At 60.1% G+C, this 112,144-nt stretch carries 115 protein-coding genes and 1 tRNA gene (1 of these 116 running past the window's edge); 63 read left to right on the top strand and 53 right to left on the bottom strand.

Annotated features, from left to right (window positions below; genetic code table 11):
* From B3R00_RS10125 to soxZ, 9 genes are all read left to right on the top strand, one after another.
* Positions 1-923, top strand: the 3' portion of a protein-coding gene (locus B3R00_RS10125) for a diguanylate cyclase domain-containing protein (RefSeq protein WP_286998904.1). It extends 832 nt beyond the left edge of the window; the window shows 923 of its 1,755 coding nt (coding positions 833-1,755); its start codon lies off the left edge, out of view; its stop codon occupies positions 921-923.
* A 117-nt stretch (positions 924-1,040) separates the two neighbouring features.
* Positions 1,041-3,194 (top strand): methionine--tRNA ligase, encoded by a 2,154-nt coding sequence (metG, locus tag B3R00_RS10120; protein ID WP_286998903.1) that lies wholly within the window; start codon positions 1,041-1,043, stop codon positions 3,192-3,194.
* Positions 3,195-3,202: 8 nt separating this feature from the next.
* Positions 3,203-3,436, top strand: a complete 234-nt coding sequence (locus tag B3R00_RS10115; protein WP_286998902.1) for a hypothetical protein — start codon at positions 3,203-3,205, stop codon at positions 3,434-3,436.
* A 364-nt stretch (positions 3,437-3,800) separates the two neighbouring features.
* The gene (locus tag B3R00_RS10110) at positions 3,801-4,163 is read left to right on the top strand and encodes a c-type cytochrome (RefSeq protein ID WP_286998901.1); all 363 of its coding nucleotides are present in this window, start codon (positions 3,801-3,803) and stop codon (positions 4,161-4,163) included.
* A complete protein-coding gene (locus B3R00_RS10105; protein WP_286998900.1) occupies positions 4,163-5,440 on the top strand; it encodes an NAD(P)/FAD-dependent oxidoreductase in 1,278 nt (425 codons plus the stop codon). Before B3R00_RS10110 ends, B3R00_RS10105 begins: the two co-directional genes overlap by 1 nt.
* Before the next feature lie 249 nt (positions 5,441-5,689).
* Positions 5,690-6,733, top strand: coding sequence for a YeeE/YedE family protein (locus B3R00_RS10100; protein ID WP_286998899.1), 1,044 nt, complete (start codon positions 5,690-5,692; stop codon positions 6,731-6,733).
* A gap of 449 nt (positions 6,734-7,182) precedes the next feature.
* Positions 7,183-8,529 carry an FAD-dependent oxidoreductase gene (locus tag B3R00_RS10095; RefSeq protein ID WP_286998979.1) on the top strand — a complete coding sequence of 449 codons (1,347 nt, stop codon included), beginning with the start codon at positions 7,183-7,185 and terminating at the stop codon, positions 8,527-8,529.
* A gap of 114 nt (positions 8,530-8,643) precedes the next feature.
* Complete coding sequence (locus B3R00_RS10090; RefSeq protein WP_286998898.1) at positions 8,644-9,150, top strand: thiosulfate oxidation carrier protein SoxY; 507 nt, start codon at positions 8,644-8,646, stop codon at positions 9,148-9,150.
* A 21-nt stretch (positions 9,151-9,171) separates the two neighbouring features.
* Complete coding sequence (gene soxZ, locus B3R00_RS10085) at positions 9,172-9,501, top strand: thiosulfate oxidation carrier complex protein SoxZ (RefSeq protein ID WP_284214198.1); 330 nt, start codon at positions 9,172-9,174, stop codon at positions 9,499-9,501.
* An 85-nt stretch (positions 9,502-9,586) separates the two neighbouring features.
* On the opposite strand, the gene B3R00_RS10080 is transcribed toward soxZ, so the two are convergent.
* The 3 genes from B3R00_RS10080 to bamE form a co-directional block, all read right to left on the bottom strand.
* Positions 9,587-10,732: a sensor domain-containing diguanylate cyclase gene (locus B3R00_RS10080; RefSeq protein WP_286998897.1), complete on the bottom strand. Its 1,146-nt coding sequence runs from the start codon at positions 10,730-10,732 to the stop codon at positions 9,587-9,589.
* 731 nt (positions 10,733-11,463) lie between these two features.
* Positions 11,464-12,144: a YitT family protein gene (locus B3R00_RS10075; protein ID WP_286998896.1), complete on the bottom strand. Its 681-nt coding sequence runs from the start codon at positions 12,142-12,144 to the stop codon at positions 11,464-11,466.
* Between the two features lie 219 nt (positions 12,145-12,363).
* Positions 12,364-12,867, bottom strand: coding sequence for an outer membrane protein assembly factor BamE domain-containing protein (gene bamE / locus B3R00_RS10070; protein ID WP_286998895.1), 504 nt, complete (start codon positions 12,865-12,867; stop codon positions 12,364-12,366).
* A 46-nt stretch (positions 12,868-12,913) separates the two neighbouring features.
* Here bamE and B3R00_RS10065 point away from each other — a divergent pair, with 46 nt between their 5' ends.
* From B3R00_RS10065 to B3R00_RS10035, 7 genes are all read left to right on the top strand, one after another.
* Positions 12,914-13,117: a DUF3460 family protein gene (locus tag B3R00_RS10065; protein ID WP_174862919.1), complete on the top strand. Its 204-nt coding sequence runs from the start codon at positions 12,914-12,916 to the stop codon at positions 13,115-13,117.
* Positions 13,118-13,262: 145 nt separating this feature from the next.
* Positions 13,263-14,114 (top strand): segregation and condensation protein A, encoded by an 852-nt coding sequence (locus tag B3R00_RS10060; protein ID WP_376747615.1) that lies wholly within the window; start codon positions 13,263-13,265, stop codon positions 14,112-14,114.
* A 772-nt stretch (positions 14,115-14,886) separates the two neighbouring features.
* Entirely contained in the window at positions 14,887-15,885 is a 999-nt protein-coding gene (gene bioB, locus B3R00_RS10055; protein ID WP_286998978.1) for a biotin synthase BioB, read from the top strand.
* 670 nt (positions 15,886-16,555) lie between these two features.
* Complete coding sequence (bioA, locus tag B3R00_RS10050; protein ID WP_286998893.1) at positions 16,556-17,887, top strand: adenosylmethionine--8-amino-7-oxononanoate transaminase; 1,332 nt, start codon at positions 16,556-16,558, stop codon at positions 17,885-17,887.
* A gap of 554 nt (positions 17,888-18,441) precedes the next feature.
* On the top strand, positions 18,442-19,116 hold the full coding sequence (bioD, locus tag B3R00_RS10045; RefSeq protein ID WP_286998892.1) for a dethiobiotin synthase: 675 nt from the start codon (positions 18,442-18,444) through the stop codon (positions 19,114-19,116).
* 16 nt (positions 19,117-19,132) lie between these two features.
* On the top strand, positions 19,133-20,356 hold the full coding sequence (gene bioF / locus B3R00_RS10040; RefSeq protein WP_286998891.1) for an 8-amino-7-oxononanoate synthase: 1,224 nt from the start codon (positions 19,133-19,135) through the stop codon (positions 20,354-20,356).
* 34 nt (positions 20,357-20,390) lie between these two features.
* Complete coding sequence (locus B3R00_RS10035) at positions 20,391-20,750, top strand: 5-carboxymethyl-2-hydroxymuconate Delta-isomerase (protein ID WP_286998890.1); 360 nt, start codon at positions 20,391-20,393, stop codon at positions 20,748-20,750.
* A 166-nt stretch (positions 20,751-20,916) separates the two neighbouring features.
* On the opposite strand, the gene B3R00_RS10030 is transcribed toward B3R00_RS10035, so the two are convergent.
* Both B3R00_RS10030 and B3R00_RS10025 read right to left on the bottom strand, forming a co-directional pair.
* A complete protein-coding gene (locus B3R00_RS10030) occupies positions 20,917-21,360 on the bottom strand; it encodes a CBS domain-containing protein (protein WP_286998889.1) in 444 nt (147 codons plus the stop codon).
* Positions 21,361-21,449: 89 nt separating this feature from the next.
* Positions 21,450-23,276 carry a chorismate-binding protein gene (locus B3R00_RS10025; RefSeq protein WP_286998888.1) on the bottom strand — a complete coding sequence of 609 codons (1,827 nt, stop codon included), beginning with the start codon at positions 23,274-23,276 and terminating at the stop codon, positions 21,450-21,452.
* Between the two features lie 174 nt (positions 23,277-23,450).
* On the opposite strand from B3R00_RS10025, the gene B3R00_RS10020 reads away from it, so the two are divergent.
* Together B3R00_RS10020 and B3R00_RS10015 are read left to right on the top strand one after the other, a co-directional pair.
* Positions 23,451-24,950 (top strand): sensor domain-containing diguanylate cyclase, encoded by a 1,500-nt coding sequence (locus B3R00_RS10020; protein ID WP_286998887.1) that lies wholly within the window; start codon positions 23,451-23,453, stop codon positions 24,948-24,950.
* Between the two features lie 165 nt (positions 24,951-25,115).
* Positions 25,116-25,787: a tRNA-uridine aminocarboxypropyltransferase gene (locus B3R00_RS10015; RefSeq protein WP_286998886.1), complete on the top strand. Its 672-nt coding sequence runs from the start codon at positions 25,116-25,118 to the stop codon at positions 25,785-25,787.
* Between the two features lie 43 nt (positions 25,788-25,830).
* Here the strand turns inward: B3R00_RS10015 and B3R00_RS10010 are convergent, their stop codons facing one another.
* Genes B3R00_RS10010 through B3R00_RS10000 form a run of 3 tightly spaced genes read right to left on the bottom strand, consistent with a single transcriptional unit; the run spans position 25,831 to position 27,345 of the window.
* Positions 25,831-26,211, bottom strand: coding sequence for a hypothetical protein (locus B3R00_RS10010; protein WP_286998885.1), 381 nt, complete (start codon positions 26,209-26,211; stop codon positions 25,831-25,833).
* Positions 26,201-26,392, bottom strand: coding sequence for a hypothetical protein (locus tag B3R00_RS10005; RefSeq protein WP_286998884.1), 192 nt, complete (start codon positions 26,390-26,392; stop codon positions 26,201-26,203). Before B3R00_RS10005 ends, B3R00_RS10010 begins: the two co-directional genes overlap by 11 nt.
* Before the next feature lie 17 nt (positions 26,393-26,409).
* Positions 26,410-27,345, bottom strand: a complete 936-nt coding sequence (locus B3R00_RS10000; RefSeq protein ID WP_286998883.1) for a LysR family transcriptional regulator — start codon at positions 27,343-27,345, stop codon at positions 26,410-26,412.
* A gap of 147 nt (positions 27,346-27,492) precedes the next feature.
* On the opposite strand from B3R00_RS10000, the gene lysA reads away from it, so the two are divergent.
* Positions 27,493-28,740 carry a diaminopimelate decarboxylase gene (lysA, locus tag B3R00_RS09995; protein WP_286998882.1) on the top strand — a complete coding sequence of 416 codons (1,248 nt, stop codon included), beginning with the start codon at positions 27,493-27,495 and terminating at the stop codon, positions 28,738-28,740.
* A gap of 114 nt (positions 28,741-28,854) precedes the next feature.
* Here the strand turns inward: lysA and B3R00_RS09990 are convergent, their stop codons facing one another.
* The 4 genes from B3R00_RS09990 to B3R00_RS09975 all read right to left on the bottom strand — a co-directional run bounded on the left by B3R00_RS09990 (position 28,855) and on the right by B3R00_RS09975 (position 31,322).
* Positions 28,855-29,871: an NAD(P)H-dependent glycerol-3-phosphate dehydrogenase gene (locus B3R00_RS09990; RefSeq protein ID WP_286998881.1), complete on the bottom strand. Its 1,017-nt coding sequence runs from the start codon at positions 29,869-29,871 to the stop codon at positions 28,855-28,857.
* A 112-nt stretch (positions 29,872-29,983) separates the two neighbouring features.
* Positions 29,984-30,439 (bottom strand): protein-export chaperone SecB, encoded by a 456-nt coding sequence (gene secB, locus B3R00_RS09985; RefSeq protein ID WP_219162645.1) that lies wholly within the window; start codon positions 30,437-30,439, stop codon positions 29,984-29,986.
* 120 nt (positions 30,440-30,559) lie between these two features.
* Complete coding sequence (gene grxC / locus B3R00_RS09980; protein ID WP_174862914.1) at positions 30,560-30,817, bottom strand: glutaredoxin 3; 258 nt, start codon at positions 30,815-30,817, stop codon at positions 30,560-30,562.
* Between the two features lie 97 nt (positions 30,818-30,914).
* Positions 30,915-31,322 (bottom strand): rhodanese-like domain-containing protein, encoded by a 408-nt coding sequence (locus B3R00_RS09975; RefSeq protein WP_174862913.1) that lies wholly within the window; start codon positions 31,320-31,322, stop codon positions 30,915-30,917.
* Positions 31,323-31,464: 142 nt separating this feature from the next.
* Between B3R00_RS09975 and gpmA the strand changes: the two genes are divergently transcribed.
* The 4 genes from gpmA (at position 31,465) to B3R00_RS09955 (ending at position 35,108) form a co-directional block, all read left to right on the top strand.
* Positions 31,465-32,208, top strand: a complete 744-nt coding sequence (gpmA, locus tag B3R00_RS09970) for a 2,3-diphosphoglycerate-dependent phosphoglycerate mutase (protein ID WP_174862912.1) — start codon at positions 31,465-31,467, stop codon at positions 32,206-32,208.
* Between the two features lie 104 nt (positions 32,209-32,312).
* Positions 32,313-33,761: a S41 family peptidase gene (locus B3R00_RS09965; protein WP_219162646.1), complete on the top strand. Its 1,449-nt coding sequence runs from the start codon at positions 32,313-32,315 to the stop codon at positions 33,759-33,761.
* 138 nt (positions 33,762-33,899) lie between these two features.
* Positions 33,900-34,652, top strand: a complete 753-nt coding sequence (locus tag B3R00_RS09960) for a HesA/MoeB/ThiF family protein (protein ID WP_286998880.1) — start codon at positions 33,900-33,902, stop codon at positions 34,650-34,652.
* Positions 34,653-34,739: 87 nt separating this feature from the next.
* Positions 34,740-35,108 carry a response regulator gene (locus B3R00_RS09955; RefSeq protein ID WP_286998879.1) on the top strand — a complete coding sequence of 123 codons (369 nt, stop codon included), beginning with the start codon at positions 34,740-34,742 and terminating at the stop codon, positions 35,106-35,108.
* 94 nt (positions 35,109-35,202) lie between these two features.
* On the opposite strand, the gene B3R00_RS09950 is transcribed toward B3R00_RS09955, so the two are convergent.
* Positions 35,203-35,835, bottom strand: a complete 633-nt coding sequence (locus B3R00_RS09950; RefSeq protein WP_219162649.1) for a response regulator — start codon at positions 35,833-35,835, stop codon at positions 35,203-35,205.
* Between the two features lie 152 nt (positions 35,836-35,987).
* Here B3R00_RS09950 and B3R00_RS09945 point away from each other — a divergent pair, with 152 nt between their 5' ends.
* From B3R00_RS09945 to B3R00_RS09925, 5 genes are all read left to right on the top strand, one after another.
* On the top strand, positions 35,988-37,355 hold the full coding sequence (locus B3R00_RS09945; RefSeq protein ID WP_286998878.1) for a CHASE3 domain-containing protein: 1,368 nt from the start codon (positions 35,988-35,990) through the stop codon (positions 37,353-37,355).
* 244 nt (positions 37,356-37,599) lie between these two features.
* On the top strand, positions 37,600-37,767 hold the full coding sequence (locus tag B3R00_RS09940) for a DUF1328 domain-containing protein (protein WP_174864200.1): 168 nt from the start codon (positions 37,600-37,602) through the stop codon (positions 37,765-37,767).
* A 69-nt stretch (positions 37,768-37,836) separates the two neighbouring features.
* Entirely contained in the window at positions 37,837-38,274 is a 438-nt protein-coding gene (locus B3R00_RS09935; protein WP_286998877.1) for a hypothetical protein, read from the top strand.
* Between the two features lie 80 nt (positions 38,275-38,354).
* Positions 38,355-38,675 carry a BON domain-containing protein gene (locus tag B3R00_RS09930; RefSeq protein ID WP_219162652.1) on the top strand — a complete coding sequence of 107 codons (321 nt, stop codon included), beginning with the start codon at positions 38,355-38,357 and terminating at the stop codon, positions 38,673-38,675.
* A gap of 118 nt (positions 38,676-38,793) precedes the next feature.
* Positions 38,794-39,909: a zinc-binding metallopeptidase family protein gene (locus B3R00_RS09925; protein WP_286998876.1), complete on the top strand. Its 1,116-nt coding sequence runs from the start codon at positions 38,794-38,796 to the stop codon at positions 39,907-39,909.
* A 22-nt stretch (positions 39,910-39,931) separates the two neighbouring features.
* Here the strand turns inward: B3R00_RS09925 and coaD are convergent, their stop codons facing one another.
* The 4 genes from coaD to B3R00_RS09905 form a co-directional block, all read right to left on the bottom strand.
* The gene (coaD, locus tag B3R00_RS09920) at positions 39,932-40,423 is read right to left on the bottom strand and encodes a pantetheine-phosphate adenylyltransferase (RefSeq protein WP_286998977.1); all 492 of its coding nucleotides are present in this window, start codon (positions 40,421-40,423) and stop codon (positions 39,932-39,934) included.
* 123 nt (positions 40,424-40,546) lie between these two features.
* Positions 40,547-41,269, bottom strand: coding sequence for a 16S rRNA (guanine(966)-N(2))-methyltransferase RsmD (rsmD, locus tag B3R00_RS09915; protein ID WP_286998875.1), 723 nt, complete (start codon positions 41,267-41,269; stop codon positions 40,547-40,549).
* The gene (locus B3R00_RS09910) at positions 41,269-42,621 is read right to left on the bottom strand and encodes a M16 family metallopeptidase (RefSeq protein ID WP_286998874.1); all 1,353 of its coding nucleotides are present in this window, start codon (positions 42,619-42,621) and stop codon (positions 41,269-41,271) included. The genes rsmD and B3R00_RS09910 overlap by 1 nt, the downstream gene beginning before the upstream one ends.
* Positions 42,622-42,638: 17 nt before the next feature.
* Complete coding sequence (locus B3R00_RS09905) at positions 42,639-44,099, bottom strand: M16 family metallopeptidase (RefSeq protein WP_286998873.1); 1,461 nt, start codon at positions 44,097-44,099, stop codon at positions 42,639-42,641.
* A gap of 27 nt (positions 44,100-44,126) precedes the next feature.
* Between B3R00_RS09905 and ftsY the strand changes: the two genes are divergently transcribed.
* Entirely contained in the window at positions 44,127-45,296 is a 1,170-nt protein-coding gene (gene ftsY / locus B3R00_RS09900; RefSeq protein WP_286998872.1) for a signal recognition particle-docking protein FtsY, read from the top strand.
* Positions 45,297-45,445: 149 nt separating this feature from the next.
* Here the strand turns inward: ftsY and cutA are convergent, their stop codons facing one another.
* On the bottom strand, positions 45,446-45,799 hold the full coding sequence (gene cutA / locus B3R00_RS09895) for a divalent-cation tolerance protein CutA (RefSeq protein ID WP_286998871.1): 354 nt from the start codon (positions 45,797-45,799) through the stop codon (positions 45,446-45,448).
* A gap of 37 nt (positions 45,800-45,836) precedes the next feature.
* Positions 45,837-46,739: a DMT family transporter gene (locus tag B3R00_RS09890; RefSeq protein WP_286998976.1), complete on the bottom strand. Its 903-nt coding sequence runs from the start codon at positions 46,737-46,739 to the stop codon at positions 45,837-45,839.
* 185 nt (positions 46,740-46,924) lie between these two features.
* On the opposite strand from B3R00_RS09890, the gene rpoH reads away from it, so the two are divergent.
* Entirely contained in the window at positions 46,925-47,869 is a 945-nt protein-coding gene (gene rpoH / locus B3R00_RS09885; RefSeq protein ID WP_286998870.1) for an RNA polymerase sigma factor RpoH, read from the top strand.
* A 127-nt stretch (positions 47,870-47,996) separates the two neighbouring features.
* Complete coding sequence (locus B3R00_RS09880; protein ID WP_286998869.1) at positions 47,997-49,007, top strand: Bug family tripartite tricarboxylate transporter substrate binding protein; 1,011 nt, start codon at positions 47,997-47,999, stop codon at positions 49,005-49,007.
* 63 nt (positions 49,008-49,070) lie between these two features.
* On the opposite strand, the gene B3R00_RS09875 is transcribed toward B3R00_RS09880, so the two are convergent.
* From B3R00_RS09875 to B3R00_RS09860, 4 genes are all read right to left on the bottom strand, one after another.
* On the bottom strand, positions 49,071-50,831 hold the full coding sequence (locus B3R00_RS09875; protein WP_286998868.1) for a putative bifunctional diguanylate cyclase/phosphodiesterase: 1,761 nt from the start codon (positions 50,829-50,831) through the stop codon (positions 49,071-49,073).
* 140 nt (positions 50,832-50,971) lie between these two features.
* Positions 50,972-51,586, bottom strand: coding sequence for an SCO family protein (locus tag B3R00_RS09870; protein ID WP_286998867.1), 615 nt, complete (start codon positions 51,584-51,586; stop codon positions 50,972-50,974).
* 86 nt (positions 51,587-51,672) lie between these two features.
* A complete protein-coding gene (locus B3R00_RS09865) occupies positions 51,673-52,368 on the bottom strand; it encodes a hypothetical protein (protein WP_286998866.1) in 696 nt (231 codons plus the stop codon).
* Entirely contained in the window at positions 52,349-53,128 is a 780-nt protein-coding gene (locus B3R00_RS09860) for an SURF1 family protein (RefSeq protein ID WP_286998865.1), read from the bottom strand. Before B3R00_RS09860 ends, B3R00_RS09865 begins: the two co-directional genes overlap by 20 nt.
* A 24-nt stretch (positions 53,129-53,152) precedes the next feature.
* On the opposite strand from B3R00_RS09860, the gene B3R00_RS09855 reads away from it, so the two are divergent.
* Entirely contained in the window at positions 53,153-53,380 is a 228-nt protein-coding gene (locus tag B3R00_RS09855) for a twin transmembrane helix small protein (RefSeq protein WP_286998864.1), read from the top strand.
* Between the two features lie 161 nt (positions 53,381-53,541).
* Here B3R00_RS09855 and B3R00_RS09850 read toward each other — a convergent pair whose 3' ends face one another.
* The 7 genes from B3R00_RS09850 to B3R00_RS09820 all read right to left on the bottom strand — a co-directional run bounded on the left by B3R00_RS09850 (position 53,542) and on the right by B3R00_RS09820 (position 60,125).
* Entirely contained in the window at positions 53,542-54,423 is an 882-nt protein-coding gene (locus B3R00_RS09850) for a cytochrome c oxidase subunit 3 (protein WP_219162666.1), read from the bottom strand.
* 71 nt (positions 54,424-54,494) lie between these two features.
* Positions 54,495-54,698, bottom strand: coding sequence for a DUF2970 domain-containing protein (locus tag B3R00_RS09845; RefSeq protein WP_286998863.1), 204 nt, complete (start codon positions 54,696-54,698; stop codon positions 54,495-54,497).
* The gene (locus B3R00_RS09840) at positions 54,695-55,315 is read right to left on the bottom strand and encodes a cytochrome c oxidase assembly protein (RefSeq protein WP_286998862.1); all 621 of its coding nucleotides are present in this window, start codon (positions 55,313-55,315) and stop codon (positions 54,695-54,697) included. Before B3R00_RS09840 ends, B3R00_RS09845 begins: the two co-directional genes overlap by 4 nt.
* A 15-nt stretch (positions 55,316-55,330) precedes the next feature.
* Positions 55,331-55,486, bottom strand: coding sequence for a cytochrome oxidase small assembly protein (locus tag B3R00_RS09835; protein ID WP_174862902.1), 156 nt, complete (start codon positions 55,484-55,486; stop codon positions 55,331-55,333).
* A gap of 4 nt (positions 55,487-55,490) precedes the next feature.
* Positions 55,491-57,125, bottom strand: coding sequence for a cytochrome c oxidase subunit I (gene ctaD / locus B3R00_RS09830; RefSeq protein WP_286998861.1), 1,635 nt, complete (start codon positions 57,123-57,125; stop codon positions 55,491-55,493).
* A gap of 35 nt (positions 57,126-57,160) precedes the next feature.
* On the bottom strand, positions 57,161-58,738 hold the full coding sequence (coxB, locus tag B3R00_RS09825; RefSeq protein ID WP_286998860.1) for a cytochrome c oxidase subunit II: 1,578 nt from the start codon (positions 58,736-58,738) through the stop codon (positions 57,161-57,163).
* A gap of 481 nt (positions 58,739-59,219) precedes the next feature.
* On the bottom strand, positions 59,220-60,125 hold the full coding sequence (locus B3R00_RS09820) for a biotin synthase (protein WP_286998859.1): 906 nt from the start codon (positions 60,123-60,125) through the stop codon (positions 59,220-59,222).
* Between the two features lie 282 nt (positions 60,126-60,407).
* On the opposite strand from B3R00_RS09820, the gene B3R00_RS09815 reads away from it, so the two are divergent.
* The 3 genes from B3R00_RS09815 (at position 60,408) to B3R00_RS09805 (ending at position 61,885) form a co-directional block, all read left to right on the top strand.
* The gene (locus B3R00_RS09815; RefSeq protein WP_286998858.1) at positions 60,408-60,923 is read left to right on the top strand and encodes a ComF family protein; all 516 of its coding nucleotides are present in this window, start codon (positions 60,408-60,410) and stop codon (positions 60,921-60,923) included.
* 41 nt (positions 60,924-60,964) lie between these two features.
* On the top strand, positions 60,965-61,450 hold the full coding sequence (gene trmL / locus B3R00_RS09810; protein WP_174862898.1) for a tRNA (uridine(34)/cytosine(34)/5-carboxymethylaminomethyluridine(34)-2'-O)-methyltransferase TrmL: 486 nt from the start codon (positions 60,965-60,967) through the stop codon (positions 61,448-61,450).
* Positions 61,451-61,591: 141 nt separating this feature from the next.
* Positions 61,592-61,885, top strand: coding sequence for a DUF4148 domain-containing protein (locus B3R00_RS09805; protein ID WP_286998857.1), 294 nt, complete (start codon positions 61,592-61,594; stop codon positions 61,883-61,885).
* A 59-nt stretch (positions 61,886-61,944) separates the two neighbouring features.
* Here the strand turns inward: B3R00_RS09805 and B3R00_RS09800 are convergent, their stop codons facing one another.
* Complete coding sequence (locus tag B3R00_RS09800) at positions 61,945-62,418, bottom strand: MaoC family dehydratase (protein ID WP_174862896.1); 474 nt, start codon at positions 62,416-62,418, stop codon at positions 61,945-61,947.
* Between the two features lie 149 nt (positions 62,419-62,567).
* Positions 62,568-63,206, bottom strand: coding sequence for a LysE family translocator (locus B3R00_RS09795; protein ID WP_286998856.1), 639 nt, complete (start codon positions 63,204-63,206; stop codon positions 62,568-62,570).
* A 116-nt stretch (positions 63,207-63,322) separates the two neighbouring features.
* Here B3R00_RS09795 and B3R00_RS09790 point away from each other — a divergent pair, with 116 nt between their 5' ends.
* The gene (locus tag B3R00_RS09790; RefSeq protein WP_219162674.1) at positions 63,323-63,760 is read left to right on the top strand and encodes a DUF1841 family protein; all 438 of its coding nucleotides are present in this window, start codon (positions 63,323-63,325) and stop codon (positions 63,758-63,760) included.
* A gap of 100 nt (positions 63,761-63,860) precedes the next feature.
* On the opposite strand, the gene B3R00_RS09785 is transcribed toward B3R00_RS09790, so the two are convergent.
* Positions 63,861-64,514 (bottom strand): c-type cytochrome, encoded by a 654-nt coding sequence (locus tag B3R00_RS09785; RefSeq protein WP_286998855.1) that lies wholly within the window; start codon positions 64,512-64,514, stop codon positions 63,861-63,863.
* 108 nt (positions 64,515-64,622) lie between these two features.
* On the opposite strand from B3R00_RS09785, the gene B3R00_RS09780 reads away from it, so the two are divergent.
* The 8 genes from B3R00_RS09780 to B3R00_RS09745 all read left to right on the top strand — a co-directional run bounded on the left by B3R00_RS09780 (position 64,623) and on the right by B3R00_RS09745 (position 75,169).
* Complete coding sequence (locus tag B3R00_RS09780) at positions 64,623-65,465, top strand: AAA family ATPase (RefSeq protein ID WP_286998854.1); 843 nt, start codon at positions 64,623-64,625, stop codon at positions 65,463-65,465.
* 122 nt (positions 65,466-65,587) lie between these two features.
* On the top strand, positions 65,588-65,836 hold the full coding sequence (locus B3R00_RS09775; RefSeq protein ID WP_286998853.1) for a hypothetical protein: 249 nt from the start codon (positions 65,588-65,590) through the stop codon (positions 65,834-65,836).
* Between the two features lie 23 nt (positions 65,837-65,859).
* Positions 65,860-66,480: a GNAT family N-acetyltransferase gene (locus B3R00_RS09770; RefSeq protein WP_286998852.1), complete on the top strand. Its 621-nt coding sequence runs from the start codon at positions 65,860-65,862 to the stop codon at positions 66,478-66,480.
* A 70-nt stretch (positions 66,481-66,550) separates the two neighbouring features.
* Entirely contained in the window at positions 66,551-67,738 is a 1,188-nt protein-coding gene (locus B3R00_RS09765; RefSeq protein ID WP_286998851.1) for a vWA domain-containing protein, read from the top strand.
* 4 nt (positions 67,739-67,742) lie between these two features.
* Positions 67,743-69,602, top strand: a complete 1,860-nt coding sequence (locus B3R00_RS09760; RefSeq protein WP_286998850.1) for an autotransporter assembly complex protein TamA — start codon at positions 67,743-67,745, stop codon at positions 69,600-69,602.
* A 4-nt stretch (positions 69,603-69,606) separates the two neighbouring features.
* Positions 69,607-73,728, top strand: coding sequence for a translocation/assembly module TamB domain-containing protein (locus tag B3R00_RS09755; protein ID WP_286998849.1), 4,122 nt, complete (start codon positions 69,607-69,609; stop codon positions 73,726-73,728).
* 93 nt (positions 73,729-73,821) lie between these two features.
* Positions 73,822-73,896, top strand: a tRNA-Arg gene (locus tag B3R00_RS09750).
* Between the two features lie 250 nt (positions 73,897-74,146).
* Entirely contained in the window at positions 74,147-75,169 is a 1,023-nt protein-coding gene (locus B3R00_RS09745; RefSeq protein WP_286998848.1) for a patatin-like phospholipase family protein, read from the top strand.
* Positions 75,170-75,289: 120 nt separating this feature from the next.
* Here B3R00_RS09745 and B3R00_RS09740 read toward each other — a convergent pair whose 3' ends face one another.
* Positions 75,290-75,739, bottom strand: coding sequence for an acyl-CoA thioesterase (locus B3R00_RS09740; protein ID WP_286998847.1), 450 nt, complete (start codon positions 75,737-75,739; stop codon positions 75,290-75,292).
* A gap of 277 nt (positions 75,740-76,016) precedes the next feature.
* On the opposite strand from B3R00_RS09740, the gene B3R00_RS09735 reads away from it, so the two are divergent.
* From B3R00_RS09735 to B3R00_RS09690, 10 genes are all read left to right on the top strand, one after another.
* Positions 76,017-77,045, top strand: a complete 1,029-nt coding sequence (locus B3R00_RS09735; RefSeq protein ID WP_286998846.1) for an ABC transporter substrate-binding protein — start codon at positions 76,017-76,019, stop codon at positions 77,043-77,045.
* Between the two features lie 63 nt (positions 77,046-77,108).
* On the top strand, positions 77,109-77,936 hold the full coding sequence (locus tag B3R00_RS09730) for an ABC transporter ATP-binding protein (protein ID WP_286998845.1): 828 nt from the start codon (positions 77,109-77,111) through the stop codon (positions 77,934-77,936).
* A gap of 17 nt (positions 77,937-77,953) precedes the next feature.
* On the top strand, positions 77,954-78,730 hold the full coding sequence (locus B3R00_RS09725; protein ID WP_286998844.1) for an ABC transporter permease: 777 nt from the start codon (positions 77,954-77,956) through the stop codon (positions 78,728-78,730).
* Between the two features lie 448 nt (positions 78,731-79,178).
* On the top strand, positions 79,179-79,736 hold the full coding sequence (locus B3R00_RS09720; RefSeq protein ID WP_286998843.1) for a nucleoside deaminase: 558 nt from the start codon (positions 79,179-79,181) through the stop codon (positions 79,734-79,736).
* Between the two features lie 77 nt (positions 79,737-79,813).
* Positions 79,814-80,644 carry an urease accessory protein UreD gene (locus B3R00_RS09715; protein WP_286998842.1) on the top strand — a complete coding sequence of 277 codons (831 nt, stop codon included), beginning with the start codon at positions 79,814-79,816 and terminating at the stop codon, positions 80,642-80,644.
* A gap of 168 nt (positions 80,645-80,812) precedes the next feature.
* Complete coding sequence (locus B3R00_RS09710; RefSeq protein ID WP_286998841.1) at positions 80,813-81,877, top strand: Bug family tripartite tricarboxylate transporter substrate binding protein; 1,065 nt, start codon at positions 80,813-80,815, stop codon at positions 81,875-81,877.
* Between the two features lie 39 nt (positions 81,878-81,916).
* The gene (locus tag B3R00_RS09705) at positions 81,917-82,906 is read left to right on the top strand and encodes a TauD/TfdA dioxygenase family protein (RefSeq protein WP_286998840.1); all 990 of its coding nucleotides are present in this window, start codon (positions 81,917-81,919) and stop codon (positions 82,904-82,906) included.
* Positions 82,907-83,167: 261 nt separating this feature from the next.
* A complete protein-coding gene (locus B3R00_RS09700) occupies positions 83,168-83,539 on the top strand; it encodes an Hsp20/alpha crystallin family protein (protein ID WP_286998839.1) in 372 nt (123 codons plus the stop codon).
* Between the two features lie 143 nt (positions 83,540-83,682).
* Positions 83,683-84,528: a M48 family metallopeptidase gene (locus B3R00_RS09695; RefSeq protein WP_286998838.1), complete on the top strand. Its 846-nt coding sequence runs from the start codon at positions 83,683-83,685 to the stop codon at positions 84,526-84,528.
* Positions 84,529-84,725: 197 nt separating this feature from the next.
* On the top strand, positions 84,726-84,884 hold the full coding sequence (locus tag B3R00_RS09690; RefSeq protein WP_414647017.1) for a DUF333 domain-containing protein: 159 nt from the start codon (positions 84,726-84,728) through the stop codon (positions 84,882-84,884).
* An 80-nt stretch (positions 84,885-84,964) separates the two neighbouring features.
* Here the strand turns inward: B3R00_RS09690 and B3R00_RS09685 are convergent, their stop codons facing one another.
* The 6 genes from B3R00_RS09685 to urtA all read right to left on the bottom strand — a co-directional run bounded on the left by B3R00_RS09685 (position 84,965) and on the right by urtA (position 91,340).
* Positions 84,965-85,513, bottom strand: a complete 549-nt coding sequence (locus B3R00_RS09685) for a GNAT family N-acetyltransferase (protein WP_286998836.1) — start codon at positions 85,511-85,513, stop codon at positions 84,965-84,967.
* Positions 85,514-85,601: 88 nt separating this feature from the next.
* Complete coding sequence (gene urtE, locus B3R00_RS09680) at positions 85,602-86,294, bottom strand: urea ABC transporter ATP-binding subunit UrtE (RefSeq protein WP_286998835.1); 693 nt, start codon at positions 86,292-86,294, stop codon at positions 85,602-85,604.
* Between the two features lie 55 nt (positions 86,295-86,349).
* A complete protein-coding gene (gene urtD, locus B3R00_RS09675; RefSeq protein WP_286998834.1) occupies positions 86,350-87,222 on the bottom strand; it encodes an urea ABC transporter ATP-binding protein UrtD in 873 nt (290 codons plus the stop codon).
* On the bottom strand, positions 87,219-88,364 hold the full coding sequence (gene urtC, locus B3R00_RS09670) for an urea ABC transporter permease subunit UrtC (protein WP_286998833.1): 1,146 nt from the start codon (positions 88,362-88,364) through the stop codon (positions 87,219-87,221). The genes urtD and urtC overlap by 4 nt, the downstream gene beginning before the upstream one ends.
* 1 nt (position 88,365) lies before the next feature.
* Positions 88,366-89,859, bottom strand: a complete 1,494-nt coding sequence (gene urtB / locus B3R00_RS09665) for an urea ABC transporter permease subunit UrtB (protein WP_286998975.1) — start codon at positions 89,857-89,859, stop codon at positions 88,366-88,368.
* Positions 89,860-90,068: 209 nt separating this feature from the next.
* Positions 90,069-91,340 carry an urea ABC transporter substrate-binding protein gene (gene urtA / locus B3R00_RS09660; protein WP_286998832.1) on the bottom strand — a complete coding sequence of 424 codons (1,272 nt, stop codon included), beginning with the start codon at positions 91,338-91,340 and terminating at the stop codon, positions 90,069-90,071.
* 415 nt (positions 91,341-91,755) lie between these two features.
* Between urtA and B3R00_RS09655 the strand changes: the two genes are divergently transcribed.
* From B3R00_RS09655 to ureC, 4 genes are all read left to right on the top strand, one after another.
* Positions 91,756-92,058, top strand: a complete 303-nt coding sequence (locus B3R00_RS09655; RefSeq protein ID WP_284214321.1) for an urease subunit gamma — start codon at positions 91,756-91,758, stop codon at positions 92,056-92,058.
* A 58-nt stretch (positions 92,059-92,116) separates the two neighbouring features.
* On the top strand, positions 92,117-92,734 hold the full coding sequence (locus tag B3R00_RS09650) for a HupE/UreJ family protein (RefSeq protein WP_286998831.1): 618 nt from the start codon (positions 92,117-92,119) through the stop codon (positions 92,732-92,734).
* A 14-nt stretch (positions 92,735-92,748) separates the two neighbouring features.
* The gene (locus B3R00_RS09645; protein ID WP_219162697.1) at positions 92,749-93,054 is read left to right on the top strand and encodes an urease subunit beta; all 306 of its coding nucleotides are present in this window, start codon (positions 92,749-92,751) and stop codon (positions 93,052-93,054) included.
* Positions 93,055-93,142: 88 nt separating this feature from the next.
* Complete coding sequence (gene ureC / locus B3R00_RS09640) at positions 93,143-94,861, top strand: urease subunit alpha (protein ID WP_286998830.1); 1,719 nt, start codon at positions 93,143-93,145, stop codon at positions 94,859-94,861.
* A 4-nt stretch (positions 94,862-94,865) separates the two neighbouring features.
* On the opposite strand, the gene B3R00_RS09635 is transcribed toward ureC, so the two are convergent.
* Positions 94,866-95,339, bottom strand: coding sequence for a gamma-glutamylcyclotransferase family protein (locus tag B3R00_RS09635; RefSeq protein WP_286998829.1), 474 nt, complete (start codon positions 95,337-95,339; stop codon positions 94,866-94,868).
* Positions 95,340-95,420: 81 nt separating this feature from the next.
* Here B3R00_RS09635 and ureE point away from each other — a divergent pair, with 81 nt between their 5' ends.
* The 5 genes from ureE (at position 95,421) to B3R00_RS09610 (ending at position 99,025) form a co-directional block, all read left to right on the top strand.
* The gene (gene ureE, locus B3R00_RS09630) at positions 95,421-96,032 is read left to right on the top strand and encodes an urease accessory protein UreE (RefSeq protein WP_286998828.1); all 612 of its coding nucleotides are present in this window, start codon (positions 95,421-95,423) and stop codon (positions 96,030-96,032) included.
* Positions 96,029-96,733 carry an urease accessory protein UreF gene (locus B3R00_RS09625; protein WP_286998827.1) on the top strand — a complete coding sequence of 235 codons (705 nt, stop codon included), beginning with the start codon at positions 96,029-96,031 and terminating at the stop codon, positions 96,731-96,733. Before ureE ends, B3R00_RS09625 begins: the two co-directional genes overlap by 4 nt.
* Complete coding sequence (gene ureG, locus B3R00_RS09620) at positions 96,730-97,398, top strand: urease accessory protein UreG (RefSeq protein WP_286998826.1); 669 nt, start codon at positions 96,730-96,732, stop codon at positions 97,396-97,398. Before B3R00_RS09625 ends, ureG begins: the two co-directional genes overlap by 4 nt.
* Before the next feature lie 83 nt (positions 97,399-97,481).
* Positions 97,482-98,558, top strand: coding sequence for a DUF697 domain-containing protein (locus B3R00_RS09615; RefSeq protein WP_286998825.1), 1,077 nt, complete (start codon positions 97,482-97,484; stop codon positions 98,556-98,558).
* Between the two features lie 107 nt (positions 98,559-98,665).
* Positions 98,666-99,025 (top strand): hypothetical protein, encoded by a 360-nt coding sequence (locus B3R00_RS09610; RefSeq protein WP_286998824.1) that lies wholly within the window; start codon positions 98,666-98,668, stop codon positions 99,023-99,025.
* 485 nt (positions 99,026-99,510) lie between these two features.
* On the opposite strand, the gene uraH is transcribed toward B3R00_RS09610, so the two are convergent.
* The 12 genes from uraH to B3R00_RS09550 all read right to left on the bottom strand — a co-directional run.
* Entirely contained in the window at positions 99,511-99,924 is a 414-nt protein-coding gene (gene uraH, locus B3R00_RS09605) for a hydroxyisourate hydrolase (RefSeq protein ID WP_286998823.1), read from the bottom strand.
* Between the two features lie 53 nt (positions 99,925-99,977).
* Positions 99,978-100,382 (bottom strand): GlcG/HbpS family heme-binding protein, encoded by a 405-nt coding sequence (locus B3R00_RS09600; protein WP_286998822.1) that lies wholly within the window; start codon positions 100,380-100,382, stop codon positions 99,978-99,980.
* Positions 100,383-101,406: 1,024 nt separating this feature from the next.
* Positions 101,407-101,757: an arsenate reductase (glutaredoxin) gene (gene arsC, locus B3R00_RS09595; protein ID WP_286998821.1), complete on the bottom strand. Its 351-nt coding sequence runs from the start codon at positions 101,755-101,757 to the stop codon at positions 101,407-101,409.
* A gap of 26 nt (positions 101,758-101,783) precedes the next feature.
* On the bottom strand, positions 101,784-102,185 hold the full coding sequence (locus B3R00_RS09590; protein ID WP_286998820.1) for a DUF423 domain-containing protein: 402 nt from the start codon (positions 102,183-102,185) through the stop codon (positions 101,784-101,786).
* A 51-nt stretch (positions 102,186-102,236) separates the two neighbouring features.
* Positions 102,237-103,730 carry a dihydrolipoyl dehydrogenase gene (locus B3R00_RS09585; protein ID WP_286998819.1) on the bottom strand — a complete coding sequence of 498 codons (1,494 nt, stop codon included), beginning with the start codon at positions 103,728-103,730 and terminating at the stop codon, positions 102,237-102,239.
* A 21-nt stretch (positions 103,731-103,751) separates the two neighbouring features.
* Positions 103,752-104,552, bottom strand: coding sequence for a lysophospholipid acyltransferase family protein (locus B3R00_RS09580; RefSeq protein WP_286998818.1), 801 nt, complete (start codon positions 104,550-104,552; stop codon positions 103,752-103,754).
* Between the two features lie 63 nt (positions 104,553-104,615).
* A complete protein-coding gene (locus B3R00_RS09575) occupies positions 104,616-105,911 on the bottom strand; it encodes a dihydroorotase (protein ID WP_286998817.1) in 1,296 nt (431 codons plus the stop codon).
* A gap of 61 nt (positions 105,912-105,972) precedes the next feature.
* Positions 105,973-106,935 (bottom strand): aspartate carbamoyltransferase catalytic subunit, encoded by a 963-nt coding sequence (locus B3R00_RS09570; RefSeq protein ID WP_219162711.1) that lies wholly within the window; start codon positions 106,933-106,935, stop codon positions 105,973-105,975.
* 1 nt (position 106,936) lies between these two features.
* Positions 106,937-107,446, bottom strand: coding sequence for a bifunctional pyr operon transcriptional regulator/uracil phosphoribosyltransferase PyrR (gene pyrR, locus B3R00_RS09565; protein WP_286998816.1), 510 nt, complete (start codon positions 107,444-107,446; stop codon positions 106,937-106,939).
* Positions 107,443-107,895, bottom strand: a complete 453-nt coding sequence (gene ruvX / locus B3R00_RS09560) for a Holliday junction resolvase RuvX (RefSeq protein WP_219162713.1) — start codon at positions 107,893-107,895, stop codon at positions 107,443-107,445. Before ruvX ends, pyrR begins: the two co-directional genes overlap by 4 nt.
* On the bottom strand, positions 107,892-108,491 hold the full coding sequence (locus tag B3R00_RS09555) for a YqgE/AlgH family protein (RefSeq protein WP_286998974.1): 600 nt from the start codon (positions 108,489-108,491) through the stop codon (positions 107,892-107,894). The genes ruvX and B3R00_RS09555 overlap by 4 nt, the downstream gene beginning before the upstream one ends.
* Before the next feature lie 194 nt (positions 108,492-108,685).
* Positions 108,686-112,144 (bottom strand): response regulator (locus B3R00_RS09550; RefSeq protein WP_286998815.1); only part of this gene is annotated, 3,459 nt, incomplete at its 5' end.

Genomic DNA, 112,144 nt, shown 5'->3' with positions numbered 1-112,144 from the left:
TGCAAGTGCGCAGCCATTTCAACGCAGCAATTGCCCGCAGCGGCCCCGACACAGAGTCGGTGTCCGAAGTCCACAACCTGCAGCTCCAAGACCAAGATGGTGAGCCACTGCACGTGGCCTTTGTGCGCGTGACCGACCACGCAGGCCTGGACTGGATTGCAGCGGTCGCCGTGCCCCGCACCACCATCTTGGCCGATGTCTCGCGCCTTGTAGAGCTGGTGATGGTGGCCGGTGCGCTGAGCCTGTTGCTGGCCTTGCTGGTCGGCATGCGCCTGTTTGGCCGTGTGGCCGATGACGTGCGCAGCCTCTCGAACGCCGTCCAACGTGTAGGCCGGGGCGAAATCAGCAGCTCCTTTGAAACCACGCGCCAAGACGAAGTGGGTGAGCTGGCGCGCAACTTCAGCCATATGCGCCATGAGCTGTTTACCGACCGCGTCACGGGCATCTCCAACCGCAGCGCCTTGCAGCATGTGCTCAACAACATGGTCAGCAAGCCTGCACACGGTGCGCCCCAACCGTTTGCCGTGCTGTTCATTGATCTGAACCTGTTCAAGCAGCTCAATGACCGCTGGGGCCACGACAACGGTGATCTGGCGCTGGCAGAAGTGGCACAGCGCCTGCGCCACCAAATCCGCACCGATGACCACGTGGCCCGCCTGGGCGGCGATGAATTCGTGATGGTGCTACGTGGCATTGGTCACCGTGAAACGGCGCAAGCCATCAGCGCCAAGATGGAGGACGTCATCAGCGCCCCGCTCACCACGCTGCAAGGCATTCCTGCGGGCGAAACCGTGCAACTGGGCGCCAGCATTGGCATTGCCCTGTTCCCGCACGACGCACATGACGTACACAGCCTGCTCCAGCACGCCGACCAGCGCATGTATGCCAAAAAAGCCAACAACCCCTTATCAGACAAGCGCTGACAGCTCATAAAAAGCAAGCAAAAAAGCAGCCAGCACGGGTACACGCCCGCATTTGCTGCGCTGCGCGGCCAGCGCCTTAAAATTGTGGGTTGCTTTTGCCAGCCTACGAGAAGACCTATGTCCCAACGCAAACTATTCGTTACCACCGCCCTGCCGTATGCCAACGGCAACTTCCACATCGGCCACATCATGGAATACATCCAGGCCGACACCTGGGTGCGTGCGCAGCGAATGCAGGGCAACGCGGTCAACTTCGTGGGCGCGGACGACGCCCACGGCGCGCCCATCATGATTGCCGCCGAGAAGGCTGGCAAGACGCCCCAGCAGTTCGTGGCCGACATCGCCGCCGGACGCAAGCCCTATCTCGACGGCTTTCACATTGCTTTTGACAACTGGAGCAACACCGACAGCCCCGAGAACCACGCGCTGTCCCAGCAAATCTATCTGGACTTGAAGGCCGCTGGTTTCATCGAAACCCGCACCATCGAGCAGTTCTTCGACCCCGAGAAGAACATGTTCCTGCCCGACCGCTTCATCAAGGGCGAGTGCCCACGCTGCCACGCCAAGGACCAGTACGGCGACAACTGCGAGGTCTGCAGCTCGGTCTACGCCCCCACCGACCTGATCAATCCATTTTCCGCGTTGTCCGGTGCCACCCCGGTGCTGAAAAGCTCGGAGCACTTTTTCTTCAAGCTGTCGGACCCACGTGCTGTGGAGTTTTTGACCGAGTGGACGCAAAACGGCAAACACGTTCAACCCGAAGTGGCCGCCAAGATCAAGGAATGGTTTGGCGTGCGCACCAACCCCGATGGCTCGACCAGCGAAGGCCTGGACGACTGGGACATCAGCCGCGACGCGCCCTACTTCGGCATCGAGATTCCCGATGCACCGGGCAAGTACTTCTACGTCTGGCTGGATGCTCCCGTGGGCTATCTGGCTTCGCTCAAGGAACTGCTCAACCGCCGCGGCGAAGATTACGACGCCTACATGGCCGACCCAGACTTGGAGCAGTACCACTTCATCGGCAAAGACATCATCACCTTCCACACGCTGTTCTGGCCTGCGATGCTGAAGTTCAGTGGCCGCAAGACGCCCACCAAGATCTGTGTGCACGGTTTCATGACCGTGAACAACGGCGAGAAGATGAGCAAGAGCCGCGGCACGGGTCTGGACCCGCTGAAGTACCTGGCTCTCAAGATGAACCCCGAGTGGCTGCGCTACTACCTGGGCGCCAAGCTCAACGGCAAGAACGAAGACATAGACTTCAACCCCGAAGACTTCATGCTGCGCGTGAACTCCGACCTGATCGGCAAGTACGTGAACATTGCCTCGCGCGCTGCGGGCTTTCTACATAAATTCTTTGACGGCAAGCTCACAGACACACCAGCATTCACAACCACACTGAAAGCTCATCTAGCTAATAATCTGAATAGTGAGTGGGAAATTGACGTACACACCACGGACGACCAGCGTCTACAACGCAATTTAGCTGCAGATATTGCCTTCGCTGTCACCCAATCTATCAAGGCATACGAAGAACGCAATACCGCCGCTGTTGCTCGTTTTGCCATGATGGCTGCGGACAAAATTAACGCTTATGTTGATTTCCAAAAACCTTGGGTACTGGCTAAAGATGAAGCACAACGTGAACTATTGCATACAGTTTCTAGCGTAGTGATCCAAGCTTTCCGTTTGGTAACGCTGGTCTTGAAACCTATCCTGCCCAAAGTTGCAAGCGAAGTTGAAAGCTTCCTCAATATTGAGCCACTTATGTTTGTGGATGCCTCTGCCACCTTGCCTACAGGCCACAGTATTAATCAATACCAACACCTGATGCAGCGTGTGGTGGTGGAGCAGTTGGACGCCCTGTTCGAGCCGCCCGCCGCGCCCGTAGTAGAGGCCGTGAAGCCCGGTGGCGAAGAGATTGCGCCCACCATCACCATCGACGACTTTGCCAAGATCGACCTGCGCATTGCCAAAATCGTCGAATGCAAGGCCGTTGAAGGCTCCACCAAGCTGCTGCAGCTGACGCTGGACGCTGGTGAAGGCAAGATGCGCAATGTGTTCAGCGGCATCGCCAGCATGTACCAGCCCGAACAGTTGCAGGGCAAGCTCACGGTGCTGGTGGCCAACCTGGCACCGCGCAAGATGAAGTTCGGCATCAGCGAAGGCATGGTGCTGGCCGCCAGCCATGCCGATGAGAAGGCCCACCCCGGCATCTATGTGCTGGAGCCCTTCCCCGGCGCCACACCCGGCATGCGCATCGGCTGATCCTTCACATGTTCGCTTGGCACCACCCCTTGCGCCTGCTGGTTGCAGGGGCTGTTGCATGCTGGCTGCTCACCGGCTGCATCACCTACACGGTGGTCAGTACGACCGTATCTGTGGCCGGTTTGGCGGTCGATGCGGCCGTCGGCACGGTCAAAATCGTCGGTAAAGGGGTGGGCAAAGCCGCCGACGCTTTGCTGGAGGATGAACAAGAGGCAGAAGGCGCCAACCCTTCATCGGAATGACCTCGAAGTCAACGATGCCTCACCTCGCCTGACGCGACCTCGATCAGCTTGCCAGCGCACCGCCGCTTGCAAGCTTTTTTATGGCCTGGCCCTTTCACATCAATCGCTTACAGCTATTGTTTTTACCCGTGCACTGCAATCGCCATTGATAAAGAAGCACCGCTTTGCACCCCTCGCGCGCAGATAGACGGCGCTTATATGCAGGGTGCAGATGCTTCTAACCAGTGGTTGCAACTGCCTCCCTAGAATTCGTCCCTCTGACCGCTGCGCTGGCACGTGACTGCCGCCAGAACACAGCGCCCCACGTTGACACGCCGGAGCGCGGCACCGCCGCAAGACCGGCACGCGATCGATAGGAGACCGCATGCCTCTGTCACCCGTACACACCCTGCGCCCCGCCTTGTGGCTGGCCGCAGCTTTGCTGGCCCCTGCGGCCCTGGCCCAGACCACCGCAACTGCAACTGCTGCTGCATCGACTGCAGGCCCCTCGGTACAAGATATCTCCCTGATTGCGGGCACCTGTGCCAATTGCCACGGGCCAGACGGCCGCAGCACCGGTGGCATTCCCAGCCTGCGTGGTGTGCATGAGCGACACCTGCTGCAACGCCTGCAAGCCTTCAAAGCCGGCACAGCCACCGATGCCACCGTCATGACGCGCCTGATGAAAGGCTATGACGATGCCCAGATTCAAGCCCTCGCCCAGTGGTTCAGCAAGGAGGCCAACTAATGTCTTTCAATCGCCGTACTGTTTTAGGTAGCGCTGTTGCCGGTGCTGCCACGTTGGCCCTGCCCTCCATCGTGCGCGCCCAAGCGGGCTCTGCCCATGTCGTCGTCGTCGGTGGCGGCTTTGGCGGTGCCACGGCTGCGCGCTACCTCAAAGCCCGTGCGCCCCAGGTGCGCGTGACGCTGATCGAGCCCGCACAGACCTTCTACACCTGCCCGTTTTCCAACCTGTATCTGGCGGGCCTGCGCACCTGGGACAGCATTGCTCACGGCTATGACGGCCTGCGCAAAGCAGGGGTAGAAGTCATTCACGCCCGTGCCGACAATGTCGACACTGCGGGCAAGCGGGTGTTTTTGTCCAACGGCAAACTGCTGCACTACGACAAGCTGGTGCTCTCGCCCGGCATTGACATGCGCTGGAATGCCTTGGAAGGCTATGACGAAGCCGCTACCGAGCTGGCCCCCCACGCCTGGAAGGCCGGCGCGCAAACCCAGCTTTTAAAGAAGCAGCTGGACGCCATGCCCGACGGCGGCAAGTTTGTGATGGTGATTCCGGCCAACCCTTTCCGCTGCCCGCCCGGCCCCTACGAGCGCGCCGCCATGGTGGCCCACTACTTCAAGCAGCACAAACCCAAAAGCAAGATTTTGCTATTGGACAACAAGGACGCTTTCTCCAAGCAAGGCCTGTTCCTGTCGGGCTACAAGGCGCTGTACGGCGACATGATCGAGTGGGTCAAGCAATCCGACGACGGCCAGGTGGTGCGCGTGGATGCTAAGAACCTGGAAGTAGAAACTGCTTTCGGCACCAAGCACAAGGCGGATGTGCTGAACGTCATCCCCCCGCAAAAGGCCGGCTTCATCGCCGACCGCGCTGGGGTGACCGATGCCAGCGGCTGGGTGCCCATCAAAGCCGAGAGCTTTGCATCGCAACAGGTCAAAGACGTGTATGTGCTGGGCGATGCCACCCAAGCTGCGCCCATGCCCAAGTCCGGCTTTGCCGCCAACACCCAGGGCAAGGTGGCTGCAGCGGCGATTGCAGCAGAGTTGCTGGGCCAGCCGGTTGCCACCGGCGCTTTTGCCAACACCTGCTACAGCCTGATCGGCAGGGACTACGGCATCTCGGTGGCGGGCGTGTACCGCAGCGAATCCGGCAAGCTGATTGAGGTGCCCGGCTCCGGCGGTGTCAGCCCTGCCAACGCCGATGCAGGATTCCGCAAGGCCGAAGCCGATTACGGCGCGGCTTGGTACAAGGCCATCAGCGCGGATATCTGGGATAGATAACGAAGTTCATCCCCCCGAGGCGCTGACGCGCCTTCCCCCTTCTGTCGCAACTTTCTGTTGCCGGAAGGGGGACACCGCCATCGCTGCGGGGCGGCCCTTACTCGGCGGTTCTGGCGAAAGGGGGGCTGCATACGCTATCGCTGTGCGTTCAAAACTTTCATCACATACTTTTGCCTCGCGACTTTTCAGTTGCGAGGCTTTTTCACCTGTGCAGCAGTGGTTTAGCATGCGCCCTGCTTGAGGATTGATATGTTGTTGTGGTCTACATTTTTTCTGGGTGTGGTCTTTGGCGTGTTTGCACGCTGGGGGCGTTTTTGTTTGCTGCGCGGCCTGCGCCAAGCCACGGGCCTCGATAGCGGCGAAGGGCGTGGCAACGCGCCAGCGCTGCAGGCCTTTGCACTGGCGCTGGCCGTGGCCTTGCTGGCATCGCAGGGACTGCAGTGGATGGGTGTGGTCGATCTGACGCAGGCCCAGATCGTGCGGCCCAACTTCTCTGCCCTCGGTGTGTTCATCGGCGGTGCTGTCTTCGCGTTGGGCATGGTGCTGGCTAATGCCTGCGGCGCGCGCTCACTGGTGCTGCTGGCGGGCGGCAATTTGCGCGCGCTGGTCACGGTGGTGTTTTTGGCGCTGGGTGCGCAGGCTAGCGCCACCGGCGTGCTGGTGCCACTGCGCCAATGGTTCCAAGGCATTGCGCCCTCTGTGCTGGAGCACAGCACACTCACCCAGCAGTTACAAGCAAATAGCCTCTCAACCCTTACCATTTATACGCTGACAGCTATCATTCCTGCGCTACTCTTGGTGACTTACGCCATGTGGCGCCCTGCGCTGCGCCGCAGCCCGGCGCAGTGGCTCTCAGCCCTGGTGATTGGCGCCTTGGTGGCGGTGGGTTGGTGGATCAGCGCCCATATCGGGGTAGATGCGTTTGACCCCGCCAAGCTCACCTCGCTGAGCTTTATCTCGCCGATTGCTGAAACGCTGCTATACGTGCAAGTCGCCGTGGGACGGGAATTTGATGCCGCCTGCGCCTTGGTGCTGGGTGTGCTAACCGGCGCTGGCGTGACGGCACTGGTCACAGGAACCTCACGCTGGGAAGGCTTTGACAGCCCCGCACATTTGGCGAAGAGCGCCATCGGTGGCTGGCTCATGGGCTTTGGCGGTTTGCTGGCCGCTGGTTGCTCCATCGGCCAGGGTCTGAGCGGTATGAGCACCCTGGCCTGGGCGACATTTCCGGCCGTGGCAGGCATCGTGCTGACCACCTGGATCACCCTAAAAATCGTCGCCACGCGCCGTTAAATACGACAAAGCGGACGTTAACCCCTGCTCACTGAGCGCTATGCGTCCACCCCGTATGCAGCGCCTTCCCCTAGAATCGCCCGCATAGACAGCTCTGCTTGTGCCGCGTGTCGGCTAAGAGGGATTACCCCCATCCTTGCCTGTGTCACCCCTGCTTCATGCAGGAGCAACACATTCAACGCCCAAGCCTGCTTAGGAACCCGTTGATTTGCACAGGATGTGGCTTCTGCCACGCCAGGAGCCTGAACAATGCCCCCCAACCCACCGATGTTTGCTTTGCACTGCAGCGCCCCACGCAGCTGCAGCAGGGCAAGCGCTGTGTGTGCGGTCGGCATGGTCTGCCCCGTTCCCTTTGCTCCAAGTGCCAGCGCAAGCCCTGCGCTGGCCCCAGCACGCAAGGTCTGTCGATTGGAAACACCTATTTCCCACTCTGAGGAGCCACTATGACCATGCAACGTCGCCGTTTTTTAATGACCCCGCCCGCCATGGCCCTGGGCGCAGCTACGGCTGCCGCCCCGATTGCCACGCTGGCAGCCCCCACCATCATGACGCCCCAATCGCGCATCCTGCCCCGCACTGGCAAGGGGCCGCGCATTGTGATTTGCGGCGGTGGCTGGGGTGGCATGACCGCTGCGCGCTATCTGCGCGAGCTGATCCCCAACTCGGACGTGGTGCTGCTAGAGCGCAACCCCACCTTCTGGTCGGGCCCCATGAGCAACAAGTGGCTGATCGACATCGTGAACACCGATTTCATCAACCGCGACATGCTGCACCCCGCCAACAAGTATGGCTACCACTTGCTGCAAACCGAAGTGACCGGTTTTGAGCGCGACAAAAAGCTGGTGCGTACGGCCCACGGCCTGATCGAGTACGACTACCTGATTCTGTCCGGCGGTATCCGCAACGACTACGAAGCCTGGTTTGGCAACGACCAAAAGGCCATCGACTACACCCGCAAGCACTTTCCCAACGCCTACATCCCCAACCAGGAGATGGTGGCGCTGAAGAACAAGGTGAAAAACTTCAAGGGCGGCACCTTGGTGATGACGCTGCCCCCACCACCGCACCGCTGCCCCCCCTCGCCCTACGAGCGCGCTTGCCTGATTGCCTGGCACATCAAGGCCAACAAGATTCCCGGCAAGATTTTGATTCTGGACCCCAAGCCCAAGATCGCGCCCATCGGTGTGGGCTACAAACAGGCGTTTGAAGAGCTGTACCCGGACATCATCACCCACGTACCCAACGCCCGTGTGCAGGAAGTGGACCCCTTCAACAAGAAGATCAAGACCGCCGCTGGTGAATTCAAGTTTGATGACGCCATCTTGATGCCTCCCCACCAGGCCGCTGAAATGGTGTGGTGGGCCGATCTGATTGGCAAAGACCCACAAACCGGCAAGCCCACAGGCTGGGCCGATATGGACACTCGCTATTTCACCGCCAAGACAGACGACAGCGTCTACTTTGTGGGTGATTTGATGGGTGCCATCTCGCCCCAGTTTGGCCACTACCCCAAGAGCGCCCACGTGGCCAACTACATTGGCAAGATCGTCGCCAAGAACATCTCGCAGCGCGTGGCAGGCAAGGAAGTGACGCCGCTGCTGCCCGACAACCTGTGCTACATGATGGTCAACGGCGATCCGCAGGAAGAAATCTCGGTGAAATTTGAGTACGAGATCGACGCCGCTTCGGGCAATGTCCACCAGACGCAAATCGATATGGACGTGCGCACCGCCGACCTGGTCAAGGAAGACTTCGCGTGGATCAATGGTAAGTTCAGTGACTTCCTGGGCATCTAACCCGGCCTGACTCGATCGCCGCACGCTGCCCCCGCTCTTGCCTGCTGCAAGAAAGGGGGCAACTTTGCATGTATAAGCACCGGCGAGCATGCCCTGCCGCCCACACGCTCTGCTATGAAAACTGCAACTTCTCCGACCCTGACCCGCCGCCGCCTGGTGGCTGGCGCAGCCGCTGCCGGCGCCACACTGGCCCTGCCCGGCATGGCCACGGCACAAAACACTGCACCCACGCCGCTGGTTGGCCCTTTGGCACCCAACCCCGTGGAATTCAAGAAAACCATGGCGCAATTCATTGGCAGCGCCAAGCCGCAGGCCGAGGGCTTGCAGCTGGACATTCCCGTGCTGGCCGACAACCCCAGCGCCGTTCCCGTGAAAGCCAAAGTCACCCTGCCCATCACCGAGCAAGACTGGTGTGAAGAGCTGATGATCGTGGCTGAACTCAACCCCATCCCCTTGGCCTGCCGCATGCAATTCACGGCCGAAACCGGTGCCGCAGAAGCTGCTGTGCGCATCCGCCTGAGCCAGTCACAGGCCGTACATGTGCTCGCAAGGATGAAAAGCGGCGTTGTGCTGCAAGGCAAGCAAAACGTGACCGTGGCCGCCAGTGGCTGCGGCATGTAACAGGCAGGAGATACCATGAGCATGAACAAGCCCCCGCGCGTCTGGGTCAGCAATGAAAAGCCCAAAGCCGGCGACATTCTGCGCGTACGCGCCCAGATGGAACACGTGATGGAAACCGGCCTGCGCAATGACCCAGCCACCGGCAAACCTCGCCCGCGCCATATCATGAATCACTTTGAAGCCAAGCTGGGCGGCAAGCTGATCTTCACGTGGGACCCCGGCACCTCGATTGCCCAAAACCCCTATATCGAATTCACCTTCAAAGCCCGCCGCAGCGGTGAGCTGACCATGCTGTGGAAGGACGATCAGGGCCAGACCCTCACCGCCAGCAAAACCATTACCGTGGGCTGAGCACACTGCTCTCGCCCACCAAAAAGCCCCGCTGGCTCTGCAAGCAGCGGGGCTTTTGCTTTTTGGCTGCACCAAGCGCCAGGGCCTAGGCCTGTGCAGCGCTGGGCTCTACGGTGGCATCCGTGTGGATTGCCTGCGCACCGTACACCACCACCTTGTTGCGCCCCGCCGCCTTGGCTTGGTAGAGCGCCTCATCCGTGTGCTGCAGCAGGGTTTGCACATCCTGCCCATGCGCAGGAAAACTGGCCAAGCCGCAGGACAAGGTCACGTGCAGCGTCTGCTGCTCCAGCCTTCTTGGCAGATGGGCAAAAGCCTCACACAGCTGCTGCGCACGGTCTTGGGCAACCTCTAAGGCCGTATCCGGAAAGAGCACCAAAAACTCATCGCCACCATAGCGGAACACCATATCTTGAGAACGGTTGTACTGCATCAAGTGGTGCGACAGGGCCAGCAGCAGATGGTCTCCGGCTGCATGGCCATAGGTGTCATTGACCTCTTTGAATCGGTCCATGTCCAGCAGCATGACCGCCAGCGAAGTCCCCCGGGCTGCACATTGCTGCATCAATTGCGGCAGCTTTTGATCCAGCATGCGGCGATTGAAAAGCCCTGTGAGCGGATCGCGCGTTGCTTGCTCTGCCAGCAAATCTTTGAGTGCCTGAATTTCTGACAGTTGCTGGCGCGTTTGGGCACGTTGCTGGTAGAGCTTGGAGGCGCGCAAAAAAGCGTCTTGCGCAAATACGGTCAAGAACAGCATCAAGGTGAACATGCACAAGCCGGTGGCCCACATGCCGGTGTCGGGCTGAAAAGACAAGGGCTGCACACAGGCCACAGCAATCACCCCCAGGCCCATCGCCACAAGTGCGCTGGCCCAGCCCTTCCAACTGCCGAATGCAATCAAGTTGACGCTGGTGGCGATGAACATGGCAAAGCTAATCCACAGCGGAAAGCCCAGGCCTGCCGCCCATGCCCCGAAGCCAACGCCATCCAGCAGCATGTTGCGCACCTCCGCCCGGCGTGGGTTGGCAGCAAGGCAACCATGCACATATTGCAGCTGGGGGCCCATAAAAAATTGCAGCACCAGCAACGCCCATGCCAAATCCGAGGCATGCCTGGCGTGCAGATGAAAACCTACCGTCAACCCCAAAAGCGCAAAACAGATGGAACGATTCTTCCAATTCATGCGCACGGCCCAGTGCGCATGAGCGGGTTTGAAGTTATGAATCGAAACCATGGAATGACTTAAAAAAGGAGAGGGAATCAGCGATAAGCAGGTGCGAAGTGAATTGCCAGGCTGGCCAGGCAGCAACAGCGGGATACATCTGTAAAAGTGCTTTGGGATTCTGCGGTGCGACCCGATGCGAGTCGCACGGGGGTAAATCCTTATCAATCGAAATTAAAGGTAGATCAACGGCAAGTGGCTTGGCACCGCTCGACCGTCCTCGTGCCTGCTTCACAGCCCTCCATGTCTGCGGATTTTCAAGAAGAAAATATGGCTGAAGCGCTGATAAATAAAGCACAAGCAGCTATCTAAATTCACTGTGCTTACTCGTCTCCCACATCTGCCGGGCAGCAGATGCCCACCGTCTGCGGTAACGCCAGCCTTGCCGTTCATCTGGGCACACAGTTTTTGCCACGGCAAGACTACGGGCCGTCAGAGCACTGACAGCCCCAGCGCACGAGCCCAAAGTCCATCCAGAGGGAAGCGGCATGCTTTGCGCCAGCGCCATGCCAAAGGTCACTGCTCATGAACACCGGGTAACAAAGAAAGGGCTCGGCACCGCCAATGCAGGTTCCCCAACCAAGGCGCCAGCGCATCCCGGGCCAATCTATGGGAGCCTCTATACATGCGCCCCTGGCAGGCCCAACAAAAAGCCCCGCAGGCTTTTCAGCCTGCAGGGCTTTGTACTTTATGCATCCAATAGGCCGCTAGCGCTTATGGATCAAGCGCTAGCAGCTATCAAACTATTTGCCGTGGTAGCGCCCGGGGCGATGGCTGACGGCCAAGAAAATGCCCATCACCACCGCTGCCAAGATGGACCACAGCACCCGCTCCAAGGGCACTACCCACAGCGCCAGTGCCACCACCGCGCAGTCAATCGCCATCTGCACCTTGCCTGCGGGGATGCCCCATTTGTCTTGCGCATACAGCGAAACAATCGTTGCGCCCCCCAGGCTGGACTTGTGCCGTGCCAAAAACAGCACGCCGGTGCCCATCAGCAAGCCACCGGCAATGGCGGCAAAAGCCGGGTGCAAATAATCAATGTGAATCAGGCGCGGGCCCAACTCCGTAATCAACGAAAGCAGGGCCACCGAGACAAACGTCTTGATCGTGAACTCTTTGCCCACGTACTTCCATGCAAACCAGTAAAACGGAATATTGATGGCAAAGTAAATCGCGCCAAACGACCAGCCCGTGGCGTAGTGCAGCACAAAGGCCAAACCCGCCGTGCTGCCCGTGAGCAAACCAGCCTGCGCATACATCATCATGGTGATGCCCACGAACAGCGAGCCCGAAAACAGCGCTTGCGCGTCTTCATACGGGCCGTGTTTGACCACGGCGACAGGGGCTGGCGCAGCCAGGGAAGAAGCCGCAGGCGCGCTGAGCGCGGACTCCGAGACAGGCGAAGAGGTGGTGGTGCTCATGGCGGATACCGGTTTTTCGCACTGCCAGCTTGTGGCCGCAGCGCAAACGTACATGCAAATTGCTAAGCAAGAAGCACACCACCAGAAGTTCTTTCTGGGGGCGCAATGCCTACAACGCAGTACCGGGTCACGGCGCTGACAGGTTTTTGCTGCAATGCAGCAATTACACCACCGTCCTGCGCCGTTGCTTAGATTCCGCCACGTGTTTTCAACAGGTGCTCAGCGATCACCCTGAGGCAGCTTGATGCGGCTGCCACTTTTTTTCACCGTGCCATTGGCACCAAAGGTCACGGTAAATTCCATCTCCTGACTGGGCGGGTCAATCCAGTTCCAGTCCCAATCCGTTTCTTGCTTGAGCTGGTAGGTCATGCGCTGGGCGGGCTTGCCCAGCATGCGGCGCACCTGCTCCTGCGTCATTCCGGGCTGAATCTGCTCGAACACATGCGGAGTCAGCACCTGGCGCAGCGCCGTCATCACGCCATCGCTGCCGATGGTGATCATGTAGTTACGGTGCCCCATGGGCTGGCGCGGGTATTCAAATGTGCGCGAACCATCGGGCTCGGGCCAAATGGTCTCGGGCTCGCCGAAGGCTTTGCGCACATCTATCTCGGTAGACAGCCCTTCTTCCAGGGTGTCAATTTTTTGCTGGTCACAGCCAAGCAGCGCAAAAACGCTGGTGGCCAGTGCGGCCACCGTGGCTACGACACGGTTCAGTAGGTTCATGGACGGTGTCCCGCTAGAATCGTCGATCTAGAGAGGTTACCAGTCCATGTCTATTTTTGCCCGCCCCCACTACACATCCGATGCCACCGATTTCATCAACCAGATGAAAAAGGACAACCCCCAGCTTGAAGCCCAGCAACTGGCTGGCCGTGCCCTGCTGTGGGACAAACAGGTGAATTACGAAGTGCAAGCCGACTCCGAGCAAGCCCGTGTGGCCCAACAACCCTACGTGTACCAGTCCAACCACTAATTACGCATTAGCAGTGTTTTTATGGCCCAGCCCTTGATATACAAACGCTGGACGCTCTTATTTATTAAGCTGCATGAGCGAAAGCGCTTCTGACAACGCCCAATCCGAGCTGCCTGTGACGGCGGCTTCGGACAGCCCAGACCTGATGCCCACCGTGGTCGATCAGGTGGCACTGGCGCGTCTGTACGGAGAGCCACTGTTCAAGCTGCCCAACGACCTGTACATCCCCCCGGATGCGCTGGAAGTTTTTTTGGAAGCGTTCGAAGGCCCGCTGGACTTGCTGCTGTACCTGATCCGCAAGCAGAACTTCAACATCCTCGACATCCCCATGCTAGCGGTGACCCAGCAGTACCTGCGCTATGTGGACGAGATCCGCAGCCGCAACCTGGAGCTGGCGGCCGAGTACCTGCTGATGGCAGCCATGCTCATCGAGATCAAGTCGCGCATGCTGCTGCCGCCCAAGAAGAAAGAGGGCGAGGAAGAGGCCGAAGACCCGCGCGCCGAGCTGGTGCGCCGTCTGCTCGAGTACGAGAAGATGAAGCTGGCCGCGCAGCAGATCAATACCCTGCCGCAGTACGGGCGCGATTTTCTCAAGGCCCAGGTGCACATTGAGCAAAGCCTGCAGCCCCGCTTTCCCGATGTGGCGGTGGGTGAGCTACAAGCCGCCTGGCGCGACATCCTCAAGCGCGCCAAGCTGGTGCAGCACCACCGCATCACGCGCGAAGAGTTGTCGGTGCGCGAGTACATGAGCCAGATCCTCAAGCAGCTGCAAGGCCAGCGCTTTGTCGAGTTTGAAAAGATTTTTGACCCCAGCAAGGGCAGCACCGTGCTGGTCGTCACCTTCATTGCCCTGCTGGAGCTGGGCAAGGAAACCCTGATCGAAATCACCCAGGCCGAGGCCTACGCCCCCATCTACGTGCGCCTGGCCTACCGCCCAGCCGCGACGATCACCAGCGCCCCGCTGGAACTCGAAGAAGAGCTGTACGAGCGCGACTAGCGACTGAGGCTTGTCACTGCAGCGCAGTCTGTGCAGCGCAGCGTCTGCCTATGCGCTTCTGCCCTCCGTTTTCTAATAGACCATGGTGCGCCCACGCACGTCGCAGGCGTTCGCAGTCCTCTCATCCCACGCCCAGTCAGCGGCAACACCGCCCCCATCACTGCATCACTCACCCTACCCACACTGGCTTTGCGCCACCGCATTCACCGTGCGTGGCACGCCTTGCGCGCAGACCATGCGTGCTGCACGCCAGCGCTGAAAGAGCCATCGCTGCATGGCTAGTGCTTCCAGCGTATTCAGAACTAACTGCTATCCCCCACAAATCACTCAACTTAAAAACCACTGCGGGTGCTGCTGCAATATTTATTTGATTTCGCAATGTGAAATTTTTCAAGATATTTCACTAAAAACCGCCATTTCTCGCAAATTCATGCGCATAAATCACTTCTTCTTACCTTAACTTCTGCCTGATCGAATGCAAGGCTTGATGCAGTTACCTGCTGATGCCTGCAAATTGCACAAAGAAAGCACACGGCGCTGCCAACGCACTAACAAAAGTAATCAACTTCACTTAAGTAGACGACAAAGTTATCTCAATCAACGACAACGTCTTTCAACCCAACTATCTGCAGCGCACGTTGAAAAAATAATTTTTTTGTGCTGACAATGAATGGCATCCCTGCTTGCAGGCTTTTCGAGGAACCATTCCATGTCCCACCCCAGCGAGACTTGCGCTTCCCCCGCATCCGTTCATGCCACTCAGGCACAGCCCATGCACTGGCACCCGCCCGCCGCCGCTGTGGCGGCCGACAGCGGCCACCAGCGCTGGTCGGTCGAGGCCGTCCAGCAACTGCTGGACCTGCCCTTCATGGAGCTGCTGTACCGCGCCCAGACCGTGCACCGCCAGCACTGGCCCGATGGCGAGATCGAGCTGGCCACGCTGCTGTCGGTCAAGACCGGCGGCTGCCCCGAGAACTGCGGCTACTGCCCGCAGGCGGCCGAGTTCGACACCGGCGTGAAGGCCGAAAAGCTGATGAGCGTGGAGGAGGTTACCCGCGCCGCCAAGGCCGCGCAGGATGCCGGTGCCACCCGTTTTTGCATGGGCGCCGCCTGGCGTGCGCCCAAGGACCGCGACATCGAGAAGATGAACGCGCTGATCGCTGCCGTGAAAGGCCTGGGCCTGCAGACCTGCGCCACCTTGGGCATGCTGCAGCCCCACCAGGCCCAGTCGCTGCGCGAGGCCGGCCTGGACTACTACAACCACAACCTGGACACAGCGCCCGAGTACTACCAGGACGTGGTCAGCACCCGCCAGTACCAAGACCGCCTGGACACCCTGGCCGCCGTGCGCGGCGCCGGCATCAGCGTCTGCTGCGGCGGCATCATCGGCATGGGTGAAGCGCCGGTGCACCGCGCCGGGCTGATCGCGCAGCTGGCCAATCTGAATCCCTACCCCGAGTCCGTGCCCATCAACAGCCTGGTGCGCGTACCCGGCACGCCGCTGGCCGACAGCGAACCGGTGGATCCCTTGGACTTCGTGCGCGTGATTGCCGTGGCCCGCATCACCATGCCCACCGCGCGCGTGCGCCTGTCGGCCGGCCGCCAACAACTGGGCGAGGCCGTGCAGGCGCTGTGCTTCATGGCCGGCGCCAACTCCATCTTCTACGGCGACAAGCTGCTGGTGACGGGCAACCCCGATGTCGAGGCAGACACCACGTTGCTGCGCAAGCTGGGGTTGCAGGGGCTGAAGACTACTACCACGGTGGAATGAAGATCGCTTGAAAAAGAGGAGCTGATTGCGCCGGTAGGTAGTGGGTTTAACGCTGATTTGGTTTGCATCCGCCCATGGACTAACGTCCATTCCTCATGCAGGGGCAGAGGCCGGGAGTTCGCCCCGGCTGGCGAGTCGCTTTCTTTTGCTTCGCCAAAAGAAAGTGACCAAAGAAAAGGCGAGCCTGGCAGGCGGCTGTCCGGCGGAACTCGCTACGCGCCTACGTCGCTCTGCTCACACAGCCGCCGGAAATCAGAAGGACTTCCTCGCGGTGCGCGACGCTTGCGCGCGCACGGGTAGCGCTGTGCCTCTTTACGCCTGCATGCTTCAGCACAACGCCGATGCTCTCCGCAGGCCTGCAGCAGCAGCGCTGCGAGACAGGTCTGCTTTGTCCACCTGACTTGCCGTGGCTGTCCGAGCGCAGCGCCTGCGGCGCGCAGCGAGTTCCACGGCAAAGCGCTCGGCAGAGTCGCCTTTGCTTTGCCTCCTTTCATTTGGCGAGACAAATGAAAGGAGGTCGCCCGCCGGGGCGAAATCCCGGCCTCTGTCGACAAATTCCGCTCAACGCTTTCAAGCCACGAAACCCACGACCAGCCAGCACCAACCGCTCTACTTTTTACAAACAAGCGGCTGAAGCATGCCTCTCGCCACACGTTCAGGAGTTATTGCAATGACACCCTCTGACCTCGCCAGCCGCAGCCTCGCGGCCGTCTGGCACCCCTGCACCCCCATGAAGCGGCACGAGACCGAGCCCCTACTGGCCGTCGCACGTGCGCAGGGGCCGTGGCTGTATGACACCGCAGGCCACCGCTACCTGGATGCCATCAGCTCCTGGTGGGTCAACCTGTTCGGCCACAGCCACCCGCACATCCGTGCCGCGCTGAGCGATCAGCTGCAGCAGCTGGACCACGTCATGCTGGCCGGCTGCACCCACGCGGCTGTGGTCGAGCTGTCGGAAAAGCTGGCCGCGCTGACCGGCCTGGGCCACGCCAGCTATGGCAGCGACGGCGCGTCGGCTACCGAAATGGCGCTGAAGATGAGCACCCACTACTGGCGCAACGTCGGCCGGCCCGAAAAGAACGGCTTTGTCGGCCTGACCGGGGGTTACCACGGCGAGACCGTGGGGGCGCTGTCCGTCACCGATGTGCCCATCTTCCGCAGCGCCTACGCGCCCCTGGTGCGCCTGTCCGCCACCGTGCCCAGCCCCGATGCGCGCGCCGCCCAGCCGGGTGAAACCGCCGCCGACGTGGCCCACCGCGCCGCTGCGGCGCTGGAGGCCTGGCTGCAGCGGCACCACGCCCAGACCGCCGCGCTGATCGTGGAGCCGCTGATCCAGTGTGCCGCCGGCATGGCCATGTACGACCCCGCCTACCTGCGCCAGGCCCGCGCGCTGTGCGACCGCTACCAGGTGCACCTGGTGGTGGACGAGATCGCCACCGGCTTTGGCCGCACGGGCAGCCTGTTTGCCCACCAGCAGGCCGGCATCACGCCAGATTTCATCTGCCTGTCCAAGGGCCTGACCGGCGGCACCCTGCCGCTGTCGGCGGTGCTGACCACGGACGCTGTATACCAGGCCTTCTACGGCACCGAGGCGGCGCGGGCCTTTCTGCACTCGCACTCCTACACCGGCAACCCGCTGGCCTGCCGCGCCGCCCTGGCCACGCTGGAGCTGTTCGAGCAACTCGACACCCTGCAGGCCAACCGTGCGCTGGCGGCACAGCTGACCACCGCCTTCGCCCCGCTCAACGCCCACCCCCGCGTGCGCCATGCCCGCCACATGGGCATGGTCTGGGCCTGGGATGTGGAGACGGTGCTGCCCGACTTTGCCCAGCACTACCACGCCGCCGCGCGCGCCCGCGGGTTGCTGCTGCGGCCCATCGGCCACACGCTGTACTGCATGCCGCCGTATGTGCTGGATGCCGACGAGGTGCAGCACCTGACAACCCAGGCGCTGGCAGCGCTGGAGGACTGCTTGCTGCAAGAAGCAGAGCTGCAGGCGTAGTCCCTGCAAGTGCTAGAGGCCTAAAAGCTTTATTTTTACTTTCCGAGGACGTGCCATGTTGAAGGACAGAAGCCGGGAATTCGTCCCGGCGGCCGAGTTACTTTCTTGTACGCTACAAGAAAGTAACCAAAGAAGCGCGTCTGCCGACGGCTGTCCGGCGGAACTCGCTGCGCGCCGCAGGCGCTGCGCTCACACAGCCGCCGGAAATCAGAAGGGCATCCTTGTGGTGCGCGACGCTTGCGCGCGCACGGGTGGCGCTATGCCTCTTTACATCTGCATGCTTCGTCACAGCGCTGGCTCTTCCCGCAGGCCTGCCGCAGCAGCGCTGCGAGACAGGACTGCCACCCGCCACCTGAATTTCCGTGGCTGTCTGAGCGCAGCGCCTGCGGCGCGTAGCGAGCTCCACGGCAAAGCACTCGGCAGAGTCGCCTTGGCTTTGCCTCCTTTGATTGGGCGAAACAAAAGAAAGCGACTCGCCCGCCGGGGCGAACTCCCTGCCTCTGCCGCCAACACCACACCCCACCTAAAAAATCACTGACCAGGAGCCTCCAACCATGATTGCCTGCTTTGTCACCGGCACCGACACCGGCGTCGGCAAGACCCTGTCCAGCTGCGCCCTGCTGCATGCCCTGGCGCGGCACCACCGCCGGGTGGTGGGCATGAAACCGGTGGCCTCCGGCGCCGAGCCGGATGGCCGGGGCGGCTGGGCCAACGAGGACAGCCTGGCGCTGCGCGCGGCCTCCACGCTGGTGGTGCCGCCGCAGCTAGACAACCCGGTGCTGCTGCCCGACCCGGTCTCGCCCCACATCGCTGCCGAACGCGCGGGCGTCACCGTGCAGCTGGCCCCCATCCTGCAGGCCTACCAGCAACTGGCGGCCCAGGCCGATGCCGTGGTGGTCGAAGGCGCAGGCGGCTGGCAGGTGCCTCTGTCCCCCCACCTGCGCATCGCCGATCTGGCCGTGGCGCTGCAGTTGCCAGTGGTGCTGGTGGTCGGCCTGCGGCTGGGCTGCATCAACCACGCCCTGCTGACGGCAGATGCCATCCGCGCCAGCGGGCTGCCGCTGGCGGGCTGGATCGCCAGCCGCGTCGATCCGCAGATGCGCGAACCCGAGGCCAGCCTGGCCTACCTGCGCCAGCACCTGGGTGCGCCACTGCTGGCCGACCTTCCCTGGCAAGCGCAGCCCGATGCGCTCGCCGTCCCCGTCCAACTGCCCCAGGCGTGGCAATGACTCCTCCTTCCCAGCCATGAACACCCTCTCCCCCACCTCCTGGCTGCAGGCCCTGCCCCGGCAGCTGGCGGCGCTGGATGCCCAGCAACTGCGCCGCACCCGCCGCACCGTGGCGCCGCAGCAGGGTGCACACATCACCGTCAATGGCCAGCCCATGCTGCAGTTCTGCAGCAACGACTACCTGGGCCTGGCCCTGCACCCGGTGCTGATCGAGGCCGCACGCGACGCGGCGCTGCACTTTGGCGTGGGCTCGGGCGGCTCGCCCATGGTCAGCGGCCACAGCACGGCGAATGCGGCGCTGGAGCAGGAGCTGGCGCAGTTTCTGCAGCTGCCACGCGCGCTGTACTTCTATGCCGGCTTTGCCACCAATGCCAGCGTCATCCCGGCCCTGGTCGGTGCGGGTGATGGTATTTTTTCGGACGCACTGAACCACGCCAGCCTGATCGACGGCTGCCGCCTGTCACGCGCCAGCATCCAGCGTTACCCGCATGGCGACCTGGCCGCCCTGGAAGCCCTGCTGGCCGCCAGCCCCTGCGCACGCAAGCTGGTGGTCAGCGATGCCGTGTTCAGCATGGATGGCGATGTGGCCGACATCCCCGGCCTGCTGGCCCTGTGCGAACGCTACGACGCCCTGCTGATGCTGGACGACGCGCACGGCCTGGGCATCCGCGGCCCGCAAGGCCGGGGCAGCCTGGCCGCCGCCGGTCTGACAGGCGCCCACGCCAGCCCGCGCGTGCTGTACATGGCCACGCTGAGCAAGGCCGCCGGCGCGGCCGGCGGGCTGGTGGCCGGCAGCGAAGACCTGATCGAATGGCTGCTGCAGACCACGCGCAGCTACACCTTCGCCACGGCCGCACCGGCCCTGCTGGCCCGCGCGCTGCAGGCCAGCCTGCGGGTCATCGCGGACGGCGATGCCCTGCGTGTACAGCTGCAGGCCCGTATCCAGCAGCTGCGCACGGGGCTGCAGCCGCTGCTGGCGCGCACCGGCTGGCGCCTGCTGCCCTCGGACACGCCCATCCAGGCCCTGGTCATCGGCGACAACGGCGCCGCCCTGGCGCTGATGGAAAGCCTGCGCCAGCGCGGCCTGTGGGTGGCGGCCATCCGCCCGCCCACCGTGCCGGCGGGCACGGCGCGCCTGCGCATCGCCTTGTCGGCCGCGCACACGGCTGCGGATGTGGCCGCCCTCGTGGATGCCTTGGGGGTGTTGGCCGATTTCCTGCCGCCGGTCGAGGCACAATGAGCGCCAAATTTGACACCACAACCAGGAGAACACCATGCCCCACATGACCGTGGAATACACCAACAACCTGCAAGGCATCAACGACACCACGCTGATGGCTGCACTGACCAACGCCGTCTGCGACCACCCCACCGTGGCCGATGAAGCCGATGTCAAAGCCCGTATTGCCGCGCTGAGCAGCTACCAAATTGGCCGCAACAATGCAGGCCGCGCCTTTGCCCACGTGGAACTGCGCCTGATGGCCGGGCGCACGGCTGAAGTGAAGAAAGAGCTCTCAGACCGCCTGGCTGCAGTGTTGAAAGCAGAGATTCCTGCGCAAGCCGGGCTGCAGGTGCAACTGAGCGTAGACATTGTGGACATGGACAAACCCAGCTACTTCAAGGGCAAGCTGTAAGGCTCCGCCCAGCCTGCACGGCTGCACGACTGCGCTACTTCGCTCCCGGGCGAGGCGCTCTGAGCACTGAACGCTGAGCGCCACGTGCTCCAGCAAAAAAGGCCATGGTCGTTTGACCATGGCCTTTTTGATGCTCCGCGTGCAGGGCTGTCGCCTGTTTCAAAGGCTACGAATGCACGCCACCGTGGATGTAATGCTCCAGCTGCGCAATGGTGAACTGCTGCTCAGAGATGATTTGCTTGACCAGGTCACCAATCGAGATCAGACCCACCAACTGCCCGCCGTCCATCACGGGCAAGTGGCGCAGGCGTTTGGAAGTCATCAGTTGCATGCACGCATCGGTGGTCTGAGAAGGCTCCACAAACAACACGGCATCGGTCATCACATCGCGCACACGGGTCTGGTCAGACGTACGCCCCAGCAGTGCCACTTTGCGTGCGTAGTCACGCTCGGTGAAGATCCCCACAATCGTGTCCCCCTCTTTGACCAGCAGGGCACCAATGCCCTTGTCAGCCATCAAGCGCAACGCGCTATACACCGTATCCGATGGGGCGGCAGCATAAACGGCAGGGTCTGCCTTGGATTTGAGAATCTCTGCAACTGTGGTCATAAAACACCTCTCTGCAAAAAACATATGCGTGTTTGCATTTCAGCCTGTCCTTGCGCGCAGTGCAACAGGGCTTTCCACCCATCAGGCTGTCATCCGCCCTCCCCATCGCCGCCTTGCGACGCAGCAACCATCTGGGCCGGCACCCAGCCTCTCAAACTATTGATAAACGCCCACTGCTGAATATGCGGAACATCTGCCACGCGGATCACACCCTCCACCAGGCGGCCTTCGGCCAGTGCTACTTGGCGGCCCACGCCATTCAGCAAACCACAGTGCAGCGCAGGCGTCACCCATTGCCCATCGATCCACGCCGCCACATTGCCGCGCGTGCCCTCGGTGATTTCGCCCGCTTCGTTCCACAACACGGTGTCCAACAGATGGGGCGGCGGCGCAAAGCGCTCGTAATGCACACGGCGGCTGGTTTTAAAGCGCACAAACTCGCTGTGCGCCTCTGCCAAAGGGGCCGGCGCCAATTGCAGATACGCCAGTGGCGGCCCAGGGCTGCACACTTCCACCCGACTGTCGAACAAACCGTTCTTGCCCAAGGCGATACGTACGCGCCACACACCGCTGGGGTGGGTAGCTTGGATGTGCTGCAGGGTGAGCTGCAAAGCCGCGTCGTGGAAGGGGTAGCCAAAATACTGCGCCGCTGCTTGCAAACGCTGCACATGCCAAGGCAGGTGGCGAAAGTACCCTGCTTCCAGCGCCATGGTGGTGATGACCTCAAAGCTCATACTCACTCTTTCCACAAATGCACGCTTGGCGCGCCATTCTTGCCATTCCCCCTGCGCATACGCGCTGGCAGTGATGCCGCTGCCAATACCGCAGCGCAGCGTTTGCCGTGCCTCGCCCTGCACCACCACGGTGCGAATTGGCACGTTAAAGGTGGCACGGATGCCCCCTGCGCCGTCCGAGCGCACCACCCCCAGCGCCCCACAGTACCAACCACGCGGCTCAGCCTCCAGCGCAGCAATAGCCTGCATGGCGGCCCGCTTGGGTGCGCCCGTAACAGAGCCACAAGGAAACAAGGCTTTCACCACCTGTAGCAACGAGGTGCCTTGGGGCAAGCGTGCGCGCACATCCGACGTCATCTGCCACACACTGGGCAGGGCCTGCACATCAAACAAACTGGGCACGTGCACGCTGCCCACCTCGGCCATCTGGCCCAAGTCGTTGCGCAGCAAATCCACAATCATCACATTCTCGGCCCGCTCTTTGACCGAAGTTTGCAAATGCTGCGCCTGCGCGGCGTCTTGTGCAGCCGTTGCGCCGCGTGCGGCAGTGCCCTTCATCGGGCGGGTCAAAATGTCGCCGCTGCCATTGGCGGGCTGGTGCCAGTCAAAAAACAGCTCGGGGGAGACCGAGGCCACTTGCTCAGCCCCCATGTCGACATACAGCGCATAACCACCCGGCTGTGCCTGCTGCAAAGCAGCGAACAACGCTGCGCCATCCACCGCCTGGGAGGCCTGGCCGTGCAACTGCTGCGTGAAGTTGATTTGGTAATAGTTGCCTTGCGCAATGCCGCTGTGGATGGCCTCGATCACTATTTCAAACTGCGCATAGTTCAAGCCACTTTCCCACGCTAGCGCAGGCGTGGCTTGGCATGCACCATCATTTTCAGGAGCGCTATCCAGGGGCGCATCAAACACGGCAAACCACGCCAAAGGCGCTGCGGCAGGCTGGGTAGGCAACGCCGCATTCAACGCACTGGCCGCCTCATAGCGCAAGCCCCCCACGCACCAGGCACCGGTGCGGGCTGCTTGCTCCACTTGCTGCAAAAGGTTTTGCAGCGCCTGCGGCGTGTGTGCTTGCAGGACTGCGCGGGGATGGGCAAAAGCGTGGCGCAGGCGTGCCGTGCCAGCCCGCAGGGGCTGGCTCATATCGACATACGCGGTGGTGGGGGCAATGGCTGTCATACAGGTCACCAGCATAGCGAGATGCGCACCCAACCTGAGTTGCTTGCCGCGAAGCACTGCACAAAAGTACGCCACGCAGTGCCGCACAACCCGCGCATTTTTCAGCGCCAGACTTGCGCGCCCTCAGGCCCTGCCGGAGGAAGTCGGCAATAATTTGCGCCGGAGGTGTGCACAATGACGGATTCGCTTGCTACTGGATTGGACTTTGAGGACATGTTCAATCTCGCGCCAGTTTCGCTGTGGATGGAAGATTACAGCGAACTCAAACGGCTGTTTGACCAATGGCGTGCCGAAGGCATCACCGATCTCCTGGCCTTCCTGCAAGCCGACACCTCCCGTCTGGCGCGCTGCAGCGCCGCTTTCAAAGTGCTGCGCGTCAACCAGTACACGCTGGAGCTGTTTCAGGCCCCCGACCAGGCCACGCTGCAAAGCCGTTTGGGCGAAGTATTTCGGGATGCCATGCTCGACAAGCTCATGCCTGAGCTGCTGGCGCTGTGGGATGGGCAGATGCGCTTTGAAAACCGCTCCATCAACTACGACCTGCGGGGCAATCCGCTCAACGTCCAGATCCGAGGCCAGATCTTGCCCGGCTATGAACATTGCTGGAGCCGTGTCCTGGTCTCTTTGGAAGACATCACTGCCGAAGTGCGAAGCACCGAGCAGTTGCAGCGTAGCGAGCACTACGCCCGCGATTTGTTTGAATACTCGCCCGTATCCCTGTGGGTGGAGGATTTCCGGGAAGTCAAACGCTTGCTCGACGAGGTGCGCAGCCGCGGCATCAGCGATTTCAAGACCTTTTTGAAAGTGCACCCCGAGTTTGTCACGCGCTGCATGCAGGAAATCCGCGTGATCGACGTGAACCAGCAAACCCTCAAGATGTTTGGCGCGCACAGCAAGCACGAGCTGATGCAAAACCTGCGCCAAATTTTTCGTGGCGAGATGTACAACTCGTTTGCCGAGCAGCTGCAAGATTTGTGGGACGGCAAGCTGGTGCAGCAGCGCGAGGTGGTGAACTACGCGCTCTCCGGTGACTTGCTGCACATTCACCTGGAGTTTTCGGTGATGTCCAGCCATGCCAACGACTGGGGGCTGGTGCTGCTATCGCTGGTGGACATTACCGCCCGCAAAAAAGCCGAGGCGTACCTGGAGTACCTGGGCAAGCACGATGTACTGACCCAGCTGCGCAACCGCGCTTTTTACTCGGAAGAGCTCAACCGCCTGACACGCAAAGGGCCGTGGCCAGTCTCCGTGATTGCCTTGGACATGAATGGCCTCAAGGCCATCAATGACGAGCATGGCCACGCGGCGGGTGACGCCATGCTACGGCGCATCGGCGAAGTGCTGTCCAAAGCCGTGGATGCGCCCGACTGCGCTGCACGCATCGGCGGGGATGAGTTCATGGTGCTGATGCCCGGCACGGACGAACGCGGTGTTCAGGCCATGCAAGAGCGCATTGCCTCACTGCTGGAGTTGAACAACCAGTTCTACGCCGGACAGCCCATCCACATGGCCATGGGCTCCACCACCGGCCATGAGGGCACGCCCATCGAAAATGTGGTGCACCGCGCAGACCAAGCCATGTATGCCGAGAAAGTGCGCTTTTACCAGTCACGCGCCCACTTTTTCCAGTCTTCCGAGCACGACCGGCGCATACCGCCATCCAGCGAAGGCTGAGTCGGCGGCCCGTTGCCAGTGCAGGGCCTGGTAGCCGCGCTACCCGTGCAAGGCCAAGGGCATGTGCATGTGCATGCGACTGGCGGATTGAAAAATTCAAGCAAAATCAGCCTCCAGCGCTTACCAGACAAGCGCTAACAGCTATCAACTTTTACGGCTACCGCTTTGTCTCCACGCCCTTTGTGCCCCACCTGTTTGCGCCCCTTGCAGGCCTGCTGGTGCCACTGCATCCACACCGTAGCCAGTCCGGTGCAACTGCTGGTGCTGCAGCACCAGCTGGAAGTGGGGCACGCCAAAAACACGGCGCGCCTGCTGCACCAATGCGTAGCAGGCAGCCGCCTGGAAGTAGGAGAAGTTTTTGCGGCAGCTGACTTGCAGCAGTGGCTACATGCCCCCTGGCCCGGTCAAGCAGCAGATGCCCCGGTGCACACCGCCCTGCTCTACCCCGCCACTGCGCCCGATCCACAGCTGCCGCTGCTCGCGCCTCCCGCACTGCCGGGGGTATGGCTTGCGCAGCCGCAGCAACTGCGCTTGGTCGTGCTGGACGGCACATGGCGCAAAAGCCGCAAAATGCTGTACCTCAACCCCGCCTTGCAGCAATTGCCACGCCTTGCGCTGCACGATGTGCCTGCGGGCCGCTACGTCATTCGCAAAGCCCATTCGCCGGGGCAACTCTCGAGTTTTGAAGCCTCAGCGCTGGCACTGGCCCAGTTGCACAGCTGGAGTGACCGCCACCCGGCATGGCGGGCGCTGATGCAAAGTTTCGATCACGCCATGGCCCACCACCAGCAGTTGCAAGCGCAACACCGCGCCAAGGTGCAGCCTCCAGAGGTCTGAGCGCGCCCCTCGTCCACCTAGGGCAAAGGCCCCTGAGCGCGCCTCAGCACTGGTAAGCACCCACCTTATCTCCCCCCTGCAAAGGGTGAATCGATAGCCCATCGCAGCGCACATGGACCACGCCCCCTTGAGCAAACTCCAGCTCCATGGTCACCACCCCTTGCAGTTCGCAAGGCAGGGGCAATTTCTGAATGCGCTGGCTGGCGTGCAGCACAAAGCCTTGGCGCAGGCGCCCCATGCATGCCGGGGTGTCCAACGCCTCCCAAGGCTCTGCGTGCTCGGCCGTCAGCACCACCGGGGCCCAGACCGTGTCCGCCCGTGGGTCATTCGCATCGCGCAGCCGTGCTGCTGAAAAATGCAGCTGCAAACGGCCATCCTTGCAAGCGCAGCGGGATACTTCAGAATCCGCAAATTCAAAAATCATAGAAAAACCCCTTTCTGTGCCACATGCGCAGCGCCGCATGGCCACTGCTGCCCACATCTTTTCCATGGCGGGCGGGAACACCGCACGCCACGTCCAGCAGTTTCAAGGTATCGCGGGTATTGAGACCGTCGGTGGTCAGCAGTTTGGCCCATCCAGCGAAGGCCCACAGCCCGCTTTGCACGGGCACAAAAGGCTGGCTCAGGCCTGCGGCGGGCGCACCGTGTGCGCGGTTTCCTCCAGCGCCTGCACCAGCCAATCCACTTCAGACACTGCGGGCCGGTGCAAGGGCAGCAGCATATGCACCTGAAACGGAATGGAAAAAGCCAGCCGCCGCACCACCAGGCTGCTGCCTGCACAGGCCTGCGCAGTCAGCGGATTGACAATCGCCACACCCAGCCCGTGCTGCACCATGGCACACACCGCCACGGCACTGAGCGTTTCCAGCAGCATCTTGCGCTGCACGCCTGCCTGGGCAAACACCGCATCAATCTGCATGCGGTAGCTATCGTCACGCGCCAGACTGATGAACGCTTGCCCCTCAAAGTCTTGCGCACTGAGCACCTGCTTGACGGCCAGCGGATGCTGTGCAGGCAGCACCGCCACCTCATCCATGGCGGGTAAAGAACGCATGCGCGTGCCCGGCGGTGGCTCGGCCACTTCGCTCAGGCCCAGGTCAAAACGCTGGGCAGACATCCACTCCTGCAGCAGCGGGCCGTCTTGCGTGGCCACACTGACCGCCACCTCGCCGTGGTTGCGTTGCAAGCGCTCCAAGGCACCGGGCAGCAAAGCGTGGCTCAAGGCCGGCATGCTCAGCACGCTCAAGCTGGCCTGGTGGGGCTGGCCCAGCGCCATGGCGTGTTCCACCACACGGTCCAGCCCGGCCCAGCTGCGCTCCACCTCATCCCACAGCCGCAGGGCACGGGCATTGGGGCGCAAGCGGCCTTGGCTGCGCTCGAACAGCGCATAGCCCAGCAAATGCTCCAGCCGCGCCAGCTCACGGCTGACGGTAGGTTGCGAGGTAAACAGCAACTGCGCCGCGCCCGTGGCACTGCCCGCCAGCATCAAGGCACGAAACACTTCAATATGGCGATGGCCAATGCGTTCCGGATTGGGAGAGAGGGGGGGTGTCGGCATACCCAAAGCATATCCAAAGTGAATAGAACTTTGACAAACAAGCATTGGACTGCATGCAAAAAACTAGAGAAGATGGCAGCAGTTATCTCCCTCATAGGCCCCCAGCGCTTACTGGAAAAGCGCTAGCAGCTACGGAAATTTAAAGCTATGTCTTGCTCTTTCTCGCCCGAACAACTGTGGAATTTGGCTGACGAATTTGGCACCCCCCTTTGGGTTTACGACGCCCAAGTGATTCGTGCGCGCATCGCCCAGCTCCAGGCGTTTGACACCATTCGCTTTGCGCAAAAGGCCTGCTCCAACATCCACATCCTCAAACTCATGCGCGAGCAAGGCGTGAAGGTGGACGCGGTATCGCGTGGCGAAATCTTGCGCGCCGTGGCAGCAGGCTACGTGGCTGGCGGTGAGCCTTCAGACATCGTCTTTACCGCCGACGTGATGGACGTTGCCACCCTGGCCACCGTGGTTGAGCACCAGGTGCCGGTCAACGCGGGCTCCATCGACATGCTGCACCAACTGGGCGCGGCCTCGCCCGGCCACCACGTCTGGCTGCGCATCAACCCCGGTTTTGGCCACGGCCACAGCAACAAGACCAACACCGGCGGCGAGCACAGCAAGCACGGCATCTGGCACACCGACCTGAATGCAGCGCTGGACGCCATCGCCCAGCACGGCCTGCACCTGGCGGGCCTGCACATGCACATTGGCTCGGGCGTGGATTACTCGCACCTGCAAGAGGTGTGCGGCGCCATGGTGGCACTGGTCAAGCGCGCCAAAGAACACGGCCATGACCTGCAGGCCATCTCGGCGGGCGGCGGCCTGTCCATCCCTTACCGCGAAGGCGATGCCACCATCGACACCGAACACTACTTTGGTCTGTGGAACGAAGCACGCAAGCAGGCCGAAGCCATCATCGGTCACCCATTGGGGCTGGAAATTGAACCCGGGCGCTTTTTGGTGGCTGAATCCGGCGTGCTGCTGGGCACCGTGCGCGCCACCAAGGGTGCGGGCAGCAACCACTTTGTGCTGGTCGACACCGGCTTTAACGAGTTGATGCGCCCCAGCATGTACGGCAGCTATCACGGCATGCACATCCAGCGCCGCGGCGTGGGCGTGCTGCCTGCCGTGCGCGACAGCGTGGTGGCCGGCCCGCTGTGCGAGTCGGGCGACGTGTTCACCCAGGGCGACGGCGGCGTGGTGCTGCCACGCGCGCTGGGTGATGCGCAAGTGGGCGACTTGCTGGTCATTCACGACACCGGCGCCTATGGCTCGTCCATGTCCAGCAACTACAACACCCGCCCGCTGGCAGCGGAGGTGCTGGTCGATGGCGAACAGGTGCGCCTGATTCGCCGCCGCCAGACCGTGGAAGAGCTGCTGGCGCTGGAGCTGGGCCTGTAAAGCTTTTTGCAGCGCAGCGCGCAACATGAAAAAGGGAGCCTGTCGGCTCCCTTTGATTTTTCAATTTTCATAGCTGCCAGCGCTTGCTGTACATGCACTAGCGGCTGATTTTGCTTAGAGACCTTCGCGCTTGGGGTCGCGTGCCATCAGGCGCTGCACCGCGGCCTGCGGGGTGATGTGGCCATCCAGCAACTCCACCACCGTGGCAGCGATCGGCATCTCCACGCCCACGGCCTGGGCACGCTGCACCACGGTGCGCGCGCTGTACACGCCCTCGGCCACGTGGCCCAGTGAATCCACCGCCTGCGCCAGCGTCATGCCTTGCGCCAGCAGCAGGCCTACTTTACGGTTGCGCGACAGATCGCCCGTCGCGGTCAGCATCAAATCACCCAGGCCACTCAGGCCCATGAAGGTGTCGGGCTTGGCGCCCAGCGCTACGCCCAGGCGCGTCATTTCCGCCAGACCCCGGGTCAGCAAAGCCGCGCGTGCGTTCAGGCCCAGATCCAGTCCATCGCACAGGCCTGCGGCAATCGCCATCACGTTCTTCACGGCCCCACCGACCTCCACGCCGACGATGTCCTCGTTCGCATACAGCCGCAGCGGCCCGGTGTGAAAGGCCTCCAGCAGTGCTTGGCGCACGGCGGGATGTTTGCTGGCTGCCACCAACAAGGTGGGCTGGCCCTTGGCCACCTCCTGCGCAAAGCTGGGGCCGCTCAATGCCCCGGCCAGCAAACTAGGCGCCACCTGTGCACACACTTCGTGCGGCATCAGCCCCACGCCGCTGCCGCCAGCAGGCACAGCTTCAAAGCCTTTGCACAACCATGCCACGGGCACCGACACCTGGGCTTCGGCCAGCGCTTGCAGGGTGCTGCGCAGCGCCGACATGGGGGTGGCGATGATGATGAGGTCCATGCCCTGCACCGCCTGGGCCAAGGGGGCCGCGCTGCACTGCAGTCCTTGCGGAAAGGCCATGCCCGGCAAATAGCGGGCGTTGCTGCCAGCGGCTTGCATATCCGCCACCTGCTGCGCATTGCGCGCCCACAGCGTGACCTGGTGCCCCGCCGTGTGCCGTGCCGCCCCAATGGCCAATGCCGTGCCCCAGGCCCCGGCACCAATCACAATCAAATTCATAGCTTCTAGCGCTTATATGTATTGGCCTAGCGGCCAAAAAAGCATAAAAAAAGGCCCCGCACGCGGGACCCTCTTTTGTAGCACGCCCACAGGCTGGCAGTGTGACAGTGGCTTACTGCACGGTGCCTTCTGTCTGCGCTGCGGCGGCAGCGTTTTGCTGCTCGTACATGGCTTGAAAGTTGATTTCTGCCAGATGCACAGGGGGAAAGCCTGCGCGGGTCACGATGTCGGCCACAGTGGCACGCAGGTAGGGGTAAATGATTTGGGGGCAAGCCACGCCAATCACGCCACCCATTTGCTCTTCGGGAATGTTGCGGATTTCAAAAATACCGGCTTGCTTGGCTTCCACCAGGAACAAGGTCTTGTCTTCAATCTTGGTTTGCACGGTGGCGGTCACGGCCACTTCAAACAGGCCTTCAGCCACGGGCGTGGCTTCGACGCCCAGTTGAATATCAACATTGGGCTGCTCTTGCTGCAGCAAGATACCGGGGGAATTGGGTTGCTCCAGCGACATGTCCTTCAGATAGACACGTTGAATCTGGAAAACGGGAGTGGCTTGTTCGGACATGGTGTCAGTCTTTCTTGCGCAAAGCTGCGTTCATAAAAAGGCCCGCTCTGCAGTGGCTGCGAGAGCGGGCACCTTAACCAGCCATTATGCAGGCACGCGACCTGCCTGCAAATAATCAGCTTAGGCGTTGAGCAGTGGCACCAACTCGCCCTTAGCATCCAGAGCCACCAAGTCATCGTGACCGCCCACATGGGTGTCGCCAATGAAAATCTGCGGCACCGTACGACGACCCGTGATTTCCATCATCTGCGCGCGGGCGGCGGCATCGCTGTCAATGCGGATTTCTTCAATCTGCTCTACACCCTTGGACTTGAGCACTTGCTTGGCGCGCACGCAGTAGGGGCAGACGGCGGTGGTGTACATCTTCACGGCTTGCATGACAGTCATCCTTTTCTTCGAAAAACAGCGGCCACAAAAAAGGGGCCTCTTGTATAAGACCCCTTGATGGTAGGACAGTTGAATTAATCCAGCAGCCTTAAGCCTTTGTCACGGGCAAATTGGCGTCGCGCCATGCCTTCATGCCACCCGCCAAAGCCTCGGCCTTGTCGTAGCCCAGCTTCTTGGCCTGCTGCTGTGCCCGCACCGCACGGGGGCCTTTCTCGCACACCAGCACTACCGGCAAAGCCTTGTTCTTGGCGACCTGGGGCAGGCGCTCGTCCAGTTGCGACAGCGGGATGTTTTTCGCATTCGCAATGTGGCCTTTGACATATTCCTCAGGCTCACGCACATCCACGATGACCGCTTTTTCGCGGTTGATCTTGGCTACAGCATCGTTGGGCTGCAGCGAACCAGCACCCGCGCCCTTGAGCGTTGGCACCAGCAGCAGGCCACCGGAGACCACTGCGAGCAAAATCAAATACCAGTTTTCAACAATGAAAGTCACGTCAGTCCTTGGGTTGGCAAAGCCGGTGATTTTAAAGGCACAGCCATCCCCCTGAACAACTCACCCTGTACAGCGTGCACCTGCGGCCTAAAATAGCAGGCTACGCCCTTATCCCTTTGTGTTTTTTGCGCAGAAAGAAGCCATGTACAAGCTCGTACTGATCCGCCACGGTGAGTCCACCTGGAACCTTGAAAACCGTTTCACTGGCTGGACCGATGTGGACCTGACGCCCACCGGCGTCTCTCAGGCCATGTCGGCCGGCAAGCTGCTGAAGGCGGAAGGCTTCGAATTTGACCTGGCCTACACCTCGGTGCTCAAGCGCGCCATCCACACCCTGTGGTACGCCTTGGACGAGATGGACTGCACCTGGCTGCCTGTGCGTAAAGACTGGCGCCTGAACGAGCGCCACTACGGCGGTCTGCAAGGCTTGAACAAGGCTGACATGGCGAAGCAGTATGGCGACGCCCAGGTGCTGCAATGGCGCCGCAGCTACGATGTGCCGCCACCAGCGCTGGAGCCCACCGATGCCCGCAGCGAACGCAGCGATCGCCGCTACGCCGAGCTGAACCCCGAGCAAGTGCCGCTGACCGAATGCCTCAAAGACACCGTAGCACGCGTGGTGCCGTTCTGGACCGACACCCTGGCCCCCCAGATCAAGGCAGGCAAGCGCATCGTCATCGCCGCGCACGGTAACTCCATCCGCGCCTTGGTCAAGTATTTGGACAATATTGCAGATGACGCTATCGTTGGGGTCAACATTCCCAATGGCATCCCCCTGGTGTACGAGCTGGATGAAAACCTCAAGCCCATCCGCAGCTACTATCTGGGCGATGCCGAAGCTGCCGCCAAAGCTGCAGCAGCTGTCGCCGCACAAGGCAAGGCTTGAATCGGTAACACCCTACCTGCCTACGGGTGGATGGGCCCTTGGCCCACCACCGGCAAGGCAGCGCCGTGTATATTTGTCCACGCTGATCTAAAACTAAAGTCTCTATGAGCCAAAAACTCAAAATTGCTGGCTGGGTATCGCTGGGCGTTCTAGCGGGTGCATTGACCACGGTGTCTTTGCAAACGGTTGCACGTGGCGGCATCTCTCCGCTTCCTCTGGAAGAAATCCAGCAGCTGTCGGCTGTATTCGGCATCATCAAGACGGATTACGTCGAGGCTGTGGACGATAAAAAGCTCATCACCGATGCCATTTCAGGCATGGTGTCCAGCTTGGACCCCCACTCGCAGTATTTCGATAAAAAAACCTTCAAGGAATTCCGCGAAGGCACCTCCGGCCGCTTTGTCGGCGTAGGTATTGAAATCACGCAAGAAGATGGGCTGATCAAAATTGTCTCGCCCATTGAAGGCTCTCCCGCAGACCGCGCGGGCCTGAAGCCTGGCGACCTGATCACCAAAATTGACAGCACCGCTGTCAAAAGCTTGAGCCTCAACGATGCTGTCAAGCGCATGCGGGGTGAGCCCAAGACCAAGGTGGAGCTGACCATCCTGCGCAAGGATGAAAGCCGCAGCTTCCCCGTCACCATCACGCGCGAAGAAATCAAGACCCAGTCAGTCAAGGGCAAATTGATTGAGCCCGGTTACGGCTGGGTACGCTTGAGCCAGTTCCAGGAACGCACGGTCGACGACTTTGTGCGCAAGATTGAAGAAATCTACAAAGAAGACCCCAACATCAAGGGCTTGGTGCTGGACCTGCGCAACGACCCCGGTGGACTGCTGGACGCTGCAGTCGCCATCTCTGCCGCCTTCTTGCCTGAAGGCGTGACGGTGGTCAGCACGAATGGCCAGCTGGAAGAAAGCAAGGCCACCTTCAAGGCCACACCAGAGTTCTACGCACGCCGTGGCTCGGGTGATCCCCTGCAGCGCCTGCCCGCCGCACTCAAAAAAGTGCCTCTGGTGGTGCTGGTGAACGAAGGCTCTGCTTCGGCCAGCGAGATCGTGGCCGGTGCTTTGCAAGACCACAAGCGCGCCACCATCATGGGCAGCCAGTCGTTTGGCAAGGGCTCGGTGCAAACCGTGCGCCCCCTGGGCCCCGACACAGGCCTGAAGCTGACGACCGCGCTGTACTACACCCCCAGTGGCAAATCCATCCAGGCCAAGGGCATCGTGCCCGACGTGATGGTGGACGAGACCGCAGAGGGCGATGTCTACGCTGCCCTGCGCATGCGCGAATCTGACCTAGAAAAGCACATCGGCAACGGCGACCCCAGTGCCGAAGCGCAAGCCGTGGCAGCACGCGAGAAACTGCGTGAAGAAGCGCGCAAGCGTCTGGAAGAGGACAGCAAAAAACCCGTGGCGGAGCGCCGACTGCCTGAGTTTGGCTCCGCCAAGGACTTCCAACTGCAACAGGCCTTGAACCAGCTCAAGGGTCTGCCCGTCAAAGTCAGCAAGACTTTGACCGAGCGTGAGCCCGAGAAAAAGGACAAGGACGAATAAACAAAGATAGCAGCCAGCGCTTATCGCTTCTTGATTTCACTATCCAAAGTATTTGAAAGCCAAGAAATACAAGCGCTAGCAGCTCTCTTTTTTCAAAACAGCCGGGTATATATGCCCGGCTTTTTTCATGGACACACCATGAACGACGACCAACTTCTACGCTACTCGCGCCACATCCTGCTCGACGAAGTCGGCATCGAAGGCCAGCAAGCCATGCTGGACGCACGCGCGCTCATCATTGGTGCCGGTGGCTTGGGCTCCCCGGCTGCGCTTTATCTCGCTGCCTCTGGCGTGGGCCACATCACCTTGGTGGACCATGACACCGTCGATCTGACCAATCTGCAGCGCCAAATTGCCCACACCACGGCGCGTGTAGGCCAGCCCAAGGTGCAGTCTGCTGCACAGGCACTGCAGGCGCTCAACCCCGATGTCCAAGTGCAATGCATCCAGCAACATGCCGATGCCGTTTTGCTTGACGAACTTGTCTCACAGGCCAGCGTCGTTTTGGACTGCTGCGATAACTACCGTACACGGCAAACTGTGAATGCGGCATGTGTCAAACACCGTGTTCCTTTGGTGGCTGGCGCCATCATTCGCTTTGATGGGCAGATCACGGTATTTGACCCGCGCAAAGACACCTCGCCGTGCTATGCCTGTCTGTTTGCCCCTGAGGAGGAGTTTGAGGAAGTGCAGTGCTCCACCATGGGCGTTTTGGCACCATTGGTCGGTGTCATTGGTGCTATGCAAGCGGCAGAAGCGCTGAAAATCATCACTGGCATTGGTGACCCACTGGTCGGCAAGCTGTTGATGTTAGATGGAAAAAGTATGGAGTGGTCGCGCATGCGCACCAGCCGAAATCCTGAGTGCTCCGTCTGTTGTAACAACAAGTAGGAGATTGACTACACCTTCTGCGAAATGAGCAATGCAAAATGGCCCCTCAGTTTTCACTAACCCCCTTTTACTTGCCCTACTAGCACCGTGACACTCAAGACTTTTTTCGTGGAAGACAATGCCACGATCCGCGAAAATTTGATTGAGACGCTGCTCGAACTCTCAGATGTTGAGCCCGTCGGCTATGCAGAAACCGAAGCCGAAGGCACTGCATGGCTCACGGATGCGCACAACGATTGGGATTTGGCCATCGTCGATTTGTTTTTGCGGCAAGGCAGTGGCCTAGGCGTGGTGGCTGCCTGCCAAAAACGCAAACCCGGCCAACGCGTGATCGTGCTCAGCAACTACGCCACCTTGGACGTCAGGCAACGATGCACCGAATTGGGGGTGGACGCCATTTTTGACAAATCCAATGAGATCGAGTCCTTGCTGGATTTCTGCATGGAAATGGGCTGAGTCTTCAGACAACCAAATGGGCATAAAAAAAGCTGGGTATCACCCAGCTTTTTTTATCCTCGCGACAGCGAGCACTGAATCGATGACTCAATGATCAATCAATCAGCTTGTTCTTCAAAGCGTAGTACGTCAAATCGCTATTTGAAGACAAGGCCATCTTTTCCATCAAGCGGGTGCGGTAGGTACTTACCGTCTTCACGCTCAAAGACAGCGACTTGGCAATGTCTCCGGCAGTTTCGCCCTTGGCCAGCTTCAGAAACACCTGAAATTCACGCTCAGAAAGCTGCTCATGCGGCGGTGCATCATCTTTGCGATTGAGCTGCTGGGCCAGCAAATCGGCCACCGTAGGCGTCAGATAGCGACGACCCAAGGCAATCGTGCGAATGGCCTCTGCAATCTCCTTGGGTTCGCACTCTTTATTCAGGTAACCACTTGCGCCTTGGCGAATCAGATTGATCGCATAGTGCTCTTCAGGGTAGCCACTCAAAATCAAGATACCCATGTCTGGCGCCTTAGCGCGCAGCATCGCCAACGCATCCAAGCCACTTTGCCCTGGCATGGACAAGTCCATCACCAGCACATCAATGTCTTGCTGACGCACCAGATCAATCGCTTCACGCCCATTGCTTGCCTCACCTGCAACGCGCAAGTCCACGTGCTCAGACAAATACTGGCGCAGTCCCGAGCGCACAATCGCATGGTCATCCACGATACCTACTTTGATCATCGAAGCCTCTTTCCTGTTTTCAGGGACACATCCCTATACGTTCTAAGTTTCGCAATACAAATGCTTGCAGCACACAGCGCTAACCCTGTCTCAAAGCAACTTGATTATGTCCACCATCTGCCCCAAACTGAACGTCAGTTGGAGGAATCACTGTGAATTGGACAACGTTACGCCGTATGGCCATTAGTTTGCCGCTGGCAATCCTTGCGGCATGCCTCATGATTGGCGTCAGCGAATACGGCTACAAACAAACAAGCGAATTGCTTACAAACCTGACGCGTGCATACGACATCCGTACCTCGATCAGTGTGCTGATGAAAGACATGCTCAATGCCGAGACAGGTTTGCGCGGCTATTTACTGACCAATGACCCTAAGTATTTAGAGCCTTATCAAGAAGCAAGCAAAGATATTTCCAGGTCTTTAGAAAACATTCGAAAAAACATCGAGAACGACCCCAGTAAATCCGACGTTTTTCTGGCATTGGGCCAGAGCATTGCGAGAAAAACTGCGGAAATGGATTTAAGCCTGAAGCTGTTTCGCGAAGGCAATGCCGATGCGTTGAAGTTTGTCATGTTCACCGACATGGGCAACAGCGATATGAACAGCATCCGCACCCTCTCGCGTGAGCTGGAAGAGTCTGTCGTGCAAGAAGCCCAGCGCTATCAAGATGAAGTGCAGTCTTCCCTGGTGTGGGCGCGTGTGGGCGTTGCCACGATCACCCTCATAGGCCTGCTGGCTTTTTACCTGTACCTGCGCCAGCACAATATCGTCGAGCGCTTGCACAAGCGGGAGCAAGCCCTGCTGTCGGAAGAGCGCACACGCTTGGAGCAACTGGTGCGCGAGCGTACTGCCACCCTGACAGAGTTGGCTAATCACTTGCAACAAGTCCGCGAAGACGAGCGCGGGCATTTGGCACGCGAGCTGCACGATGAACTGGGCGCGCTGTTGACTGCCGCAAAACTCGATGTCGCACGCTTGAAGTCCAAGATCGAAATGTCCAACCCCGAAGTTGCCGACCGCGTCAAGCACCTGACGGAAACGCTGAACAGCGGGATTGCACTCAAGCGCCGCATCGTGGAAGACCTGCGTCCTTCGTCGTTGGCCAATCTAGGCCTCTCTACATCCTTAGAGATTTTGACCAACGAGTTCTCACAGCGTATTGGTGTTGAAGTCGACGCGAATTTGGAAGCTGTTGAACTACCAGATGCGACCGAATTGACCATCTACCGCTTGGTGCAAGAGTCGCTGACCAATATTGGCAAATACGCCAAAGCCAGCAAAATTGCAGTCAGCGTCCACAACTACCCCACCTATGTCGCAGTGCAAATTCAAGATAACGGCGAGGGATTTGACCTGGCATCTATCCGGCCCAACTCCCACGGTCTCGCCGGCATGCGCCATCGCGTTGAAGCCACGGGTGGGCGCCTGACCATCAATTCTGCAATCGGCGAGGGGACCACTATTTCAGCGGTCATCCCCACCGGTGCCAGCACCACCGAGGCACTGGCTACAGCCTGAGCCACATCTACGCCTCTCTACCAAGCCACCTCAGGGTGGCTTTTTTGCGCAACGATGCACCTTGAAACACATCGGCACTAGCGTAGGCCATCACGCACCCAGCGCAGCGCAGCAACCTGACACACATGGGCACGCAGTACTGGCACAGCTGCGTCCTGCATCTCACTACAGTGAAGGCACTGGTGAAAGCGCTGTACGCAACATGCGGCGCTGCACATTGCAAACAACTTGAGGAGGCTAGTCCATGCTGCATTACGCCGTTGTATTTCTCATCATCGCTCTGATTGCCGCCGTTTTTGGTTTTGGTGGCATTGCATCTGGGGCTGTCGGTATTGCCAAAATTTTGTTCTTTATCTTCGTGGTCATGGCAGTGGTTACGTTCGTCATGAGCCTGCTGAAAAAAAAGGGCTAACCCCGCCATTGGTCTTGCGCTGCGCTGTACGCGCACCGCACCCTATCAATATGTACTGAGAAAGTTGTTATGACCCATATCGAAGACTCGAAGAAGAAAATTGCGGAAGCTGCTGATGCCACCAAGGAGGCTGTGAAAGACGCAGCCGCCACCGCCAAGGCCAGTGCCAAAGAGTTTGTACAAGACACTGAAAACTCGGCCCAAGAAGCCATTCATACTACCCGTGAAGCTGCACGCAATGCGTTCGATCAGGCGCAAGAAGGTGTTCGCGCTGTAGAAAAAGAACTCAGCCCCGCGATTGATGACTTGACAGCACGCGCCCAAGAGTTTTGCCACAAAAGTATCAATTTCTGCGCTGAAAGCTCTGACCGTGCACGCCGCCAATTCCAACAAGCCGCGGAAAGCACCACACGCTATGTTGTGGAACAGCCTTGCAAATCCATGCTGATGGCCGCAGCGGCAGGAGCGGCGGTAGCCGCTGCTTTCCTAGTTGGCCGCCGCCGTTAAAAAAACCTTACTTTTCCCTCAGAGTGCAGGGGTGCCACATGGCGTCTTGCACCACTTACTTCCAACGCAGAAAGGCAACTATGAATAAAACCACCCGTGCTATTGCTTTTGCAACCTTGGTCGGTGCCACCATCATTGGTGCCACAGGCTGCTCCGTCGCCCGCAACCAGCAAACCGTAGGCTCTTATGTGGATGATGCAGGCATCACCACGGCGGTCAAGGCCAAGTTTGCCGAAGACAAGAACGTGGCGGCCACATCTATCAGCGTAGAGACGTTGAAGGGCACCGTGCAGCTATCTGGCTTTGCCAAGAGCCAGGCCGAGAAAGACCGTGCAGAATCACTCGCACGCAGTGTGAAGGGCGTGGTATCCGTGCGCAACAGCATCGTGGTACGCCCTTAAATCCAGCCCAAGCGGGTGAACTCCGCCTTTGCACAAAAGGTGGTGCCCACTACACACTGCCGACCTCAATGAGGTCGGCATTTTTTATTTCCCGGATTCCTCGCTAAGCTCAACCTCTATGCGCGCTTTTAACTGTGACCATTGCGGACATCTGGTGTTTTTTGAAAGCACCAGCTGTGTGCATTGCGGCTGCTCCCTGGCTTTTGTGCCAGAACAGATGCGCATGGCGGCACTGGCACCGTCAGACAGCACACCGGGAATGTGGGTGCCGCAATCGCCCGCATTGGAGCAAACAACGCCTTTGCTGCGCATGTGCCACAACCGCAGCAGCCAAGGTGCTGCCTGTAACTTCACGACGGATGCTGATGGCACTCAGTCCTATTGCGTCTCTTGCCGCCAGACCCGCTGGTTGCCCAATTTTGAAAATCCACAGAACCTGCTGCGCGCCAACCAGCTCGAGAACGCCAAACGTTATCTTTTTTATACGCTGTCCTGTTTGCAACTGACCTCATTGCAAGGTCTGCCAGCCCCTGTCTTTGATTTTTTGGAAGATCAGCCGGGGCAAACACCGGTCATGACGGGGCATGCCAGCGGCACCATCACCCTGAACGTGGCAGAAGCAGATGATGATGAACGGGCACGGCGCCGATTGGCCATGTTTGAGCCTTACCGCACACTGCTTGGGCATTTGCGCCATGAGTCTGGTCATTTCTTTTGGGATGTGCTGATCAAAGACTCGGCATGGTTGCCTCGTTTTCGCGCTTTATTTGGTGACGAGCGCCAAGACTATGCCCAAGCCTTGGAAGCCCACTATGCACGTGGGCCCGCTGGCCCTGATGGCTGGCAGCAACAGCACATCAGCGCCTATGCGGCAACCCACCCCTGGGAGGACTGGGCAGAGACATGGGCCCATTACCTGCACACCATGGACTTGGTAGAAACTGCCGCCAGCTACCGGGTGCAGTTACGTCTTCCGGGGCATTTGGCCAGTTGGCCGCCGATGGAAGATCCGTTCACCCCCATCCACACACCGTTTGAGCACATCTTGCAACAGTGTGTGCCGCTCACCCTGATGCTCAACAGCCTCAACCGCAGCCTGGGGCACAGCGATGCCTACCCCTTTGCGCCGTCACCCGGTGCAGTCACCAAGCTGCAGTTTGTTCACGAAGTGGTCATGGAGCACCGCATGCGGTGGGCTGCCCACGCGCTAGCGACAGAACGAGAAGTCAGGTAGCCCTCTTCCAACGGCTTTCCCTTCAGCGTGCAAGCTTTGCCAACAGGGCTTGCAGCACCGTAGGTGATACAAACTTGCGCACCTCATCGCCACCCAGCGTAGCAATTTCGCGCACCAAGGTGCTGCTGATGAACATGGTTTCCGCGCTGGGCGTGAGGAACACCGTCTCTGCCGTAGGCAGCAAGTGTTTGTTCATGCCCGCCAGCTGAAATTCGTAATCAAAGTCGGTGCCTGAGCGCAAACCACGCACCATCACGGTGGCGCCCTGTGCCAAGACAAAATCACGCACCAAGCCATCAAAGCTTTCCACGCGCACGTTCGGCACATCGGCAAACACGGCCCGCGCCAATCCCATGCGCTCGTCCAGGGTGAACATGGTTTTCTTGTGGTGGGCCATGGCCACGCCCACCACCACCGTGCCAAACATGGCGCTGGCGCGGCGGATCATGTCTTCATGCCCCAGAGTGATCGGGTCGAATGTGCCGGGGTAAACGGCAACCACGTGCTCGGCCATAGCGGTCTCCATGCTTTTTTCAATGATGGCGGGCATTATGCCTTTGGAAGTTTTAGGCATAAAAATAGCTGCCAACGCTTATGTAAAAAGCGCTAGCAGCTATAAATTTAAAGACACCGCGTTTTAAACAGCGATCTTTTTCAGCAAATGTGCATGCACTGCACCTGCCTTCAAATAACGGTGCTGCTGCAGCCCAAATTCAGCCAATGCCTCATCCGTCCACGCGCGCGGCGCTTCCAGATAGATCAAACCATCGTCGGCCACCGCATGGGCTGCGGCCTTGATGGCAGGCACAAACAGCGCTTCGGCACCAAAAGGCGGATCCACAAAAATGGCATGCCAATGGCCTGGTGCGCTCTGCGTCAGCGCGGCAATGCCATCACCGCGCTGCACCTGCACACCTTCGGCCTTGAGCTGCTGTGCCAAACGCTCCAGCTGCAGGGCCAGCCCTGCATCGTTTTCCACCAGGCGCACCTGCGCCGCACCACGTGATGCGGCTTCAAAGCCCAAAGCGCCAGTGCCCGCAAAGGCATCGATGCAGCGCCAGCCACCCAAGTCTTGGCCCAGCCAGTTGAACAGCGTTTCACGCACGCGATCGGGCGTGGGGCGCAGGCCCGGGCGCTGCGCCACAGCCAGTCGTGTGCGGCGCCACTGGCCACCGATGATGCGCACTTCACCCGCGCCAGCGCTGCCCGGCTTGGCAGGCTTTTGCGCTTTGCTGCCCGGTTTTTTGCCGGCAGCCACGGCCAAGGCTTCGGCTTCTGCTTGCTTGAAGGCTTCGCGTTTTTTCAGACGCGCTTCCAACGCCAAGGCTTCTTCGATCGTGCGATAACTGTTGCGACCCATTATTTCTTTCCCCCTAACACCACGGTCACCATGCGATCCGGCTGGATCGCACGCTGCATGGCGCTGCGCACATCGTTCACCGTCAAGGCTTCGATTTTGTCCGTCCAATGGTCCAAATAGTCCAAGGGCAAATCGTTCCAAGCGATGTTGGCCACATTGGCCAACAGCTTGCGATTGCTGTCGATACGCAGCGCAAAACTACCAATCAGATTGTCCTTGGCATCACGCAGTTCTTGCTCCGTAGGGCCTTCTGCCACAAACTTAGCCAAGGTTTCCTGCGCCACCTGGCGCGCTTGCTCGGCCTGATCGGGGCGGGTTTGCAGGCTGACCACAAAGGCCCCCGCATGCAGCCCGGGCGAGAAGCTGCTGGAGACGCCATACGTCAGCCCCCGCTTTTCGCGCACCTCTTCCATCAGGCGCGAGACTAGCCCGCCCCCGCCCAGAATGTGGTCGCCCACCAGCAGGGCCAGAAAATCTGGGTCATTGCGTTTGATGCCAGGCTGACCGATCAGCACCTGCGCCTGCGCAGACTGGAAGGGGATGCGGACATCTTGCGCGGCCTTCAGCGCAGGCACCTCATCCACGGCTGGCAGCGGCTGGCAGCCTTTGCCATCGTCTTTGGGCAATTGCGACAGCAGTTGCGTCACCAAGGCATCGGCCTGTGCTTTGTCTACCGCCCCCACCACGCTGACTTTGGCGCGGCAAGCCTGGATGTACTGGTCGTGAAACGCCCGGATGGCTTTCACATCAATCTTGGCCAGCGTTTGCTCGGTAGTGCGCCAGCCGTAGGGGTGGCCGCCATACACCGCCTGGGTAAAAGCGCGGCCTGCGACGGTGCCGGGGCGGGTGTTCGACTCTGCAATCGATGCGCTCCAGCGCGCACGGTCACGCTGCCACACGTCGGCAGGCAAGCTGGGGTGGGCAATCTGGCGGGCCGCCAGTTGCACCGAACGCTGCAGCAAATCAGGCACTGTCAGGCTGCGCAGCGAATAGTTGAAGCTGTCTTTGCCGGCCCCCGCGTCGAACGAGGCCCCCAAATCAGCCCAGGCTTCACCCAAGGCGTTTTCATCCAGTGCGGGCTGCTGGCCCTGGGCCTTCACCCCCTTGTCCGTCATCATGGCCAGTGCGGTGGCCAGCCCTGCTTGGTCTTGCGGCTCTCGGCGCGCACCGGCATCAAATGCCACCTGAATGTCCACCATGGGAATGCTGGGGCTTTCCACCAACCACACCTTGGCGCCCGAAGCTTGTTGCCAGTGCTGAATGGGCAGCACGGCCCAGGCAGAGTTCACGCCAAAACCAGCCAAGGTGCAAGCCAGCCAAGCGCCAGCAGCTATTGTTTTCGTCTTCATCATCAAGCTTTCCGTGGGGTTCAGTGCTGGAGCGTGTTGGCATCCACAGGCGATGCGGGGCGTGCGGTCTGGCCTGCAGGGCGCGGCTGGGGCACCAAGGTGCCGACGGTCAACTGATCCGCCCGGAAGTACTGGCCGGCCACGCGCTGCACATCGGCGGCGCTGATGTCCATCAAGGCCTTGACCAGCAAATCATCGGCATTCACCGGCATGCCCAGCACCCAGTAATTACCCAAGCCCTGGGCTTGCCCCATCACGGAGTCGCGCTCATAAATTTGTGAGGCCAGCCACTGTGTTTTGACGCGCTGCAGCTCTGCCGCGTTCACGCCCTCTTTGGCAATTCTTGCAATTTGCGCCTGCAATGCTTTTTCCAGCTGGGCAGGCGTTTTGCCCTTGGCGGGCACGCCCGACAAGATAAACAGCGCCGGCCCTCGCCCCATAACGCTGGCAGAGCTGCTGGCGCTGTCGGCCACGCGGTCTTTGCCCTGTACCAAGGCACGCTCGAGCCGAGCACCGTCATAGCCGTCCAGCACCGCAGAAAGCACCAGCAGGGCCAGGGCGTCTTTGTCTTGCGCAGTCAGGTTCTCGACGTTGCGGATGGAGGGCACGCGGTAGGCCATGGCCACAAACGCCTGCTCAGCGGGCTGCTTGACTTCAATGCGGCGCACGCCAATTTGCTGCGGCTCTTCGCGGGGCTTGCCAACTGCCGATGGCCGCGCAGGAATCTGGCCATAGGTGGCCTCGGCCCAGGCTTTGACCTGGGCCACATCCACATCCCCCGCAATAACGATGGCTGCATTGGCAGGCACATACCAGTCGCGGTGAAAGTTGCGCACGTCATCGGCCGTCATGGCGTCCAGATCGTTCATCCAGCCCACCACAGGGCGGCCATAGGGGTTGGCCATGAAGACGGCTGCCGACAACTGCTCAAACAACATGCCGCGCGGGTTGTCTTCGGTGCGCATGCGTCGCTCTTCCTTGATCACCTCGATTTCCTTGGTGAACTCGGCATCGGGCCATTGGTTGTGGGCAAAGCGATCTGCCTCTAGCGCCATCACATCACGCAGGCGGTTGGAAGGGATTTGCTGGTAATAGCCTGTGTAGTCACGGTTGGTGAAGGCGTTTTCCTGCCCACCCAAGGCCGCCACACGGCGCGAAAACTCACCCGGCGCCAGTTGCTGGCTGCCTTTGAACATCATGTGCTCCAGCGCATGGGCAACGCCGGTGGTGCCATCCACCTCCTCCATGGCCCCCACGCGCAGCCACAGCATATGCACCGCCGTGGGTGCACGGCGGTCGGGCTGAACAATCAGCTGCATACCGTTGGCCAGCGTGAACTGCTGCACCGCCGTGGCCGGATTGGCTTTTTGCGCGCTGGCCCACGCATTCAGCGATGTGGAAATCGTGCCCGCTGGCGCCGAATTCTCGGCTGCAGCACTCAGGCTGGCCACCAGCATTAGGAGGGATAAAGTTCGTTTCATAGAATGCAGGATTCTAAGAACCCGCCAATGTTCAGTTTTTTCAAGAAAAAAGCCCCACAAGCCGACACCACTCCTGCCCTAGAGCAGTCTGAGGGCGTCGCACCCGCCGCTGCTTCCCCCGTGGAAGCGGTGCCTTCGACCCCTGCCGCCAAGCCCGCTTCGGTCAGCGGTTGGCTGCGCAATACCTTCGGTATGGGCGACAAGGAAGAAGTTCCTGACAGTGTCGCACCAGAAGTGCCTGCGCCCGAAATTTTTACGCAAGCCCCCGAGCCCCAGGCCAAACCCGAAGCTGTGGGTGACCGCGGTAACTGGATGGACCGCCTCAAGGCAGGCCTGCGCAAAACCGGCACCAGCATAACCACGGTGTTCACGGGCACCAAGATTGATGATGCCCTGTACGAGGAGCTGGAGGACGCCCTGCTGATGGCCGACACCGGCGTCAAAGCCACCCTGCACCTGCTGGACGACCTCAAGCGCCGCGTCAAAGACAGCAAGACCACCGAGCCCGCCGCCGTCAAGGCGCTGCTGGCTGCTGCGCTGTCCGACCTACTCAAGCCGCTGGAAAAGCCACTGGTAATTGGTGCGCACACGCCCACCGTGATCATGGTGGCCGGCGTGAACGGCGCAGGCAAAACCACGTCAATTGGCAAGCTGACCAAGCACCTGGCCGACCACGACCAATCCGTGCTGCTGGCCGCTGCCGACACCTTCCGCGCCGCCGCGCGCGAGCAGTTGGGCGTATGGGCCACCCGCAACACGGTAGAAATCATCAGCCAGGCTGGCGGTGACCCGGCCGCCGTCAGCTTTGATGCCGTCAGCGCTGGCAAAGCGCGCAAGAAAGACGTGGTCTTGGTCGACACCGCTGGCCGCCTGCCCACCCAGCTGCACCTGATGGAAGAGCTGAGAAAAATCAAACGGGTGATCAGCAAGGCCGATGGCTCTGCCCCGCACGAGGTACTACTGGTCATTGACGGCAACACCGGCCAAAACGCGCTCAACCAGGTCAAAGCATTTGACGAGGCGCTGGGCCTGACCGGCCTGATCGTCACCAAACTGGACGGCACCGCCAAAGGCGGCGTGCTGGCCGCCATTGCGCAAGAGCGCCCCATTCCCGTGTACTTCATCGGCGTGGGCGAAAAGGTGGAAGACCTGGAAACCTTCAACGCCAAGGAGTTTGCCCAGGCCCTGCTGGCCTGAGCGGCCCGAGGCCGACTGCCCTCTCCCATCAAAGCCCCGCAATGCGGGGCTTTTTTCATAGCTGCTGGCGTTGATAAAACAACCGTTTCCAATACTTTTCATATTGAAATGCTTGGTAAGCCTGCGCCAGCAGCTCCTTTTTTATTGCATCACCCGCCGCCATCGGGCAATTGCAATTGCACCTGGGCAGCCACCCATGCGGCATAGGCGCTATCGGCGTATTCGGTGCGCAATAACAGTTGTGGCACCTCGTAAGGGTGGTGTGCTTGAAGCCACGCCCACAATGGCGCCACAGCCTGCGGCAGCGTTTTCAGCACCACGCGCCATTCGGCGCTTTGCTCCAGTTGGGCTTGCCACACATAGTGGGAAGTGATGGGCTCCACCTGCCCACAAGCCGCCAGCAGGGCTGTGACGGCGCCTTGCGCCAGATGGTCCGCCTGCGCTTGCGTGGCCACGGTGGTGGTCACCACGGCCACTGGAGAAAGAGAAAGTGCATCTTGCATAGGCATCGATTGTGCAGAAACAGCCAGCGGCCTACGCTCAGGCTTTGCGCGCGGGCCAAGTCGCCACAACCACACCCAACAAGGCAATACCCAGCGCCAGCCACTGCAGTGCACTGATGTGCTCGCCCAGCACCAGCACCCCCACCAGCGCAGCGCTGATGGGCAACAGCACCGTAAAAATGCCCGCCTGCGCCGCGGGCACAGCGCGCAACCCGGTCATCCACAACCACACCGTCCACACGCAAGCGGCCAGCGCGTAAAACAGCAGCAGCCCCCACATCGGTAGGCTGACGGCCGCAAAGTCAAACTGCCACGCCACATACAAGCCCATAGGCGTGGACAGCAAAAAGCCCCATACATTGATGATGGCGCTGATGCGTTTGGGGCTGAGCACCGCCGTCAAGCGCTTGCCAATCACGGCGTAGGCTGCCTCACACAGCACCGCCGCCACCAGCAGCCACTGCCCCAGCCAGGCATACGCATGGGCAGTGGTTACCTCCGCTGGCTTTGCCGCTGCATACAGCGCAATCCCCGCCACGGCCAGCGCCACCGCCAGCCACGTGCGCGGCATGATCTGCTCGCGCAGCAATAACCAGCTCAGCAGGGCCACTGCCACCGGAATGGAAGCCATGGTGACACCGGCCGTCACCGCGCCCGTCAGGCTCACGCCTGTCACCATGCACAACGTGAACAAGAAGTTGCCAAAGAAGGACTCCAGAAACAACAACCACCGCGTGCGTGGTGCCAAGGGCGCGTCGCCCGGTGACTTTTGCAGCCAGCGGGCCATGGCCACCGCGCCAATACCAAAGCGCAACCACGCCAGCAAAAAAACAGGGAACAAGGCCGCCAACGGCTTGGACAGCGCCACATAACTGCCCACCAGCGCCATGCTGAGCGCCAAACACACAAAAGCCACAGGCCGAGAAGGACTTTCCCACATCACACATTCAACTTTTTTTGAAACTTGCAAACGCTTGCGCACTCTACAAGAGTGTTGGTCGAAACTCGATACTCCCACGGCGCAGGCGCAGCCAGCCACCAACTGACAACCTCATGGGAACTTATGGCTTAGCACTCGGTCTTAGAGAGTGCTAATATGAAGCAATGGATGAAAGGATCAGTGCAATGACAAACCCAACCGGCACCCTCGCTGCTTCGGCCTTGGCACCTGCGAATCCTTGGGCATTGGTACCTCCGCTGGGCAACTTGGATGCCTACATTACAGCGGTGAACCGCCTGCCTATGCTCACTCAAGAAGAAGAGCAGGACTACGCCCGCAAACTCAAAGAACACAATGATCTGGATGCCGCTGGGCGTCTGATCATGTCTCACCTGCGCTTGGTGGTGTCTATCTCGCGCCAGTATTTGGGCTATGGCTTGCCCCAGGGCGATTTGATCCAAGAAGGCAATGTGGGCCTGATGAAGGCCGTCAAGCGCTTTGACCCCGAGCAAAACGTTCGGCTGGTCAGCTACGCCATGCACTGGATCAAGGCAGAGATCCACGAATACATCTTGAAGAACTGGCGCATGGTCAAAGTGGCAACCACCAAGGCCCAGCGCAAGTTGTTCTTCAATCTGCGCTCCATGAAGCAAGGCATGCAAGCCGATGCCGTGATGGACGACGACTTGGCGCTGCGCGAAACCTTGACGGAGCAGCAGATTGACGCGATGGCCGCCAAGCTCAACGTCAAGCGCGAAGAAGTCATGGAGATGGAAACCCGCTTGTCGGGCGGTGATGTGCTACTGGACCCGAGCCCCAGTGACGATGGCGAGCACGCTTTTGGGCCTATCGCTTACCTGTCGGATGCGGCGCACGAGCCCACTAATATGATTGAGACACGCCAACGTGATGTCTTGGCAACCGATGGCATTGCCCAAGCCCTTGAAATGCTGGATGACCGCAGCCGCCGCATCGTAGAAGAGCGCTGGCTGAAGGTCAACGATGACGGCACGGGCGGCATGACGCTGCATGAGCTGGCTGCAGAGTATGGTGTGAGCGCTGAGCGCATTCGCCAAATTGAAGTGGCTGCTATGAAAAAGATGAAAAAAGCGCTGACTGAGTTCGCCTAAAAACGTTCTTGCGCGGTCTGGCTGAAATATGCCAGATTGCTGCCCACGCAAGCCCGGATAATCTTCGGGCTTTCTTTTTTTCCTGCAAGGATTTTTCTCTTCTTGCAGTTTTTATGCTCAACGCACGATGACCACCCTCTCTTTGATTGCTCGCCGCACCATATTGGCTGCAGGTACTGCTTTGGTGGCAGCCTCTGCCACCAGTTCTGTTTTTGCAGCCTCTACGGCTGCCTGGCCCACCAAACCGGTACGCATTGTGGTGGGTTTCCCAGGTGGCTCCTCGCCCGACTTGACCGCTCGCACCTTCTCGGAGCCCTTGTCCAAGCTACTGGGCCAGCCAGTTATTGTGGAAAACAAAGTGGGGGCTGGCGGCAATATTGGCGCTACCGAAGTGGCCCGCGCCCACGACAACCATACGATTGGTTTGATGATCAATGGCAATATGACGATTGCCAAAATCCTCAACCCTGCCACACCTTATGACCCCCTCAAAGACTTGGCACCGCTGACCTTGATTGGCGTTTCGCCGCTGGTGTTGACCGCTCCCGTCGAGCAACCCGGGGTTCCCCAAAATGCCGATGCCCAATCTTTCTTTGCGGCGGCACAAAAAGCGGGTGACACCTGGAGCTACGGCACCCCCGGTGTGGGCACGATTGGTCACCTCGGCACCGAGCTGCTGAAAGCGCGCAGCGGTATTGCGCCGATCCATGTTCCCTACAGCGGCTACCCCCAAGTTGCTACGGCCATGATGGGCGGCCAACTGCAAATGGCTTTGCTGCCCCCTGCGCTGGCCATGGCCCAGGCGCAAGCCGGCAAGCTGCGCTTGATTGGCGTGACCTCCAGCGGCCGCAGTGCTTTGGCCCCTGGCGTTCCGAGCCTGGCGGAGGCTGGTATCAAGAACTTTGACCTGCAAATTTGGAATGCGTTTGCGGCGCCCAGCTCCATGCCCGCAGAGATCCGCACCAAGCTGGCGGCCATGCTGGTAGAGATTGCCCGCAGCCCTGCCGTGCGAGAAAAATTGTTCCAGCAAGGCTGGCAAATGGTTGGCACTTCCCCGGAAGGGCTGGCCAATCGCATCCAGAAAGATACAGCGGAGTTAAGCCGCCTGATTAAAGAGCAAAAAATCAGCAACCAGTAATCCGCCCTATGCATACAAAAAAATCCACCTTCGGGTGGATTTTTTATAGCTGCTCAGGCAATGTCAGCGCTGGCTGCGCCATGTTTCGAACTCCAAAGCAGTCATCGCTTTCGAAGCCAGCCAACCTTGGTAACACTCACAGCCCATCGCTTCTAGCTGGCTGCGCTGCTCCTCAGTTTCTACGCCTTCCGCCACCACTTGCAGATTCAAAGCGTGGCCAAACTGAATCATCGCCCGCAAAAGCTTGCTGCCCAAGCGCCCCGTACGCATAAAGTCTTTTCCCAGCTTCAGCCGCTGAACCGGCAAGTGCTGCAAATATGCCAATGAAGAATGGCCGTTCCCAAAATCATCCAGGGCCAAACTTACCCCCAGGCCCGCCAACTCAGCCAGCATGCGGCAGGCATGCTCTGGGTCTTGCATCGCCTGCGTTTCCGTCACTTCCAGCTCCAACCAAGACGGAGACACTTGGTAACGCTCTAAGGCATCTCGCACCAACTGCACCAAGTTGGGCTGGCGCAGTTGTTGCGCCGACAAATTCACCGCAATGCGCACGGGCTGCCCCTGCTGCAGCCACAAACTGACCTGCTTGCAGGCCGCATCCAGCACATAGTTGCCCAGCCCAATAATGAGGCCGGACGATTCAGCTACAGGGATGAAGCGATCTGGCGTAATTTCTCCCAGCAACGGGTCTTTCCAGCGCACCAAGGCCTCGGCACCACAGACTTGCCCGGTGCGGATATCGATCTGCGGCTGGTAATACAACTTGATGCCTTCATAGCCCAATGCCAGTCGCAAGCGCTCAGAGAGCAAGACTTTCTCAGCCATCTCATGGCCCATGCTGTCTTCGTAGAACACAAAGTTGCCACGGCCATGCTCTTTTGCACGGTACATGGCCATGTCCGCATAGCGCAGTAGCGTGGATGGATCTCGAGAGTCGGTCGGAGAAATGGCAACGCCGATACTGGCGCCAAAGTCCAGCAGCACATGCCCCCACCGGCATGGCGTAGACATGGCAAACAAAATTTGCTGTGCCCAAGACTGGGCCTGCTCCATATCAGTGTCAGGCACCAGCACCGTAAATTCATCCCCGCCCAGGCGTGAAAGCACGCCTTGGTTGCGAATCACAGACTTCAAACGTTTGGCCACCTCTTGCAGCACATGGTCACCGGCAGCATGTCCGTAGCCATCGTTGATCGACTTAAAGTTGTCCAGATCAAGCAGCAAAAGAGCTACAGGCTCGCCCGTCACTTGCGTTTGCTGCAGGCTCTCATGCAGACGCTGGGTGAATGACCATCGGTTGTGCAGTCCCGTCAAAATGTCGTGCGTGGCTTGGTATTGCATGCGCTCTTCCAAGCGGCGCATTTCTGTGACATCACGCACAAAAGCCACCACCAGCGGAGCGCCATCACGGTCAAAGTTGCCCAGTGCAATGTCCACAGGAACGTGGGCTCCATCTTTGCGTTGCAGCCACAAAGTGCGCCCCATGCCCATGCTGTGGCGCCTGGGCTGCAAGAAGAAGCGATGCACATCCACCTTGTGTGAAGCGTGCATGCTTTCGGGCACCAGCATCTCGACAGCTTGGCCTTCCAGCTCATTTTGTGCAAAGCCAGAGATCAAACTCATGGCTGCATTGCTGGAGATGATGGTGCCGCTGCTGTCGACCAGCAAAATGCCATCGGGCGCGGCATTCCATGCCTCTCTCACCCACTCTCCCCACACAACCGCTGCCGCAGCGGTGTGCGGCCCACCGCCGATAAAAGAGGGCAATGCATGCGGTGATATAGGTTCAGACTCGGTGCTGGAGCTTGCGGCTTTAATGTTCATACAAGGATGACTGGCCGTGCACCGCCAACCGGGTGAAAACAGCACATCCGTAACATGCTACCGCGCAAGTTACAAAATGAATCTGTTTTGACGCAAAAAATTTGCATCAAAAGCGCAGGGAGCCTGCGCTGCGCCGCTATTTACGCAGCTGCTTCATCCAGCAAGGCTTTGGCATCCTTGGCCAGTGCGGCGGCCCCTTGGCCATAACGGTGGTAGACACGCAGCTGCCCCTTGGGGTCATACACATACATACCTGCGGAATGGTCCAGCGTGTAGCTGCCGGGCTGCTTGCCTTCCACCTTTTTGAAGAAGACCTTGAAGTCTTTGGCGACCGCCATGATCTGCTCTGCCGAGCCAGTCAGGGCCACCATGGAAGGATCAAACGCAGCCGCATAGGCCTGCAAGACTTCAGGGGTATCTCGCTCGGGGTCCAGCGAAACGAATACGCCTTGCACCCGATCGCCTTGCGGGCCCAGGGCGGCTTTCACCTCCACCAGTTCTTGCAATGTGGTGGGACACACATCAGGGCATTGGGTGTAACCGAAAAAAACCACCACCACTTTCCCTGCGAATTCTTGCACCGAGCGTTGCTTGCCCTGTGTATCGAACAAAGGAAAGTCTTTTCCGTAAGCAGCCCCCGTGATGTCTACCCCTTCAAAGCTCATTTTTTCAGGCTTGCAGCCCAGCAATAAAGAGGCTGCGGTGAGGGTGGTTGCCCCCACCAGCAGGGAGTGCAAAGCGCGTCTTCTGTGCATGGCAATCTCAGTCAAACAATCCAGTCAATCAATCGCATAACCATAACCGCAAAAACAAACACGACCTCTGCAAAGGCTTGTAGGCATCAGCGCCCAGGCTGATCCCAAGAAGACGATGCCCTCAGCAGGCGCTCCAAATCGCGTTTGGCCTGCGGTGCGCTCGCTTTGTCCAGGTGTGCAGGAAAGCGCATCATCCAGTGCCCTTGCGGGTCCACCACATACAAATGGTCGGACAGCTTGGCACCTTCTTGCGGTTGCAGCCACGTTTGCAAGGCCGTGGCATCGACCCGCAGCACTTGCGCAGACTGCAGCGCAGTTTGCAGCGCCCCAAATGGCAGTTGCCCATCTTGAATCAGCCACACCCAATCAAGGCGGTCTTTTTCTCGCCCCAAGCCTTCGCGCAGTTGGCGCTGTAAATACAAATGGGTTTCGCACTGTGCATCGCATGCCGCATCCGAAGTACTGAGCAAGAGCCACTGCCCTTTCAATGAAGACAGGGGCACAGCTTGCCCCTCCAGCGTCGTGGCCATGAGTGCCGCAGGCATGTCTTTTTGCGGCGCAATCAACGCACCAAAATTGCGGCGCCCATCCGGGCGTACCACGTAATAGGTGAAGTACGACGCAATCACCGGCGCTGCACACACCAACAGCACAGCAAACATTTTCCAGCGGCCTGTGCGCTGAGTTGCATGGTCTTGCACGCCCTGTGCCAGGCGGTGCATGCTGGGCGTGCTGTGAACGGTCAGCCCCAAGGGCTGCAAATCAGTGTGTTTGGATGGCATGGCGTGAAAGGCGGCGCCGGCGAGGGCGCAAAAATTGGAACCACAGCAACATGGTGGCAAGGACTGCGGCAATGGCAAACCATTGGAAGGCATAACCTTGGTGTGTGGCAATGCCGCTGCTGGGCTGGGGCCAGTCACGCAGCAGCCCTTCACTGGCAGCGCCCGTTTGCACCACGGTCAGAGGCCACAACGCCAGCCCCGTGGCCTTGGCATAGGCTGGCAGCGACAAATTTTGCTGAATACGGGGCTGCTGCGACGACGGCGCAACATCCTCTTTCCCCAAGGCATACAGCCGCGCGGGCGGGCCTGCCAGCACCCCTTGCACCTGCACGCTACCAGCCGGTGTTGTGACGGGCTGCAGCGCGGTGCGATCTTGAAAGTTGCGCGCAATCCAGCCGCGCTGCACCAAGACCACGCCGCCATCTGCCAGTTGCAGCGGCGTCAGCACATAAAAACCGGGGCGCCCTTGCATCTGGCGGTTATCCAGATACACCGTATAGGCAGCGAGCCACTGTCCTTGAAGTTGAATGCGGCGGTGCAGCCACGCGCCAGCATCTTGCAGATTGTGCGCAAAACGCTGGCTGAGCAAGTCCGCATCCAGCAAGGGTGCATCCGCTTGTGCCTGCGCTGCTGCGTGCAACTGCTTTTTTTGCGCCGCCCTATCCAGCTGCCACAAACCCAGCGCAATGCCCAGCAACACCCCACAGACGCCACACAGCGTGGCGATCCACCACCGCAGGTTGCCCCGCTTGCGCGTCATACAGGCCTCCCGATAATGGATGGCATGACATATGCCATCGCCCTTTTCTTGCTGGCCATTGTGGTCAGCCTTGCCAGCGCCGGTTTTTTTATGCTGCGCAAAAGCGATGCGCACAGTGACGAGCAGCGCAGCAAAAACATGGCCCGCGCCCTGACCGTGCGGGTGCTGCTGTCGGTGGTCTTGTTTGTGTGTTTGCTGCTGGCGTGGAAGCTGGGGTACATCCAGCCCACGGGCTTGCCCGTCTCGCGTTGAAATAAAAAAGAGAGCTGCTGGCGCTTGAAGATATTGGGCTTCAATGCTTTTTCATATTGAAACCCAATATTTACGTACGCCAACCGCTCTTTTTTATGCATTGTTTCAGTCGTTGTTGCTGCCAGTTTGCTGCGGCTCTGCGCTAGGCCGCAGCCTGAACCCTACATCCAGTACACCAGGATGTACAAACCCAGCCACACCACGTCCACAAAGTGCCAGTACCAAGCGGCACCTTCAAAGCCGAAATGGCGCTCGGCCGTGAAATGCCCACTTTGCAGCCGCAGGGTGATGAACAGCAGCATCAACATCCCCACAAACACGTGAAAGCCGTGAAAGCCCGTGAGCAAGTAGAAGGTGGAGCCAAAAATGCCGGAAGACATCTTCAAGTTCAAGTCGGTGTAGAGGTGAAAGTACTCATAGCCTTGTACACACAAGAAGGTGATGCCCAGCAACACGGTCACCCACATCCAAGCCACCGTTTTGGCGCGCTGCCCCAGTCGCAACGCATGGTGCGCAATGGTGAGTGTGACGCCAGAAGTCAGTAGCAACGCGGTATTGATGGTGGGCAACCAAAACGGGCCCACGGTTTGAAAGGCTTCGACCGTACCTGCGGGAGAAGCGGTGGCACCTGGCATCACACTGGGCCACACGGCGCTGAAGCCAGGCCACAGCAAGGCATTGTCCAAACTGCCCAAGGCCGGCACGGAGTGCGCCCGCCCCCACCACAAGGCGGTAAAGAAAGCGCCAAAGAACATCACTTCCGAAAAGATGAACCAGCTCATGCTCCAGCGGTAAGACAAATCAATCTTGCGCCCCAGCAGCCCCTGCTCACTTTCGATGGCTGCTTCGTGGAACCAGCGGTAGAGCACCACCAGCCACCACGACAGGCCAAACACAAAACTCCACATGCCCCATTGGTGGCCGTTCACCCACATCCCGGCACCCAGCACTACAAAAAACAAGCCGGCTGCCGCCCAGATGGGGTACCCCGACGCTGCGGGAACATAGTAGTAAGGGGTGCTTGCAGTCTGCGGTGTCGCCATGTCAGCTCCTGTAATCACGCATCTCAACCATTGCGTGTCCCAACCATTGCGTATCGGCCCAGCGCTGTGCGCTAAACCACCCAATTCACGATCGATATCAACATCAATACAAAGACAAAAATCGCCGCCACCCCTACTGCCACAATTTGTAGCGGCTTGATGTGCGCGGAGTCTTTGTGCCATTCACTGCCTTTGCGCACCCCCAGCAAAGCCCAAGCCATGGCTTGAATGGATCGCCAGCGCGACAGAGGAGAAGGTGGTGGTGGGGTACTCAAGACGGCTGCTCCTCCTGTCCTTTGACGCGACCCGTAACCACAGGGGAAGTGGGCGCGGCTGGCACACGCCCACCCACTTCAAAAAAGGTGTAGCTCAAGGTAATGGTGGTCACGTCTTTAGGCAGCTTGGGGTCGATCACAAACGCCACCGGCCACTCTTTTTTTTCACCAGGCTGCAGCTCATACTGGTTAAAGCAAAAACATTCCATTTTGGTGAAATGCGGCGCAGCATTGCGCGGCGCATAACTGGGAATGGCTTGCGCCGCCATGGCGCGGTCTTGCACGTTTTGAAACTCGTACAACACCGTGGCTAGCTCGCCCGGGTGCACCTGCATAGACACCTTTTCCGGTTTGAAGTCCCACGGGCCACGCGCGTTGGCATCAAACTCCACGGTGATCGTGCGGCTGGTATCGACTTGGGTGTTCGCAGGCAGCTTACCCACCACGCCGTTACCCGGCACCTGCCGCTCAGAAATCGTGAGAATGTTGATACCCAGCGCCTCGCACACATGCTTGTAAATGGGTATGAGGGCATATCCAAAAGCAAACATGCCGATGGTGATCACCAAGAGCTTGGTGACCATCTGCAAATTGGCGCGGCGCTTGTGCTGTTGCATGTGCGTGCCTGTGTGTTAGCCGCCAAGCCAAGCCATCTTGGCGACAAAGCCGATAAAAAACGTAGCAGCAATCGACGCCAAGATCCACGCCATGCGTGCATTGCGCTGGCGCTGGAGTTGCCACGTCTCGGTGCGGCTGGGCATGGAGTTGCTGTGTTTAAGGTGCATCATGGTTTTATCCAATCACACGGGTAGCCGTGCTGCCGAGTTTGGGAGGGGTTTCAAACGTGTGGAAAGGTGCGGGCGAAGGCACTTCCCACTCCAGGCCTTCTGCAGCCTCCCAGGGCTTTTGCGGAGCTTTGGCGCCCTTGCCGCGCATGGCAGGAACCACCACTGCCAGGAAGAAATACACCTGCATCAAACCAAAGCCCAGCGCCCCCACCGATGCCACGGCATTGAAGTCAGCAAACTGCATCGGGTAGTCGGCATAGCGGCGCGGCATACCTGCCAAGCCTAAGAAGTGCATGGGGAAGAAAGTGATGTTGAAGAAAACCAGGGAGCCCCAAAAATGGATCTGCCCCCGGCGCTCGGAGTACATCACCCCCGTCCACTTGGGCGACCAGTAGTAGTAGGCCGCAAACATGGAAAACAGCGAGCCTGCGACCAGCACATAGTGAAAGTGCGCCACCACGTAGTAGGTGTCTTGCAACTGAATGTCGATGGGTGCCATGGACAGAATCAGCCCCGTAAACCCACCCATGGTGAAGACAAAGATAAAGCCCACCGAAAACAGCATCGGCGTCTCAAACGTCATAGAGCCGCGCCACATGGTGGCCACCCAGTTGAAGATCTTCACCGCCGTGGGCACCGAGATCAGCATGGTGGAATACATGAAAAACAGCTGCCCCGTCACCGGCATGCCCGTGGTGAACATGTGATGCGCCCAGACGATGAAACTCAAAATCGCAATCGAACTGGTGGCGTACACCATCGACGCATAGCCAAACAGCTTTTTGCGGCTGAAGGCTGGCACAATCTGGCTGATGATGCCAAAGGCCGGCAAGATCATGATGTAGACCTCGGGGTGGCCAAAGAACCAGAAGATGTGCTGGTACATCACCGGATCGCCCCCACCTGCGGGGTTGAAGAAGCTGGTGCCAAAGTGGCGGTCGGTCAGCGTCATGGTGATGGCGCCGGCCAGCACTGGCATCACGGCAATCAGCAGGTAAGCCGTAATCAACCAAGTCCAGGCAAACATGGGCATTTTCATCAGCGTCATGCCGGGCGCGCGCATGTTCAAGATGGTGACGATGATGTTGATCGACCCCATGATGGAGCTAGCACCCATGATGTGCATGGCAAAAATGCTGGTGTCCATCGAGGGGCCCATCTGCAGCGTCAGCGGTGCGTACAGCGTCCAGCCTGCAGCAGGCGCACCACCGGGCATAAAAAACGAAGCCACCAGCATGATGCCGGCGGGCACCATCAGCCAGAAACTGAAGTTGTTCATGCGCGCGAACGCCATGTCTGAAGCACCGATTTGCAGCGGCAGCATCCAGTTCGCAAAGCCCACAAAGGCGGGCATGATGGCGCCAAACACCATGATCAAGCCGTGCATGGTGGTGAGCTGGTTAAACAGCTCTGGGTTGACCAGTTGCAGACCGGGCTGGAACAGCTCTGCCCGAATCAGCAGTGCCAGCACACCACCAATCATCAGCATGGTGAAGCTGAACAGCAGATACAGCGTGCCAATATCTTTATGGTTGGTGGCGTACAGCCAGCGGCGCCAGCCCGTGGGCGTGGCGTGGTGATGATCATGGTGGTGATCGTCGTGAACGGCGTCGTGAGAAGGTGGGTAAATGGCGCTCATGTGCGTGTCTCCCTCGCTCTGTCTGTTCAATGCGCTCACTGCGCAGCCACGATATCGACACGACGCGCTTGCTCATCAGCGCCTGTGCTGTCGGTAATGGTTTGGGGTTTGCGCATTTCAATGCGCTCGGCAGCAACGCCCGCATCTGTCAAGGCTTTAGCGACGGCCTGTGCCCGCTGCTTGGCCAGCTCGGCATTCACATCCGCACTGCCCGTGGCATCTACAAAGCCAGACAAGGCCACTTTGACATCTGCATGCGCGTTCAACCATGCTGCAGCGGCTTGGACTTGCACCTGCGCCTTGGTATCCAGTGCGCTTTGCCCCGTCGCAAAGAATACCTGCACCGGCATAGCATGGCTCACGTTGGCCGCATCTGCGGGTGGCGTTTCTGCGGCTGCTGCAGGTGGCGACGGTTGTGCTGCCGGTGCGGCTTCACCTTCTGGAAATTTGCCCTGGCGCGCAGCCGTAAACTGCGCAGGCTGAATCAACTGCCCGGTCTGATTGCTCCAGTGATTTTTCACATAGGTCAGCACAGCGGCCAACTCCACATCACTCAATTGCTTCCACGAAGGCATGGTACCGTTGACACGACCTTCCAGCACCACATGCATCGGCTCTGCCAAACTGCCTCGCACCAGCGCACTGCCATCCAGTGGCTTGATTGCGCCAGCGCCCTTGCCATTGGCCTGATGACAGGCTGCGCAATTGGCCGCATACACCTTGGCACCACGGGCAATCAGCTCATCAAGCTTCCATTCTTTGGTAGGGTCATCTTTTTTCGCAGCAGCCAGCTTTTGCTGCTCTTCCACCCACGCTGCGTAGGGCGCTGTATCCAGCACCTTCACATGAATTGGCATATAGGCATGTTCTTTGCCACACAGCTCGGCGCACTGGCCGTAATAGTCCCCGGGCTTTTCTGCTTTGAACCAGGTATCGCGCACAAAACCCGGTATCGCGTCTTGCTTGATGCCAAACGCCGGCACCATGAAACTGTGAATCACATCATTGGCGGTGGTGATGATGCGCACCTTCTTGCCTACGGGCACCACCAACGGGTGGTCAACGCGCAGCAGGTAGTCATTCGGCGCTTGGCTCACGTCACCGCTGTCCGACATCGCACGGTGGCTGCTGTCAATGGTTGATAAAAAGCTCAAACCCTCCCCCGGCCCCTTGAGGTAGTCATAACCCCATTTCCACTGGTAGCCCGTGACCTTGATGGTCAGCTCTGCATTCGTCGTATCTTTTTGCGCCACCAAAACCTTGGTGGCAGGCAGTGCCATCAAGATCACGATGATGAAGGGAATGACCGTCCAGATCACCTCCACGGTCGCAGACTCATGAAAGTTGGCTGCTTTGGCACCCTGTGATTTGCGATGCTTCCAGATGGAATAAAACATCACCGCAAACACACCCACAAAAATCACCACGCAAATGGACAGCATCATCCAGTGCAGAAAGTGCTGCTCTTGGGCAATGCGCGTAACGGGTGGATGCAAGTTCAACTGCTTCACGGCCGGGCCACCGGGCAAATCTTGCACCGCATGTGCCGCACTTGCTACCCATGCCGCTGCCGCCGTACCCAGAGAAACCAGTGGGGAAAATCTGCTTTTCATAGTTCTCACTTGCGTCTAAGCCTCCGGAATTCCGTTGCGTAGCTGCCCTGCAGTTCCACGCGACATCTTGCAAAGAAAGCGGGCGGATCAAGGCACCTGGCACGCAGCACTGCGCTGCCGCACTGGCAGTCTGCAAGGCGGCGACACAAATGCGTACAGGGATTTCAAGCAGGAAGCACGGCTGCTGCAACGACGTGCTGTAGGACGTTGCGCAGACTTCGACCGATGGAGAGGCAGGCTGCGTGCAAATGACCACGCAAGACCCCAAGAAACAAACACACTGCAGGCCGACGCAAGATTTGCGCTCGAGCCTGTCTGCAAGGCATAGCGACACACCAATTTTGTCTCCCCTGAAGAGGCCCTCAGGCCCTGTGGCTTTGCACCGCGCAGAGTGATATTTCCACGCGTGCTTGCTATCAGTAGTTTGAAAAAATTGTAGTGCGCTTTGTTTTAAATCAAAGCAGCAAAAGCGGCATTTCGCCTATCGCAAACCCTGCTCCCTGCCTTTTTGAAGCATGGTGCGCATTTGTTCTAAAGAGACAGCGCTTTCGCGCTCCACTGCGACGCGCGGCGCTGGCTTGAATGCATGGCCATACACCAGCTCAAAGGTCAGAGCAATCTGCCCTTCACTGCTGTCAACACGCAAGTGCCGATCTATAGCCTGATGCAAAGCGTTGAGCCACGCTTTGCCGCGCAACCCTGCAAAGCGCTGAGGGTGCAAGTTGCACCCCAGCTCACGCAGCTCTTGCAGCAAGCGCTCAGGCGTGGCAAAAGTCAATGTGATCGTCTCCATGTCCATCACGGGTTCTGCAAAACCTGCCTGCACCAGCATGTCACCCCAGTCATGCATATCGGTATAGCTGTGGCCCGCTGCGGGCCAACCCAGCTGGGCGTACAGCTGCCGCAGCTCTTTGGCGGTATCTGGCCCAAAACATGAAAACATCACAAACCCATCCACCGCCAAAACGTCATGCCAGGCTTGAAGCATGCGCATAGGCTGTGCTTGGTGGTGCAGCGCCATATTGGCCCACAGCATTTCTACCGCGCCTTTCGCTGGCATTTCTACCCGAGTTTTCGCACCGCTCCAATTCGGCTTCCACCAAGGCTTGGCCCATTGCGCCTGCGCCACGGCCTGCATGCGCGGCGCCACCTCCACCACATGGCAGTGGGCTTGCGGATAACGCTGCGCCACCAGGGTGTGTGCTTGCATGCCTCCACGCACAGGCTGCCAGTCACACCATGTTTGCGGTGTACGGCAAATCCATTGCAAACGATCTTCCATGCGGCGCCCCACCTCTTCGTGCAGCCAAGGCGATTGCGCAGGGGCAGCAAGCTGCCAGCGTGCGGCAGCCATCGGATCAATGGTGGGGGGCAAGTTCTCAGACATGGAATATTCACTGCACAACCCCGCCGCCATACGGCATGGCAGTCGCGGGTGCCGCGGCAGTATATTGATTTCATGCTGCCGCGCTGGCCAACATGGCTATCCCCTTTTGGCAAAGACCGCCTCACGCTTCCCAGCCAATGCCTGGCTTGCCGTGCATGGCCCAGTGCCGATGTGCTGTGCGCCGCCTGCCAGCAGCGTTTTTTCCACCCCGTCTTTCGCTGCACTGGTTGCGCTATGGCGTTGCCCGGCTTGAGCGCTGAGCGCCCCCGCTGCGGCACATGCTTGCAAAAACCTGCCATCTGGCAACACGCCCATGCATGGATGGATTACAGCTACCCGTGCAATACGTTGATTGCCCGCTGGAAATTCGCGCAGCAGCCCGCACTGGCCGCACACTTTGCACGTTGGATGCGACAAGACCCACAGGTCATCAACCTGCTCGAGACGGCCGATGTGCTCATCCCCATCCCCCTGTCACCGCAGCGCATGCGAGAGCGCGGATACAACCCCGCGGCACAACTGGCCCGGCACCTGAGCCCCGCGCAATACCTCCCCCACTGCCTGCAACGCACGCGCCATACAACCGCCCAAAGCGATTTGACCCGGGCACAGCGCTTGCGCAATCTGCGCCACACCTTTGCTGTGGCAGATGCACAGCGCCACCGCATTACCGACCGGCATGTGCTGCTGATTGATGACGTCATGACCACCGGCGCTACCTTCACCGCCGCCAGCCGCTGCCTGCTGCAAGCTGGTGCGCGCCAGATTGATGTGCTTTGCATGGCCCGGACACCATAAACACCGGCAAGGACAAGCCCAAAAGCGGACAATACGCCGCCATGTTTCATATCGTTCTTGTAGAGCCTGAGATTCCACCGAATACAGGCAACATCATCCGCCTGGCCGCCAATACCGGGTGCCAGTTGCACCTGATTGAGCCCCTGGGCTTTTCGATGGAAGACCGCCTGATGCGCCGCGCAGGTCTGGATTACCACGAATACACCAGCACGCGCCGCCATGCCAACTGGCAAGCCTTTCTGGACACCATGCAGCCCAACCCCACACGCATGTTTGCCATGACCACCCACGGCAGCCAGCCTGCGCACAGCCTGCAGTTTCAGCCGGGTGACTACTTTGTCTTTGGCTGCGAAACCCGCGGCCTCGCACCCGCGCTGCGCGAATCTTTTCCCACCACGCAGCGCCTGCGCCTGCCCATGCTGGCGGGCCAACGCAGCCTGAACCTGTCCAACGCCGTGGCCGTGACCGTGTTTGAAGCATGGCGCCAAAACGGCTTCATCACGCCGACAGGCACAGCAGCACATTGAGCCACTCACTGTCCCATTTTCAGCAACAGTGTGTTGTAAATACAGGCAGCAATAAACACTGAACTGCAAACACATTCCTTCGCTCTATTCAACATGCGCCGCCTAAGACGCTATGTTTTTAGATGATTGAAAGGAAATCAGATGTTTGTGATTCGTACCATTGGTGTTGTGATTGCATTGGCTAGCACTGCGGCATTTGCCAGCGACCAAACCCCGCTGCGCGCTGATGAGCTGCGCACCGACAGCCAGCTGACCCACGCCCAAGTGATTGCCGATTACCAAGCCGCACGTGCTGCCGGTCAAGTGGTGCACGGCGACAACGTCGTGCTGCGCGCCGATGAAACCAGCACCCAGTCCACCGTCAGCCGTGCCGAGGTCATCGCCCAGGCACAAGCTGCACGCGATGCCGGGCTGATTCCCAGCGGTGAACATTAATTAAGCACCCACGCCCCCGGCACCACGCTGGACGCGGCAGTTGGGGGCTGCAACCCCGCTCACCAATCACCCATCGCCGCGCCATAACTGCGTGACAGCGACTCCGCCACACACACGGGCTTGTCGCCCCCTTCACGCTCTACCGTCACCAGCCAGGTGATTTGCACACTGTCCGGCCCCACGGGCTCCACCGCCTGCACCCCCACCCGTGCACGCACCCGGCTGCCCACAGGCACTGGCGCAGGAAAACGCACTTTGTTCAGCCCATAGTTCACGCCCATCGTGGCGCCCTGGATACGCACTGCTTTTTCAAAAAACAGCGGCAGCAGCGACAGTGACAAAAAGCCATGCGCAATCGGCCCTCCAAACGGGCCTTGCGCAGCCTTGACAGGATCGACGTGGATCCACTGGTGATCGCCTGTCGCATCGGCAAACAGATTGACCTGCGCCTGGGTGATGGTCACCCAGTCCGTCACAGCAACTTCTTGGCCTGCGCAGGCGCGCAGTTCGGCATAAGAGTGGAAAGTTTTCATGCCTGCAATCTAGAAAGCATGGCGCCTGCCGTCAGTCGGCCGCGCGACAAGGGTTGCCCCTTAAGTCTCATGCATCCAATCAGCCTCTAGGGCTTATGCAGCAAGCGCTAGCAGCTATGATTTATTGTGCAAGCTTGCAATCCTGAGGATTACCCTTGGTGCACAGAACGCTGCACAAAAAACAGCCCCGCACCCACCAGCATAAGCAGGCCGCCAAAAATCCGGTTTTGCCAACGCATCGCTTCTGGGCTGCGCATCCAGCGGCGCAAAGCACTGGCGCTGGCCGCATAGCCGTGCATGACCACGGTATCTACGGCCAGACAGGTCACCGACATCACCAGCAACTGCATCCACAGCGGGCGCTGGGTGCTTAAAAACTGCGGCAACACCGCCACCATGAAAATGATGCCCTTGGGGTTGGTCGCATTGGTCAAAAATCCCGATAACGTGCGCTGCTGCCAAGGCAGGGGCGTGGCTTGCACATGCCCCACATCTACCCCGTTCCCCACACTTCGCCACTGGCTCCACCCCAGATAAATCAGGTAGCAAGCACCCAGCACTTTCACCACCGTAAAGGCCACATCGGAGGCAATCAGCACTGCGCCCACGCCCCCACCGGCTATCAAAAGAATGAGCAGCAAGCCCAGTTGCAGACCACCAATGGTGGCGGAAGTCTGGCGCACACCGTAGGCCAGCCCGTGGCTCATAGACAGCACCGCGCCAGAGCCGGGCGAAATCGCAATAAACACGCACGCCGAAAAAAACGCCAACCAAGTCTGAAAATCCATGAACCCGCACCCAAGAGCTGCACACACAAAGCGTGCGATCTTACGCTTGCGCGGCAGCCTGGTGTTTGGCACCTTGGCGACTGGTTTTCCATGGTCATGCTACGCTGGCGGCCATCATGCTTTTCAACCCCACCCAAGCTGACGTACGCCGTTTTTTTTGCAGCGTACGCAGCAAAATGAACACCAACGCCCCCATGGAGGCGATTGAGACACTGGCCAGCCTGTGGATTGATGAACACCCCGAATACTTCGCCGAGCTGGACGATGTAGAGGCTGCCGTCCAACGCAATTACGATCTGGAGCCAGAGCGCACCAACCCGTTCTTGCACCTGTCCATGCACCTGTCCATCAGCGAACAATGCAGCATTGACCAGCCCCGCGGCATTCGCCAGGCAGTGGAGCTGCTGGCCAAGCGCCGTGGTGACTTGCACAAAGCGCACCATGAAGTGATGGAATGCCTGGGCCAAATGCTGGCCGACAGCCAGCGCAACGGCCATCCGCCCGATGGCAACCAGTACGTTGCTGCCGTGCAGCGCCGCGCCACCAAAGACTAAGCCGTCTTGCCAATTTCCCCCCAAAAAAGCAAAGCCCGCACAGTGCGGGCTTTGCTTTTTGGGGAGGTGCGCCGAAGGCAGATTGGCCGCAACCTACTGCTCAGCGGAAATGCGGCTGGGGCACGGTTTTCAAATCACCGTCCAGCTTGCCAATGTAGTTGGCCAGCAGCTTGAGCTCTTGGTTGCTGAACTGCTGCGCAATCGGCGCCATGATGCCGTTGCTGCGCCCCACCCTGGCGTTGTCCATCGTTTTATACGATTTCAGCGCCACCAACACATAGTCAGCATGCTGACCCGCCACTTTGGGGTAGCTGGCATCAATGGGTTTGGCAAAGTTTTGCCCGTGGCAGCTAAAGCACGCGCCTTTTTCGATCAAGGCGGCGACCTGGGCCGGCGGGTCGTGGGGCTGCACTTCAGCGAGTGCGGGGCTTTGTGCCTCGTAGTATGCAGAGACATCAGCAATATCTTGATCGCTCAGCGACTGTGCAATCCCGCGCATTGTCGGATGGCGACGGTCCCCCTTGCGGTACGCGTCTAGTGCTGCAGCCATATATGCGGCAGACTGCCCTCCGATCATCGGTACCTTGTGCACCTCCGGAAAACTGGCTTGGTAGCCCGGAATGCCATGGCAGCCAATACACATGGCCACCTTGCCTTTACCTGCCTGGATATCGCCCTGCGCCGTTTGGGCAGTGGCGGACGACGTCGCACAAGCGACAAACATTGCAAACACCGTGGTCCATGTTTTGATCATTTGTGCACAAAATCCTTTGCAAAGTTGTAGCTGGGATCTGCTCGCGAAAATTCATTATCAGAGCAGTTGTCAAGCACTCACATCAATGTTTACGCTGATATCACGCCCATGAAATTCCAAGGTTCTGACAATTACGTTGCCACCCAAGATCTGATGCTGGCGGTGAATGCCGCCATCCAGCTGCAGCGCCCGCTGTTGGTGAAAGGGGAGCCTGGCACGGGCAAAACCATGCTGGCCGAAGAAGTGGCCGCTGCCCTGGACATGCCTTTGCTGCAATGGCACATCAAATCCACCACCAAGGCACAGCAGGGTCTGTACGAATATGACGCGGTTTCGCGTCTGCGCGACAGCCAGTTGGGCGACGAACGTACGCAAGACATCCGCAACTACATTGTCAAAGGCGTGCTGTGGCAGGCGTTTACTTCCGAGCAGCCCGTGGCTTTGCTGATCGATGAAATCGACAAAGCAGATATTGAGTTCCCCAACGATTTGCTGCGTGAAATCGACCGCATGGAGTTTTACTGCTACGAAACCCGCGAGATGATCCGCGCCAAGCACCGCCCGCTGGTGTTCATCACTTCGAACAACGAAAAAGAACTGCCCGACGCCTTTTTGCGCCGCTGCTTTTTCCACTACATCAAGTTTCCCGACGCAGACACCATGCGCCAGATCGTGGCCGTGCACTTTCCCACGCTCAAGGGCGATTTGCTCAGCGCCGCGCTCAAGACCTTCTACGACGTGCGGGGCCTGCCCGGCCTGAAGAAAAAGCCCTCGACCAGCGAGCTGATCGACTGGCTCAAGCTGCTGGTAGCCGAAGACATTCCGCTGGAAGCGCTGCAATCGCCCGACCAAAAAGTGTCCGTGCCGCCGCTGGTGGGCGCCTTGCTGAAGAACGAACAGGACATGAGCCTATTTGAAAAACTGGTGTTCATGAACCAGCGCAACCGCTAACCCTGGCGCGCGTCTGCGCTGACGTGGTGCTGACACCCCCTTTGCAGACTTGCCCCAATGCGCAAAACCGCCGCTTGTCGTAGCTTTACAGGCTTCACCACCAATCATCAGGGAGATCAACAATGGCTTCTGCGCAAAAACTGTTGCTGGAAGGGGTGTCTGACGCGGTGTGCTTCATGCTGGGCGCACTGGCTGGCTATGGCCTCGGGCAAGCTGTGGGCATCGACATCTTTAGCGACGGCTACAGCGGCTCCAGCATGGTGGGTATTTTGATGGTCGGCCTCGGCGGTGGCGCAGGCTTGCACCTGGCGCGCATCTGGCGCAACCGCCAAAAATCCAAAGCTGTGCTGGAAGAAGCCGAAGTCGATTGATTGCGTTGAGAGCTAAGCCCCGTATGCCTGATGCCATGCCTGCTTTTGTTGCACCCGTCCAGTTGCAAGGCTGGGGCGTTCGTTTGCAGCCTCTAACACTGGCGCACACCACAGGCCTGCAAGCGGCGGCGGCAGACGGCCAGCTGTGGAATCTGCGCGTGACTTGGGTGCCCGCGCCCGATGAAACCACGGCCTACATCGACAAAGCGCTGGAGATGCAAGCCCAAGGCACGCGCTGCCCCTTTGTCGTCACCGATGCCCACAGCGGCCAAGTGCTGGGCACCAGCAGCTACCACGACATCGTGTCCGGCGCCCAGCGCCTGGAAATTGGCTACACCTGGTACGCCGCCAGCGCCCAGCGCAGCCACGTCAACACCGCTGCCAAGCTGCTGTTGATGCAGCATGCCTTTGAGACCCTGGGCTGCGCCGTGGTGGGCTGGCGCACCGACATTCTGAACACCCGCAGCCAGCAGGCCATTGAGCGGCTGGGTGCACACAAAGATGGCGTCATCCGCCACCACACCCCACGCTGGGACGGCACGGTGCGCGACACGGTCATGTACAGCATGCTGGCGGCCGAATGGCCCGCAGCACGGCAGCGCTTGCTTGCAAAACTGCAGCAGCTAGCGCCTGTAAATGCTTGATATAAGCATGAAAATCATCTGAAACCCTAATAAAACCAGCGCTAGCAGCTCTCTTTTTAGACTCTTCCCCATGTTGATCGACTTTTTCTACACCTTGCGCGCTGCCAAACTGCCGGTATCGGTCAAGGAATTTTTGATGCTGCTGCAGGCGCTGGAAGCCGGTGTGGTGGGCCCGCGCAGCGAAGACGGCTGGAGCCTGGATGACTTTTACTTCCTCGCCCGCACCATCGTCGTCAAAGATGAGAAGCACTACGACAAGTTTGACCGGGCCTTTGCCGCCTACTTCAAAGGCGTGGAAATGGTGGCCGACTTCAAAAAAGAGCTGCCCGAAGAGTGGCTGCGCAAGCTGCTGGACAAAGAACTGACGCCCGAGCAAAAAGCCGCCATCGAGAAGATGGGCTGGGATGAGCTGATGGAGACTTTAAAGAAGCGCCTGGAAGAGCAAAAAGGCCGCCACGAAGGCGGCAACAAATGGATTGGCACCGGCGGCACCAGCCCCTATGGCCACGGCGGCTACAACCCGCAGGGCGTGCGCATTGGCGGCCCCGGTAAAAACCGCAGCGCTGTCAAAGTGTGGGAGCAGCGAGCCTACCGCGACTACGACGACACGCAAGAACTAGGCACGCGCAACATCAAGGTGGCCCTGCGCCGCCTGCGCAAGTTTGCCCGCCAAGGCAGCAACCTTGAGCTGGACTTGCCCGACACCATCCGCAGCACCGCCGCCAACGCGGGCTGGCTGGACATCAAGATGGTGCCCGAGCGCCACAACAACGTGAAGGTGCTGCTGCTGATGGACGTGGGCGGCACCATGGACGACCACATCCAGCGGGTGGAAGAGTTGTTCAGCGCCGTCAAAAGCGAGTTCAAGCATCTGGAGTTTTATTACTTCCACAACTGCGTCTACGACTTCATGTGGAAGAATAACCGCCGCCGCTTTGCCGAGAAATTCGACACTTGGGACATCATTCGCAAGTACAACAAAGACTACAAGCTGATCTTTGTGGGTGATGCCACCATGAGCCCGTATGAAATCATCCAGCCCGGCGGCAGCGTGGAATACAACAACGATGAGCCCGGTGCCGAATGGTTGCAAAGACTTACCAATGCTTTCCCGCACCACGCATGGATCAACCCCGAGCCTCAGGGCGTGTGGGAATACCGCCAAAGTATTGACATCATTCGCCAACTCATGGGCGGGCGAATGTACCCCCTTACGTTAAAAGGTCTGGAAGAAACCATGAGGCTGCTGTCAAAATAGGTTCATGCCCAAGCCTTTTCTCTCAAAGACGTCGGCGTTGCCGTCGGCGTTTTTGTTAGCCAGTGCGCTGCTGCTGTCTGGCTGCAGCCTGCTGTCCAAAGACCGAAATTCCCCGTCCGCTGTGGGCCCGGCCAGTTTCACGCTGGAAGTCCAAGCCCCCAAAGATGTGCGCGAGCTGCTGCAAGAGCACATGGAGCTGCAGCGCTACCGCCAGTTGAGCGATTTGCGCCGCAGCGAACTGGGCCGCCTGCTGGGCGCGGCGGACGCCAACATCCGCAGCCTGCTGGGCACCATGGGGTATTTTACGCCCAGCATAGAGCTGCAACTGATAGACACCCCTGACGACCCGGACACACCCCTCAAAGTCTTGGTAAAGGTGGAGCCCGGCACACCCACCACCATTGCACAGGCCAGCGTGGACTTCAGTGGCACCAATGCTGACGACCCCAAAGGGCTGAACATGCGCGAAGGCATTCGCCGCAACTGGGCGCTGCCCGAGGGGGCACAGTTCACCCAGCCCGCATGGAGCAATGCCAAAAATGACGGCATCCGCCGCTTGCAAAATCGCCGCTACCCCACGGCCAGCCTCACGGAAAGCCGCGCCGACATTGACACCGACACCCAGCAAGCGCAGCTCACCGCCACCTATGAACCCGGGCCTGCGTATTACTTTGGCCCTTTGGTGATTGAAGGCGCGCAGCGCTACAACCCGTCGGGCCTTATTCGCCTGGCACGCCTGCCCGTGGGCGATGAATACCGCCAGACCACCTTGCTCGATACCCAGCAACGTTTGGCCAACAGCGGCTATTACGACTCCGTGTTTCTGACACTGGCCACCGAGGTCGCGCAGCCCGGCGATACCGAAGTGCATGCCCCCGTGATTGCGCAAGTGCGCGAGGCCAAACTGCAAAAGTGGGTCTACGGCTTGGGGGTGAGCACCGATACTGGCTTTCGCTTCTCTGTCGACCACACACACAACCGCGTGCCGTATCTGGACTGGCGCGCCCAAAGCAAGCTGCAGCTGGACAAAAAGAACCCCTTGCTGTCCACCCGCATCACGTCGTTGCCCGACTACAGTGGCTGGAATTACTTTGTGGGCGGCAAAGCTGCCCGTGAAGAACTGGCGGACTACACCGCCAACAGTGTGAGCTTGGTGGCCGGACGCGGCAAAAGCGAAGACAAGATCGACCGTGGCTACTACCTGCAGTACGACATGGCCAAGGCGCAGGGCGAAGGGGCACCACCGTCGAGTTCGTCCCTCACGCTCAACTATGGCTGGACGGGCCGCTACTTCAACAACCCGACCAGCCCTACGCGCGGCTATGGCCTGGGCTGGGAAGTAGGCGCGGGTAGCACCATCACCCCCGAGCGCAAACCCTTTGGCCGCATGGCCGCACGTTGGCTGTACCTGATGCCACTGGATCGCGCCGAAGGAGAAACCGGGCGGCGCAGCCGGCTGGCTTTTCGGGCCAATGGCGGTGCGGTGATTGCCAATAGCAACACGGTGGTGCCGATCACCCAGCTGTTTCTCTCGGGCGGCGACACCACGGTACGCGGCTATAGCTACCAAAGCATTGGCGCGCGTACCGACAACGACAAACTCATCGGTGGTCGCTATATGGCGTCGGGCAGCGTGGAATGGCAACGCCCCATCACGATTGCGGGCAACCGCAACGATTGGGAACACGCCATGTTTGTCGATGCAGGTACGGTCACAGATTCACTGGACACCTACACCGTCTTTGTCGGCGTGGGCACAGGCATTCGCTGGCGCAGCCCCGTAGGCCCCCTGCAAGCCGACCTGGCCTATGGCCTGGAAACCAAGAAGGTGCGCTTGCACCTGCGCTTGGGCTTCAACTTCTGATTGCATGCAAGAACGTCAAGAACCCTCGCTGGAGAGAACAAGCACTCCGCCTTCTACGCCCCCTGCAGCGCCCCCGCGTCGTCGCCGCCGCTGGTTGCGCTGGCTGATGATGGCGATTGCCCTGTCGCTGATTGCGGTTGGCGCGCTGCTGGGTATGGCCTGGTGGTGGGCCGGTCAGGCCGACTCTTTGCAACGCACGCTGGCCCGTGTTGCCAGCTGGATGCCTGCAGACCAAAAGCTCGAGGCCGATGGCATTGAAGGCAGCTTGCGCCATGGCGGTCGCATTGACTGGCTGCGCTGGACCAGCCCCGCCTTGCAGGTCGAGATCAAAGGTGCCGATATCGCTTGGCGCTTGCAGCCCTTGCTGCAGCGAGAGCTGCGCTTTGGCCGCGTGAACATGGATGAACTGCGCATTCGCAGCACGCCACAGCCCAAAGAAGACACCCCCACCACGCCATTGCAATCACTGCAGCTGCCCATGCGCCTGGATATACCGGTGCGCATCGAGAAATTAGTCTGGGAGGGGCCACCAGAGACCACCGTGACCGCGCTGTATGGTCAATACCGCTACACCGGCAGCCACCATGAGTTGCAAGTCAGCAGCTTGCACTATGCCGGCGGCTTGTATGAAGCCCAGGCCAAGCTGCAAGCCGCCGCCCCTATGCAGCTGGAAGCCCAATTGCAAGGCGCGATCGAAGCGGCCCTGCCCCACCAGCCTTCGCAAACCCTCCCCATCACCGCCAGTGCCGACATCCGCGGCACGCTGGCCACCGAAGCGGCCAAACTCACCATCAAGGCCCAAGCCCATACCCCACATGCTGCTAATACGGCTAACACGGCGGGCACACCCGACCCAACGGACAACAGCTTGTCCGCCAATGTCAGCGCCATCATTCGCCCTTGGCTGGCGCAGCCTGTAGAGCAAGCGCAAGCCGATCTGCGCCATGTGGATGCGGCATTGTTCATGTCCAACGGGCCACACACGGATTTGAGCGGCACGCTGCAAGCCGGGCCCGAAGGCACCGGCTGGAAGCTGCATGCCGATTTGCACAACGCGCGGCCCGGGCCTTGGGACCAACAAGCATTGCCCGTGCGCGCCGTGGTGGCAGATGCACGCTTTGATGGTGTGCAAACGTGGACGCTGGAGCAAGCGCGCATCTTCTTGGGCAAAGCCAACGCGCCAACCGATCGGCAGGCCCAGCTGCAAGCCCAAGGCAGTCTAGATACCCAGCACCAAACCATTGAGGCCACCGCCATCATCGATGGATTGAACCCCGCAGACCTCTACAGCAGCTTGGATGCCGCACCGATTGCAGGCCGTTTGCAAGCCAGCACGGATGCTGAGCAGCAGGTGCAATTTGCACTGCACCTGCAGTCTCAGCCCGCGCGCAACGCCAAAGCTTTGCGCATCGCCAGCGCGCGCGCCGAAGGCCAGTGGAAGGCGCCGATCCTGCACATCCGCGATCTACAGCTGAATGCCTTGCAAGCACAGCTTCAAGCAAATGCGCTCAGCTGGAACCACAGCACCCAGACCATCGAAGGGACGCTGCAAGCCCAGCTTCCAGGCGCCCAGTTGGATGCCAGCTTGAATGCTGGCCCAGCCACAGGCCAAGGCCAGCTGCAGCTGCAAATTAGCGCTGCAGAACAACTGGGGCAGTGGCTCTCACGCCTGCCCTTGGGCACAGACCCACTGGCGGGCGCCCAACTGGCGGGCAACGCATCTGCCACACTGAACTGGCGCGGTGGATGGCAAAAACTACAACAGCGCCTGCAAAACCCTGCAGCACCTTTGCAAGCCAGCGGCTTGCAGCTAGAGGGGAAGTTACAAGCCCATTCATTCAGCTACCGCCCCGCCAATGGCATTGCCACACAGTTGCCACAGCTGCAACTGCAGTTTTCCGGCAGCCCTGAGAGCCTGCGTATCAACCTGGATGGCAAGGCACAACAAGGCGCGCAATCCGTGGCGCTGCAAACAGCGCTGACGGCAGGTCTGTGGGTGGCGCAAGGCGCTGCCCCCACTGACTGGCAAGCCAAGATTGATGCGCTGAGCGCACGCTGGAGCCCGCAAGGCAGCGACAGCCAGGCGTGGCAAATCAAACTGGGCGCGCCAGTCTCTGCCAGCCAACGCACCACCGGCAACCCGGTGCGCAGCACACGCATTCAAGCCAGTGGCAGCCAGCTGGTCGTAACCCCGCCCAGCAGCCAAGGCGCACAAACAGCCAGTATCGAGTGGCAGCCTTTGCTGCTGCGTCAGGCAGGCAACGGCGCTTGGGCGCTGCAATCGCAGGGGCGCTTAAGTGGCATTCCCCTGGCCTGGGTGGATGCGTTCAGCCCCAACCCCAAAGCGCCGTTGCTCGCAAGCGCCGGTGTTGGCGGTGACCTGGTGGTGCAAGGCAGCTGGAACATTGACACCACAGGCCGCCAACTGCGTGCCGATGTGCTGCTGGAGCGCGCCAGCGGTGACATCCGCTTGCTGGTGGAAGACACTGAAGCCAGCAACATCACCGTGGTACGCAGTACGGGTGCCAGCGAAATCAATGCCAAAAGCGGTCAGGTACAGGCACGCACCCTGCGCGGCCTTGGCATGCGCACCCGTTTGCAAGAACTGCGCTTGCAAGTCAGTGCCAAGGGCAATGACCTGCGCGGCCAACTGGTCTGGAACTCCGAGCGGGCAGGCCAAATTCAAGCCGATGTGCGCAGCCAACTGCGCGCGACGCAGGACGGCTTTAGCTGGCCTGAAAATGCCCCCATCAATGGCACGATCCAGGCGGCCCTGCCCAATATTGGCATCTGGGCTTTGGTGGCACCACCGGGCTGGCGTGTCAGCGGCACATTCAATGCCAATGCCACCCTGTCGGGCACGCGCAGTGCCCCGCGCTGGGATGGGCAACTCAGTGCGGACGAGCTCAGTGTGCTGTCTTTGCTGGACGGCGTAGACCTGAAAAATGGCCGACTGCGTGCGCGCCTGCAAGGCACACGCCTGGACATTACCGAGCTGTACCTGCAGGGCGGCGAAGGCAGCAGCACGCGCATTCTGGGGCAAAGCGGCAACCTAACTTCTGCACCCAAAGACGGCGGTACGCTCAAAGGGTCTGGCTTTGTGGAATACACCCCCCAGCCTGCTTCAGACAGCCCAGGCATGCGCATGGACATTCGAGCCGTCGCCGAACGCCTGCAAGTGCTGGTGCGTGGCGACCGCCAGCTCAGCGTCAGCGGCGGATTGCAAGCCACGCTGGAGCGCGGGCGCTTCAGCCTCCTCGGTGATTTGAAGGTTGATCGCGCTGCCATCATGCTGGCAGACAGCTCAGCCCCCACGCTCGACAGCGATGTGCACATCACGTCCGCGGCCATCCGCCAAGCCGCGCAAGACAAGGCCGACCAAGCCGCAGCCCGCATGCAAAAGGCGCAAGACGCAGGCTCCGTGCAGGCAGCGCAGCCACCCCACATTCAAGTCCAACTGGATCTGGGTAATGACTTTGCACTGCAGGGCTACGGCATCACGACCCGCTTGGAAGGCCAGTTGCAAGTGAGCAATGGACCCCGGATCACCGGTGAAATCCACACCGTCAACGGGCGCTACCGCGCCTGGGGGCAATCGCTGGATGTGCAAAGTGGCACCGTGCGCTTCAACGGCCCCTACGCCAACCCCGCCATCGACATCGTGGCTGTGCGGCCCAATATTGAAGTCAAGGCCGGCGTCAAAGTCACTGGCAGTGCCAACGACCCGCGCGTGACCTTGTTTTCCGAGCCCGAAATGTCCGATGCCGAAAAGCTCTCTTGGGTGGTCATGGGCCGCAGCGCTGCAGCGGGGGGTGCGGAAACCGCGCTGCTGCAACAAGCGGCACTGGCCCTGCTCAGCGGGGGCGGGGGCACGGGTAACTTCGCCAGCCAGCTGGGTTTTGATGAAGTGGGACTCAAAGGCCCCAGCGAAGATGGCACACAGGGGGCTGCGGTGACCGTAGGCAAACGCTTGTCCAAAGACTTGTATGTGGCCTATGAGCAAAGCCTGTCCGGCGCGATGGGCACCTTGTTTATCTTCTACGACCTCTCACGCCGCCTGACCTTGCGCGGTCAAACTGGCGTGCAAACCGCTGTGGACTTGATCTACACCAGAAGCAAAGACTGACCGCCAGCCGTGCACTGCGCAGTTTGGCCCAGCCCTGCACTGCGCAGTTTGGCCCAGCCCTGCACTTGCAACACTTACAATATGTGGCCGCGTCCCTTTGTAGTTCAATGGATAGAACGGACCCCTCCTAAGGGTCAGATGCAGGTTCGATTCCTGCCGAGGGGACCATCCGATGCTTTCGGATAGTCTCAAAAGCCCTCAAAACCCGCATATCTACTAGGTACGCGGGTTTTTTCATAGGCGGCCTCAGCTTGGGTTGCTGCAGATCAGTTTGGCTGGTTGAGGCAAAGGCAAGGGCTAGCGCACGCCTGCAACCAAGCTGCCCGCCATAGCCAGCGGCTGCGCCATGCACACAAAGCCAGCAGCGTTTTTGATGCAGCAACAGGTAGTACAGCGGGTATTTATGCAAGATTGCGCCATGTATTTCCAAGCTTTTCTTCGTTCTGCGGCTGGTGCCTGCGCGCTTTTGCTGGCGGCATGCGGCAGTACCCCCAGCACACCCCTGCCTGCGGCGCGCACCGACCATACCGCGCAGCCTGTGCGCATCGGCCTTGCTCTGGGGGGCGGTGCAGCCAAAGGCTTTGCCCACATTGGCGTCATCAAAATGCTGGAGGCCAATGGTTTCACCCCCGACATGGTGGCGGGCACCAGCGCTGGCAGTGTGGTGGGCGCGCTGTATGCCAGCGGCATGAATGCGTTTGAGCTGCAAGCCAAAGCCGTGGCGCTGGATGAGGCCAGCATTCGCGATCTGCAATGGTCTTCGGGCGGGGTCGTCAAAGGCCAAAAGCTGCAGGATTACGTCAACGCCCAAGTCAACAACCAGCCGCTGGAAAAGCTGGGCAAACCGTTTGTGGCGGTTGCCACCCGCCTGGAAGATGGCAAGCGCACCGTGTTTGCCCGCGGCAATACCGGGCAGGCCGTGCGCGCTTCCAGCAGCATTCCTGGTGTTTTTGAGCCGGTGCGCATTGGCGATAGCCACTATGTGGATGGTGGCGTGGTCAGCCCGGTGCCCGTCAACGCAGTGCGTGAACTGGGGGCCGACATCGTGATTGCGGTAGACATTTCCGACAAGCCGCGCGGCCAAAAGCCCAGCAACTTGCTGGGCACCATGAGCCAGTCCTTGGCCATCATGGGTCACCGGCTGGGCCAGGCCGAACTCAAAACGGCAGACATCACCGTGCGCCCCAAGGTGCTGGACATGGGCGCTGCAGACTTTACCCAGCGCGCCCAAGCTATTTTGGAGGGCGAGAAAGCCGCTTTGGCGGTGATGCCGCAAATCCGCGCCAAAGTTGCCCAGCTGCAGGCCGAACGCAGCCAAGCGGCGCAGCAGGCCCAGCAACGTGCAGCCCAAGAGCGCTTACAAAGCTGCCTGGCACAGCGCAGCAGCTGGCAAAAAGTCACCGGTTTGGCGGGCTTGGACAGCAGTTGCACGCCGCCTTAAAACCAAAAAAACATAGCTACCAGCGCATGCAAAGCATGGTTTTCAACATGGAAACCATTTCATTTTCTTTGAAATCAAGCGCCAGTTGCTCTTATTTTTATTATTGACCTGTGTGCGGCCTCAGCACACTTCGGCGGCCAACAGCTCCAGCTGCGCCAGCCGTTGCTTCAAGCGCTCGGGCACCGCACAGGGGCGCTTGCTGCTGCGATCCACACAGACCACGCCAATCTTGCCCAGCGTGATCGGCTGGCCGCTTTCTGCATCCACCACCCGGTAGGCCAGATCAAAGCCTTTGGCCGCCATATCGCGCACGGCCAGCTGCACGTGCACCACTTGCTGTGGAAAGGCCTCGGCCTTGTACTGCACGGCCTGATCGCCAACAAAAATCTGCACCCCCTCGACATTGTTTTCCCGATAGCCCAAGGCCGCAAAAAACGCACAACGCGCCTGCGATGCCAGTTGCAGCAACTGCACGTTGTCCGTGTGCGCGCCGGGGTGCAATGCAGGCGGGCACACCAGTTGCACGGCAAAAACGGCGTCATCAAAATCGGCAAACTGAATGCGGGCCATGTGCGAAATTCCTTGGGGCTACGCCCATATTGGTGCGACGCAGCATTTTTAGCGCATTGCGTGCACTGCGCTGTCACCTTGGTGCAAACCCGTAGTCACTCGCACCAAGCCAGCGCAGGGGTGCCCGGTTGAGCCCGGTGGCAACCCAACGTCATACAAAAACTGCATACAAAAAGCAGGCATTGTTTTTGCTCACTCCTTAGCGAAGCTGCCGTCGCTGTGCAGATACAGCCCCGCAGCGGATCTTTTTGGACCACTTCGCAACCAGGAGCCCCCCATGCAAAAACGTCGTTTCTTGCAAGCCACCGTCGCTTTGGCTTTGGCCAGCAGTTTGGGTGCCGCGCACGCACAAAACACCCCCCTCAAATTCCAGCTGGACTGGCGTTTTGAAGGGCCGTCGGCCTTCTTTTTGCTGCCCGTTGCCAAGGGGTACTTCAAAGAGGCTGGCCTGGATGTGACCGTGGACGCCGGCAACGGCTCCGGCGGCGCCGTCCAGCGCGTGGCTTCAGGCTCTTACGACATTGGCTTTGCCGACATGGCCTCGTTGATGGAGTTTCACGCCAACAATGCCGATGCGCCCAACAAACCCGTGGCCGTCATGGTGGTCTACAACAACACCCCTGCCGCGGTGATGGCGCTCAAGAAAAGCGGCATCGCCACACCCGCTGATTTGAGCGGCAAAAAGCTGGGCGCGCCGGTGTTTGATGCGGGTCGCAAAGCCTTCCCCACTTTTGCCAAAGTCAACAAGGTGAGCAACGTGGCCTGGACGGCCATGGACCCCCCGCTGCGCGAGACCATGCTGGTGCGCGGTGATGTGGATGCCATCACCGGCTTTACCTTCACCAGCTTGCTGAACCTGGAAGCGCGCGGCGCCAAGGCCAGCGATGTGGTAGTCATGCAGTACGCCGACCACGGGGTGAAGTACTACGGCAACGTGATCATTGCCAGCCCCAAGCTGATCAAAGAGAACCCCGAAGCCCTCAAAAACTTCTTGAGCGCCTTCGCCAAGGGCGCCAAGGAGGTGATGGCCAAGCCAGCAGACGCCATCCAGTACGTGAAAGCCCGTGACGGCATTGCCAACGCGGCGCTGGAAAGCCGCCGCCTGCAGCTGGCGATTGACACCGTGGTCAACAGCGCCGACGCCCGCAAGGAAGGCTTTGGCCGCCTGGATGCCAGCCGCCTGTCGCTGATGGCCTCGGAAGTCTCGGACGCCTTCGGCACCAAGACCCGCATCGATCCCCAAGCAGTCTGGAACGGCAGCTTCCTGCCCAGCGCGGCGCAGCTGGACGTGCTGCCCCAAAAGTAAGGCCGCAATCTAACCCGGCGGTCAGGCGCCCTCTTGCCTGACCGCACCTTGTGATGGATCCGTATGCAAAGCGTTGCAGCCCCTTATTTTGTTGATTTCCGTGATGTCTGGCTGGCCTACAACGACGAGTTGCTGGCGCAGAACCACTTTGCCGTCGAAGCCATTGACCTGCAGGTCAAAACCGGGGAATTCATTGCCATTGTCGGCCCCTCGGGCTGCGGCAAATCCACCTTTATGAAACTGGCCACCGGCCTGCGCATGCCCTCCATGGGCAAAATTTTGATCAATGGCCAGCCCGTGACCGGGCCGCTGAAAATTTCGGGCATGGCGTTTCAGTCACCCTCGCTGCTGCCCTGGCGCACCACGGTGGACAACGTGCTGCTGCCGCTGGAAATTGTGGAGCCCCACCGCAGTCAGTTCAAAACCAAGCGCAAGGAATACGAAGCACGCGCTCGTCACCTGCTACAGAAAGTCGGCCTGGGCGGCTATGAAGACAAATTCCCCTGGCAGCTGTCAGGCGGCATGCAGCAGCGCGCCAGCATCTGCCGCGCCCTGATTCACGAGCCCCAAATGCTGCTGCTGGACGAGCCGTTTGGTGCGCTGGACGCCTTCACGCGCGAAGAGCTGTGGTGCATCTTGCGCGACCTGCATGCCGAACAGCAGTTCAACGTCATCCTGGTCACGCACGACCTGCGCGAATCGGTGTTTCTGGGCGACACCGTGTATGTGATGAGCAAAAGCCCCGGCCGCTTTGTGGTGCGCCGAGACATTGCGTTTCCCCGCCCGCGCGATCTGGAGCTGACCTACACCAAGGCGTTCACCGACATCGTCCACGAGCTGCGCGGCCACATCGGTGCCATGCGCCAAAGCGGTGCAGTGATCAACCCATAAGCCGCCAAGGATTCTCAATGTACAAACTCAACAACAAACAGCTGGAGCGCTGGTCGCCCTGGATTTTGCTGCTGGCGGTGGTGCTGCTGTGGCAGGTGCTGTGCGCCGCGCTGGAGGTCTCGCCCTTCATCTTTCCCAGCCCGGCGCTGATCCTCAAAGACTTTATGGAATACCACACCGTGATTGCGGGCCACGCCTGGCGCACCTTCTGGGTGACCATGGCCGGCTTTGGCATAGCGATTGTGGTGGGCGTGCTGCTGGGCTTTTTGATTGGCAGCTCGCGTCTGGCCTATGCGGCGGTCTACCCGCTGATGACCGCGTTCAACGCCCTGCCCAAAGCGGCTTTTGTGCCGATTTTGGTGGTCTGGCTGGGCATTGGCATTGGCCCGGCCATCTTGACGGCCTTCCTCATCAGCTTTTTCCCCATCACCGTCAACATCGCTACGGGCCTGGCCACGCTGGAGCCCGAGCTGGAAGACGTGCTGCGCGTGCTGGGCGCCAAACGCTGGGATGTACTGATCAAAGTCGGTCTGCCCCGCTCGCTGCCTTATTTTTATGGCTCGCTCAAAGTGGCCATCACCCTGGCTTTTGTGGGCACCACCGTGTCAGAGATGACCGCCGCCAACGAAGGCATTGGCTATTTGCTGATCTCGGCAGGCTCCTCCATGCAAATGGGGCTGGCCTTTGCGGGCTTGCTGGTGGTGGGCGCCATGGCCATGGCCATGTACGAACTGTTCAGCTGGGTGGAAAAGCGCACGACAGCCTGGGCACACCGCAGCTCGCACAGCCATTGAAGCACCTTGCCCTGCCGCAGCTGGCAACTGAGTAACGGGGTAACTGGGTGTGCACGTTTTGTTCCTCGACTTGGGCCTGCCTCGCGCAGGCTTTTTTTTGGGGAGGATGCAGGCGCCAGCTGCTGGCGCACCACCCAACCCACACCGATGCACCGCACCGATGCGCTGCTGGAAAAATATGCATCAAATAGCGCTCTAGCTCTTGATAGACAGGCGCTGACAGCTCCTATTTTTACCACCACACGCAGCGCTGGCGCACGCCTACCACCAGCCAGCGCAAGCCATCCAGCACAGGCAGGCTCACATCGACTTACAAATTTCTGCCGCAAAGCCCCCGCTTGCCCCCATCTGCTTGGCATGCCCTGTGCATTAAAGCGCTGTGAGACAGAGGCCTTGGCGTTGTGCGCCGGGGCCACGGCCCCCTCCCCTCCACCCAGGAAAGGCCACCATGCACGATCGCTTTTTTCAATCCAACAGCCATGCCGACCAGATGCCCCCTGCTGACGAACACCACCTGAGCGACACCGACAGCCACTGGCTGCGCCAGTCCTTTGTTTGGGCCAACGCAGCACGCCTGCGCGGTAACCGCCCGTTTGGCGCCATTGTGGTGGCCAGCAACGGGCGCATTCTGGCCGAAGCGTTTAGCAATACCCAGGAAACGGGGGATCGCACCGGCCATGCTGAAATGAATGCGGTGCGCCAACTGGGCACCGCCCGTCTGCAGGCTGACCTGGTCGCAGGGGCCACGCTGTACTGCAGTGCAGAGCCTTGTGCCATGTGTGCCAGCGCCATCTGCGCCGTGGGCCTGCGCCGCGTGGTGTTTGGCCTGGACTGGCCCCGGCTGCACCACATCCGCCCCGACCTGCGCTCCATCAACCTGAGCTGCCGCGATGTGTTTGCCAGCGCCGCAGCCCCCATGGAGTGTGCGGGCCCCTGTCTGGTCGACGAGGCACTGGCCGTGTACGAAGACAGTTGGTTCTCTGCCGACGACAGACACAGCACCTAGCCCCTATTCACGTTCTAAAGAACGTGCCATCGCCCTAACTTGGTGCAACAGGCGCACTTCTTGCTTGCTGCATGCGCATGGCCTGGCTTGCTCAACTTGATCTTCAATACACCGTGCGCGCTGCGCGCACCTGCGTGCACTTTCGCCATGACGGCCCTTTGCGTGTGCTGCGCAGCCTCTACCCCGAAGGTGATGCGGTCTGTCACAACGTGCTGGTGCACCCCCCGGGCGGATTGGTCGGCGGCGACACCCTGGACATCCGTGTGCAGGTGGCACCAGGGGCGCATGCCCTGGTCACCACACCGGGTGCCACGCGTTTTTACAAAACCAATGGTGCCCCCGCCACCCAGCGCACGCATTTGCAGCTGGACGCTGGCGCACGCCTTGAATGGCTGCCGCTGGAAGCGATTGCCTACAACCAGTGCGATGCCCACAACCTGCTGCACCTGGACATTGCCGAGGGGGCGGAGTTGATAGCGTGGGATATCACCGCTTTTGGCCTGCCCCATGCACACGAGCCCTTTGAGCACGGAAGTTTTACCCAGCACATGGAATGGCCGGGCACATGGCTGGAACGCGGCACCCTCCGTGCAGACGATCACCTTCTCATGAATGGCCCTTTGGGACTGGCACAACAGCGGTGCATGAGCACCATGGTGCTGGCCTGTGGCACAGCACTCACACGCACACAGCGCGAGCAATTGCTGGAATCTACCCGTGCCGTGCTGGATGCCCACCCGCAAGGTGCCTGGTGCGGTATTACCGCCCCCAATGACCATATGCTGGTGCTCCGAGGCTTGGCCCCCGTGGTGGAGCCACTGATGCAACTGTGGCAGCAGGTGCGCCTGTGCTGGCGCACCCAGCATTGGGGCATTGCACCCACCACGCCGCGCATCTGGCACATGTGAAAAAGTCTGAGAAAAGACCTGCGAAAGGTCTGTGAAAAAGCAAATAAGAAACTCAACTTAGCTGCTTTCGTCACTTAGACATAAAAAAGCATTCGTTCCATAAAACAAGGGGAAATCCTAAAGTCCATCGCACAGCAATTCGCTGTGTTTGAGACCAAGGAACCCCCCATGCAACACCACACCCGCCCCTTTGCCCAGCGCCGCCGCACCGTGACTCAATGGATGGCATGCATGGCGATGGCGTGCGTGGTGAGCGCCCCCGCCCAAGCCAGCGACGACAGCACTTGGCAGCCCAGCAAAAATCTGGAATTCATCGTCCCCGGTGGGGCCGGCGCCGCACTCGATATGGCGGCACGCAAACTCACCGAGGTGCTGGCCAAAGAAGGCATTACCAGCAACTTCATCGTCACCAACAAGCCTGGCGCGCACAGCATCCAGGCCCTGGAGACCGTGGCCCGCCACAAAGGGGATGCACACAGCCTGATTACCCTGAGCAGCGGCTACGTCACCAGCCAAGCGCAAGGCGCCTTGCCAGCACACCTGCAAAACCTGACACCGCTGGCCACGCTGTTTCGCGAATTTGTGACCGTGGTGGTGCGTGCCGACTCTCCTGTGCGCAATGCCCAGGATTTGGTCGCACGCCTCAAGCAAGACCCTTCGGGGCTGTCGATTGGCATCTCCAACACGCTGGGCAACCACATCCACTTGGGCATTGCGCAACCGCTCAAGCAAGAAGGTGTCTCGGTGCAGCAATTGCGCATCGTTCCCTACAAGTCCTCTGCAGAGTCCATGAGCGCGCTCGTCGGCGGGCACTTGGATGTGGTCGCCGCCACCACGCCCAATTTGCTGCCTTACCTGGAAAGCGGCCGCATTCGCGTGATTGCCATTGCTGCCGATGAACGCCTGCAAGGTGTATTCGCGAAAGCACCCACCTGGAAAGAACAGGGCATTGACTACGTCAGCAATGCCTACCAAGGCGTGATGACCGCTCCCAATGCAACACCTGCGCAAAAAGCCTATTGGCTGCAAGCGCTGCGCCGCGCCACCCAAACCAAGGAATGGCAGGACTTTGTCGCTACCAACCAATGGCAACACCTTTTCTTAGGCCCAGAAGCCACCAGCCAAGCCATTCGCAGCCAAGTTGCCAGCACCCATGCCTTGCTCGATGAACTGGGCCTGTTGCCAGCAAACGCCCAACGCCTTGCACAAGCAGGCACACGCCCGGCTCGCTAAATCCGACTTTTTGAAAACATCGCCTGAAAGCTTTGCACCATGAACGCACCATTGAATCTCTCGCCCCGCCAACTGCTGCAGCAACGTTTGCAAGATGCCCAAACAGCCACACCCCATGTGACCGTCACTCCCCAATCGGCCCACATTGGTGCCTTGATTGGCGGCGTGGATCTGCGCCAGCCACTCACGGCAGCCGAAGTGAACACCATTCGCTCCGCGTTGCTGCAATGGAAAGTGGTGTTCTTCCGTGAACAGCACCTCAGCCATGAACAGCATGTGGCGTTTTCCAGCCAGTTTGGCGAGCTGACCATTGGCCACCCCGTGTTTGGTCATGTGGATGGCCACCCGGAGCTCTATTCGATTGCCAAGTACCGCCGTGCCAACAGCTACGGCAGCGAGCCAGAGCGCCGCCCTTGGACAGGCTGGCACACCGACGTCACCGCCGCCGTCAACCCGCCCGCAGGCTCTATCTTGCGCGGCGTAACCATTCCTCCCTACGGTGGCGACACCCAGTGGACCAACCTGGTGGCTGCGTATGAAGCCTTGTCCGAGCCACTCAAAGCTTTCCTGAATACCCTGCGTGGAGAGCACCGTTTCAGCCCACCCGCAGGCGCCAACCCCACAGCGGAATATTTGGAACTGATCCAGCAAAACACTTTGGTCAGCGAGCACCCTTTGATCACCCTGCACCCAGAGACGGGAGAGAAGATTTTGTTCATCAGCCCCGGCTTTCTCAAAACCATCTCGGGCCTGCGCACCCGCGAAAGCCGTGTGTTACTGGAGTTGCTGTGGGAACACGCGGTGCGCAGCGAATTCACCGTGCGTTTCAAGTGGGAGCCCGGCTCCATCGCTTTCTGGGACAACCGCTCTACCGCCCACGTTGCACCGCAAGACATTTTTGACCTGGAATTTGATCGCCAGCTCTACCGTTCCACCTTGGTCGGCACAGTACCTGTGGGGGCTGATGGACGCCCCTCCATCTCTGTCCAAGGCAATCCCGTGCTCGCTGCCCACGGCGCTGCTTTCTAAAAGCGTCACAACACCCACGGGTTGACCTCCCTGATTGTCTCCTCTGCAGGCCACGCCTGTCGTGGTTTGAAGGTGCTGCTTGCAGCACCTTTTTTTCTATTGCATTCGCAAAAATAACCACCATTAAAGACGGTTAGGCATTTTTCAAGTGCTTTTCGCAAAATTTATTCTTCAAAAAAATCTCTTGAAAAGCCTCTGGGCGTGCGCATCTAGGAAACATCCAGGCGCAGACAGCGCCAACCCAACACAAGGAGTTTTCGCATGTTCCTCGCTAGCCCTCTCATCCGTCACGTATCCCGTCCTGATGCCACCCTGCAGCGCTTTATGCAGGCAGCAACCAACGCCGCGCAACAGCCCCTGCAGGACTTTCAAGTCAACTACACCGACGACGCCACCACCCTGGCTGTGGATGTGCCCGGTTTGCGCCGCGACCAACTGCAACTGCGCATTGAGGACAACATGGTGCATCTGCAAAGTGTCGAAGGGGCGCCACGCCAAGTGCGCCGCAGTTGGGAGCTGCCGCACGAGATTGATGCCGCAGCATCTTCTGCCAAGCTGGACTTGGGCGTGCTGACGCTGACCCTGCAGCGCACCAAGCCTGTCGATAAAACAGTGACGCTGAACATCGAGTAAACCGCGCAGGCGTTTCCTGCCCAGCAAGCCGCATGGTGCAAGCCATGCGGCTTGTTTGCGTAGCCCCCGCTCTTTTGCCGCCGCATGGTTGGGCTGTGATTGAATCGGGTGTTTTGTATGGTTGCTACAGACTGACCAACGCTATGGCTTTTGACATTTTCTCACGCTGGTTGCTGCGCATGGGCAGCGTGTTGCTGACAAGCGCCACTTTGCTGGGCTGCGCCAGCACCACCAACTCGGGTGCGATTGGTCTGCAGCGCAGCCAGTTGATGCTGATTTCCAGCGAAGCCATCAATGCCCAGGCCGCCAAAGGTTTTCAGCAGCTCACGGCGGATGCGCAGTCCAAGAAAAAGCTCAACACCAGCCCCGCCATGACCCAGCGCGTGCGCCGCATCGGCCAAAACTTGATTGGTCAGGTGGGCGTGTTCCGCCCGGATGCCCGCAACTGGGCCTGGGAAATCAATGTGTTTGAATCCGAGGACATCAACGCCTTCTGCGCCCCCGGCGGCAAGATTGGCGTGTACACCGGCCTCATCAACCAGCTTCAGCTGACCGATGACGAAATCGCCGCGGTGATGGGCCACGAAATTGCCCACGCCCTGCGTGAGCATTCACGCGAACAGGCCTCGCAAAAAACCATCTCCAGCCTTATTACCAGCACCGTGGCAGCAGCAACCGGCATGCCGGGCGAGCTGATGGACGCAGGCTCACAAATGCTGGTGCACCTGCCCAATTCACGTGCCATGGAGTTGGAATCCGATGTCATCGGCCTTGAGTTGATGGCCCGTGCTGGCTATGACCCGCGCAATGCCTCCTCCATCTGGCGAAAGATGCAGCTGATCAAAGGTGGACGGCAAGGAGCAGCTTTCCTGAGCACCCACCCCGCAGGGGATCAACGCATTGCCGAACTGGATGCCTATGTCCCCAAAGTCTGGCCGCTGTACCAAGCGGCCTTGGCAAGCAAAGGCCGCAAAGCCTCACCGCGCTAAACAACGCCGCCTCGCCCCAGTTGGCGCGCCTGCGGCTTCACACCCCAGCAGGCATTTTTGTATGCTGCCAACCCCTTCTCCTCTTGCCTGGAGCATCGCCATGAAAAAAACTGCGGGCCTTGCCACTGCCGCCCTGCTGATGAGCGCCTGTGCTGCGCCACCAGCGCCCACCACTGCCTCACACCCCCATGTAGGCATTGCCAACCCAGCCTCGGTGTACTGCATCCAGCAAGGCTGGCAAGTTGCGCATGGAGCCAACGACCCACGGCGCGCATGCCATCTGCATCTTGCCCAGCGGCAAAGAGGTGGATGAATGGGCGTACTACCGCCAACACCACCCTATCCCCCAGCCCTAAGCGCAGCAGCGCCCGCTCCATCAAATGCACTGCTCGCCTTACCGCCCACCTCCATCGCAGGGGCATAGATTCAGAGCAAATTAACCCTGCAGCAACGTCTTTCTATACAGAACGTGCTCTCGCAGCGGATGCCCCTGAGGGAGCGCTGGGTGTTCAAACGTCAGCGCATCACGCACCATGCCCAGCCGTTGCATGACCCGCTCAGAACGCTTGTTGCCCAGCGTGGTGAATGCAACCACTTCAGGCAACCCCAATTCATGCCAAGCAAAGTCAAGTGCCGCACTCGCACCCTCTGTAGCCAGACCTTTGCCCCAAACATGGCGCGCAAGCCTCCAGCCGATTTCCACACACGGAGCAAACGGTAGTTCGGCCGATGGAACATGCAGCCCTATCCAACCGATGAACTCTTTACTCGCTTTGTTTTCTGCCGCCCAGAACCCCCATCCACGCTCTTCAATCAGCGCACGGCAGCGGTCAGCTATCACTCGGCTCTCATTTTCAGTAAGAACGCTGGGGAAATAGCGCATGGTTTCAGCATCAGCGCTCATCCGTGCAAAGGCCGGATAGTCTGCATCCTTCCATTGGCGCAGCAACAGTCTGGTGGTCTCTAGCTCTCGCACCCGTTTCATGGCGTGGGCCTCCTCGCATCAAAGACCGATGGTAATTCCTGCGCTCAGATACCGCACCATGGCTGTGACAGGAAACAGCCCCGGCCCGTCAAATCGCCACCAGCTTTTGAATCTCTTGCTCCTTCATCTCTGAACCGGGGCCGGAGGCAATCACCTCACCGCGCTCCATGACCAGGTATTCATCGGCCAGCTCTTGGGCAAAGTCGTAGTACTGCTCGCACAGCAGCACTGCCATGCCGCGTTCCTTGGCAAGCATGCGGATCACACGGCCAATGTCTTTGATGATGCTGGGCTGGATGCCTTCGGTGGGCTCATCCAAAATCAGCAGGCCAGGCCCAGGAGCCAGCGCGCGCGCAATGGCGAGCTGCTGCTGCTGGCCGCCGGAGAGGTCGCCGCCCCGGCGGTGCAGCATTTGTTTCAGCACGGGAAACAGCGCGTACAGATCCGCCGGAATCGGCGTGCTGCCGCTTTTATAGGCCAGGCCCATGCGCAGGTTTTCTTCGACCGTCAAACACCCGAAAATCTCTCGCCCTTGCGGCACAAAGCCAATGCCAGCGCGGGCGCGCTCGTACGGTGTGAGCTTTTCGATGGGCTTGCCGTTCCATTCAATGGAACCGCTTTTGATGGGCACCAGACCCATCAGGCTTTTAAGCAGCGTGGTCTTACCCACGCCATTGCGCCCCAACAGCACCGTCACTTTGCCAGGCTCGGCCTGCACGCTCACATCGCGCAGGATATGCGAGCCGCCGTAGTACTGGTGCAAGTTCTGAACTTTTAGCATTTTTGGCCTCCAGCGCTGATGCAGCTTTCGCTAACAGCTATCTTTTTCATATTCATCAACGCCCCAGGTAGACCTCGATCACGCGCTCATCGGCCTGCACCTGGGCCAGCGTGCCTTCGGCCAGCACGCTGCCGTCGCACAGCACGGTGACCTTCTCGCTGATGGTGGCAATGAAGGACATGTCGTGCTCCACCACCATCAATGAGTGCTGGCCCTTGAGGGTCAGGAACAGCTCGGCCGTGCGCGCGGTTTCCTCATCGGTCATGCCGGCCACGGGTTCGTCGAGCAGCAGCAACTTGGGCTCCTGCATCAGCAGCATGCCGATCTCCAGCCACTGCTTTTGACCGTGGCTGAGCACGCCAGCCTCGCGGTTGACTTCGCTGGCCAAATGGATGGTGTGCAGGATGTCGGCCAGCCGGTCGCTTTGTGCGCTGTCGAGCCGGAAGAACATGCTGTGCTTCACGCCCTTGTGCGTTTTGAGTGCCAACTCCAAGTTTTCAAACACCGTGAGTTGCTCAAACACCGTGGGCTTCTGGAACTTGCGGCCAATGCCCAGCTGAGCGATCTGCGGCTCGTTGTGCCGCAGCAGGTCGATGGTCGAACCAAAGAACACCGAGCCTTTGTCGGGCCGCGTTTTGCCGGTGATGATGTCCATCATCGTGGTCTTGCCCGCGCCGTTGGGGCCGATGATGCAGCGCAGCTCACCCGGCGCAATGTCCAAGTTCAGGCCGTTGATGGCCTTGAACCCGTCGAAGCTGACGTGCACATCTTCCAGGTACAGGATGCGGCCATGCGTCACATCCACCTCACCGGGCGTAGCAATGCGCGCCATGCTGGCGCTACGCCCGCCGGAATTGGTGCTTTGCGCGGCTTTGTCAGCCGCTTCACGCATGCGGACGGCGCCCGCTTCCATCAAATCGGGCGTCATGCTGCACCTCCTGATTTCTTCGCATCTTTATTGCTGCGCAGCTTGCGCACCACGCCGACGATGCCGTTGGGCATCCACAGCGTCACCGCAATGAACAGTGCACCCAAGAAGTACAGCCAGATCTCAGGCGCTGCCACGGTCAACCAGCTCTTGGCACCGTTGACAGCAAAGGCTCCGACAATGGGGCCGATCAGGCTGCCGCGCCCGCCCACGGCCGTCCACACGGCAATCTCGATCGAGCTGGCGGCCGACATTTCCACAGGGTTGATGATGCCCACCTGCGGCACGTACAAAGCGCCTGCGACACCACACATCATGGCGCTGATGACCCAGATGGTGAGCTTGTAGGGCAGTGGCGAATAGCCCGAGAACATGACGCGACTTTCGGCATCGCGGATCGCCTGCAGTACGCGGCCAAACTTGCTGCGCACCAGCCAGCGCGCCAGCAGAAAGCATCCCAGCAGGGTGCAGCCCGTCAGCACAAACAGGGCCATGCGCATCTCCTGCGTGGCCAGCGGCATGCCCAGGATGCGCTTGAAGTCCGTGAAGCCGTTGTTGCCGCCAAAGCCGGTTTCATTGCGGAAGAACAGCAGCATGGCCGCATAGGTCAGCGCCTGCGTAATGATGGAGAAATACACGCCCTTGATGCGCGAGCGGAAGGCAAACCAGCCAAACACGAAGGCCACCACACCGGGCACCGCGAAGATCAGGATGAAGGTGGCTGCAAAGCTATCGGACAGCTTCCAAAACCAGGGCAGCTCTTTCCAGTCCAGAAACACCATGAAGGCGGGCAGCGCATCCGGGCCTGCGGCTTCGCGGCTCAGGTACATGCCCATGACGTAGCCGCCCAGCGCAAAAAACAGGCCGTGGCCCAGGCTCAGGATGCCGGTGTAGCCCCAGATCAGGTCCATGGCCAGCGCGCAGATGGCGTAACACATGATCTTGCCCAGCAGGCGCACCGCGTAGTCGGACATGTGCAGCGCACTACCTTCAGGCACCCACAGGTTCAGCAGCGGTGCCACGGCACACACCACGATCAGCGCGACCATAAGTGCGGCCCAACCAGGTTTGGTCAACAGCGGCTTGCGGCGGGGCAGCTCCACCGGCACAAACACATTCGATTTCAAAGTGGTGGTTGTCATGTCAAGCCTCCGCGCTCCGGCCCTTCATCGCAAAAATCCCTTGAGGTCTTTTTTGGATGAAAGCAATGATGAAGATGAGCACGGCAATCTTGGCCAGCACTGCACCGGTCCAGCCTTCGAGGAACTTGTTGAGAATGCCCAGTCCCAGCGCCGCGTAAACCGTGCCGGCCAACTGGCCCACACCGCCCAGCACCACGACCATGAAGGAGTCCACGATGTAGCTCTGGCCCAAGTCCGGCCCCACATTGCCCACCTGGCTCAGCGCACACCCGGCCAGCCCTGCGATACCGCTGCCCAGCGCAAACGCCAGCGTGTCCACACGGGCAGTGTTCACCCCCATGCACGATGCAATCGGGCGGTTCTGTGTGACCCCGCGCACAAACAGGCCCAGGCGAGTGCGGGCAATCAGATAGGCCACGCCTGCCAGCACCGCAAAGGCAAAGGCGATGATGACCAGCCGGTTGAAAGGCAGGGTCAGGTTGGGCAGCAGCTGCCAGCCACCGCTCATCCACACCGGGTTTTCCACGGCCACGTTCTGCGCGCCGAAGGTGGAGCGCACCAGCTGCATCAGCACCAGCGAGATGCCCCAGGTGGCCAGCAAAGTTTCCAGCGGGCGGCCGTACAGAAAGCGCAGCACGCCGCGCTCCATCACTGCGCCCACCAAGGCGGAGGCCAGAAAAGCTACGGGCACCGCCGCCAGCAAATACCAGTCAAAGAAGTCGGGCAGATAGCTGCGAAACAGCCCCTGCACCACAAAGGTGGCGTAGGCACCGATCATCATCAGCTCGCCATGGGCCATATTGATCACACCCATCAGGCCATACGTAATCGCCAGACCCAGCGCCACCAGCAGTAGGATGGAGCCCAGACTGACGCCGGTGAAAGCCACGCCCAGGCGCTCGCCCCAGGCCAGCTGGTCTTTGACTTCGGCCAGCGCACGTTGCAGCGCGGCCTGCACTTTTTCATCGTGCTCCTGCGTCAGCTGTTCATTGAGCAGCAGGCGTGTGGCAGGGGTGGCGCTCTGGGCCAGTAGCTGCGCGGCGGCTATGCGCTGCTGGGCATCGTTGCTGCCCAGCAAAGCCGCCGAGCGGGCCATCTCCAGCTCGGCCTTCACCACTGCATTCGATTCCTGCCCCAGGGCTTTTTCCAGCATAGGCAGGCGCTCGGGTGTGGCGCCCTTGAGCATGGCCTTGGCGGCATCCAGCCGCTCGGCATCGTTGCCCACAAACAGGTTCAGCGCAGCCTGTGCATTGCCGATCTCGCGGCGCATGCGGTTGTTGGTGCTGGCATCTTCTGCCCCTTCGGGCAGGGGCGTGGCCTGTCCTGTGACGGGGTCCAGCGCTTCGCCGCCGCGCACGATGAAAGCCCGCTCAGCTGTGTACTGCACTTCACCATCGCGCAGCGCATTCAAAAAATCCGAAACACGGGCTGCTTCGCCCGTGGCCACGGCGTCTTGCATGGCGGCAATCCGGCTATTGTTGTCGCCATCGGCCATGGCCAGCGTCTGCTCGGCCGTCAGGGCGTGCGCAGCGGGCTGCCACAGGGCCAAGGCTGACACGGCAGCCCCCAGCCAGGGCCTGCAGCGCTGCAAGAGGGGTGAAAACATATGCAATCCGATCAACAAAAGGCCCGTCACACCGGACGGGCCTTGCTACAAAGGTTCCGGTACTGACACAGCGATGCAACCGCCGTGCCAGATCGCCTTTACTTCTTCTCTGGCTCGTCCTTTTTCTTGTCATTGCCTTCGATGAAGGGGCTCCAAGGCTGCGCTTTGATCGGGCCTTTGGTCTTCCAGACCACGTTGAACTGGCCATCGGCCTTGATTTCACCAATCAGCACGGGCTTGTGCAGGTGGTGGTTTTTGGCATCCATGGTCAGCGTGAAGCCGCTGGGTGCCTTGAAGGTCTGGCCCGCCATGGCTGCAATCACTTTGTCAGCCTCTGTACTCTTGGCCTTCTCGGCCGCCTGCTTCCACATGTGGATGCCGACGTAGGTGGCTTCCATGGGGTCGTTGGTCAGCGGCTTGGTGGACTGGCCGGGCAGGTTCTTGGCCTTGGCATAGGCGCTCCACTGCTTGATCCAGGCGTCATTGGTGGGGTTCTTCACGCTCATGAAGTAGTTCCACGAGGCCAGGTGGCCCACCAGGGGCTTGGGGTCAAGGCCGCGCAGCTCTTCCTCACCCACCGAGAAGGCCACCACCGGCACATCGGTGGCCTTGATGCCAGCGTTGCCCAGCTCTTTGTAGAAGGGCACATTGGAGTCGCCGTTGATGGTGGAGATCACCGCCGTCTTGCCCCCGGCGGCAAACTTTTTGATGTCGGCCACGATGGTCTGGTAGTCGCTGTGGCCAAACGGGGTGTAGGCCTCCATGATGTCCTTGTCGGCCACGCCCTTGCTCTTGAGGAAGGCGCGCAAGATCTTGTTGGCGGTGCGGGGGTAGACATAGTCGGTGCCCAGCAGTACCCAGCGCTTAGCACTGCCGCCGTCCTCGCCCATCAGGTATTCCACTGCAGGAATGGCCTGCTGGTTGGGCGCTGCACCGGTGTAGAACACGTTTTTCGACAGTTCCTCACCTTCGTACTGCACGGGGTAAAACAACAGGGCATTGTTTTCCTCATACACCGGCAGCACCGACTTGCGGCACACTGAGGTCCAGCAACCAAAGGTCACAGCCACCTTGTCCTGGCTGATCAGTTGCTTGGCCTTCTCCGCCGCCAGTGGCCAGTTGGAGGCGGTGTCGATCACCACAGGCTCCAGTTTCTTGCCCAGCACACCGCCTTTGGCGTTGATGTCCTCGATAGTCATCAGCGCCATGTCTTTGAGCGCGGTTTCTGAAATCGCCATGGTGCCAGACAGTGCATGCAGCACACCCACCTTGATGGTGTCTGCGGCCTGTACGGACATGGCCGAAAAGCCCATGCCCGCGACCGTTGCGGCAGCGGCCAAAGTATGGAGAGGGAAGCGGCGTGGGGTCATGAAAAGCTCCTCAGGGGGTCAGGTTGAATGCGCCCGCCATCGGCAGACAGCGGTCTGCACACCCCTTTGCAAGCCATATGCCACTTTGACGAATGCGCGCCACTTTCACCAAAGCGGTGCAACAAATAACGACAGACGGCAAACATGCACCAGGTTCACCACGCCACGCACCAACAAAACCTGCAACCGCCGCAGTTGCAGACCAGGCGGCACCACATTCAAGCAAGCGCATGCCGCCCTATGCACCAAAGACAGCACTGGCACGGCTTTTGCAAAAGATGGTGGCAAGCCCCGCTGCTGCTTTTGGCACCGCTGCCCCACACTGCCATGGAACTTTCTGCCAGCGTTCCATCTGCACCCGCCAACCCCGCCAACAGCCACGCGCTGGCCCATCACATTTAGAGCGAAAAAAATTATGGAACTGACTCCACGTGAAAAAGACAAGCTGCTCATCTTCACCGCCGCCTTGCTGGCCGAACGACGCCAGGCGCGTGGCCTGAAGCTGAACTACCCGGAAGCCGTGGCCTTGATCAGCGCCTTTGTGATGGAAGGTGCACGCGACGGCAAAACCGTGGCACAGCTGATGAGCGAAGGCCGCACGGTGCTGACCCGTGCCGACGTGATGGAGGGCGTGGCCGAGATGATTCCAGACATCCAGATCGAAGCCACCTTCCCCGATGGCACCAAGCTGGTCACGGTGCATGAGCCCATCGTCTAGCCCCTCAAATTTCAAGCCTTTTTGGCCTATAGCCCTTATTTGACCAGCGCTAACAGCTATGAAAACCACACACCTGATTGCCACCTCCGTTGCCGCAGCAGCGGCACTGCCCCTCACCGCCCTGGCCCACGCTGGCACTGATGGCGGTGGCCACCACAATTTTCTGGACAGCCTGACGCACGCCATCACCCACCCCTTGGGGGGTGCCGATCACCTGGCCGCCATGCTGGCCGTGGGTGCCTGGAGCGCACTGGCATTTGGCCCGTCTCGCAAGGCCTGGGCCGCACCCGCGGGCTTTGTGGCGCTATTAATTGCGGGCTGCCTTGCCGGTTTTGCAGGCCTGCATGTGCCCGCCATGGAGCCCATGATTGCCGCATCCGTTTTGGTGCTGGGCTTGCTCGTCATGGTGCAGCAAAAAATGGCCGTGGGCGCAGCCGCTGGCCTGGCCGGTGTGTTCGCCTTCTTTCATGGCGCCGCACACGGCTATGAGCTGTTTGAAGCATCCTTCGCCCCTGCGGCGGGCGTGATCGTGGGCATGGCCGCAGGCTCGGCCCTGCTGCATGTCACAGGCATGGTGGTGGGCCACCAAGTCATGCAGCGCCACCAGGCGATCGCCAAGGTGGCGGGCGGCCTGACTGCCATACTGGGCGCCATCATGCTCACGCGTTTAGCCTGAAGAAAGGGCTGCATATGATCCCAGGAGAAATTTTGGTAGACGAAGGCACGCACGTGCTCAACCCGGGCCGCGCCATCACCACGCTGGTGGTGAAAAACGCCAGCGACCGCCCCATTCAAGTGGGCTCGCACTACCACTTTGCCGAGACCAATGCCGGGCTGGAATTTGACCGTGCAGCAGCGCACGGCAAACGCCTGAACATTGGCAGCGGTATGGCCGTGCGCTTTGAGCCCGGCCAGCAACGCACGGTGGAACTGGTGGACATGGGCGGTGCGCGCAAGGTGTACGGCTTTCGTGGCCTGATTCAAGGGCCGCTGTAATGCCCCTGTGCCCCTTCTTACTACGTACATTCACTGCCCCCCAATGGGGCACATGCCTCGCTTGCGGTGGCTCTACAGGAGACATGTGATGGCCACCATGGACAAACGCGCCTACGCCGAAACCTTTGGCCCTACCGTGGGCGACCGCCTGCGTCTGGCCGATACCGAGTTGATTGTTGAAGTCGAGCAGGACTACACCTTGGCTGCGGGCGGCTATGGGGAAGAAGTGAAGTTTGGCGGCGGCAAAACCATTCGCGACGGCATGGCGCAAAGCCAGCGCAGCCGCGAGCAAGGCGCCATGGACACGGTGCTGACGAATGCGCTGATCCTGGACCACTGGGGGATTGTCAAAGCCGACATTGGCCTGAAGGGCGGGCGCATTGCCGCGATTGGCAAAGCGGGCAACCCCGACACCCAGCCGGGCGTTGACATCATCATCGGCCCGGGCACGGAAATCATCTCCTGCGAGGGCCACATCGTCACCGCCGGCGGCATTGACACCCACATCCACTTCATCGCCCCACAGCAGATCGAGGAAGCGCTGACCAGCGGCATAACCACCATGATTGGCGGCGGCACCGGCCCGGCCACCGGCACCTTTGCCACCACCTGCACGCCCGGCCCCTGGCATATGGAGCGCATGCTGCAAGCGGCCGACGCCTTCCCCATGAACCTGGGCTTTCTGGGCAAGGGCAATGCAGCCCTGCCAGCCGGCTTGCACGAGCAGATCAGCGCCGGAGCCATTGGCCTCAAACTCCACGAAGACTGGGGCAGCACGCCAGCAGCCATCAGCAACTGCCTGGATGTGGCCGAGGAGACCGACACCCAGGTCGCCATCCACACCGACACGCTCAACGAGTCCGGTTTTGTGGAGGACACCGTGGCCGCCTTCAAGGGGCGCACCATCCACACCTTCCACACCGAAGGCGCGGGCGGCGGCCATGCGCCCGACATTCTGAAAGTGGTGGGCGAGGCGAATGTGCTGCCATCGTCGACCAACCCCACGCGCCCCTACACCATCAACACGCTGGACGAGCACGTCGACATGCTGATGGTCTGCCACCACCTGGACGCCGGGATTGCCGAGGACCTGGCCTTTGCCGAAAGCCGCATCCGCAAGGAAACGATTGCGGCCGAGGACATCCTGCACGACATCGGCGCGATCAGCATGTTCAGCTCCGACAGCCAGGCCATGGGCCGCGTGGGCGAGGTCATCCTGCGCACCTGGCAGACCGCGCACAAGATGAAGCAGCAGCGCGGTGCTTTGTCCGGAGACGGCGCACGCAACGACAACTTCCGCGTCAAGCGCTACATCGCCAAATACACCATCAACCCGGCGATTGCCCACGGCATCAGCCACGAGGTGGGCAGCATCGAAGTGGGCAAGTGGGCCGACCTGGTGATCTGGAAACCGGCTTTCTTCGGCGTCAAGCCGTTTTGCATCTTGAAAGGCGGCAGCATTGCCATGGCCGCCATGGGCGACCCGAACGCCTCCATCCCCACGCCCCAGCCCGTGCACTACCGCCCCATGTTTGCCAGCTTTGGCGGTGCGCTGGCTAAGACTTCGCTGACCTTTGTCTCGCAGGCCGGGCTGGCAGCCGGCATCGGCGAGCGCTTTGGCCTGGTCAAGACGCTCTCAGCGGTGAAGGGCATTCGCGGCGTGCAAAAGCAACACATGGTCCACAACGACCTGGCGCCACGCATGGAGGTGGACGCCCAGACCTACGCCGTGCGCGCCGATGGGCTGCTGCTGACCTGCGAACCCGCACGCAGCCTGCCCATGGCGCAGCGCTATTTCCTGTTCTGAGCCCTCACGCGCCAGGAGCTGTCTTATGGGCCTTGAACCACGCCAGCCAGTCGCCGCTGTCAATCACCGGCGCGGCATGCACGGTCGCTGGCAAGGCCTCGTAGACCAGCACTGCCAGCATCTGCGTGCCACCGCCGGTCAGGGCCACCGGCACGGTGAGGGTGCGCTTGGTGTATTCGCCCGTGTCCTGGGGCCAGATACCTTCGTAGCCGTCGAGCACCTGCTCCAGGGCCGTGTCCAGGAGATAGACCTCGGCCAGCACCTGCTGCGTGCCCTGCAGCACCAGGCCGGGGTACCAGCCCAGGTCGTGCAGCGTGCCCGTCAGCGTGGTGCGACCGGTGATCACCATACCGCCGCGCAGCCGCGCAATGTCATTCACACCACCGGCGCGCAGCGTGCCGTAGACGGCCACATGGCCCACACCGCAGGGCTGCCAGCCGGGCTTATCAGACCGAGAGAGTTCAGAGGGGGTTGACATGTTTGTCATGCTATTGGATAGAAAAGCGCTTGGGAATGCACAAAGCGCGCCAGTCTGTAGCTCTCCTTTTGAAAGTAACCTATGTTGACCATCCACAAACTCCTGCCCCAGGGCCAAGGCCTGGCCAAAGTGCTGCTGCAGCGCGCCGCCACCGTCGAGCTGGACTGGGACGTGCGCCAGAAGTCGCGCTTTGCCGCCACCGACAGCCAGGGCCGGGAACTAGCCATCTTCCTGCCACGCGGCCAGGCCGTGCGCGGCGGCGACGTGCTGGTGGCCGAAGACGGATCGCTGATCCGTGCGATTGCCGCACCCCAGCGCGTGCTGAAGATCACCGCCTGCGCCACGCACGGCACGACCTTTGATCTGATGCGTGCTGCCTACCACCTGGGCAACCGCCATGTGCCCATCGAGCTGCAACCCGACCACCTAAAGATAGAGCCCGACCATGTGCTGGCCGACATGCTGCGCAGCATGCACATGACCGTGGTGGCAGCAGATCTGCCGTTCGAACCCGAAGGCGGCGCCTACGGCGGCCATGTGACCCACGACGGACACAGCCACCACCATGGGCACGGGCACGGGCATTCCCATGACCATGACCACGCTCATCCGCACGCGCCCCAGCCTGCACATGCCGACAGCTGCTGTGGCCATGCACATCCCCATGCACACGGCCAAGGTGGTTGCGGATGAACACGCCCCTGCATCTGACGGCCAGCAGCTTCCTGCAGCTGATATGGCTGGCATCGCCCGCCCTGCCAATTGGTGGCTTCTCTTACTCGGAAGGGCTGGAAGCGGCCGTCAATGCTGAATTAGTTACTACAGAAGTCGAAGCATCGGATTGGATCGTCGAGCAGTTGCAACTGACGCAGTCACGCGGTGACATGGCAGCCATTGCCCAAGCTTTTCCCGCTTGGGCCTGCAATGACACGGCGCGCCTTGCCCAACTGAACGACTGGGTACGCCATACCCGGGAAAGCAGTGAGTTGCGCTTGCAAACCGAACAGATGGGGCGCTCCTTGGTGGAGTGGCTCAAAAACCGCTACGCCGCTGATAACGCAGCCCAAACGCAGGTGCAGTGGCTGGCCGCGCAAGACGCCAGCTACCCTATGGCCTTTGCCTTGGCCGCCCACCTGACGGGCGCCAACGCACGCGACGCGCTGCTGGCCTATGCCTTTGGTTGGGCCGAAAACATGGTGCAAGCCGCCATCAAGGCCGTGCCGCTGGGGCAGAGCGCAGGCCAGCGCATTTTGGCGCGGCTGGCCCAAGAGATTCCTGCCGCAGCCGAGCATGCCTTGGCACTGCCCGATGCCGCGCGCCAAGCTTTTTCGCCCATGCTGGCCATTTTGTCGGCCCGGCATGAACACCAATACTCCCGCCTGTTCCGATCATGAGCACTGCACTGCACCACATCCCCCACCGCACCAAAAAACTGCCGCCGCTGCGCGTAGGCATTGGCGGACCTGTTGGCTCGGGCAAAACCACCATCCTCGAAATGCTGTGCAAGGCCATGCGCGCAAAGTGGGACTTGATCGCCATCACCAACGACATCTACACCAAGGAAGACCAGCGCCTGCTAACCATCAGCGGCGCCCTGCCTGCCGAGCGCATCATGGGTGTGGAAACCGGCGGCTGCCCGCACACCGCCATCCGGGAAGATGCGTCCATCAACCTGGAAGCGATTGACCGCATGCTCAAGGACTTTCCCAACGCCGACATCATCTTTATCGAATCCGGGGGCGACAACCTGGCCGCCACCTTCAGCCCCGAGCTGAGCGATCTGACAATCTACGTCATCGACGTGGCAGCGGGCGAGAAAATCCCCCGCAAGGGCGGCCCCGGCATCACCAAGAGTGACCTGTTTGTCATCAACAAAACCGACCTGGCCCCGCACGTGGGCGCGGACCTGGCCATCATGCGCAGCGACACCATCCAGCAACGCACCACACCCAAAGGGCTGAAACCTTTCGTGATGACCAATCTGAAAACCCTGGACGGACTGGACGAGGTGGTGGGCTTTATTGAAAAACAAGGGTTGCTGGTGAACGGCAACGCCTAACACCCTGCGGCGTTAGGCCTTCAGCAACGCCAACGGCACTCAGGCACACTGGGTGCCGTTGTGCTTTTCAGAGGATGTTGCCCATGTCACGCTTGACCACCCGTTTGCTGCAGCTTGCCACAGCCGCCTTTGTGATCTGGAGCGGTGTGTTTGCGGTGGCCATGGTCAGTCAGTTGGCCGATGCCGCAGACCGCTTGCACGCGGGTGCGGGCCAGCCCGTGTTCTGGAGCTTGCTCACCCTGCTGGCACTGACGGTGGCTGTGCCCACCCTCATGCTGTGGCGCATGCCTGCAGCGCTGCGTTACCCGCAAGATGCAGATCTGCATGCGGTGGCCGCCTATACGCAGCGCCTGCGCACCCACTTGGCGCGCAACCCGCGCTTGGCTGGCCAGCCGCTGCACACCGCGCAAGATATCGAAGCCGCTTTGACGCTGCTGCGCAGCGCAGCGGAAGCCGAAACCCAACGCAGTGCTACCAGCGTGCTGGTCAGCACCGCACTGCTGCAAAACGGCAGGCTGGATGGGCTGGTGGTGCTGATCAGCCAAATCCAGCTGGTCTGGCGCATTGCACGCATTTATGGCTTGCGCCCCTCACTGCGCCAGATGTCTTACCTGTACGGCAATGTGGGCGCCTGCGTGCTGGTGGCCTATGGGATGGAAGAAGTGGATTTTGCAGCGCTGACCGCCCCGATTGTGCAGGCCGCAGCGCCCTCCACCATGGGCAGCGTGCCGGGGCTGGGTGGCATGGGCGCGCTGCTCACCAACAGCCTGGCCAGTGGCGCAGCGAATGCTTTTTTGACCTTGCGCGTGGGTCTGGTGGCTGACGCCTATTGCGCACCACAGCAGCAGCCCGACCGCACCACCATCCGCACCAGCGCCACGCGCCGCGCTGCGCAACTGTTGGGCCGCATCGTCAAAGACAGCAGCACACAAGTCAGCCAGGCCGTGTACCAACGCCTCAAGCACAGCGTGGTCAGCACCGCGCAGGCAGCGGCAGGCAGTGTGAAACAAGCCAGCCGCAGTGTGGGCGGCGCTACGCAGTCTGTCTATCAGGCCACGGCACACCGCCTCAACCAAGGCGTGCAGCAGGTCAAAGGCTCTACCAGCGCCGCCACCCAGCGTTTGCAGCAATCCAAACCGCAAGATCCACCAGGTCAATAAGCATGTTTTTTGCCTTTCACGCCTATCCAGCAAGCGCTGAAAGCTATGGTTTTATTTCTGGATAGCTGCACTTGAAAGGTGCACCTGCTGGGCCTAGCATGCCAGCCATGAAACAACTGCTGCGCCCCTTGATTGCTGGCTGCACCGCTCTAGGGCTGTGTGCTTTCACTTTGTCTTTTGCAGCCTACGGGCAAGAGGTATACCGCTGCGGCAGCAGCTACAGCGATGCGCCGTGTGCAGGTGGCAAGGCGGTGTCGACCGAACCTCTGGTGGAAGTGCATCCCTCGGCAACGCAGCCCCGCCGCGCCAACACCCAAGGCCCCCGCAATGCTTACCAGCAGCAGCGCCACGAAGAACGCGCATGGGATCGCATGGAACGCGAACTGGACAAAGCCCAGGCCGAATCGCCGCCCCAGCGCAGTACCAACAACCGCCGACAGTGTGAAGCCAAGCAACAGCGCATTTAGAAAATCGATGAACTGGCACGCAAAGGCGGCAGCGTTCAGCAGATGGAGCGCCTGCGCGAAGAACGCCAAAAAGCACGCGACTGGCAATTCCGGGCAGGCTGTTAAGCAACAGATCCCTACAGCCTGTGCAAAGCGTGGCGAGGCCCCCATGTGCGTACTGCTGGATGCCAATGCCACACATGGCTCTGCGCCCATCCAACAACAGGCACGGGCTACCTCCTCGCTGACGGTGTACTGGCACCAGCGCGCTTGGCACTGTTCCTAGCAGTTTTGCGGAGTGGGGCTGCAGACGGAAGAAGGGCCGCGAAGCACGGGTGCTTCGCGGCCCTATCACCTTATAGACACTACATGGCGCTGTCCGCTGCAGTCACTTGAAAAATTCAAATCACTGGTTGCTATTGCAACGTGATTGGGGTGAAGCCGCGATTGCTGTACAGATCGTCGCTGCGATTTACCGCACCCAGTGCCCGCTCGCCAAACTGCAATCAGTTGCCGCGGTAACTAGAGAAGCCGTAAGGGCTCAGCAGCAGGGGAATGTGGTAGTGAGGCACCGACCCATCAGCCTTGAAGATCACGGGGATTTCTGGGAAGAAGGTCGAAGTCTTGTGTTTGTTGAACCACTCCTCCGTCTGGAAGGTTACGCGATAGTTACCCTTTTCCATGATGGATTCGGAGGGGTAGAGCGCAGGAATGCGGCCTTGCTCATTGGTGACACCTTCACTGATTTGCACCCACTTGTTATCGACCTTCTTTTCCAGCGTCACGTTGACACCCGCCGAGGGCAGGCCGTCTTGCAAGTTCAGTACGTGCACGCTCAAGGGGTTCGATGCAGCCAGTGCAGAGGTAGCGATGGCTGCATTCAGCAGCAGGCCGCCGATAAGGAGTTTGGTTTTTTGCATGGAAGTTCCTAAGGATTGAGGTGTTGAAGAGAAAACGAAACTCAGAAAAACAATTACTTGGAAGTGCCCAGCACTTTGTCGATGGCTTCCAAAGCACAGCCTTCGTCAATGACGGAGCCGCCTGCACCACCCACACCGATAGCGCCGATGACTTCACTGCCCACTTTCACGGGCACGCCGCCGCCGATCAGCAAGAGGTTCTCAATCGTGTTCAGGTTGCTGGATTCAGGGTTCTTGCGTGCGTTTTCCGCAAAAATGCGCGAAGGCGTCTTGGTGGAAAGCGCGGTGAATGCCTTCTTGATAGCTGCATCGGTGTTATGCGGCCCAACACTGTCATCGCGCTGCAAAGACAGCAGATGACCACCACGGTCAATCACAGCAGCCACAGCAGAGCGGCCTTGAGCGTGGCATGCCGACATCGTTGCCTCCACCAAAGCATTTGCCAAATTGAGAGACATATTGCTTTGATTCAGTGGAGCAGGCGACGCAGCAAACGCATGGGCTGAAGTTAGGAGAAAAAGACCACAAACTGATTTAATGGAGCGCAATCGCATGGGTTCATCCTGTATCGAAGTCGTTGAGCGAACAGGGATAATTTAGTCCACACACGATGACACCAAGATTGCACGTTCATTACATTTTTTTCATGTTGCTCTAGCTATTTTCTGATTTTATATTTTTATAAAAAATTTATACTCCCATATTTTTATTTAAATAAATATATCAATTCTTTCAAAGAAGGCTTTCAAGAGGAATTTCCAACCTAAGTGAGCAACTCGCTAATCGCTGAACAAAATCCATAAATTGCTAACTTTCTCAGCCAATATAATTAAAATTTCGAAGGGAATTAATACCGGATTTATAGCGTACTGCCGTGCTACAAAAAATCTATATCAGCTAACGGTGAGATTTTAAAATATGTGATGATATTTTCTAGCACTTGAAAATTTTTATATTTAACGTGCTTTAAATAAAATTTACATATTCTTTAAGTTTTTTAATTATTAAAATTCATTGAATATAATCAATCAATATAAAAACAAGAAAAATTAAAATATCCTTATTAAAAAAATTATTTATTCTTCTTGGAAAAGAAATATAGCTTAATACAACTTGGTTCATCAACCAGCAGTCTTCCGGCCATAAAGGGCCGCTGCGTCAATCACGTTAGGCTTGCTCCAGCCTCATTTAAGCAGGGGGAATGAGCGGCTTCCAAATGTTTCTACCGCTCTTTGCTATCAGGGACTGCAGTCATAGGGTTGGCAAGGCATAAATGCTTGGCAGCGCTGGGCCTGCACATGACTTCACCCCTCGCTTTGCCCACTCAAAAACTTGGAAAACCTTCAAAAGAAAAGCTACCAGCGCTTGTCTGGCCTTGTTTTCCAGCACTTTTCTATCTGAAAACATTATTTAACAAGCGCTGGCAGCTATTTTTTTAAATACACCGGTATCGTCTGTGCGGTCTATCTTTTGACTGTGGTTTTACAGCAGCTCCTGCACCGTCTCTGGCGGGCGGCACAGCTTTGCGCCTTTGGGGGTCACCACAATCGGGCGGTTGAGCAGCACGGGGTGTTCGGCCACGGCCAGGATGATCTGCGCATCGCTCACTGCAGTGTTGTCCAGCCCCAGCTCCTGGTAGAGGGCTTCCTTGGTGCGCAGCAAATCACGCACGGGCACGCCGATGTGCGCCACCAGCTCTGACAGTTCGGGCGCAGTCAGCGGTGTGGCAATGTAGTCCACGATGTTGGGTTCAATCCCACGGTCACGCAGGATTTGCAGGGCACCGCGCGAGTTGCTGCAGCGGTGGTTGTGAAAGATGGTGATGTCGCTCATGGCCCAAGTTTAGAGCTTGCGTGCACTCACTCGGTGGCCGCACGCGCCGTTTGGTAGCCGCCCACGCCCAAGGCCAACCATGCCAGCATCAAGCAAGTGCCGCCCCAAGGCACGAAGGGGCGAAAGGCTTCAACACCGGTGAAAGTGCGCAGATAAATCAGACCGGCAAACAGCAACACCCCCAGCGTAAACAGCCCCCCCGCCGCACACAGCCAACGGTTGCACCTGCCTTGGAGCGCCAGAATGCCCACGCCCAGCAGTGCCAGGGCATGAAATATTTGCTGCTGCACGGCCATCTGCAACGTGTTACGCGCGGCTTCACGCGCTACAGGGTCTGCCACAAAGCCCAAACCATGCGAGGCGTACGCCGCCATGCCCACCCCCGTTGCGCCAAACAACGCGGCCAAAGGAATCCACCATTTACGCATCACCCGTGCCCTCCCAGCGCTTGCTATGCGCATCCATTATCACGCCCCACATTACGCACTTTGCAGGCTGCGGTGCATGTCCCGCAAGGCGGTGTCCATCATTTCTTCCACGGTGGGGTGGTAGTACGGCAGCTGCAACATGCCCTCCACGGTTTCGCCCCGTTGCACGGCCCAGGCCAGTTGATGGGCCAGGTGCTCGCCCCCTTCACACAGCAGGCTGGCACCCAGCAAGCGGCCCGTGCTGCGCTCGGCATACATGCGCAGCACATGGTGTGGCGCTTGCATGATTTTGGAGCGCCCGCTGCCCTTGCCGGTCACGGTGCCAATCACCGCATCTGCGGGCAGGCGATCAAAGCGGGTGCCCACCTCGGCAATATCCGGGTCGCTGAACACAATCGACATGGGGGTGGTGCGGTGGCGCTCAGCAATGTTGGGCCAATCCCCATCACCCAGCGCGCGCAAGGCTTGCTGCGCTGCCAGTGTGCCTTCGTGGCCGGCTTCATGCATCAGCGCAGGGCCGGGCGCGGAATCTCCCGCCAAAAACACCATGCTGCCAGCACAGCGCAAGCTGCCGGGCTGGGCTGCGTCCATGACTGGGCGCCCTTGGTCATCCAGCTGCACACCAGCCAGAGCCATCTCCAGCCCCTGCAGGCGCGGCGCACGCCCCAGCGCTGCCAGCAGGTACTGGGCCCGGTGCTCCAGCTTGCCAGCCTGCATCCGCACGCCGTCCTCCGCCCGGGTGACCGTGATCTGCTTTTCTCCGAGTGCCATAGGAAGCTGCTGCGCAAAATAAGTGCTGGCGGCTTGGGCCACTTCAGGGTCTGCCACTTTGGCAAGCACGGCAGAGCGGCCTGCGGCCGCCACATCCACGCCCAGGCGTTGCAAGGCCACACTCATCTCCAGGCCAATCGCGCCCAGTCCCATTACCGCTACGCTGCGGGGCAGCTCGGGCAGATAAAACAGCTCATCGGTGGTGATCAAGGCGTCACCCAGCGCTGTTTGCAGGGACGCAGGTTTGATCGCTGCAGAGCCTGTCGCCACGATAAAAGCCCGTGCTTGCACGCGACGGCCATCGCTCAATGCCACGGTGTCTTGGTATACAAAGCGGGCGCTGCCAAGCAGCAAGTCTTCGGCGGCAAGCTGGTGCACCTGGCGCACATTGCCTGCCACCAGTTCATCACGAATGGCCAGCGCCTGCGTCCACAACTGCTGGGGCGTGGTGTGGCCCCCAGGCAGCGCACTGCCTGGGGGCAGCAGCGCTTGCAGCGTGCTCCAGCGTTTGGCGGCATGCAGCACGGCCTTGGACGGCATGCACCCCACGCGGGCACACGTGGTGCCTAAAGGGCCGTGATCGATCATGACCACCTTGGCACCTGCCCGGCGCGCGGTGCTGAAGGCGTGCATGCCCGCAGTGCCCGCACCGATGACGGCCACATCCGCGTGGATGGTGGAACTGCTCATAAAGTCTCCTTGGTTGCTTGCGCCACTGCGGGCGCTGAGAACATGGATCCTGAGGTTCGCAGAGATCGGGGGCAATGCGCCCACCCGCGCTGCGAAGGGACAAGCTTACTTGGCCACTGTCAGCGGCAGTGGCACAACCGGCTGGGGCGCAGCTTGCTGCACAGGTACTTGGCGCAAAGCCTGTACCCGGGCTTGCAGGTCTTGCGCCCAAGTGCGGCGATCACGGCCCTGGGCTTTTTCTGGCGTGCCGTAGCGCACCACCGCCACCAGATGGGCGGTGCCAATCGTGCGCCACAAACTGCGCAACATGGGTTCATCGGAGTAAGCCTCGCACGGCACCAGCGAGACTTGCCCGGTGCGGGCATCCATGAAGGTCAGGGCCACAGGCTGCACCGGCACGTCCGCATCGATTGCCGCTTGCAGCATATTGCCGTGAAACGGCAGCAGCTCGCGCCCTGTGCCCACGGTGCCTTCGGGGAACACCGCCAAAATATCGCCCTGCTCCAGCGCTTGCACCATGGCTTGCACAGTGCGCTGCGTGTCTCTGCGGGAGCTGCGCCGCACAAACAACGTACCTGCCGCACTGGCCAGGCGCCCCACCAAAGGCCAACGGGCAATTTCTGCTTTGGAGACGAAGCGGCAATGCTGCGCAGCATGCAGCGTGGGAATGTCGAGCCATGACTGGTGATTGGCAACCAGCAATACCGGCCCTTGCGTGACGGGCTGGCCTTCAATGCGCAATGCCACACCGGCTGCTTGCAAGAATTCATGGGCCCAGCGCTCAACCGCGCGCTGCTGGGCAAGGGCATCCAACTGGTGAAATTCGCAGCGCGCTACACGCACGCCGTGCAATGCATGACGCAGCATTTGCGCAAAACGACCTATTGCACGCCAAGTTCCAGCCATCCGGCCCCTCCTCCTTACATTGTTGCGACTACATCCCCCTCACAGCCCACTTTGCACCGCCGGTTACCGGCGCTCAAAAGCGATATGGCCATTGACCAGCGTCAGCTGCACCCGCGCGGGCAGTTCATAGCCATTGAATGGGGTGCTCTTGCCCTGGCTGACCAGCGTATCGGCAGCCACGGTCCAGGCAGCCTGCGGGTTGACGACGCACAAGTCCGCCACACCACCTTCTACCAACTGACCCAGGCTGGCCTGCAAGGTTCCCAACGCACTGCCCAGCAAGCGCGCGGGGGCCGCAGTCACCACCTCCAGCGCACGCGCCAAAGGCACGTTGCTGTCTTGCGACCATTTCACGGCCAGCGACAGCAGCAACTCCACGCCCGTAGCACCGGGTTCCGCTTCGGCAAACGGCAGCACCTTGGCGTCGTCATCCACCGGGCAGTGGTCAGACACCAGCGCATCGATGGTGCCGTCGGCCAGTGCCGCAGACAGGGCATCGCGGTCACGCTGCTGGCGCAGCACAGGCACCAGGCGCGCGCTGCTGTCGAAGTAGCCGATATCGTTTTCGGTCAGGTGCAGCGAGTTGATGGACACGTCGGCCGTCACGTTCAGGCCCTCGGCCTTGGCCTTGCGCACCAGCTCCACGCCGGCAGCACTGGACAGGCGGCACAGGTGCACGCGGGTTTGCGAGCCACGGATCAGCTCAAAAATCGTGTGCAAGGCAATCGTTTCTGCCGCCACCGATACACCCGCCAAGCCCATGCGCGTAGCCAGCGCACCGCTGGCGGCCACGCCTTTGCCCAAGTCCTTGTCCTGCGGGCGCAGCCACACGGCATAGCCGAAGGTGTTGGCATACGCCAGCGCCCGGCTGAGCGTGGTGATGCTGGACAGGGGCGTGTCCGCCTGGCCGAAGGCCACGCAGCCGGATTCGCTCAGTTCTGCCATTTCGGTCAGCACTTCGCCCTTCAAATCCTTGGTCAAAGCACCCATGGGGAACAGGCGCGACTGGTGCAGCTTCTTGGCGCGCAGCTTGAGCATTTCCACCAGACCCTGCTCATCCAGCACCGGGTCGGTATCGGGCAGGCACACCAGGCTGGTCACGCCACCGGCCACGCTGGCGGCCATTTCGGAAGCCAGCATTCCTTCGTGCTCATGGCCAGGCTCACGCAGGCGCACGGCCAGGTCGACCAGGCCGGGCAGCACCCACTGGCCGCTGGCGTCAATCACGCGCTCGGCCTCAAAACCGGCAGGCGCTGGGCCAATGGCCACCACGCGGCCATCAGCCACCGCCACATCACACACTTGGTCGAAGCCGCGTGCAGGATCAATCACGCGGCCGTTTTGAATCAAGATCTTCATGGTTTCACACCAAATTGGCCGCTAGCGCTTATTCAGCAAGCACTAACAGCTATCAAAACAATTACGCCTCGTTACCGGCGACGATGGACATTACCGCCATACGCACTGCGATCCCAAAGGTCACTTGCGACAAGATCACCGCCTGCGGGCCATCGACCACGGCAGAGTCAATTTCTACCCCGCGGTTGATCGGGCCGGGGTGCATCACGATGGCATCGGGCTTGGCCAGCTCCAGGCGCTTTTCGGTCAGGCCAAAGCTCTTGAAATACTCCTGGCTCGAAGGCAGCAGCGCGCCGCTCATGCGCTCGTTTTGCAGGCGCAGCATGATGATGACGTCACAGTCCTTGATGCCCTCTTCCAGGTTGTGGAACACACGCACGCCCATGCTGGCCAAATCGGCAGGTACCAAGGTGCGAGGGCCCACCACGCGCACTTCGGCCGCGCCCAGGGTGGTCAGCGCATGGATGTCCGAGCGCGCCACGCGCGAGTGCAGCACGTCGCCCACAATCGCCACGCGCAGGTTGGAGAAATCTTTTTTGTAGTGACGGATGGTGTACATGTCCAGCAGCCCCTGCGTGGGGTGTGCGTGACGACCGTCACCGGCATTGACCACGTGCACGTGGGGTGCCACGTGCTGAGCAATCAGATATGGCGCGCCCGACTCACTGTGGCGCACCACAAAGATGTCGGCGGCCATGGCCGACAGGTTGTCGATGGTGTCCAGCAGCGTCTCGCCCTTGCTGGCCGAGCTGCGCGCGATGTCCAGGTTGAACACGTCCGCTGACAGGCGCTTGGCCGCGATCTCGAAGGTGGTGCGGGTGCGGGTGCTGTTTTCAAAGAACAGGTTGAACACGCTCTTGCCGCGCAGCAGGGGCACTTTTTTCACTTCGCGGTCGTTCACGCTGACGAAGTTGCTGGCCGTGTCCAGGATGTGGGTCAGGATGTCCTTGGACAGACCTTCGGTGGACAGCAGGTGAATCAGCTCACCGTTCTTGTTCAGTTGGGGGTTGCGCTTGTACAGCACGTTATGCCTCTTTGACTTCAAATTGGAAGGTGCCGTCTTCTGTGCGCGCCAATGCCAGCGACTGGCTGGCGGGCAGCGCCACACGCGCGGCGGCAAATTCGGCGGCCACGGGCAGCTCACGGCCACCGCGGTCCACCAGCACGGCCAGGCGCACGCTTGCTGGGCGGCCATAGTCGTACAACTCGTTGAGGATGGCGCGCACCGTGCGGCCGGTGTAGAGCACATCGTCCAGCACCAGAATGTCGGCGCCGTTCACATCAAAGTCCAGCTGGGTCTGCACGCTTTGCGCCATGCCGCGCTGGGCGAAGTCGTCGCGGTGCAGGGCCGAGGACAGCACGCCCGGCTTGCCGGCCAAGCCCAGATCCTTATGCAGGCGCTCGGCCAGCCAGGCGCCGCCCGAGGCCACGCCGGCCAGTTGCGTGTCGGGGCCCATCAGGCTGCGCACACCGCGCAGCAGTTCCTTGTACAAGGCTTCGGCGTCCAGCACCAAAGAACCAGCGGAAAGACTCATGGAAGACTCCTCAAAAATTGCTCCAAGATGATGCAGGCCGATGCAGCATCGGCATCTTTGGCACCACCGGCCAAAGCCTCGGTGGTGCTGTAGCGCTCATCTACTTCATACACGGGCAGGTTGAAGCGGCCGCGCAACTGGCGGCCAAACTTCAGCGCACGTACGGTGTTTTCATGCGGCGCGCCGTCGGGGTGATAGGGCACGCCAATTACCAGCGCCTGCGGCTGCCATTCCTTGATCAGTTTTTCAACCGCTGCAAAGCGCGCATCCGCGCCCTCGGCCTTGATGGTGGGCAGCGGGCTGGCACCCCCAAAGACACGGTTGCCCGAGGCGCAACCGGTGCGCTTGGTGCCAAAGTCAAAGGCTAGGAACTGCTGGATGTGCGCAGGAAAATCCACGGCCTGCGCAGCAGCATTGCTGGGCCGTGTGGACGAAGTGTCGGAATTCATGCGTGTCCTGCTTCGGGTGACAGCATCCAGGGCTGCAGCCCCAGCAAGCCCATGGCTTTGTTGTAGCGCTCTTCCACGGGCGTGTCGAAGATGACTTGGGGGTCGGCATTCACGGTCAGCCAAGCGTTTTCACCCAGCTCGGACTCTAGCTGCCCCTCGCCCCAGGAGGCATAGCCCAGCGTGACCACCACACGGCGTGGGCCTGCGCCATGGGCAATCGCTTCCAGCACGTCTTTGGAGGTGGTCATCTCCAGGCCCCCGGGAATGGTCAGCGTCGAGGCGTAGGCGGACTCATCCTCCTTGGCACCTGCGATGATGATGGGGTCGTGCAGCACAAAGCCACGATCGGTTTGCACGGGGCCACCGCGCAAGACCATATCTGCTTGCAGGTCTTCGCGCCCCAGGGGCAGATCGATCTTGCTCAGCAGGGATTGCAGGCTCAGCGTGGAGGGCTTGTTGATGATCAGCCCGAGCGCGCCGCGCTCGTTGTGCTCACACAAATACACCACGCTGCGGGAAAAGGACTCATCCTCCAGACCGGGCATGGCGATCAGGAAGTGGTGCGTCAAATTGATAGGCGCAGATTCAGCGGGCATAACTGCGTATTTTAGCGACGAACCACGGCCACGCTCACACTCCCGCATTTGCCCCTGAGGGGCAGCCGCATACAACGGGAACACATAAAAAGAGAGCTGCTGGCGCTTGTTAAAAAAGGATTTCAGCATGATTCATATCTGAAAACCAATCAAAACAAGCGCCAGCAGCTCTCTTTTTTTAATACGGCAGCGTCTTAATCGTCGCTGGAAGCTCCTGCTGCAGACAGCGCTGCCGCGATCGGTGCCGCACCAGACGCCGCTGGCAAGGGCTTGCCGAGCGCATAGTGGTGCACCAGCCCCATGAGTTCTTCGTCCGAATAGGGCTTGCCCAGGTAATGGTTGGCCCCCAGTTCCATCGCATGGTCACGGTGTTTTTGCGCGATGCGCGAGGTGATCATGATGATGGGGAGCTGTTGCAGCGCTTGCTGCGCACGGATATTGCGCAGCAAGTCAAAGCCATCCATGCGCGGCATTTCAATGTCCGACAACACCACACATGGCACCTCGCCCTGCAGCTTCTCCAGCGCCTGCAGGCCATCGGCAGCCGTCACCACCCGGTAGCCTTCACGCTGCAACAAGCGCTGGGAAACGCGGCGCACGGTGATGGAGTCATCCACCACCATCACCAGAGGCACCTGGCTGGCAGCCACCAGGCCGGAGACGGGCTCCTGCGGCTGCGCTGCGCGCTGCAGCTGCTTGGCTGTTGGCTCGTCCAGCAGCGCAGGCAAGCCTTCGCCCAACTGGCGAATTTTGTCGCCATACACAGCCGTCAACGCCACGGGGTTGTAAATCAGCACCACCGCACCCGATGCCAGCACCGACATACCCGTCAGCCCCGGCAAGCGCGACATTTGCGGCCCCAAGTTCTTGACCACCACTTCCTGGTGCCCCAGCACTTCATCCACGTGCAGTGCAATGCGCTGCGATGCGCTGCGGAAAATAATCACCGGGCGGGTTTTTCCTACACCCACATCCACACTGCGCGGCGACTGGCTCCACACCGCACCGGCCCAGTAAAACGGTATGCGCTCATCGCCATCCACCAGCACACCACTGTGGTACGCAGCTTCCAGCTCCGGCAGGTGCACCCGGCGCACCATCTCCACCAAACTGGCGGGCACGCCCACCGCAAAGTCTCCCGCCCGCAGCATGACCACCTGTGTTACTGCGGTGGTCAAAGGCAACACCAGGCGGAAGGCCGAGCCCTTACCTGGTTCTGTCTCGGTTTCAATACGGCCGCCCAAGGCCTGCACTTCCGAGCGCACCACGTCCATGCCAATGCCGCGACCAGAAACATCGGTCAGTTGCTGGGCCGTGGTGAAGCCGGGCATGAACACCAGTTGCGCGGCGCGCGCCGCATCCACGGCCTCCTCGGGCGTAATCAGGCCCTGCTCCAGCGCTTTTTGGCGAATGCGCGCCACATCCAGACCTGCACCGTCGTCCTGGAAGGTCACGGCCACATCATTGCCCGCTTGCTGCACCTGGATGCTGATGGTTCCCGTCGCAGGCTTGCCCGCTTGCTGGCGCTGCGCAGGCTGTTCAATGCCGTGGTCCACGCAGTTGCGCAGCAAGTGTTCAAACGCAGGCACCATGCGCTCAAGCACGCCACGGTCCATTTCAATCGTGCCACCGGACAAGTCCAGCTTGACTTGTTTGCCCGTGTCTTTGGCCGTCAAGCGCACCACGGCATACAGACGCTCGGCAATGGAATCAAACTCCACCATGCGTGTGCGCAGCAAATCTCGCTGCAGATCACGTGCCTGGCGGCCCTGGGCAATCAAGTCGTCTTCCGCACAGGCTACGTCGCGCTGCAAATTGCGCTGCACGGTGGCAACGTCATTCACCGACTCCGCCATCATCCGTGTGAGCTCCTGCACACGCGTAAAGCGGTCAAACTCGAGCGGGTCAAAGTCGGCCCCGGCCTCTTTGGACAGTTGCATGCGCGACTGCATTTGCGACTCGGCCTGCACCTCGATATCGCGCAGTTGCTGGCGCAGTTTGTCCAAGTTTGCAGATAAATCGTTCAACGACGCTTTGATGCCACCCACCCGCTCATCCAGACGCGAGCGGGCAATCATGACCTCCCCCGCCTCGTTGATCAGGCGGTCCAGCAGTTGCGAACGCACACGCACCGTTGGTTGCGTGTGGTGGCGCACCGCCGCTGCCAGTGCGGGCTTGTACACACCCGACAGGGCTGCTGGAGCCAAGCTGGGCACGGGGTTGGACGACGGGGCAAAGGTAGCTGGGTTGTCGCTGTGCGGCACAGCAGCAGGTGCGGCGTCCGCCGCAGGCAATGTTTGCGCCGCTGCAGGTTCCACCTTGAGGGGATCGCTGTCCGCCTCGCCCAGCGCACGCAGTACGTTGAAATCGGCCTCAATGGCATCCAAGCGCACAAACAGGGGCTCAATCTGCTCTGTGGTGACGGTATCAACGTCCAGCGCTTCGAGTGCCGACTCCAGACGGTGCGCCATCTCTCCCATGTGCATGGCTCCCGCCAAACGCGCACTGCCCTTGAGGGTGTGCAGCGCACGCAGCAAGGTGCTGCGTGCTTCCAGACGCGTGGGATGCGCCCCCCACTCGCGCATGGCCGCCCCCAGCGTAGGCAGCAACTCCATGGCCTCTTCTTCGAAGATGGGGAACAAGTCAGGGTCAATGACATCAATGGCGTCGATATCATCGTCACCAGCATCCTCCAGATCCACGGTGCGGGCCATCGCTGTATCCACCGCTGCCATAGCCTCCAGCCCCGCTGAGGCTTGCGCGTCGGACTGCACGCTGGCTGCGGGCTCTACGGCACTGGCACCTGCCTCGGCATCCAAGATCCGCTGCAGCGCCTCCACCACCTCTGAAGATACCGTGGGCAAGAACCCCGCAGCAAACTGGTGCAGCACCCCACGAATTTCTTCGGCGGCACGGACAAAACATGCCACCTGATCTTTATCACCTTGGCGTTGGCTTGCCACATGCTGCAAAGCATGCTCCAGCTTGCGCGCCAGGTCTGACAGTGCGGCAAAACCGACGGTAGCAGAACTGCCCGCCAAGGAATGCGCCCAGGCACCCACCATGTCAGGCTGGGCTTCATCCAGGTTTTCTTGCCATGCCGTCAGCGCATCGAGCAAACGGTACGACCATGCCTCTGCTTCGCCCAGATAGACATTAAACAAAGGCAAGGAAATGGACAAGTCGCCCACTTGCTTCATGCCCGAAGACAGCTCTTGCGCCTCTTGTGCAGAGACCCCAGCTTGGTGCACAACCGACACTGGTTCTGCCACTTCCTCAGGCGGCGCCTGTGCTGGATCTGGCTGCGCAGCCAACTCTTCTTGCACATTCGCTGGAACCATGTCCACCGGCGCCTGAGGCTCACGGTCTGCGGGCGGCAAAATGGGGGCCGAAATGCCATCCCCCGCTGTTTGCAACAGCGCATCAAATTCCTCAAAACTGATTTCTTCCGCTTGCGGCACATCGGCTGCAGCGGCTTGCGACCACAGTGCGGCGTCTTGTGACGCCTGCTGGTCCGTGCTGGCAAGCTCCTCCAGATTGAGCGATAAGCCCGCATCTTCCACTGCCGGCGCTACGGGCAACACGGCTTCTGCTTCTGCTTCTGCTTCTGCTTCTGCTTCTGCTTCTGCTTCTGCTTCGGCTTCGGCTTCGGC

Origin of the sequence: Comamonas sp. UBA7840, assembly GCF_002501455.1 — a bacterium.
Lineage (GTDB): Bacteria > Pseudomonadota > Gammaproteobacteria > Burkholderiales > Burkholderiaceae_C > Comamonas > Comamonas jiangduensis.
This window is presented reverse-complemented; position numbering and strand designations above follow the sequence as displayed.

Excerpts from the sequence above, each read along its gene's own strand:
- grxC (WP_174862914.1), bottom strand. The coding sequence starts at position 30,817 with ATGCAAGCCGTGAAGATGTACACCACCGCCGTCTGCCCCTACTGCGTG.
- secB (WP_219162645.1), bottom strand. The coding sequence starts at position 30,439 with ATGTCCGAACAAGCCACTCCCGTTTTCCAGATTCAACGTGTCTATCTG.
- B3R00_RS09700 (WP_286998839.1), top strand. The coding sequence starts at position 83,168 with ATGTTCCTCGCTAGCCCTCTCATCCGTCACGTATCCCGTCCTGATGCC.
- B3R00_RS09575 (WP_286998817.1), bottom strand. The coding sequence starts at position 105,911 with ATGAAGATCTTGATTCAAAACGGCCGCGTGATTGATCCTGCACGCGGC.
- metG (WP_286998903.1), top strand. The coding sequence starts at position 1,041 with ATGTCCCAACGCAAACTATTCGTTACCACCGCCCTGCCGTATGCCAAC.
- B3R00_RS09855 (WP_286998864.1), top strand. The coding sequence starts at position 53,153 with ATGACATATGCCATCGCCCTTTTCTTGCTGGCCATTGTGGTCAGCCTT.
- B3R00_RS10115 (WP_286998902.1), top strand. The coding sequence starts at position 3,203 with ATGTTCGCTTGGCACCACCCCTTGCGCCTGCTGGTTGCAGGGGCTGTT.
- B3R00_RS09695 (WP_286998838.1), top strand. The coding sequence starts at position 83,683 with ATGGCTTTTGACATTTTCTCACGCTGGTTGCTGCGCATGGGCAGCGTG.
- B3R00_RS10080 (WP_286998897.1), bottom strand. The coding sequence starts at position 10,732 with ATGGTTTCGATTCATAACTTCAAACCCGCTCATGCGCACTGGGCCGTG.
- B3R00_RS09935 (WP_286998877.1), top strand. The coding sequence starts at position 37,837 with ATGACCCATATCGAAGACTCGAAGAAGAAAATTGCGGAAGCTGCTGAT.
- cutA (WP_286998871.1), bottom strand. The coding sequence starts at position 45,799 with ATGCAAGATGCACTTTCTCTTTCTCCAGTGGCCGTGGTGACCACCACC.
- ruvX (WP_219162713.1), bottom strand. The coding sequence starts at position 107,895 with ATGAATTCCGACACTTCGTCCACACGGCCCAGCAATGCTGCTGCGCAG.
- B3R00_RS10000 (WP_286998883.1), bottom strand. The coding sequence starts at position 27,345 with ATGCCGACACCCCCCCTCTCTCCCAATCCGGAACGCATTGGCCATCGC.
- B3R00_RS09835 (WP_174862902.1), bottom strand. The coding sequence starts at position 55,486 with ATGATGCACCTTAAACACAGCAACTCCATGCCCAGCCGCACCGAGACG.
- bioB (WP_286998978.1), top strand. The coding sequence starts at position 14,887 with ATGCACTGGCACCCGCCCGCCGCCGCTGTGGCGGCCGACAGCGGCCAC.
- B3R00_RS10035 (WP_286998890.1), top strand. The coding sequence starts at position 20,391 with ATGCCCCACATGACCGTGGAATACACCAACAACCTGCAAGGCATCAAC.
- B3R00_RS09780 (WP_286998854.1), top strand. The coding sequence starts at position 64,623 with ATGAAATTCCAAGGTTCTGACAATTACGTTGCCACCCAAGATCTGATG.
- B3R00_RS10075 (WP_286998896.1), bottom strand. The coding sequence starts at position 12,144 with ATGAGCACCACCACCTCTTCGCCTGTCTCGGAGTCCGCGCTCAGCGCG.
- B3R00_RS10090 (WP_286998898.1), top strand. The coding sequence starts at position 8,644 with ATGAAAACTGCAACTTCTCCGACCCTGACCCGCCGCCGCCTGGTGGCT.
- ftsY (WP_286998872.1), top strand. The coding sequence starts at position 44,127 with ATGTTCAGTTTTTTCAAGAAAAAAGCCCCACAAGCCGACACCACTCCT.
- B3R00_RS09590 (WP_286998820.1), bottom strand. The coding sequence starts at position 102,185 with ATGCGTAAATGGTGGATTCCTTTGGCCGCGTTGTTTGGCGCAACGGGG.
- B3R00_RS10060 (WP_376747615.1), top strand. The coding sequence starts at position 13,263 with ATGCCCACCGTGGTCGATCAGGTGGCACTGGCGCGTCTGTACGGAGAG.
- B3R00_RS09805 (WP_286998857.1), top strand. The coding sequence starts at position 61,592 with ATGTTTGTGATTCGTACCATTGGTGTTGTGATTGCATTGGCTAGCACT.
- B3R00_RS09880 (WP_286998869.1), top strand. The coding sequence starts at position 47,997 with ATGACCACCCTCTCTTTGATTGCTCGCCGCACCATATTGGCTGCAGGT.
- B3R00_RS09625 (WP_286998827.1), top strand. The coding sequence starts at position 96,029 with ATGAACACGCCCCTGCATCTGACGGCCAGCAGCTTCCTGCAGCTGATA.
- B3R00_RS09965 (WP_219162646.1), top strand. The coding sequence starts at position 32,313 with ATGAGCCAAAAACTCAAAATTGCTGGCTGGGTATCGCTGGGCGTTCTA.
- B3R00_RS10020 (WP_286998887.1), top strand. The coding sequence starts at position 23,451 with ATGACGGATTCGCTTGCTACTGGATTGGACTTTGAGGACATGTTCAAT.
- B3R00_RS09800 (WP_174862896.1), bottom strand. The coding sequence starts at position 62,418 with ATGAAAACTTTCCACTCTTATGCCGAACTGCGCGCCTGCGCAGGCCAA.
- B3R00_RS10030 (WP_286998889.1), bottom strand. The coding sequence starts at position 21,360 with ATGACCACAGTTGCAGAGATTCTCAAATCCAAGGCAGACCCTGCCGTT.
- B3R00_RS09990 (WP_286998881.1), bottom strand. The coding sequence starts at position 29,871 with ATGAATTTGATTGTGATTGGTGCCGGGGCCTGGGGCACGGCATTGGCC.
- B3R00_RS09650 (WP_286998831.1), top strand. The coding sequence starts at position 92,117 with ATGAAAACCACACACCTGATTGCCACCTCCGTTGCCGCAGCAGCGGCA.
- urtC (WP_286998833.1), bottom strand. The coding sequence starts at position 88,364 with ATGACAACCACCACTTTGAAATCGAATGTGTTTGTGCCGGTGGAGCTG.
- B3R00_RS10010 (WP_286998885.1), bottom strand. The coding sequence starts at position 26,211 with ATGATTTTTGAATTTGCGGATTCTGAAGTATCCCGCTGCGCTTGCAAG.
- coxB (WP_286998860.1), bottom strand. The coding sequence starts at position 58,738 with ATGAAAAGCAGATTTTCCCCACTGGTTTCTCTGGGTACGGCGGCAGCG.
- urtE (WP_286998835.1), bottom strand. The coding sequence starts at position 86,294 with ATGCTAAAAGTTCAGAACTTGCACCAGTACTACGGCGGCTCGCATATC.
- rpoH (WP_286998870.1), top strand. The coding sequence starts at position 46,925 with ATGACAAACCCAACCGGCACCCTCGCTGCTTCGGCCTTGGCACCTGCG.
- urtB (WP_286998975.1), bottom strand. The coding sequence starts at position 89,859 with ATGGCCGATGGCGACAACAATAGCCGGATTGCCGCCATGCAAGACGCC.
- B3R00_RS09795 (WP_286998856.1), bottom strand. The coding sequence starts at position 63,206 with ATGGATTTTCAGACTTGGTTGGCGTTTTTTTCGGCGTGCGTGTTTATT.
- B3R00_RS09720 (WP_286998843.1), top strand. The coding sequence starts at position 79,179 with ATGCACGATCGCTTTTTTCAATCCAACAGCCATGCCGACCAGATGCCC.
- B3R00_RS09610 (WP_286998824.1), top strand. The coding sequence starts at position 98,666 with ATGAAACAACTGCTGCGCCCCTTGATTGCTGGCTGCACCGCTCTAGGG.
- rsmD (WP_286998875.1), bottom strand. The coding sequence starts at position 41,269 with ATGGGTCGCAACAGTTATCGCACGATCGAAGAAGCCTTGGCGTTGGAA.
- B3R00_RS10025 (WP_286998888.1), bottom strand. The coding sequence starts at position 23,276 with ATGACAGCCATTGCCCCCACCACCGCGTATGTCGATATGAGCCAGCCC.
- B3R00_RS09755 (WP_286998849.1), top strand. The coding sequence starts at position 69,607 with ATGCAAGAACGTCAAGAACCCTCGCTGGAGAGAACAAGCACTCCGCCT.
- bioA (WP_286998893.1), top strand. The coding sequence starts at position 16,556 with ATGACACCCTCTGACCTCGCCAGCCGCAGCCTCGCGGCCGTCTGGCAC.
- soxZ (WP_284214198.1), top strand. The coding sequence starts at position 9,172 with ATGAACAAGCCCCCGCGCGTCTGGGTCAGCAATGAAAAGCCCAAAGCC.
- trmL (WP_174862898.1), top strand. The coding sequence starts at position 60,965 with ATGTTTCATATCGTTCTTGTAGAGCCTGAGATTCCACCGAATACAGGC.
- B3R00_RS09775 (WP_286998853.1), top strand. The coding sequence starts at position 65,588 with ATGGCTTCTGCGCAAAAACTGTTGCTGGAAGGGGTGTCTGACGCGGTG.
- B3R00_RS09635 (WP_286998829.1), bottom strand. The coding sequence starts at position 95,339 with ATGTCAACCCCCTCTGAACTCTCTCGGTCTGATAAGCCCGGCTGGCAG.
- B3R00_RS10105 (WP_286998900.1), top strand. The coding sequence starts at position 4,163 with ATGTCTTTCAATCGCCGTACTGTTTTAGGTAGCGCTGTTGCCGGTGCT.
- B3R00_RS09580 (WP_286998818.1), bottom strand. The coding sequence starts at position 104,552 with ATGGCTGGAACTTGGCGTGCAATAGGTCGTTTTGCGCAAATGCTGCGT.
- B3R00_RS09705 (WP_286998840.1), top strand. The coding sequence starts at position 81,917 with ATGAACGCACCATTGAATCTCTCGCCCCGCCAACTGCTGCAGCAACGT.
- B3R00_RS09710 (WP_286998841.1), top strand. The coding sequence starts at position 80,813 with ATGCAACACCACACCCGCCCCTTTGCCCAGCGCCGCCGCACCGTGACT.
- urtA (WP_286998832.1), bottom strand. The coding sequence starts at position 91,340 with ATGACCCCACGCCGCTTCCCTCTCCATACTTTGGCCGCTGCCGCAACG.
- B3R00_RS09960 (WP_286998880.1), top strand. The coding sequence starts at position 33,900 with ATGAACGACGACCAACTTCTACGCTACTCGCGCCACATCCTGCTCGAC.
- B3R00_RS09715 (WP_286998842.1), top strand. The coding sequence starts at position 79,814 with ATGGCCTGGCTTGCTCAACTTGATCTTCAATACACCGTGCGCGCTGCG.
- B3R00_RS09785 (WP_286998855.1), bottom strand. The coding sequence starts at position 64,514 with ATGATCAAAACATGGACCACGGTGTTTGCAATGTTTGTCGCTTGTGCG.
- B3R00_RS09820 (WP_286998859.1), bottom strand. The coding sequence starts at position 60,125 with ATGTCTGAGAACTTGCCCCCCACCATTGATCCGATGGCTGCCGCACGC.
- B3R00_RS09950 (WP_219162649.1), bottom strand. The coding sequence starts at position 35,835 with ATGATCAAAGTAGGTATCGTGGATGACCATGCGATTGTGCGCTCGGGA.
- ctaD (WP_286998861.1), bottom strand. The coding sequence starts at position 57,125 with ATGAGCGCCATTTACCCACCTTCTCACGACGCCGTTCACGACGATCAC.
- arsC (WP_286998821.1), bottom strand. The coding sequence starts at position 101,757 with ATGAGCGACATCACCATCTTTCACAACCACCGCTGCAGCAACTCGCGC.
- B3R00_RS09790 (WP_219162674.1), top strand. The coding sequence starts at position 63,323 with ATGCTTTTCAACCCCACCCAAGCTGACGTACGCCGTTTTTTTTGCAGC.
- B3R00_RS09765 (WP_286998851.1), top strand. The coding sequence starts at position 66,551 with ATGTTGATCGACTTTTTCTACACCTTGCGCGCTGCCAAACTGCCGGTA.
- ureE (WP_286998828.1), top strand. The coding sequence starts at position 95,421 with ATGTTGACCATCCACAAACTCCTGCCCCAGGGCCAAGGCCTGGCCAAA.
- B3R00_RS09890 (WP_286998976.1), bottom strand. The coding sequence starts at position 46,739 with ATGTGGGAAAGTCCTTCTCGGCCTGTGGCTTTTGTGTGTTTGGCGCTC.
- B3R00_RS09745 (WP_286998848.1), top strand. The coding sequence starts at position 74,147 with ATGTATTTCCAAGCTTTTCTTCGTTCTGCGGCTGGTGCCTGCGCGCTT.
- B3R00_RS09850 (WP_219162666.1), bottom strand. The coding sequence starts at position 54,423 with ATGGCGACACCGCAGACTGCAAGCACCCCTTACTACTATGTTCCCGCA.
- pyrR (WP_286998816.1), bottom strand. The coding sequence starts at position 107,446 with ATGAGTCTTTCCGCTGGTTCTTTGGTGCTGGACGCCGAAGCCTTGTAC.
- B3R00_RS10100 (WP_286998899.1), top strand. The coding sequence starts at position 5,690 with ATGTTGTTGTGGTCTACATTTTTTCTGGGTGTGGTCTTTGGCGTGTTT.
- B3R00_RS10110 (WP_286998901.1), top strand. The coding sequence starts at position 3,801 with ATGCCTCTGTCACCCGTACACACCCTGCGCCCCGCCTTGTGGCTGGCC.
- B3R00_RS09925 (WP_286998876.1), top strand. The coding sequence starts at position 38,794 with ATGCGCGCTTTTAACTGTGACCATTGCGGACATCTGGTGTTTTTTGAA.
- B3R00_RS09770 (WP_286998852.1), top strand. The coding sequence starts at position 65,860 with ATGCCTGATGCCATGCCTGCTTTTGTTGCACCCGTCCAGTTGCAAGGC.
- B3R00_RS09685 (WP_286998836.1), bottom strand. The coding sequence starts at position 85,513 with ATGAAACGGGTGCGAGAGCTAGAGACCACCAGACTGTTGCTGCGCCAA.
- B3R00_RS09735 (WP_286998846.1), top strand. The coding sequence starts at position 76,017 with ATGCAAAAACGTCGTTTCTTGCAAGCCACCGTCGCTTTGGCTTTGGCC.
- B3R00_RS09940 (WP_174864200.1), top strand. The coding sequence starts at position 37,600 with ATGCTGCATTACGCCGTTGTATTTCTCATCATCGCTCTGATTGCCGCC.
- bamE (WP_286998895.1), bottom strand. The coding sequence starts at position 12,867 with ATGAACCTACTGAACCGTGTCGTAGCCACGGTGGCCGCACTGGCCACC.
- B3R00_RS09875 (WP_286998868.1), bottom strand. The coding sequence starts at position 50,831 with ATGAACATTAAAGCCGCAAGCTCCAGCACCGAGTCTGAACCTATATCA.
- B3R00_RS09615 (WP_286998825.1), top strand. The coding sequence starts at position 97,482 with ATGTCACGCTTGACCACCCGTTTGCTGCAGCTTGCCACAGCCGCCTTT.
- B3R00_RS09860 (WP_286998865.1), bottom strand. The coding sequence starts at position 53,128 with ATGACGCGCAAGCGGGGCAACCTGCGGTGGTGGATCGCCACGCTGTGT.
- bioF (WP_286998891.1), top strand. The coding sequence starts at position 19,133 with ATGAACACCCTCTCCCCCACCTCCTGGCTGCAGGCCCTGCCCCGGCAG.
- B3R00_RS09840 (WP_286998862.1), bottom strand. The coding sequence starts at position 55,315 with ATGCAACAGCACAAGCGCCGCGCCAATTTGCAGATGGTCACCAAGCTC.
- ureG (WP_286998826.1), top strand. The coding sequence starts at position 96,730 with ATGAGCACTGCACTGCACCACATCCCCCACCGCACCAAAAAACTGCCG.
- coaD (WP_286998977.1), bottom strand. The coding sequence starts at position 40,423 with ATGGCCGAGCACGTGGTTGCCGTTTACCCCGGCACATTCGACCCGATC.
- uraH (WP_286998823.1), bottom strand. The coding sequence starts at position 99,924 with ATGCAAAAAACCAAACTCCTTATCGGCGGCCTGCTGCTGAATGCAGCC.
- ureC (WP_286998830.1), top strand. The coding sequence starts at position 93,143 with ATGGCCACCATGGACAAACGCGCCTACGCCGAAACCTTTGGCCCTACC.
- B3R00_RS09760 (WP_286998850.1), top strand. The coding sequence starts at position 67,743 with ATGCCCAAGCCTTTTCTCTCAAAGACGTCGGCGTTGCCGTCGGCGTTT.
- B3R00_RS09555 (WP_286998974.1), bottom strand. The coding sequence starts at position 108,491 with ATGCCCGCTGAATCTGCGCCTATCAATTTGACGCACCACTTCCTGATC.
- gpmA (WP_174862912.1), top strand. The coding sequence starts at position 31,465 with ATGTACAAGCTCGTACTGATCCGCCACGGTGAGTCCACCTGGAACCTT.
- urtD (WP_286998834.1), bottom strand. The coding sequence starts at position 87,222 with ATGACGCCCGATTTGATGGAAGCGGGCGCCGTCCGCATGCGTGAAGCG.
- B3R00_RS10065 (WP_174862919.1), top strand. The coding sequence starts at position 12,914 with ATGTCTATTTTTGCCCGCCCCCACTACACATCCGATGCCACCGATTTC.
- B3R00_RS09655 (WP_284214321.1), top strand. The coding sequence starts at position 91,756 with ATGGAACTGACTCCACGTGAAAAAGACAAGCTGCTCATCTTCACCGCC.
- B3R00_RS09905 (WP_286998873.1), bottom strand. The coding sequence starts at position 44,099 with ATGAAACGAACTTTATCCCTCCTAATGCTGGTGGCCAGCCTGAGTGCT.
- lysA (WP_286998882.1), top strand. The coding sequence starts at position 27,493 with ATGTCTTGCTCTTTCTCGCCCGAACAACTGTGGAATTTGGCTGACGAA.
- B3R00_RS09740 (WP_286998847.1), bottom strand. The coding sequence starts at position 75,739 with ATGGCCCGCATTCAGTTTGCCGATTTTGATGACGCCGTTTTTGCCGTG.
- B3R00_RS09645 (WP_219162697.1), top strand. The coding sequence starts at position 92,749 with ATGATCCCAGGAGAAATTTTGGTAGACGAAGGCACGCACGTGCTCAAC.
- B3R00_RS09910 (WP_286998874.1), bottom strand. The coding sequence starts at position 42,621 with ATGATGAAGACGAAAACAATAGCTGCTGGCGCTTGGCTGGCTTGCACC.
- B3R00_RS09730 (WP_286998845.1), top strand. The coding sequence starts at position 77,109 with ATGCAAAGCGTTGCAGCCCCTTATTTTGTTGATTTCCGTGATGTCTGG.
- B3R00_RS09930 (WP_219162652.1), top strand. The coding sequence starts at position 38,355 with ATGAATAAAACCACCCGTGCTATTGCTTTTGCAACCTTGGTCGGTGCC.
- B3R00_RS09865 (WP_286998866.1), bottom strand. The coding sequence starts at position 52,368 with ATGCCATCCAAACACACTGATTTGCAGCCCTTGGGGCTGACCGTTCAC.
- B3R00_RS09600 (WP_286998822.1), bottom strand. The coding sequence starts at position 100,382 with ATGTCTCTCAATTTGGCAAATGCTTTGGTGGAGGCAACGATGTCGGCA.
- B3R00_RS09870 (WP_286998867.1), bottom strand. The coding sequence starts at position 51,586 with ATGCACAGAAGACGCGCTTTGCACTCCCTGCTGGTGGGGGCAACCACC.
- B3R00_RS10095 (WP_286998979.1), top strand. The coding sequence starts at position 7,183 with ATGCAACGTCGCCGTTTTTTAATGACCCCGCCCGCCATGGCCCTGGGC.
- B3R00_RS09725 (WP_286998844.1), top strand. The coding sequence starts at position 77,954 with ATGTACAAACTCAACAACAAACAGCTGGAGCGCTGGTCGCCCTGGATT.
- bioD (WP_286998892.1), top strand. The coding sequence starts at position 18,442 with ATGATTGCCTGCTTTGTCACCGGCACCGACACCGGCGTCGGCAAGACC.